At 56.2% G+C, this 110233-nt stretch carries 102 protein-coding genes, 5 pseudogenes, 2 riboswitches and 1 other annotated feature; of the genes and pseudogenes, 18 read left to right on the top strand and 89 right to left on the bottom strand.

The genetic code is table 11. From position 1 onward, the window contains the following. Window positions 1–284: 284 nt before the first annotated feature. The 13 genes and pseudogenes from C230_RS20600 to betB form a co-directional block, all read right to left on the bottom strand. Window positions 285–803: pseudogene (locus C230_RS20600) on the bottom strand (AAA family ATPase); the annotation flags it as partial. A 51-nt stretch (window positions 804–854) separates the two neighbouring features. After that, on the bottom strand, window positions 855–2390 hold the full coding sequence (locus C230_RS20595; protein WP_018132811.1) for a coiled-coil domain-containing protein: 1536 nt from the start codon (window positions 2388–2390) through the stop codon (window positions 855–857). Beyond that, the gene (locus C230_RS20590; RefSeq protein ID WP_018132810.1) at window positions 2387–3289 is read right to left on the bottom strand and encodes an ABC transporter permease; all 903 of its coding nucleotides are present in this window, start codon (window positions 3287–3289) and stop codon (window positions 2387–2389) included. The genes C230_RS20595 and C230_RS20590 overlap by 4 nt, the downstream gene beginning before the upstream one ends. Next, a complete protein-coding gene (locus tag C230_RS0114685) occupies window positions 3289–4215 on the bottom strand; it encodes an ABC transporter ATP-binding protein (RefSeq protein ID WP_018132809.1) in 927 nt (308 codons plus the stop codon). The genes C230_RS20590 and C230_RS0114685 overlap by 1 nt, the downstream gene beginning before the upstream one ends. Then, complete coding sequence (locus tag C230_RS0114680; RefSeq protein ID WP_018132808.1) at window positions 4212–6581, bottom strand: DUF7408 domain-containing protein; 2370 nt, start codon at window positions 6579–6581, stop codon at window positions 4212–4214. The genes C230_RS0114685 and C230_RS0114680 overlap by 4 nt, the downstream gene beginning before the upstream one ends. Before the next feature lie 297 nt (window positions 6582–6878). Beyond that, window positions 6879–7340, bottom strand: a complete 462-nt coding sequence (gene grdA / locus C230_RS0114675; RefSeq protein WP_083910604.1) for a glycine/sarcosine/betaine reductase complex selenoprotein A — start codon at window positions 7338–7340, stop codon at window positions 6879–6881. A gap of 33 nt (window positions 7341–7373) precedes the next feature. Beyond that, the gene (locus C230_RS0114665; protein ID WP_018132805.1) at window positions 7374–7700 is read right to left on the bottom strand and encodes a thioredoxin family protein; all 327 of its coding nucleotides are present in this window, start codon (window positions 7698–7700) and stop codon (window positions 7374–7376) included. Further along, window positions 7697–9145, bottom strand: a complete 1449-nt coding sequence (gene grdC, locus C230_RS0114660) for a glycine/sarcosine/betaine reductase complex component C subunit beta (RefSeq protein ID WP_018132804.1) — start codon at window positions 9143–9145, stop codon at window positions 7697–7699. Before grdC ends, C230_RS0114665 begins: the two co-directional genes overlap by 4 nt. 30 nt (window positions 9146–9175) lie before the next feature. Further along, on the bottom strand, window positions 9176–10147 hold the full coding sequence (gene trxB / locus C230_RS0114655) for a thioredoxin-disulfide reductase (protein ID WP_018132803.1): 972 nt from the start codon (window positions 10145–10147) through the stop codon (window positions 9176–9178). A gap of 38 nt (window positions 10148–10185) precedes the next feature. Then, complete coding sequence (locus tag C230_RS0114645; RefSeq protein ID WP_083910603.1) at window positions 10186–11499, bottom strand: glycine/betaine/sarcosine/D-proline family reductase selenoprotein B; 1314 nt, start codon at window positions 11497–11499, stop codon at window positions 10186–10188. 12 nt (window positions 11500–11511) lie between these two features. Next, window positions 11512–12819, bottom strand: a complete 1308-nt coding sequence (locus tag C230_RS0114640) for a glycine/sarcosine/betaine reductase component B subunit (RefSeq protein ID WP_018132800.1) — start codon at window positions 12817–12819, stop codon at window positions 11512–11514. Window positions 12820–13534: 715 nt separating this feature from the next. Then, window positions 13535–14737 (bottom strand): iron-containing alcohol dehydrogenase, encoded by a 1203-nt coding sequence (locus C230_RS0114635; protein WP_018132799.1) that lies wholly within the window; start codon window positions 14735–14737, stop codon window positions 13535–13537. Window positions 14738–14764: 27 nt separating this feature from the next. Then, complete coding sequence (gene betB, locus C230_RS0114630; RefSeq protein ID WP_040393717.1) at window positions 14765–16222, bottom strand: betaine-aldehyde dehydrogenase; 1458 nt, start codon at window positions 16220–16222, stop codon at window positions 14765–14767. 254 nt (window positions 16223–16476) lie between these two features. On the opposite strand from betB, the gene cudC reads away from it, so the two are divergent. Together cudC and C230_RS0114620 are read left to right on the top strand one after the other, a co-directional pair. Next, a complete protein-coding gene (cudC, locus tag C230_RS0114625) occupies window positions 16477–17004 on the top strand; it encodes a choline uptake/conversion transcriptional regulator CudC (protein ID WP_018132797.1) in 528 nt (175 codons plus the stop codon). A gap of 368 nt (window positions 17005–17372) precedes the next feature. Continuing rightward, window positions 17373–19073: a sodium:solute symporter family protein gene (locus C230_RS0114620; protein WP_018132796.1), complete on the top strand. Its 1701-nt coding sequence runs from the start codon at window positions 17373–17375 to the stop codon at window positions 19071–19073. 70 nt (window positions 19074–19143) lie between these two features. On the opposite strand, the gene C230_RS0114615 is transcribed toward C230_RS0114620, so the two are convergent. From C230_RS0114615 to C230_RS0114575, 13 genes and pseudogenes are all read right to left on the bottom strand, one after another. Continuing rightward, the gene (locus tag C230_RS0114615; protein ID WP_018132795.1) at window positions 19144–19824 is read right to left on the bottom strand and encodes a TetR/AcrR family transcriptional regulator; all 681 of its coding nucleotides are present in this window, start codon (window positions 19822–19824) and stop codon (window positions 19144–19146) included. Window positions 19825–19957: 133 nt separating this feature from the next. Then, window positions 19958–20137 (bottom strand): hypothetical protein, encoded by a 180-nt coding sequence (locus C230_RS22670; protein ID WP_156807470.1) that lies wholly within the window; start codon window positions 20135–20137, stop codon window positions 19958–19960. Between the two features lie 26 nt (window positions 20138–20163). Further along, on the bottom strand, window positions 20164–20349 hold the full coding sequence (locus C230_RS21490; RefSeq protein ID WP_051074262.1) for a hypothetical protein: 186 nt from the start codon (window positions 20347–20349) through the stop codon (window positions 20164–20166). Continuing rightward, a complete protein-coding gene (locus C230_RS21485; RefSeq protein ID WP_051074261.1) occupies window positions 20343–20768 on the bottom strand; it encodes an ABC transporter permease in 426 nt (141 codons plus the stop codon). The genes C230_RS21490 and C230_RS21485 overlap by 7 nt, the downstream gene beginning before the upstream one ends. A gap of 27 nt (window positions 20769–20795) precedes the next feature. Next, window positions 20796–21113: an ABC transporter permease gene (locus C230_RS21480; protein ID WP_051074260.1), complete on the bottom strand. Its 318-nt coding sequence runs from the start codon at window positions 21111–21113 to the stop codon at window positions 20796–20798. Continuing rightward, on the bottom strand, window positions 21110–22315 hold the full coding sequence (locus C230_RS20580) for an ABC transporter permease (protein WP_245533999.1): 1206 nt from the start codon (window positions 22313–22315) through the stop codon (window positions 21110–21112). Before C230_RS20580 ends, C230_RS21480 begins: the two co-directional genes overlap by 4 nt. Window positions 22316–22334: 19 nt before the next feature. Then, window positions 22335–23256 (bottom strand): annotated as a pseudogene (locus tag C230_RS20575) (ABC transporter ATP-binding protein). A gap of 246 nt (window positions 23257–23502) precedes the next feature. Next, a pseudogene (locus tag C230_RS22080) lies at window positions 23503–23655 on the bottom strand (response regulator transcription factor); the annotation flags it as partial. Window positions 23656–23797: 142 nt separating this feature from the next. Then, a pseudogene (locus C230_RS23425) lies at window positions 23798–24166 on the bottom strand (sensor histidine kinase); the annotation flags it as partial. Between the two features lie 381 nt (window positions 24167–24547). After that, on the bottom strand, window positions 24548–25900 hold the full coding sequence (locus tag C230_RS0114590; RefSeq protein WP_026174338.1) for a SpoVR family protein: 1353 nt from the start codon (window positions 25898–25900) through the stop codon (window positions 24548–24550). Between the two features lie 36 nt (window positions 25901–25936). Then, window positions 25937–27088: a sporulation protein YhbH gene (gene yhbH, locus C230_RS0114585; RefSeq protein WP_018132792.1), complete on the bottom strand. Its 1152-nt coding sequence runs from the start codon at window positions 27086–27088 to the stop codon at window positions 25937–25939. A gap of 38 nt (window positions 27089–27126) precedes the next feature. Beyond that, window positions 27127–29022, bottom strand: coding sequence for a PrkA family serine protein kinase (locus C230_RS0114580; RefSeq protein WP_018132791.1), 1896 nt, complete (start codon window positions 29020–29022; stop codon window positions 27127–27129). Between the two features lie 204 nt (window positions 29023–29226). Further along, entirely contained in the window at window positions 29227–30606 is a 1380-nt protein-coding gene (locus C230_RS0114575) for an MATE family efflux transporter (protein WP_018132790.1), read from the bottom strand. Between the two features lie 220 nt (window positions 30607–30826). On the opposite strand from C230_RS0114575, the gene C230_RS0114570 reads away from it, so the two are divergent. The 3 genes from C230_RS0114570 (at window position 30827) to C230_RS23635 (ending at window position 33876) form a co-directional block, all read left to right on the top strand. Further along, window positions 30827–32500, top strand: a complete 1674-nt coding sequence (locus C230_RS0114570; protein WP_040393714.1) for a phospho-sugar mutase — start codon at window positions 30827–30829, stop codon at window positions 32498–32500. A 261-nt stretch (window positions 32501–32761) separates the two neighbouring features. After that, entirely contained in the window at window positions 32762–33523 is a 762-nt protein-coding gene (locus C230_RS23640) for a GerAB/ArcD/ProY family transporter (protein ID WP_026174337.1), read from the top strand. Beyond that, the gene (locus tag C230_RS23635) at window positions 33517–33876 is read left to right on the top strand and encodes a GerAB/ArcD/ProY family transporter (protein WP_211208034.1); all 360 of its coding nucleotides are present in this window, start codon (window positions 33517–33519) and stop codon (window positions 33874–33876) included. The genes C230_RS23640 and C230_RS23635 overlap by 7 nt, the downstream gene beginning before the upstream one ends. A 139-nt stretch (window positions 33877–34015) precedes the next feature. Here the strand turns inward: C230_RS23635 and C230_RS20565 are convergent, their stop codons facing one another. Beyond that, window positions 34016–34801 carry a TraR/DksA C4-type zinc finger protein gene (locus C230_RS20565; protein ID WP_018132788.1) on the bottom strand — a complete coding sequence of 262 codons (786 nt, stop codon included), beginning with the start codon at window positions 34799–34801 and terminating at the stop codon, window positions 34016–34018. Between the two features lie 78 nt (window positions 34802–34879). Continuing rightward, window positions 34880–35185 carry a DUF5665 domain-containing protein gene (locus C230_RS0114550; protein WP_018132787.1) on the bottom strand — a complete coding sequence of 102 codons (306 nt, stop codon included), beginning with the start codon at window positions 35183–35185 and terminating at the stop codon, window positions 34880–34882. A 163-nt stretch (window positions 35186–35348) separates the two neighbouring features. Here C230_RS0114550 and C230_RS0114545 point away from each other — a divergent pair, with 163 nt between their 5' ends. Beyond that, the gene (locus tag C230_RS0114545; protein ID WP_018132786.1) at window positions 35349–35528 is read left to right on the top strand and encodes a hypothetical protein; all 180 of its coding nucleotides are present in this window, start codon (window positions 35349–35351) and stop codon (window positions 35526–35528) included. A gap of 153 nt (window positions 35529–35681) precedes the next feature. On the opposite strand, the gene ileS is transcribed toward C230_RS0114545, so the two are convergent. The 11 genes from ileS to spoIIGA all read right to left on the bottom strand — a co-directional run bounded on the left by ileS (window position 35682) and on the right by spoIIGA (window position 45854). Next, window positions 35682–38453: an isoleucine--tRNA ligase gene (gene ileS / locus C230_RS0114540; protein WP_018132785.1), complete on the bottom strand. Its 2772-nt coding sequence runs from the start codon at window positions 38451–38453 to the stop codon at window positions 35682–35684. Between the two features lie 34 nt (window positions 38454–38487). After that, window positions 38488–38739: a binding site (T-box leader), on the bottom strand. 46 nt (window positions 38740–38785) lie between these two features. After that, window positions 38786–39265: a DivIVA domain-containing protein gene (locus C230_RS0114535; RefSeq protein ID WP_018132784.1), complete on the bottom strand. Its 480-nt coding sequence runs from the start codon at window positions 39263–39265 to the stop codon at window positions 38786–38788. Between the two features lie 83 nt (window positions 39266–39348). Then, complete coding sequence (locus C230_RS0114530; protein WP_018132783.1) at window positions 39349–40128, bottom strand: YlmH family RNA-binding protein; 780 nt, start codon at window positions 40126–40128, stop codon at window positions 39349–39351. Between the two features lie 16 nt (window positions 40129–40144). Further along, entirely contained in the window at window positions 40145–40411 is a 267-nt protein-coding gene (locus tag C230_RS0114525; protein WP_018132782.1) for a YggT family protein, read from the bottom strand. 9 nt (window positions 40412–40420) lie between these two features. Further along, complete coding sequence (locus tag C230_RS0114520) at window positions 40421–40861, bottom strand: cell division protein SepF (protein ID WP_018132781.1); 441 nt, start codon at window positions 40859–40861, stop codon at window positions 40421–40423. Window positions 40862–40876: 15 nt separating this feature from the next. After that, window positions 40877–41548, bottom strand: a complete 672-nt coding sequence (locus tag C230_RS0114515) for a YggS family pyridoxal phosphate-dependent enzyme (protein ID WP_018132780.1) — start codon at window positions 41546–41548, stop codon at window positions 40877–40879. A 113-nt stretch (window positions 41549–41661) separates the two neighbouring features. After that, a complete protein-coding gene (pgeF, locus tag C230_RS0114510; RefSeq protein ID WP_018132779.1) occupies window positions 41662–42456 on the bottom strand; it encodes a peptidoglycan editing factor PgeF in 795 nt (264 codons plus the stop codon). Between the two features lie 421 nt (window positions 42457–42877). Further along, complete coding sequence (locus C230_RS20560; protein WP_018132777.1) at window positions 42878–43198, bottom strand: YlmC/YmxH family sporulation protein; 321 nt, start codon at window positions 43196–43198, stop codon at window positions 42878–42880. A gap of 94 nt (window positions 43199–43292) precedes the next feature. Beyond that, a complete protein-coding gene (gene sigG / locus C230_RS0114495; protein ID WP_018132776.1) occupies window positions 43293–44072 on the bottom strand; it encodes an RNA polymerase sporulation sigma factor SigG in 780 nt (259 codons plus the stop codon). An 85-nt stretch (window positions 44073–44157) separates the two neighbouring features. Further along, window positions 44158–44886 (bottom strand): RNA polymerase sporulation sigma factor SigE, encoded by a 729-nt coding sequence (gene sigE, locus C230_RS0114490; protein ID WP_018132775.1) that lies wholly within the window; start codon window positions 44884–44886, stop codon window positions 44158–44160. 29 nt (window positions 44887–44915) lie between these two features. After that, window positions 44916–45854 carry a sigma-E processing peptidase SpoIIGA gene (gene spoIIGA, locus C230_RS0114485; RefSeq protein ID WP_018132774.1) on the bottom strand — a complete coding sequence of 313 codons (939 nt, stop codon included), beginning with the start codon at window positions 45852–45854 and terminating at the stop codon, window positions 44916–44918. A 177-nt stretch (window positions 45855–46031) separates the two neighbouring features. Between spoIIGA and C230_RS0114480 the strand changes: the two genes are divergently transcribed. Next, complete coding sequence (locus C230_RS0114480; protein ID WP_018132773.1) at window positions 46032–46832, top strand: aspartate dehydrogenase; 801 nt, start codon at window positions 46032–46034, stop codon at window positions 46830–46832. Between the two features lie 63 nt (window positions 46833–46895). Here the strand turns inward: C230_RS0114480 and C230_RS0114475 are convergent, their stop codons facing one another. From C230_RS0114475 to C230_RS0114420, 12 genes are all read right to left on the bottom strand, one after another. Next, entirely contained in the window at window positions 46896–48377 is a 1482-nt protein-coding gene (locus tag C230_RS0114475; RefSeq protein ID WP_018132772.1) for a DEAD/DEAH box helicase, read from the bottom strand. Window positions 48378–48504: 127 nt separating this feature from the next. Beyond that, window positions 48505–48705, bottom strand: coding sequence for a cold-shock protein (locus C230_RS0114470; RefSeq protein ID WP_018132771.1), 201 nt, complete (start codon window positions 48703–48705; stop codon window positions 48505–48507). 279 nt (window positions 48706–48984) lie between these two features. Then, the gene (locus C230_RS0114465; RefSeq protein WP_018132770.1) at window positions 48985–49323 is read right to left on the bottom strand and encodes a 2Fe-2S iron-sulfur cluster-binding protein; all 339 of its coding nucleotides are present in this window, start codon (window positions 49321–49323) and stop codon (window positions 48985–48987) included. A 140-nt stretch (window positions 49324–49463) separates the two neighbouring features. Beyond that, the gene (locus tag C230_RS0114460; protein WP_018132769.1) at window positions 49464–49733 is read right to left on the bottom strand and encodes a DUF1450 domain-containing protein; all 270 of its coding nucleotides are present in this window, start codon (window positions 49731–49733) and stop codon (window positions 49464–49466) included. Between the two features lie 3 nt (window positions 49734–49736). Continuing rightward, window positions 49737–50417, bottom strand: coding sequence for a GntR family transcriptional regulator (locus tag C230_RS0114455; RefSeq protein ID WP_018132768.1), 681 nt, complete (start codon window positions 50415–50417; stop codon window positions 49737–49739). Window positions 50418–50452: 35 nt separating this feature from the next. Continuing rightward, a complete protein-coding gene (locus tag C230_RS0114450; RefSeq protein ID WP_018132767.1) occupies window positions 50453–50983 on the bottom strand; it encodes a chromate transporter in 531 nt (176 codons plus the stop codon). Continuing rightward, the gene (locus C230_RS20555; protein ID WP_018132766.1) at window positions 50980–51558 is read right to left on the bottom strand and encodes a chromate transporter; all 579 of its coding nucleotides are present in this window, start codon (window positions 51556–51558) and stop codon (window positions 50980–50982) included. Before C230_RS20555 ends, C230_RS0114450 begins: the two co-directional genes overlap by 4 nt. A gap of 24 nt (window positions 51559–51582) precedes the next feature. Then, window positions 51583–52062, bottom strand: coding sequence for a GlcG/HbpS family heme-binding protein (locus C230_RS0114440; RefSeq protein ID WP_018132765.1), 480 nt, complete (start codon window positions 52060–52062; stop codon window positions 51583–51585). Window positions 52063–52080: 18 nt separating this feature from the next. Continuing rightward, entirely contained in the window at window positions 52081–53544 is a 1464-nt protein-coding gene (locus C230_RS0114435; protein ID WP_018132764.1) for an aldehyde dehydrogenase family protein, read from the bottom strand. 85 nt (window positions 53545–53629) lie between these two features. Then, window positions 53630–54349 carry a TenA family transcriptional regulator gene (locus C230_RS0114430; RefSeq protein WP_018132763.1) on the bottom strand — a complete coding sequence of 240 codons (720 nt, stop codon included), beginning with the start codon at window positions 54347–54349 and terminating at the stop codon, window positions 53630–53632. Window positions 54350–54597: 248 nt separating this feature from the next. Beyond that, window positions 54598–56049 carry a hypothetical protein gene (locus C230_RS0114425; RefSeq protein ID WP_026174333.1) on the bottom strand — a complete coding sequence of 484 codons (1452 nt, stop codon included), beginning with the start codon at window positions 56047–56049 and terminating at the stop codon, window positions 54598–54600. A 216-nt stretch (window positions 56050–56265) separates the two neighbouring features. Next, a complete protein-coding gene (locus tag C230_RS0114420; RefSeq protein WP_018132761.1) occupies window positions 56266–57018 on the bottom strand; it encodes a creatininase family protein in 753 nt (250 codons plus the stop codon). 275 nt (window positions 57019–57293) lie between these two features. On the opposite strand from C230_RS0114420, the gene C230_RS0114415 reads away from it, so the two are divergent. Continuing rightward, window positions 57294–58697, top strand: coding sequence for a hypothetical protein (locus C230_RS0114415; RefSeq protein ID WP_018132760.1), 1404 nt, complete (start codon window positions 57294–57296; stop codon window positions 58695–58697). Between the two features lie 12 nt (window positions 58698–58709). On the opposite strand, the gene C230_RS0114410 is transcribed toward C230_RS0114415, so the two are convergent. Then, the gene (locus C230_RS0114410) at window positions 58710–59462 is read right to left on the bottom strand and encodes a GntR family transcriptional regulator (protein WP_322786197.1); all 753 of its coding nucleotides are present in this window, start codon (window positions 59460–59462) and stop codon (window positions 58710–58712) included. Window positions 59463–59925: 463 nt separating this feature from the next. Here C230_RS0114410 and C230_RS0114405 point away from each other — a divergent pair, with 463 nt between their 5' ends. The 5 genes from C230_RS0114405 to C230_RS0114385 all read left to right on the top strand — a co-directional run bounded on the left by C230_RS0114405 (window position 59926) and on the right by C230_RS0114385 (window position 64314). Then, complete coding sequence (locus C230_RS0114405) at window positions 59926–60282, top strand: Na-translocating system protein MpsC family protein (RefSeq protein ID WP_018132758.1); 357 nt, start codon at window positions 59926–59928, stop codon at window positions 60280–60282. Window positions 60283–60425: 143 nt separating this feature from the next. Beyond that, complete coding sequence (locus C230_RS0114400; RefSeq protein ID WP_018132757.1) at window positions 60426–61511, top strand: Nif3-like dinuclear metal center hexameric protein; 1086 nt, start codon at window positions 60426–60428, stop codon at window positions 61509–61511. A gap of 21 nt (window positions 61512–61532) precedes the next feature. Next, window positions 61533–62582: an ABC transporter substrate-binding protein gene (locus C230_RS0114395; RefSeq protein ID WP_245533998.1), complete on the top strand. Its 1050-nt coding sequence runs from the start codon at window positions 61533–61535 to the stop codon at window positions 62580–62582. A gap of 69 nt (window positions 62583–62651) precedes the next feature. Next, window positions 62652–63422: an ABC transporter ATP-binding protein gene (locus C230_RS0114390; protein WP_018132755.1), complete on the top strand. Its 771-nt coding sequence runs from the start codon at window positions 62652–62654 to the stop codon at window positions 63420–63422. Continuing rightward, on the top strand, window positions 63409–64314 hold the full coding sequence (locus C230_RS0114385; RefSeq protein ID WP_018132754.1) for an ABC transporter permease: 906 nt from the start codon (window positions 63409–63411) through the stop codon (window positions 64312–64314). Before C230_RS0114390 ends, C230_RS0114385 begins: the two co-directional genes overlap by 14 nt. Window positions 64315–64388: 74 nt before the next feature. Here C230_RS0114385 and ftsZ read toward each other — a convergent pair whose 3' ends face one another. From ftsZ to C230_RS0114275, 22 genes are all read right to left on the bottom strand, one after another. Next, entirely contained in the window at window positions 64389–65459 is a 1071-nt protein-coding gene (gene ftsZ / locus C230_RS0114380) for a cell division protein FtsZ (protein WP_018132753.1), read from the bottom strand. 120 nt (window positions 65460–65579) lie between these two features. After that, a complete protein-coding gene (gene ftsA, locus C230_RS0114375) occupies window positions 65580–66800 on the bottom strand; it encodes a cell division protein FtsA (protein ID WP_018132752.1) in 1221 nt (406 codons plus the stop codon). A gap of 129 nt (window positions 66801–66929) precedes the next feature. After that, the gene (locus C230_RS0114370) at window positions 66930–67289 is read right to left on the bottom strand and encodes a small basic family protein (protein ID WP_018132751.1); all 360 of its coding nucleotides are present in this window, start codon (window positions 67287–67289) and stop codon (window positions 66930–66932) included. Beyond that, window positions 67289–68089 carry a DUF881 domain-containing protein gene (locus C230_RS0114365; RefSeq protein WP_156807468.1) on the bottom strand — a complete coding sequence of 267 codons (801 nt, stop codon included), beginning with the start codon at window positions 68087–68089 and terminating at the stop codon, window positions 67289–67291. The genes C230_RS0114370 and C230_RS0114365 overlap by 1 nt, the downstream gene beginning before the upstream one ends. Before the next feature lie 12 nt (window positions 68090–68101). Beyond that, entirely contained in the window at window positions 68102–68824 is a 723-nt protein-coding gene (locus C230_RS20550; RefSeq protein ID WP_018132749.1) for a DUF881 domain-containing protein, read from the bottom strand. Between the two features lie 5 nt (window positions 68825–68829). Beyond that, a complete protein-coding gene (locus tag C230_RS0114355; protein WP_018132748.1) occupies window positions 68830–69603 on the bottom strand; it encodes a cell division protein FtsQ/DivIB in 774 nt (257 codons plus the stop codon). A gap of 59 nt (window positions 69604–69662) precedes the next feature. Further along, the gene (gene murA / locus C230_RS0114350) at window positions 69663–70919 is read right to left on the bottom strand and encodes a UDP-N-acetylglucosamine 1-carboxyvinyltransferase (protein WP_018132747.1); all 1257 of its coding nucleotides are present in this window, start codon (window positions 70917–70919) and stop codon (window positions 69663–69665) included. 29 nt (window positions 70920–70948) lie between these two features. Beyond that, window positions 70949–71860, bottom strand: coding sequence for a UDP-N-acetylmuramate dehydrogenase (gene murB / locus C230_RS0114345; protein WP_018132746.1), 912 nt, complete (start codon window positions 71858–71860; stop codon window positions 70949–70951). A 189-nt stretch (window positions 71861–72049) separates the two neighbouring features. Then, window positions 72050–73162 carry an undecaprenyldiphospho-muramoylpentapeptide beta-N-acetylglucosaminyltransferase gene (gene murG, locus C230_RS0114340; RefSeq protein WP_018132745.1) on the bottom strand — a complete coding sequence of 371 codons (1113 nt, stop codon included), beginning with the start codon at window positions 73160–73162 and terminating at the stop codon, window positions 72050–72052. Between the two features lie 65 nt (window positions 73163–73227). Further along, a complete protein-coding gene (spoVE, locus tag C230_RS0114335) occupies window positions 73228–74325 on the bottom strand; it encodes a stage V sporulation protein E (protein WP_018132744.1) in 1098 nt (365 codons plus the stop codon). A gap of 35 nt (window positions 74326–74360) precedes the next feature. After that, on the bottom strand, window positions 74361–75719 hold the full coding sequence (gene murD, locus C230_RS0114330) for a UDP-N-acetylmuramoyl-L-alanine--D-glutamate ligase (RefSeq protein ID WP_026174329.1): 1359 nt from the start codon (window positions 75717–75719) through the stop codon (window positions 74361–74363). An 83-nt stretch (window positions 75720–75802) separates the two neighbouring features. Next, a complete protein-coding gene (mraY, locus tag C230_RS0114325; RefSeq protein WP_018132742.1) occupies window positions 75803–76765 on the bottom strand; it encodes a phospho-N-acetylmuramoyl-pentapeptide-transferase in 963 nt (320 codons plus the stop codon). A gap of 15 nt (window positions 76766–76780) precedes the next feature. Next, a complete protein-coding gene (locus C230_RS0114320) occupies window positions 76781–78169 on the bottom strand; it encodes a UDP-N-acetylmuramoyl-tripeptide--D-alanyl-D-alanine ligase (protein WP_018132741.1) in 1389 nt (462 codons plus the stop codon). Further along, window positions 78166–79650, bottom strand: coding sequence for a UDP-N-acetylmuramoyl-L-alanyl-D-glutamate--2,6-diaminopimelate ligase (locus C230_RS0114315; protein ID WP_018132740.1), 1485 nt, complete (start codon window positions 79648–79650; stop codon window positions 78166–78168). The genes C230_RS0114320 and C230_RS0114315 overlap by 4 nt, the downstream gene beginning before the upstream one ends. Before the next feature lie 157 nt (window positions 79651–79807). Then, window positions 79808–81751, bottom strand: coding sequence for a stage V sporulation protein D (locus tag C230_RS0114310; protein WP_018132739.1), 1944 nt, complete (start codon window positions 81749–81751; stop codon window positions 79808–79810). Window positions 81752–81888: 137 nt separating this feature from the next. Further along, window positions 81889–84054, bottom strand: coding sequence for a PASTA domain-containing penicillin-binding protein (locus tag C230_RS0114305; RefSeq protein ID WP_018132738.1), 2166 nt, complete (start codon window positions 84052–84054; stop codon window positions 81889–81891). Window positions 84055–84060: 6 nt separating this feature from the next. Then, on the bottom strand, window positions 84061–84426 hold the full coding sequence (locus C230_RS20545) for a septum formation initiator family protein (RefSeq protein WP_083910600.1): 366 nt from the start codon (window positions 84424–84426) through the stop codon (window positions 84061–84063). 83 nt (window positions 84427–84509) lie between these two features. Next, a complete protein-coding gene (gene rsmH, locus C230_RS0114295) occupies window positions 84510–85448 on the bottom strand; it encodes a 16S rRNA (cytosine(1402)-N(4))-methyltransferase RsmH (RefSeq protein ID WP_018132736.1) in 939 nt (312 codons plus the stop codon). Between the two features lie 71 nt (window positions 85449–85519). Next, complete coding sequence (gene mraZ, locus C230_RS0114290) at window positions 85520–85951, bottom strand: division/cell wall cluster transcriptional repressor MraZ (protein ID WP_018132735.1); 432 nt, start codon at window positions 85949–85951, stop codon at window positions 85520–85522. Between the two features lie 425 nt (window positions 85952–86376). Further along, on the bottom strand, window positions 86377–87396 hold the full coding sequence (namA, locus tag C230_RS0114285) for an NADPH dehydrogenase NamA (protein ID WP_018132734.1): 1020 nt from the start codon (window positions 87394–87396) through the stop codon (window positions 86377–86379). 55 nt (window positions 87397–87451) lie between these two features. Then, window positions 87452–88405 (bottom strand): ketopantoate reductase family protein, encoded by a 954-nt coding sequence (locus C230_RS20540; protein WP_018132733.1) that lies wholly within the window; start codon window positions 88403–88405, stop codon window positions 87452–87454. A gap of 245 nt (window positions 88406–88650) precedes the next feature. Continuing rightward, entirely contained in the window at window positions 88651–89298 is a 648-nt protein-coding gene (locus C230_RS0114275) for a YjbE family putative metal transport protein (protein WP_018132732.1), read from the bottom strand. Window positions 89299–89563: 265 nt separating this feature from the next. Here C230_RS0114275 and C230_RS0114270 point away from each other — a divergent pair, with 265 nt between their 5' ends. Both C230_RS0114270 and C230_RS0114265 read left to right on the top strand, forming a co-directional pair. Continuing rightward, complete coding sequence (locus tag C230_RS0114270) at window positions 89564–90052, top strand: glutathione peroxidase (RefSeq protein ID WP_018132731.1); 489 nt, start codon at window positions 89564–89566, stop codon at window positions 90050–90052. 3 nt (window positions 90053–90055) lie between these two features. Further along, the gene (locus C230_RS0114265) at window positions 90056–90511 is read left to right on the top strand and encodes a MarR family winged helix-turn-helix transcriptional regulator (RefSeq protein WP_018132730.1); all 456 of its coding nucleotides are present in this window, start codon (window positions 90056–90058) and stop codon (window positions 90509–90511) included. 105 nt (window positions 90512–90616) lie between these two features. On the opposite strand, the gene C230_RS0114260 is transcribed toward C230_RS0114265, so the two are convergent. The 14 genes and pseudogenes from C230_RS0114260 to C230_RS23020 form a co-directional block, all read right to left on the bottom strand. Then, window positions 90617–90958: a DUF962 domain-containing protein gene (locus tag C230_RS0114260; RefSeq protein WP_018132729.1), complete on the bottom strand. Its 342-nt coding sequence runs from the start codon at window positions 90956–90958 to the stop codon at window positions 90617–90619. A 148-nt stretch (window positions 90959–91106) separates the two neighbouring features. Then, window positions 91107–91874 carry a uroporphyrinogen-III C-methyltransferase gene (gene cobA / locus C230_RS0114255; RefSeq protein WP_018132728.1) on the bottom strand — a complete coding sequence of 256 codons (768 nt, stop codon included), beginning with the start codon at window positions 91872–91874 and terminating at the stop codon, window positions 91107–91109. 183 nt (window positions 91875–92057) lie between these two features. Then, the gene (gene cobJ / locus C230_RS0114250) at window positions 92058–93728 is read right to left on the bottom strand and encodes a precorrin-3B C(17)-methyltransferase (protein ID WP_018132727.1); all 1671 of its coding nucleotides are present in this window, start codon (window positions 93726–93728) and stop codon (window positions 92058–92060) included. A gap of 27 nt (window positions 93729–93755) precedes the next feature. Beyond that, a complete protein-coding gene (locus C230_RS0114245; protein WP_018132726.1) occupies window positions 93756–94730 on the bottom strand; it encodes a sirohydrochlorin chelatase in 975 nt (324 codons plus the stop codon). 117 nt (window positions 94731–94847) lie between these two features. After that, window positions 94848–96245: a cobyrinate a,c-diamide synthase gene (locus C230_RS0114240; protein WP_018132725.1), complete on the bottom strand. Its 1398-nt coding sequence runs from the start codon at window positions 96243–96245 to the stop codon at window positions 94848–94850. Beyond that, entirely contained in the window at window positions 96242–97492 is a 1251-nt protein-coding gene (locus C230_RS0114235; protein WP_018132724.1) for a cobalt-precorrin 5A hydrolase, read from the bottom strand. Before C230_RS0114235 ends, C230_RS0114240 begins: the two co-directional genes overlap by 4 nt. A 170-nt stretch (window positions 97493–97662) precedes the next feature. Next, a pseudogene (gene cobM, locus C230_RS20535) lies at window positions 97663–98439 on the bottom strand (precorrin-4 C(11)-methyltransferase); the annotation flags it as partial. A gap of 4 nt (window positions 98440–98443) precedes the next feature. Beyond that, window positions 98444–99151 carry a precorrin-2 C(20)-methyltransferase gene (cobI, locus tag C230_RS0114225; RefSeq protein WP_018132722.1) on the bottom strand — a complete coding sequence of 236 codons (708 nt, stop codon included), beginning with the start codon at window positions 99149–99151 and terminating at the stop codon, window positions 98444–98446. Continuing rightward, window positions 99148–100440, bottom strand: a complete 1293-nt coding sequence (cbiE, locus tag C230_RS0114220; protein ID WP_018132721.1) for a precorrin-6y C5,15-methyltransferase (decarboxylating) subunit CbiE — start codon at window positions 100438–100440, stop codon at window positions 99148–99150. The genes cobI and cbiE overlap by 4 nt, the downstream gene beginning before the upstream one ends. After that, window positions 100406–101629, bottom strand: coding sequence for a cobalt-precorrin-5B (C(1))-methyltransferase (locus C230_RS0114215; protein ID WP_018132720.1), 1224 nt, complete (start codon window positions 101627–101629; stop codon window positions 100406–100408). Before C230_RS0114215 ends, cbiE begins: the two co-directional genes overlap by 35 nt. Window positions 101630–101659: 30 nt before the next feature. Next, window positions 101660–102310 (bottom strand): precorrin-8X methylmutase, encoded by a 651-nt coding sequence (locus tag C230_RS0114210; protein ID WP_018132719.1) that lies wholly within the window; start codon window positions 102308–102310, stop codon window positions 101660–101662. Between the two features lie 37 nt (window positions 102311–102347). Beyond that, window positions 102348–103487 (bottom strand): hypothetical protein, encoded by a 1140-nt coding sequence (locus C230_RS0114205; RefSeq protein WP_018132718.1) that lies wholly within the window; start codon window positions 103485–103487, stop codon window positions 102348–102350. 117 nt (window positions 103488–103604) lie between these two features. Beyond that, window positions 103605–103802 carry a CbtB domain-containing protein gene (locus tag C230_RS0114200; protein WP_018132717.1) on the bottom strand — a complete coding sequence of 66 codons (198 nt, stop codon included), beginning with the start codon at window positions 103800–103802 and terminating at the stop codon, window positions 103605–103607. A 205-nt stretch (window positions 103803–104007) separates the two neighbouring features. Then, a riboswitch (cobalamin riboswitch) is annotated at window positions 104008–104235 on the bottom strand. 51 nt (window positions 104236–104286) lie between these two features. Beyond that, window positions 104287–104448, bottom strand: a complete 162-nt coding sequence (locus C230_RS23020) for a hypothetical protein (RefSeq protein ID WP_018132716.1) — start codon at window positions 104446–104448, stop codon at window positions 104287–104289. A 375-nt stretch (window positions 104449–104823) separates the two neighbouring features. Then, window positions 104824–105003: riboswitch (cobalamin riboswitch) on the top strand. A gap of 164 nt (window positions 105004–105167) precedes the next feature. Here C230_RS23020 and cobK point away from each other — a divergent pair. The 3 genes from cobK to bluB are packed head-to-tail and all read left to right on the top strand — an operon-like array spanning window position 105168 to window position 107335. Continuing rightward, window positions 105168–105959, top strand: coding sequence for a precorrin-6A reductase (cobK, locus tag C230_RS0114190; protein ID WP_018132715.1), 792 nt, complete (start codon window positions 105168–105170; stop codon window positions 105957–105959). Further along, window positions 105934–106617: a cob(I)yrinic acid a,c-diamide adenosyltransferase gene (locus tag C230_RS0114185; RefSeq protein WP_018132714.1), complete on the top strand. Its 684-nt coding sequence runs from the start codon at window positions 105934–105936 to the stop codon at window positions 106615–106617. Before cobK ends, C230_RS0114185 begins: the two co-directional genes overlap by 26 nt. A gap of 37 nt (window positions 106618–106654) precedes the next feature. Further along, complete coding sequence (gene bluB, locus C230_RS0114180) at window positions 106655–107335, top strand: 5,6-dimethylbenzimidazole synthase (protein WP_018132713.1); 681 nt, start codon at window positions 106655–106657, stop codon at window positions 107333–107335. A gap of 114 nt (window positions 107336–107449) precedes the next feature. Here the strand turns inward: bluB and C230_RS20530 are convergent, their stop codons facing one another. Then, window positions 107450–109810, bottom strand: coding sequence for a S8 family serine peptidase (locus C230_RS20530; protein WP_169332855.1), 2361 nt, complete (start codon window positions 109808–109810; stop codon window positions 107450–107452). Between the last annotated feature and the right edge of the window lie 423 nt (window positions 109811–110233).

The following is a 110233-nucleotide window of genomic DNA, read 5'->3' as shown; positions in this document are numbered from 1 at the left end:
GAACGTCCAAGCCAGCACAACACTCTCGAATAGCGTCCAAGTATCTCATCCTTTCCAAGCAGGGCACAGCCGCCTGACCCAGGGAAATTTGATGGATGTGCTCGTGGCAACAATCATTTGTGCTCAAGGCGGCTGTGGCTAGTTTAAGCCTCGGGGTCGATCCCCCATAAAAAACACAACCTTCCTGTCCTGCTTGGTTTCATATTCGCTTATGGACGCCAAAAAGTAAATCGCTTTGGAGGACATTTTCATAATCATGTTGTGCCCCGCCAGGGGCATGGGGGTTTAAGCAAAAAACGGTCCAGTTGAGCCTCCGGCAGCGGGTACGTCCCTTCCAGTTCAAGCGGGTTCTGTGTGGCCAGCACAAAAAACGGGTTGGGCAGTTGCCTTGTTTGGCCGCCGACAGTCACCGCCGCTTCCTGCATCGCTTCCAACAAGGCGGACTGGGTCTTCGGAGTCGCGCGGTTGATTTCGTCAGCGAGTACCAGATTGCCGTAAATCGGGCCTTGCTGGAACACGAATTGCATGCCTTGCCCCGGCACTTCCCGCAGAATCTCCGTACCGACAATGTCGGCCGGCATCAGGTCGGGTGTGAATTGAATCCTGGAATAGCTCATTTCCATCACTTCCGACAGGGTTCTGACCAACAAGGTTTTGCCCAGACCGGGAATGCCTTCCAATAACGCATGGCCGCCTGCCAGGATGCAGTACAACACCTGTTCCACCACATCTTCCTGGCCGATTACCCGGTTTGCGATTTCCACCCGCATTTGCTGTATTTTTTCACGATATGCTTCCACCATCTCGGCCATTCAATAGCGCCACCTTTCGTAATGCCACCGGCACCTTCGATTCTAAGGAGCGATCTCGGAAAAATAAGTGCGCACCGCTTCCTGTTCGCTTGCCGGCAAATTGCTTCGTTCCACACTTTCTCTCGCGTAATCCGAATACTGCCGATAGACTTCCTCATACGGCCGGGCGACCCCGGGCGTCACTTGGCCGCTGCCGTTGGTCATCCAGCCCGAGCCTTGGTGCAGCGGACCCGATGCATCGTTGCCTTTTTCGCCGATGCCGAATTCACCAGCAGGCACCATTACAAGTTCTCTTCCGCCCTGACCGGTACCCCAGCCGGAACCGCCTGTACCCGCTCCTCTGCCGAAACCGCCCTGTCCGGCACCTTGGCCCTGTCCGGCACCTTGGCCTTGTCCCGCGCCTTGGCCCTGCCCGGCGCCGTCCGCCTGCCCACTGTCGTCCGCGGCGTTGCCGTCAACAGACGCATACGTTCCCGCGCCCAATTCCCCGCCCGCTTTCGCCAGAGCCTTGCCGACACTCCTCAACGCTGCGGCCTGCTGCGTATCGGCATTGGCCAGCATGTCGGCCAAGTCGCCGATTTGATTTTGCATGTCGCTCAAATCGCCGCTGTTTAGGGCATTGGCCGATCGATTCAACGCGTCTTTCATTGCACTATTCGAATTCGCACTGGCCTGAGCTAGCGCATTCGCCAACTGCCGTTTTTGTTCTTCGGTCAATTGTGCGAGTTTGTCTTTCATCTCCAGCAGCGCTTTGCTGATCTCCCGCGCATTCCTGTTCTGCAGCGCGTCGGCCAGCGATTTGCCCGCTTCCGTCTTGGCCAGCGCATCGGCCAATTTTTCCTGATCGGCCAGTTGTTTGCGCTGCTCCTCTTCCAGCGACTTGATTTTGTTTTGTGCTTTTGCCAGCGCCCGTTGCAGATCCTCACGCTGTTTTGCTTCTTTCAGTTCCTGCTGCAACTTTTCGATCACCTCATCGAGCTTCGCCTGATTCGGCTGATTCAGCGCCGCCTGCTGTTTCGCTTGTTCGACCAACTTTTTTGCCTCGGCGGCGATCTTCTCCGCTTCTTTCTTGACTTGGTGCCGCTCAACCGCCACTTGGTCAAGCGGATTCGGAAGATAAACGAGCACCGCGACCGCCAGCAGAGAAGCTGCAATGATCCCTGCCGACTTTCGGGAAACACGGATCGGTACGATCTTTGCCGCATCATCCCGGTGTTTCAGCAGCATTTCGATCGCTTCCTGCCGCTGCAATTTGGCGATCATCGACTGCTCGGAAGCAAAATGCAGCGCGGTCTGCACCCTCTCCGCCAGGCCGTAGCGATCGACCGCCGCCGCCGCTTGCTTGTAAGTCGGCGGGGTGACCAGTCCCCACGCCAAGCCGCAAACACATCCCAGTGCCAGCAACCCGAGGGCGATGCGGAAACTGTAGAGAATTAGGACGAACCGTGCGGCAAGCAGCAGCAGGCAGGCCGCACCCGCACCTGCCAGGATGCCAATGCCACCGGTGTGCAGCGTTCGCTTTGCCCATAACCGCCTTCTCACAGGCAAAAGACCGGTCAACAGCTCCTGCAGGATCATTTTGCCGCCTCTTTTCGTTTGCCAAACGGTAAAATCGGCCGTTTCACAGGCGACACCAGCCGCACGCTAAAGAACAGCAGCAGCGCGGAAAGCGGCATGTACACCAGCAAAAAATACAGCCACGGTTGCATCGGAAGGGGGTTGAGGATCCCGTTCGGGCCTCTCCCTTGTCCCATCATCACGACTTCCGGCTCAACCATGGAGACCAAATTGAGCACCGGGTTGAGCGCAGAAACGTAAAAAATCTCCGGGTGGAGGTTCCACTGCATCCCCGTCAGATTCTGCATTTGCAGATACTGCAGCGTAAAGATGGCGATCAACACAGTCGCTCCCAGCACAAAAAATGTCAACCCATACGCCACCACCGTACTTACGCCTGTCCGTTTAAACCAGCAGGAACAGAACAGCCCGATCGATCCGAACAGCAGGATCACCATCAGATAGAACCCGAACACGCCGAGCAGTTGCTGCGGCGAGATGCCTCCGTACAGATAGACCACCGCATACAGCGGCAGAGTGGAAAACACCAGCAGCGAGACGAAGGAGGTGGAGGACACCAATTTTGACAAAACGATCCTGAACGGCGACAGATGGGTGGTCAGCAGAATATTCAAGGTCTGCCGTTCCCGCTCTCCCGCGATCGCGCCGCCCGTCAGGCCGGGCACAACAAAGCTGATCAGGATCAATTGAAACACCGACAGCATCACAAACAGCTCTTTGCTCTGCCCCGGATTAAAATAGCTGATCCGTGCGAACCGGATGTAGATAAAACCGAATGTGACCGCCCCGATCGCCAGCAGATACAGCACCAGCAGGATCGGCGTTTTCAACGTGCGCATCCTGGACCGGAATTCTTTCACCAAAATCGGGTTCATCAGTCGCAACGACATCCTTCGCATCAGGAACCCACCCCTTTCGTCACAGTCAGGAACACTTCTTCCAGGTTCCCCGCTTCCTGCGTGAAACCAAGCACCGGCAATCCGTTTGCGACAAGCTGGGCCAGCAGTTCCACCTGTCCCTCATCATCTCCCGTAAACGTGACAAGCAGAGAGTTTCCGTCCGTCTCCACCTGCGCAACGTCTTGCGACCGTTCAAGGATCGCTTTTGCAGCCTCCAGCCGATCCAGCAGGCGGATGCGCAAAATCCGGTGGCCGGCCACCTGTGCCGCAATTTGATTAACAGGCGCCACGGCGAGCAGCCGTCCGTGCTCTATAATCCCAATCGTATCGCACATTTCCGCCAGTTCCGGCAAAATATGCGACGAAATGAGAATCGTCTTGCCCATCGTCCGCAATTCCTTGAGGATCTCTTTCATCTCGATCCGCGCCCGCGGATCCAGCCCGGACGCCGGTTCATCGAGAATCAGCACCTGTGGGTCGTGCACCAGACAGCGGGCCAACCCAAGCCGCTGTTTCATTCCGCGCGACAGCGAATCGACATACGAGTCCGCTTTCTGCGTCAGATTGACCAGTTCCAGCAAATCGGCAATCAGCGCGGGCCGTTTTTCAAACGGAATGTTGTACGCTCCCGCGTAGAAATCAAGATACTCGGTCACCGTCAGATTGTCGTAGACGCCGAAAAAATCGGGCATGTAGCCGATCAGCTCCCGCACTTTTGCCGGGTGTTCGACGACATCGAATCCACCGACATACGCGTGGCCGGAAGTCGGCTGGAGCAAAGTGGCCAGGATCGCCATCGTCGTCGATTTGCCGGCCCCGTTTGGGCCCACAAAGCCGAAAATCGAACCGGCCGGGATGTGCAGGTTCAGCTCGTCGACCGCCGTGAATTTGCCAAACCGTTTGCTGAGATTGACCGTTCGAATCATGGGGACACCTTCCCTTCCACACCCACTCCCGGCTGCGGTACCAGTTTGTGACTGGACGAACCGCTCTTCAGCTTGATCCACAAAGTGCCATTGGGCGATACGTATTTTTTCAGATTGTCACCGGTTATCGAGACAGCGTCTTCTTTCTTCACGACCTCCCACTGGTTGGTTTGCCAGTTGAAAAGTTGCTTCTCGTAGGAATCGAAAATCGTTTGGTCAAAATCGGTCGTCACTTTCTCTACGGAAAAATTGGGCGCAAGCTTCACATCATACTGGAACGTGATCGAGCCGCTGTTTTCAAGAACGAACCCATCTGGCTGTTGCAGAACCTGGCCTTCCGTATCAATCGCTTTTGGCCGGATCAACCCCGGGACGGCCTTCCCCTGATCGTAGTTCAGGGACAGATCCTGCCTGACAAGGCTCAGGTAATGATTTTCCTTGATCCTGACGTTTTCGATCGAGTACAGATCGAGCGGGGTGCGGGTGAACGCAAACAACTGCACGGGTGACTGTCCCAATTTCCAGTTAAAAGTGGCATACTCCAGCAAATCTCTGTATTGTTGGTGTTTATCAGGTCCAAACGGTGTAGGTTTCCACGGAAACAATTTTTCAATCAGATTTTGAGGAAAGGGAACGCCGGTGCTCGGGCCGGTTGGCAGCTGTTCGTCAATCTTCACCGTTTCGCCTTGCTTGATGTCATTCAGTTGAATCGGTGTTTTCCCAACAAGCAGAAATACATTTTCCAGGTCAAATTTCGTATTGTTGGCGAGCGTTCCGACCAATTTTCCGGCCTTGTCAACGTGCAAATCGCTTTTTACGGCGCCTTTGTCCTGCAAAGTGCCGTCGACGTAAGTGCTTCTGGTCGACCAATACTCTACGTTGTCATAGACAATCTTCGTTTTATCCCCGTTCAGCAGCACACGGCCGTCGACGGTGCGCATCGATCCCATTGGCCGGACAACCGTCGCTTGCACTCTCTGTGCCAATTGAACCGTATAATCGCCGCCGCGGGTGACAACAAAAGAACCGGCACCTTCGAGTTTTGCCGTTCGTTCCGTTTTCAAATCGATCATCGAAACAAATTGTCCGACCGCTCCGCCTGAGCGTTGGTCGGTATTGATCAGATAGATGCCCAGAGCAAACACGGCGGCGGTTCCGGGGATCAGGAACCAGCCCCATTCACGTTTCTTTACGCGCCGCAGCACAAAAAACATCAAAGGTCCCACAATCAATACGTAACTGCCGAACAATACAATGTTCATAGTCATGGAAGGAGTCAGTGCGTTAAATAACGTAGATGCAAAAACCAGCCTGCTTTTATCCTCGAATCCGGGCGGTCGTATGAGACCTTTGCCCTGGATTGAGCCGCCCTGTGCATTCAGGTTTATGGCGGCGAACGCTTTTCCCCATAGGTCCTTGTTTCCCTGCCAGGAAGCGAGCGGTTCCTCACTTAAATCGTAGGCAGCATACAGGACAGAGCCGGCTCCGATTTGCCGCTTGACAACCAGCGGTAGATTCCCCGTATGAATCAATACCTGGGAATCGGGTTTTAACTGGCCAACGGTTACCGTTAACTTTCCGGCGGGAGGTTGGGCGCCGGTAAAAGACCGCAGTCCGGATAGATCGGATATTTCGGTGGTCCCCGTAACTTGTACCGGAGACAGATCGCCAAACAGGGAACCGCCGCCTGTATAATTAGGCCCGCCGCTTACGAGCAGGCAGCCTCCTTTTTCCACCCACTTGGCAATTGCCTGGATTTGCTCATTCGTCAATTTTTCTTTTGGTGCATGGTTGACCACCAGTAGATCAAGCCCATTCAGCAGCTCGGAGCGATCCGGCAGTTCCTCCGGATTCAGTTGCTGAATGGTCACCTTCCCGCCGACCGAAGGAGCTGTCAGCAGCGAGAAAAATGCAAGGTCATCCTTGTTAGCTGTAATCCCCCCAATCAGCGCCCCCTGCTGGACGGCAGCGGTCGGAACCGAGGAAGTGGATTCCACCTCTTTACCTGCCACATCCAGCAGGCGAACTTCCATCTGGCTCGCGATCAGGGCACCCGGCACGTCCAATCGAAACTTCTTGGAGCTGCCCTGGGGCACCACCACTTCTTTTTCAAACTGGCCGGCAATCAGATTGCCGCCGTCATATTTCGGTTTGACAATCACCCGACCGCTGAAATCCTTTCCTGAATTGTCGATCGTAACCTGAACCGAAGTCCAGGCATCCGGCTTGTATGTACCATCCCACCCCACTTGCACCTGCATGTGCACCGCTTGTTCCGCCCAAACTTCACCCGGTGCGCCGGCCAGCAACGAAACGGTCAGCAGTGCACCAGCGAAGCGTCGAAAGTTACGTTTCCGAATCTTCATTCCCTGCCTCCTTCTGTGGTTCCCCCTATAAGTAAGAAGAAAAAATAAGAAACAGTTACAAAATGGGGGCGCAAAATGGCCTCTACCTTAAAAGACGATCCAACACCGCAAAAAGTTTCACAGAATTCGCAAAGAAGTTCCTGTTTTTACACAAAAAAATCGCAGGTGCCACTGTTACCTGCGATCCCACCGTCCCCTAGCAAGGGACGTTCCGCTGGAGATGACGCTATCACCGGGCATATATGAAGAGGGGGCAGTCCCGATTGCCTGGGACAGCCCCCTCGGGCCCCAATAAGTTCAGTCAGACATGCGGGCCCGTGCGTTTTGCATCGCTTCGCAAATCGCCTCTTTGTCGAGCGACAATTCGGCCAACCCTACCTGTTCCTGATAGACATCCTCCGGCACCAACTGTTTAACCTCGTCTTCCAGAATGTGATAGACGGCGAGTCTCAACGAGACTCCAGCCAACGGACCTGCATAGGTCGGGTCGCCAAGGGTGACCGTTTCCGCGTAAATATCCGCGCTGTCAGCATCCGGCGATCCCAGCAGCACGACGACATTTTCGCGGCCATATTGCTCAACCGCCTGTTTCAGCGCCTCCTGCACCTGCAGATCCATTGCTCCCGCCGCCGTTCAGACAAAGCACTGGGTGTCCATGAACACCACTTCGCCGCCGGCCGCTGTTACGCATTCGGCGACAGCAGGTGCCGGGACCCCGTCTCTTTCCCCTACGACAAACACTTTCTTGCCTTTTAACATGTGCTCTCCTCCCCAACCGGTTTTGGTTAATTTTCACACTCTTTCAAGATGGGCTTGCAGAAATTTCTCAATCTCCTCGATGTCGATGTCTTTGCCACTCAATCTCTCCACTTCTTTTCCCTCCTTGAACAACAGAAATGCCGGCAAGCCAATGACGCGAAGATCGATGCACAACCTGCGATTTTCCGCGCTGTTGAGTTTCACCACCTTTACCTGATCCTGATATTTATTGGCAAGCACTTCGACCTGGGGCAGCAACGCGATGCACGGCTGGCAGGTGGGACCCCAAATGTCGACCAGCACCGGCTTGGCGGATACAAGCACTTCCCCAGCAAAATTGTCCTTGTTCACCTCGATCATTTTACACACCTCCTGTTGGCTTCGATCAGAAACGACATCCCGTCCGACAACTTGGTCATTTTCCCGAGAAACAAGCTCCCTTTCGCAACAAACATCGCATTCCTGATTTCCTTTTGCATGATCATTTCCCGCGCGTGCAGCAGAAACGGGACGGCGGCGGCGATATGTCCCTGCGTCGGTGAAAAACCGGGCATTCCATAAGAGATTTCAAAATCGGAAATTTGCGCCCGATCGATCTCCCCTCGCAACACAGCCATACTGGCAATCGTGCGGTAGTTTGTCCGCGGCACGTTGCCGTTTCCGTTAGGTTCGGTGATTTCCGGGTTGTGCATCTCCACCGCGTATTTGTCCACGTCCACAATCCGCTTGCCAATCCGCTCCAGCGGATCGACGACTAGCGTTTGATATATCGCCTGGGCGGAAGAGCCGGAGGCGATATTGTGTTTGCCTGTGGCATCGAGCCGGATCACCGGGCTTTTTCCGTCGTCTCTGCCCACCAGTATCGCGATCGCTCCTAATTGGTCTTCCAGAATCGGCATGCCGTGTTTCAGATGGCCGGCAAATTTCATGCCCAGTTTGGCCAGGCAACCGCCGCCGATCACCAACACTTCCTTGTACAACCCCGCCTGCACCAAAGCGGCCGCCACGACCACCGCGTGTGTGGGAGCGCAACAGAATGATTTGATGTCGGCGCCGCTGGCGTTGACGCAGCCGGCAAGTTCCGCGATCGATTTCGCCATATTGCCGCCGCCGCGCTGGTAGCGATCCCCGACCGCTTCCTCGTCACACCCGAGCACGTAATCGATCTGTTCGGGGGTGACATCAAACTCCCGCAGCACATGCCGCATCGCGACCAGTCCCGACGCTTTGTTGCACAGATTTTCCAACAGAATCTCCGCCGTCAGGTTGTCGTCTTCCTCATGCCCTTCCAGCACGCAACCGATCAGCTTGGTTTTGGCAACGTAAAGCGCCACCGCTTTGCCGGAGACAACCTTTTCTTCAATCACTCGCCGGCTGACGCCGCTACCGAGCCGCTCCAGGTCGCCGATCCCGATCAACGGATGACGTTCCAGCGTCTGTCTGACTTCCGCCAGGAATTCCTCCTCCAGCAAAACCAGCTCATACTCGTCGGAAATTTTTAACCAGCCGTAAAACTCATCTTCCGGCACGATTTCACCGCTGGAACTGAACCGTTGGGCGGCGGGAATGGCCGCTTGGTACCAGGGGATCTCTATGCCGCGCAGCCTGTTCGGCCGCAGATTGCCGATAAACACCTGGTTGGGCGGATAGGCGACCGCCTGTTCGAAATCCCGCAAGCTGACCAAAATTCTGTCAAGCAGCGCCGCATCTTTTTCAATCTCTCGTACCGGTTTGGAGCCGTGCCGTACCAGACTGGGCGTATGCACAAGCACGGACGACACGCCTTTAATGACAGGTGTAATCATCAGCATCACCTCCTTCTCAATCCACAGTTTTCACGAAATGTTGCGGCTTTCCAGCAGCGACTGTTCCTTGAGCCGTTCGTCCAGTTGCTCCACGTAATGTTGGGCGGACTGGGCGGCCAGGCAGCCGTCCCCGGTCGCCGTGACCACCTGCCGCAACGTTTTTTCTCTCACGTCGCCAGCCGCAAAAATTCCCGGAAGCTTCGTTCGCATCTGCTCGTCGGTCCGGATATATCCGGCGTCGTTGGTGATCCCGAGATGTTTGACGCAGTAGGAGATCGGGTCCATTCCGATATAGATAAACACGCCCTGGCAAGGGTATTCTAACACTTCTCCGGTGACGGTGTTTTGCATCAACACGCCGCTTACCGTGCTGTCCCCGCGGATTTCCAGCACTTGCTGGTTCCAGATAAAATGGATTTTTTCATTCTCGAACGCCCGCTTTTGAATGATTTTCTGCGCCCGCAGGGAATCGCGCCGGTGAATGATCGTCACTTTGCTGGCATACCGGGTCAAAAATACGGCTTCTTCCACCGCCGAATCGCCCCCGCCGACCACCACCAGTTCCATATCGGCAAAAAACGCCCCGTCGCACACGGCACAGTAGGACACACCCCGGCCTGCGAACTCCTTCTCACCCGGCACACCGAGCTTCCGATGCTCCGCTCCGGTCGCTACGATCACCGATTTGGCTTTGTATTCCCAATCGTCCAGCACGACCGACTTGAACGGATAGCCATCCCGGATCTCGCGAATCTGCCCGCGCACATAATCCGCCCCGAATTTTCGGGCGTGGTCAAACATCTTTTGCGACAGTTCCGGACCAAGCACCGATTCATATCCCGGATAGTTTTCGATATCTTCCGTGTTCACCATCTGGCCGCCCGGAGACCCTTTTTCAATCAGCAGCGTCCGCATGTTGGCCCGTGACGTGTAGACGGCCGCTGTCATGCCGGCCGGCCCCGCTCCCGCTATAATCACGTCGTACACCTGTTGCGGGTTCATCCGTGATTCACTCCTTTTCCCGACAAAGTCTGGATCAATCAAATGCGGACTGCAAAAACAGTCGGCTCCTCAATATCGGTCGCCAGGGCTTCCAGCGCCACTCCGACCCGGTGCTTTCGCAATTTCCACTGCTCTTCCGGAGACGCGTGCGGATTTCCGAGCGGGTATGGAATCGCAACGGTCGGCACAATCCGGTTGGCGCCAACCGTTTTCGCGATCGATACCAAATTCGCCATCTGGACGATCGCAATGCCGCTTCGTTCAATTTCCTTCGTAATCGTTGCACCGCAACGAGTACAAGTGCCTCAGGTGGATGTGAGGATCACTGCCGACACGTTGGCATCGCGCAACTGTTGGGCAATTTCCCTGCCCATACGGCTTGCCTCCGCCTGCGTTGTTCCGGTTCCCACCGTGCAGTAGATGTAATCGTGAATCCTGCCGATCTTCCCTTCCCGCTCGTAGTCCCGCAGCGCGTCGAGCGGTACGATAATATTGGGATTGTCGTTTGCAAAGGAAGGATCGAACCCGGCGTGAATCGTCTGCCAGTCGCCATGCTTTAGCGAATCGAGGCCGGCGATGCTGTACTTGCCCCATTTTGTGGCGGATGCTGACTGAATCCGGTCGGGGTTGCCCGCCGGCACAATGCCGCCGGAACTGACCAAGGCGACCGTTGCCTGGCGCAGATCAACCCTCGGCGCGATCGGTGCCCGGTCCACTTTCGGCATCGGCATCTCCGTTACAAACGGTTCGCCGTTCAGTTTTTTCAGGAGCATGTCGACCGCCCGGTCCGCCGCCGGGATCGGCGGGTCGGCAAACGCCTCAAGACGGATGCTGCGTGGAAAATATCCCTCCTGCTTGGCTGGGCCAAGCGTGGCTCCCGTCGCCAGCTTTTTCGCAAACCCAGCCAGCACGGTCAGGTCTTTGCGCATGGCGGCCGCACTGTTGCCGCCGGGGAAAATAAAGAGGTCCTTGCGGAACATTTCGACCGCCGGGTTTTCGACGTGCATGCTTGTGACAGTCGGGACGCCATACCGCTGCTGTACCGCCATGCAGATTTCACCGCAGGCAAATCCATATCTGCCCGCCAAAAAAGCGGGCCCCGCGATGAACAGATCAAACGGTTTGTCAGCCAAGAATCCGAGGATCGTTTCGATTGCGGCCTCTTTTTTCGAGCCGAAAAAGTTGTCGCCACAGATGATCGTATGAGTGACATCAACCTCAGGCGTCAGCAGGTTTTTCAACAACATGCCGGGCCCCACTACCCCCTCCCGAATTTCGGGTGGATGGTCCGCCTTCTCTTCCCCGCCAATTTGTCCAAAAAATTGATTGATATAATGGATCGCCCTTTTCATCCGCTTCACCTCTCAATACTCGACAACCGTTTTGTAGTACTCCCCCGTATTGGCGTCCGCGCAAAAAATTCCATTATTTTCCATCTCAATCGATCCGTCTTCCTTGACGCACCCTTCCCAACCACCGGAGTTGCCGTCCCTTGCCAGCGACTGCAAATCCCCGATCACCGTTTCCATCGGCGGCAACCGCAGAAGCTGCGAAACATTGCCGGTTGAGATGATCGCGTCCGCCTTTTCCGACAGATCGACCAGCGGCTGCGAGCGGCCGTCGCGGCCCGTGCATTCATTGGTGATGCCAACCACTTTGATTCCCGCATCCTCCAGCTCGTTGATCACGGCGATAAAATCGGCGTCCGGATTCCCATATCCCTCCTCGCAAACGATCGCCCCCTGCGCTCCCAGCATCGTTGCCAACTGGCGGACAACCAGGGCCGAGCGGAGCTTTTCCTGCAACTGCACATTCAGGTTTGACACGATTACGCCCAGGAATTGGATCGTTTTTCCATGCTCTTTCATCAACCGCTTGATCGTTGCGTTATTGACATGCTGGTAGGTCGATATTTTGGACGAAGACGGCATGAAACTGCCAGATACGACAGCGCCGTCCAACAGCTCGTTCGGGTGCATCAAGGTCGGCAGCATGTGATTGGCATCCCACCCGTACACCAGCGCATTGTACCCTTCTTCAAGCATTTGCGATTGCAGTTGTAGTACATACACCACACCGGGTAGCCGCTGCAATTCCTCCCCCCGTTGGGCAAGCGGCGGCAATTCATACGTCTCCACCTCCTCCGGTTCCAAATCCTGCACGCACTGTCCGATGTATTCGGCAAGCCGCATGCCGGCCCAGCGAAGCGCCCTATTTTTCTTTTGCTGTTCATGCCGTTCAAACGCTTCGTCCGTGTCGGCGACCAAACAGATGTTGATCAATTGCGAAAATATTGTCTGTTTGGCTCCCGGCCCGCTCATGTCGATCAAACCATCCTGGAACCCTCCCCATCGCTTGCCGACCGCCAATACGCAACTGCCTTTTAACGCGTGCGTTCGCCCGTTGCCGGCAGGAACCAGTTTGTTGAGCACCCCCGGAAACAAAACCCCGCCTGACACCTTGCAGCGCGGTTCGATCGCCTCTTTGACCGGCGTAATCCGTATCCGGTCACCGGGCTTGGCGATGACGATGTCCACATCGGTGATATGTTCGTCCTCGCGCACAACCCGGATCGACTCTTCCTTGTCGATCGTCAGAACGCCGTTTTGGTAAGCGGTTTTGGCTCCAAACACCACGTCCCGCACATAAAAATTGCCGATTTCCAACCGCATTTGCAACTTCCCCCCTCCGGTCGCTTTCTCAACTTTCGTAATCATGATTATATTATAATCTCGATCATAAAATTTGTGAAGCATGTTTTTTTGTTTTTTTTAAAATACTTGTTCTACAATCGCGATCATATTATAATAATAATTTAAATATTCATAAAAAATTAGGGTGTGACCTTGCTTTGCTGACATGTAACGTTGCACAGGCAACAAGCTGCGGAAACAGACCTGTTATCGAAAGCCGGGTCGATTCGCAAAGTTCTGCGAACACCGAATGGAGGAGATTTCATTGTTGAAAAAGTGAACAGTTTTCGCTGTTTCCCTGCTGCTCACCCGGCCCGATAAGCGCGGCCCTCATTTCATCGGCCGCCGCGGCGGCACCGGTTTCGGAGCACTGTCATGATTGGGCAGTGCTCTTTTTTTACCTGAATTGAGTAGGAGGGGGCGGCTAACCCCCGTCCTCTCCCACCACCTAGCATGCGGGTCCGCACTAGGCGGTTCTCGCCAACCTTGACGAAACTCGAAATACCTCTGAGTTAAGCTCTTGAGCCCTACGACGGACACCCTTGCTTTTGGCTAACGGTAGGCGCTCGCCAGCCCCCGTTCGGGACTTTCACCCTATAGATGAACGCCCATGCTGGGCGCACAAAAACGTGTTCGACCGGGCCCCGCAAGGAGCCGGTCGAACACTGGCAGACATCTCAATCGGCGGGCAATTTCAAACCGTGCACGGTTCGAGATTGAAGCAGCGGCGGTAGATCCACTCGTATCCCTTCACATTGATGTCCCGGGGATTTCCAACTGTTTGTGGGTCGTGGAAAGCGGCTTCAGCCAGCTCCGGAATCATGTCCGCCGGCACTCCCTGCTCCTCCAGGCTTGGGATCTGCACGTCCTGCACCAGTTGATACACCGCGCGCACCGCCGCTTTCGCCGCTTCCTCGACGCTCATTCCATGGATGTTGACACCCAAAGCCTGGGCGATGCGGGCGAATTTTTCCGGTTCTCCCATCCAGTTGTATTCCATCACCGGCCCCAGCATGGCCGCCACACACTCGCCGTGTGCAACCGGAATGATCCCGCCCAGCGTCTGCGCCATCGCATGGGCCGCTCCGGCCGATTCGCTGCCGTACGACAACCCGGCCAGCATCGCCGCTTTGGCCATGCCGTAACGCGCTTCAATGTCCTGCCCGTTCGCATATGCACGGCGCAAATATTTGGCGATATACTCCATCGCCAATAAAGCCACCGCATCGGTCATCGGTTGCGCATAGTGGCATGTATAGCACTCGATCGCGTGCGACAACGCATCGATTCCGGTGGCTGCCGTAATACGCGGAGGCATCGAGAGATGCAGTTCGGGATCGATAATCGTTAGATGAGCGGCAATCAGCGGACCGCCCACGTTGAATTTGAATTTGCGGTAGGGATCGGTGATCACCGCCCACTGTGTGACTTCACTGCCGGTTCCCGCGGTGGTCGGAATGGTGGTCAGCGGCGGAATCCGTTTTGCAAGCGGTTTCTTGCCTTCCGCCGCTTCATAATTCAGCACCGGTTCCCCATGCACCACCTCGACGCCGATCGCTTTCGCCGTATCCATCGAACTGCCGCCGCCTACCGCCACCAGTCCGTCGCATTTGTTGGCCAGATACATCTCCGTTCCTTTCGCAACGACATGAATCGAAGGGTTCGGTTCTACTTCGTCGAAGATCACCACATCGATTTTCGCTTCCTGCAGGCTGTTCAGAACAGGCTGGATGAGCCCCGCCTTGCGGACGCCCGGATCGGTGACAAGCAGCACTTTCGAACCCCCCAGTTGTTTCACCTCTTCCCCGGTGTGCCTGACCGCCCCAATCCCGTGTTTGACAACTGTCGGCATCTCAAAACTTCTGAATCTTCCCATCCGTTCAAACCTCATAAACATCGAACCGTTCCTCCCTTTGCAATTTTTTTATTTGAACCATCCCATCGGTTTGGGATCCAGATTCATGTACACATGTTTGATTTCCGTATACTCTTCCAATCCGACATGGCACAATTCCCGCCCGATGCCGGACTGTTTGTACCCTCCCCACGGTGCTTGCGGGAAATAGGGGTGGTAATCGTTGATCCAAACCGTCCCCATCCGCATCTGTCGGGCGACGCGTTCCGCCCGGTTCATATCCTGAGTCCAGACTGCTCCCGCCAAACCGTAAATCGTGTCGTTCGCAAGCTTTACCGCCGCTTCCTCCGTGTCGAATGTTTCAACTGTGAGAACCGGCCCAAACGATTCTTCCTGCACGATCCGCATCTTCGAATGGCAATTGGTGAAAATGGTAGGTTCAATAAAAAATCCTTTTTGCAGTTCGGGATCACGGGGCCGCTTGCCTCCCAAAACCAACTTGGCCCCTTCCTGGATGCCCGTCTGGATGTATTGTTCGATACTCGCCAGATGTTCGGCCGAAATCACGGGCCCCATTTGCGTTTTTTCCTCAAACCCGTTCCCAAGCCGGATCTGTTTCGCCTGCTCCACCACCGCTTCGACAAACCGGTCGTGGACGGACGATTGGACAAGCAACCGCGCGCCCGCCGAACAAACCTGTCCGGCATGGAAAAATACGGCGTTCAGCGCATAGTCCACTGCCGTCTCAAAATCGGCGTCCGCAAACACGATGTTGGGGTTTTTGCCGCCCAACTCAAGCGATATTTTCTTGAAATTGCCGGCCGCCGCCCGCATAATCTGGCGTCCTGCCACCCCGCCGCCGGTGAAGGAGATCAGATCGACATCGTGATTTTCGGCGATCTCCTGTCCGACCGTTGAACCGGGCCCCAGCACCACGTTCACAACGCCGGGAGGGAACCCAACCTCCTCAAAAATTTCGGCCATTTTCAGTGTGGTCAGCGGGGTGATCTCACTCGGTTTGACGACTACCGTGTTGCCCGCCGCCAATGCCGGTGCGAGTTTCCAGGACGCTTGCAACAAAGGATAGTTCCAAGGCGTAATCTGCCCACACACGCCAACCGGTTCCCGCACCATCCGGCTGCTGGAATTCGGGATCGGCGATTCGATGATCATTCCCCCGTCCTTGTCTGCTAATCCCGCATAATACCGGAACACCGCTGCGATTCCGTCCATGTCCGCCAGGCTTTCGGTCAGCGTTTTTCCCGTGTTCAACGTTTCCAGTTCGGCCAGCTCTTGCTTGTACTTCCTGATTTTTCCCGCAACTTGAAACAGCATGTCGGCCCTTTCTGGAGCGGTGACCTTCCGCCATTCCCCTTCGTCAAACGCCTTTCGGGCGGCGCGAATCGCATCGCGGGCGTCTTCCCGGTCACCCCGCGGAACAACGGCAATCACCTCCTGGTTGTAAGGATTGATGATCTCCTTCGTTTCGCCGGAACGGGCAGCCACCCATTTTCCGTCGATATACATCTTTCGCAATTCCAATCCCTCCTGACTGTTTTGTTTATATCAAATATTTGAAACTATCTGAATTATATCATCGCGATTACATAGTAGTCAATATCGTATTTATCTGAATTTTTGTAATTGACATACCTCGCCGTTTTGGTATAGTAATCTTAAACTTCGTTCAAAACAAACCGAAGAGGTGAAACATTCTGAACGCACATTCCAAACTCATATCCGCAACTGTCAAAACCGAGACTGAACCGGAGTATCGCGATTTGCTGGAACTGGCAGAAGCAATCGTGATCGACGCGATCGCCGCCACGATGGATTTATACGGTGTGACCCCTTCGGTGGGAAGGCTGTACGGGGTGATGTATTTCAGCGACAAACCGATGTCGCTCGATGAGATGAGCAAAAAAATGGGAATGAGCAAACCTTCCATGAGCACAGGCATCCATTCGCTGCTGGAGATCGACATGGTGCAAAAAGTGTGGCAAAAAGGCGTTCGCAAGGATTTGTACGAGGCAGAAAAAGATTTCTTCAAATCTTTCGTCTCATTTTTCTGTAAAAAATGGAACCGGGAGATCACCGTCAATCTGGAAGCGATCGAGCAGTCTGAGAAAATCCTCGCCCGCTTGCTCGTCGATCCGAACACTCCCGAACCGGTTCGTTCGAAAGCGCAGCAGGACCTGTTGCTGATCGAAGAATCGAAGCAATATTATGAATGGCTGCGCAAATTGGTCGCTGTGATCAAAAACAGAAAAATATTTGAACTGCTCGAAACGTTCTCCCCGGGCGATTGACGAACCGAACGGGAAAGAGGGTCGCTCGTTCGATTCGTTCATCCTATTCTGCAAACCTGTTGTCTAAAAGAGGGTGATTTGATCGTAAAAGTTCCCTATTGCACCTGACTGCGGAAAGGAGGTGAGGAACCGTTTGCGTCAAAAAAAAGGCCGAATGTGACAGTGCCGGTCGTCCACTCCAGGCGTGTCACACTCAGCCGGTCGCCGCTTGAAAAGAGCAGGCTCTTTTCAAGTGCATACAAACAGTTTACCATACATCCCCGATTGTTTGATGGACTGCTTTTCGATTAACCCTGATTTGCCAAAACCGAAGCAAGTGGATTGGCTTCAACCGGTCGACCATAGTCTCAAAAAGGGAGGAAAACGGTATGCATGATTGGAATACGGTGGCTGAGACGGGTTCCATTCCGGATCAGGCCACAACCGGCAAGAACCGAACAGGGTTCTGGACACCTGCCCGAACTTCCATCGCAGGCTTTGTCCTGTTTACAGCCATTGCCTATATCTACTCGCAGATCTCCAACAGTCCGATTTATTGGCCCGGATTGTTGATGACTCTGATTTTGTATTGCGTGATCTATTACATCGGCGCCATTTCGGTGCGAAACAAGCGGGGCAAGACGGATGACATGCTGGTCGCAGGCCGGGCGATGCCCCTCTGGATCTCCATGTTTACCATGACCGCCACCTGGGTGGGAGGCGGATACATCACCGGCACAGCGGAAAACGTTTACAAATCCGGTTTTGTCTGGACACAAGCGCCTTGGTGCTATTCTGTCAGCCTGATTGTAGGGGGGATTTTCTACGCGAAAAAAATGCGCCGGTACGAATTTATGACCATGCTGGACCCGCTGGAAGCGCGGTTTGGCAAACGGATGGCCAGCCTGCTGTACGTGCCGGCGGTGCTTGGGGAAATTTTCTGGAGCGCCGCCATTTTGACCGCACTGGGAACCACATTCGGCATGATTCTTGGCCTGAGCTTCACCGTCTCGATCATTTTCTCCGCGCTCGTTGCCCTGGCTTACACGGTGGTAGGCGGGTTATGGGCAGTTGCACACACCGACGTTTTGCAATTGTCCGTCATGTTTATCGGGTTGTTTCTCACCTTGCCGTTCGCTTTCTCCCACGTCGGCGGAATCGGCCAGGCGTTCGCCCACTATCGGGAAGGGATGCAGGGAGCGATGAGTTTGTTCCCTCCGCTGCTCGGCTGGAAAGATCCCGCATGGGGTGATCTGTACTGGAACTGGTGGGATTTCGCATTGCTTTTAATCCTTGGCGGCATTCCGTGGCAAAGCTATTTTCAGCGGGTGCTGTCGGCACGGGATGAAAATGTGGCCATGTGGCTGTCCATCACCGCCGGAATTCTGTGCGCAATGGCCGCAATTCCTCCCACCCTGATCGGCATCGCCGGCTACAACGCCGACTGGCAGGAGCTTGGCACCACAGCACCGGAAAATTCCTCAATGATCCTCACATACGTCTTTAAATATATGACGCCCGATTTGGTAGGAGCGATCGCTCTCGGGGGCCTAGCGGCCGCCGTGATGGCCGCAGTAGCCGCTTCCATGCTGTCGGCGTCCGGTATGGCCGCCTGGAATCTGTATCGCCCATTGGTGAAGCCGCAGGCCAACCAGGCCCAATTGGACAGAGTTATCAAACGCTCCATCATGATTATCGGGTCGGCGGCCACCTTGATCGCTTTGTCGGCGAAAAGCGTGTATGCATTGTGGTACCTGTCGAGCGACCTGGTCTACTGCATCCTCTTCCCACAGCTCACCGCGGCACTGTTTTATAAAGGAGCGAACAAATACGGTTCGCTTGCCGGTTATATCGTATCCTTCATTTTGCGGGTCGGCGGCGGTGAACCGTTGCTGGGGCTGCCTCCGTTTCTGCCCTATCCAATGATCCAGGATGGCGTGGTACTCTTCCCATTCCGGACGTTTGCAATGCTGGCTGGCCTGGTTACGATTTTTGTCGTGTCCTATCTGACCCGCAACGTTTGCCCGCCGTTGCCACTGCGCAATCTGCACAGGCAGAAAACGGGGCAACCTACGAATCTGACCGTCTGAATGAGCATGTTTCACCTCGGGTCCGGGCCGGCCACCCGGACCCTTTCCTCTGGGCAGCCGCCATGCCACTTCAGCGTTCCCACCTGGCCGGAAATTCAAAGTGATTCGCGTTCAGAACGATCTGCCGGATGTATTTCATCACAACATCGGCAGCTTCCTGCGGACTCAGGTTGCGTCTGTTGTTCAGCAGCAAGGTGAGCATGCCCTGCCATACCAATGTCGCCATCTCGTTGATCTCTTCCGCGTTTTCCTCTTTGATGTAGCCAGCCTCGACACATTTTTCCAGAGCGATTCTCCCCCGCTTTGTCAAGTTGGACTCGAGCACCATCGGGATCAGTTCTTCCGGAAGATCTGTGATATCGGCGGGAAAAATCGTGTAATACTTTTGGATCAAATCTTCCGGTTGTCCACCCAGATCGGATGAAAAGATTGCGTGGTAAATTTTCGGTTCCGCAAACGAATACTTGCAAAAGCATTCCCAGATCAAAATATACTTTTCCAAAGGGGTGTTCCCTCGTGCAATATATCCGGGCAGCGCATCCGTATACTTTTTCAGGAAGGTCATCGCCGCAAAGAAGATCAAGTGGGAGACTTCCTGAAAATAATTGTAGATCGTGGCGCTGTTGTACCCCGCCAGATCGGCGATCTTGCGGATCGTAATATGTTCGATCCCTTCTTCCTTGATGATCCTCACGGTCGCCTCAATAAAATACTGCATCATGCGAATTCTTTGAATATCTTTTTTGTACAATCGTATCGCCTCCAGGTACTGACCGAATCAACGCCTGCCGATTCAGAAATTTGCCGGGCGTTGTGAGACACATCTACAATCTTGATTATACCAATTGGTCAGGAAATTTCGATACCTGGTTGCTTTCATCCGCTCACTCATACCGCACGCGCGACACGCCGACCGCCAAAAAGACTGCGGCGAACCCAAACAGAACGACCACCGACCCGAGGATGTCGCTCACCGTTCCGCCGCGCGCCATCAGCTCGGTGAATCCTTTCATCGCCCAGGTCTGCGGCACGAATTCGGCGATTCGCCGCATCCCGTCCGGCACGATCTCAAGCGGCCAATAAATGCCGCTCAGCAGCAGGTCGAGACGATTAACAGATTTCCAAACGCCATCTGCTGCTCGGTTGTTTTGACGAAGCCAGCGATCAACAGGCCGAGCCCGGTGACGCACAGCAGCAGGGCCGATACAAGCACGACCTGCCCCAGTAGACTTCCCCACTGGATGCCAAACAGCAGCGAGGACACGCCCATCAGCACGCCAAACGAATCCACCCGAGCAGGAAGAACGACAGCAAATACCCAGCTATCACTTGCCAACGGGCAACCGGTGTGGATAACATTCTGTACCACACGCCTGTTCTCCGCACTTCTAGAATCGTACCCGTGGCCGACACCAGCGTCATCATCAAAAACATCACCGAAAAGCCGACCGCCCGCTCCGACATGTTATCCATCCGCTGCGTCTCCGCATTCTTCGTCACTATCTTGGCTTCGACGGCTGCCGTTTGCTCGGTTGCATTCGCCAGCTTGTCATACATTTCTCGCCAGTCGGAACCGCCGCCATAACGACTCCACGCCTGCGCCGCCAGCACCCGTACCGACGCTTGCGCCAATGCGTTGTCGATCATCTGCCGGATCGCTGGAGCAGCCGCCAGATCGCGACCGTGCCGAAACATCGCCTTTGCCACCTGTCCGCCGACGACTTACTGTTCATACCCCTGTGGAATCACCACAATGCCCGCGATCCGCTTGTCATGAAGCAGGCCTTCCGCTTCCGCCAACCCGGCCGTTTCCACCTGCAGCATCTCATATTGCGCCAGCCGTTTTGCCACTGTGTCCGACACGGCCGACCGGTCCTCATCGACCAGCGCCAGCCTCGGCTTTTCGGGTCCCGCACCTCCCAGCAACAAGCCGAAGAGAAGCGTAAAAATCAGCGGCATCCCGAACATCAGCGCGTACGATGCGGGTCTGTACAACACCCGTCTGATTTCCAGCCAACAGATTGCCCAGATTCGATTCATCCCTGTTTCACTCCTAACGGGCGCACAAGCTCAAGGTTCCGACCGCCAGCAGCACGCTGGCCGGCAGCAACAGTTCCTGCCATGCGGCGCCGGTCATAATGTCCAATAAACTGTTCAACGCCCAGGTGTTCGGTGTAACGAGCGCCATTTTCTTTAAAAAATCGGGAAACGCCGCCAACGGCACCATCGATCCCCCCCAAGGCCGCAAGGATTTGAACGCCGATCCCGCCAATCAGATCGGCCATCTGTTCCGTCTTGACCGCCGCCGCGACCGTCATGGAAAGCCCGGAAACCGCCACCGCGTACGCCAGGCCGATGCAGAGGCTCTTCCATGGATTGTCACCCCAGTCGACCGCAAACAGCAGGCAGGTAGCTGCCAGAAACACCAGAAACTGAACAGTGGAAAACGCCAGGGTGCCAAGAAATTTCCCGAGCAAAATCGACGTTTTGCCGGTCGGCGTGCTCATCATTCTGGAGAGCGTTTCGCTCGACCGTTCCTGCAGAATCGATTTGGCCCCGACTGTTGCGTTAAACAACAGAAACATGACCGCCATCGCCGCCGCGTAATACTGGTGGCCGGAGACCGATTTTCTTCCGATCGGCTGTTTCAACAACGAACCGTTCGGGGAAGCGGCCGCCTGCTGCAACTCGCCCGCCACCTGCTGCGCCAGCTTGCCAAAATCGGTCGGGGCGGTGCGGGCAGCCGGGACGGTTTTCGCGAGGTCCGCCAGCACCTCTTTGGCGGCCGCGACCGTCACCACCACCCGTTCCGTGTAGGAAGTGACAAGCGACGCCACGATCTGCCCGATCGTCTGTTTGCCGGGATCCTGCAGCAGGTCAATTTTGGTTGATCGCCCTGCCTTCAGATCCTCACTGAACCGGTCGGGTATCACAATACCTGCGTCCGTTTTTCCGTCCTGCACGCGTTGCCGCACAGCATCGCCGGAGTCCATCATTTGCAACGCGACAGAATGTTTCAACTCGCCGTTCTGCAGCACATCATCCACCAGCCGCTTGCCCAATTCCCCCGCGTCGCCGTTGTATACGGCGATCGTCATGTTTGGCAACGATCTTGCATCCCCGTTGATCATCCCGTCCAACGCCATACCCAAAATGGTGGTCAGAATGATCGGAATCATCAGCATCAGCCCCTTGCGGTCGCGCATGCGAATCCGCAGGTCTTTCCATGCGATGATAAACATCTTCAACCCCGTCTCCCCCTTAATCCCGCAGCGACCGACCGGTCAACTGCAGAAACACCGTTTCCGCTCCCGCACATCCAGCGACACGATCCGTACCCCTTCGCCAATCGCGGTCGTCACCACATCGCCGAGCACCTCGCACACATTTGCTGCAAAAATCGCTATTTGCCCGTCGGCAGCCGACACGTTCCCGACACCTTGCACCGCCTGCAGTCGCTTCACCAGCCTTTCACTCATCCGGTCGACCGTCAGCCGGATCGACGTTCCGCCCGCCAACCGGCTGCAGAACTCCTGCTTCGTGCCCAACGCGATCACTTCCCCATGATCGATGATCGCGATCCGGTCGCACAGATAGTCGACTTCTTCAATGTAATGGATGGTGTAGATCACCGTCATGCCGTCCCGGTTCAGTTGCCTCACCGTCTCCAGAATGTGGTTGCGGGACTGCGGATCGATGTCGACCGTCGGTTCGTCCATGATCAACAGTTGCGGATGGTGCATCAACGCCGCCCCGATGTTGATCCGCCGTTTCATGCCGCCGGAATAGCTTTCGATTTTTTCCCTCGCCCGGTCGGCCAACCCGACGATCTCCAGCACTTCCTACGCCCGACGTTTCGCCTGCGATCCGGTCAGGCCGTACATCCTTCCCAGAAAATCAGATTTTCCCTGGCGGACATCGTCGGATACAACGCGATATCCTGTGGCACGACGCCGATTTTTCGCTTGACCAAAAGCAGGTTTTGCCGCACCGACACACCGTCCACCAGCACGTCGCCGCCATCGCTTTGCAGCAGCCCGCACACCATCGAGATCGTCGTCGATTTTCCGGCGCCGTTTGGACCGAGCAGCCCGAACGACTCCCCCTTCCTCACTTCGAACGACACACTGCGGACGACCTCCTGCTCGCCAAACCGTTTTTTCAACTCGATTACCAGCAACATGCTTACACCCTCTCCCGCGAATCGCTGAGTCGATTGTAAACCGGCGGCGAGCCGGCGCCATCTGCCGCAAGACAGATTTTCCAACATAACGTATGTCATGGCCGGAGTTATTGACCGGAGGGCTGCCCCGACATCCAATTTGCCGCAAGTCACGGGGTGGGCAGACCCGCGTGCGGAGCGGCACCGGCGACATAACGCAAAAAAGCGACCGTCAGGTCGCTTCCTCCCGTCGATATATGTAAATCGTCATGTGTCAAACGTCGTGATGCCGTGCCGGACGGCAAAGATCGCCGCCTGCGTTCGGTCGCGCAGGCCGAGTTTGGTGATGATGTTCGAGACGTGGTTCTTGACCGTTCCTTCCGTGATCACCAGCCGTTCCGTAATCTCCCGGTTTCTCAGTCAGCACTTCAAGTTCCCGTTCCGTCAACGCTTCCGGCAGCTCCAGCCGTTTCCGCTGCCAGCCAGCCGCTTCCGGCCTGCCGCCCGTTTCCCGCACGCGCTTCCATTCGGCGACCACCTGCGCCGTCATCGCATGTCCGACCGAATCGTGAATCTCCCGCGCAATCCGATTGCGCTCCCGCGTGACCTTAGGCGCCTCGACCTGCTGGGCGTATCCTTGCAGTTGTTCAAGCGCATCCCGCAGAGCGCGATGCGACCGGTCGAGCTCCTCGTATTGCTCGGCAATTTTCCCACGCGCCTGCTGTAGATAGCGAATCAGGGCCCCGACTAGGTAGCCGTGCACGACAAACGCGAAGCTGATCAGATTGCCGAGCCAGTCGATGCTTCCCGCCAACCGGTACGTATGGCAGAGAATCGCACTCCACCCAAGCAAAAACAAAATTGCAAAGAAGCTCAGAATCCGTCTGTTGTCAGTTCCCAGGAACAACGAAACGGCGATCACGTCAAACATGACCAAATTCAGGGTTTCTTGCCCGAAACAATAGCCGAACAGAAAAGCAGTCAAACAATCGATCGCCGTAATCCAGACAAACACCCGGTCGCACCAGCGGGAGAAATAGAGAAGATGATTGATCGTAAACACAAACATCGCCGCCAGCACAAATCCCGTTTGCCAACCGCTCATGTTCGGCACAATAAAAAAATAAGCACCACTCAGCAGCAGAAACATCCCGAGCCGAGTGACGCGCAGAAAATAAAATGCAACCGGTGTATGGCGATCCCTTGCCTGGATCATCTGCCAACTCATCCTCTCATCCCGTACCTGTTCCCACTCCCTATTGTATTCAACGTTTTCAGCGAGCTTCCTGCTTTCGACTTGCACACTTTCCGCCTACACCCACTCCTCCGTCACCTGCTGGCCGTCTGTGGAAAACCGGCAGTTCCGGTTGTTCATCACCGTTTCCAGGTGCACCGGCCGCCCCCACAAGGCGTAAACGTAAGGCAACGTTTTCCGGACATAATGCGGATCCAGTTCCATTCCTTCATACTTGTGCAATAGATACAGCTCTCCGTTGCGCCTGTAATCGTCATCGACCACCACAATATATGGAAATCCGCCATTCATCCGGCTCTGAATCAAACGTTCCCGCACCTGTTCGCAATCCTTGCTGGTAATGCGGTAGCCGTCCGCCTGTCTGCCAAACAGGTATAAATCCATCTGCTGTACCAACTCGGGAGTCAGATAGTTGCGGATAAACGACACGTCATTCTGGCTTTCCCGCACTTCAAACAACGTCTCCAATCCATACGCCTGTTCCAGGTATTCAAACATCCGCAGCCCGAGATGGTACGGATTGATCCCTGTGGGGGACAGTTGGATGACCGCCGCGTTCATTTTCGCGAACTCGATCGCTTCCGACTCCGTCAGGTCGAGTTCCCGCATGATCCGGATATGCCAGAACGTCGCCCATCCTTCATTGATAATTTTGGTTTCCAGTTGCGGCCAGAAGTAAAGCATCTCTTCCCGGATCCGCCAGATGATGTCCCGCTGCCACTCTTCCAGATGGTCCGAATGGCGCGCGATAAACAGCAGCACGTCCTTCTCCTCGCGGGTACCGGCTTGTCGCGAAACGTCACTGATGCCAGTTTGCCCCGACTTTTCACCAGCGCCAGCCGCTTTCCGAGAACCTGCTTCCAGACCACCCGCCTGTTGCGGTACCCCGTGCTGCGTGCCGTCCCGCAGCACCGCCCAGGGGTCGATGTGTTCCTTGATCGAGAGGACCGCATCGAGACACGTTTCGACCGCCTCCCTGCCGTGCACGAACTCCATTTCCCTGATCATTTCGGCTGTGACCGCCATGCTTTCCACCATCTTCCGGTTGGTCAGGGAAAAGTAGACGTTGTTTTTGAAAAAATCACTGTGCGCCAACACGTGGGCGGCGATCACCTTGTTTTGCAGCAGGCTGTTTTTTTCCAGCAGGAACGCCTGGCACGGATCGGAGTTGATGACCAGTTCGTAGATCCGGTTCAGGTTGAAATCATACTGTGTTTTCATGCGGTGAAACGCTTTGCCGAAGCTCCAGTGGGAAAAGCGGGTCGGCATCCCGTAAGCACCGATCGCGTAGATCACTTCCGCCGGACACAACTCGTACTGCATCGGGAAAAAATCGAGCCCCATCCGCCTTGCCACATCTGTGATACGCCCGATTTCCAGCTCCAATTGCCGTTCATCGCTCTCCATCATTCGCTGCATCGAATCTCCCCCCCTCGCATCGGTTGCCTATTCAGTCTCCTCCATCTGCTCTTTGAAAAAGTTTCGCAACGCCCGGTACACGTCCGATTTTTGCGCGATCGTGCAGCGCACAAAGTGCGGGTTGCGGATCTTCCGAAGTTCTGTCATCAGCGTGCTGTCGCGCATGAACCGGGTGATCTCCCCGTACCCCACCATGTTGCACCTGGCGAGCAACTGTTCGACCAGTTCCACCGTTTTCGGATTGTCGCTGCTCAGGTTGTCGCCGTCCGAAAAATGGAACGCGTACAGATTGTAACGCTCCGGCCGGTATCTCTGCTCAACCAGCTGCAACGCCAGCTCATATACGGACGAGCAGCGGGTGCCGCCGCTCTCGCCTTTCGTGAAAAACTGCTGTTCCGTCACTTCCTTCGCTTCCGTGTCATGCGCCAGGAACGCGATCTGGACATGCTGGTATTTGGTGCGCAAAAACCGGACCATCCAGAAGAAGAAGCTGCGGGCAATATATTTTTCAAACGTGCCCATCGACCCAGACGTGTCCATCATCGCCAGCACTACCGCCTGCGACGACGGGCGCTCTCTCATCTCCCACGACTTGAACCGCAAATCGTCCCGTTGGATCTGCAAATCACCCGCGCCGCCCGCCAGCGAATGTCGCTTGATGCTTTCCAGCAGCGTGCGCCGCTTGTCCACATTGCCCATGATACCCTGTTTTCGCACATCGTGGAACTGAATGTCGGGCTCTCTCAACTCCTGTGCAGACTTCCGCTTCAGGCGGGGCAATTCGAGATCCTCAAAGATCAGCTCGGCCAGCTCGTCGACCGTGATCTCCGCTTCGTAATAGTCTTCGCCCGGGCTGTCCCCGGCGCCCGGCCCCTTGCCGCTGCCCGGCGCGGGTTGACCGCGGGCCACCAGGTCTCCGACTTTGGCGTCGCCCTGGCCCTGTCCGACCTGTTCCTGATTGCTGTAATTGTATCGAAAATGGTACTCCTGGATCGAGCGGACCGGGACCCGGATTGTTTCCCGCCCGTCGGTCATGATAATTGATTCCTCGCTGACCAGATCGGCCAGATTTTGGCGGATCGCCTCCCTCACCTTGGCCTGATGCCGTTCCTGATCGAGATATCCCTTGCGGTGAAGAGACCAATCCTCCTTCGACACAATAAACAGCGGCTTCTCCATGGGTCTCTCCTCCTCCTTCGTGCCCACCTGCCGCAAGGTCAGCGATTCAACAGGCTTCCCACATAGCGAACCAGTTCGTTGGCGCACACCGGGCAGTGTCCCTGTTGATCGATCAGTCGGCGGGTCACTTCATTGATTTTTTTCAGATGATTTTCGTCCGGCACTTTCGAGGACGTGGTGATTTTCACCACATCTTTCAGGTCGGCAAACAGTTTTTTCTCAATCGCCTCTTTCAGTCTTTCATGCGAGTTGTAATCGAAACGCTTGCCTTTGCGCGCATACAGCGAGATGCGGATCAGGATCTCTTCCCGGAACGAGCGCTTCGCGTTTTCCGAAACGCCGATCTGCTCCTCGATCGAGCGCATCAGCTTCTCATCCGGCGGCAGCGCTTCCCCGGTCAGGGGATCTTTCACCTTTTGCCCGTGACAGTAGGCCTCCACGTTGTCAAGGTAATTGTCGAGCAGCACCCGCGCCGACTCCTCGTACGAGTAGACAAACGCACGCTGTACCTCTTTCTTCGCCATCTGATCGTATTCCCGACGGGCGAGCGCGATAAAGTTGAGCAGCCGCTCCTTCTCATCCCGGGTGATCGACGGATGCTGGTCCAGTCCGTCTTTCAGCGCCCGCAGGATGTCCAATGCGTTGATGCAATTCTTTTCCTCTTTCATCAAAGCGCTGGAGATGCGGTTGATCACATAGCGTGGATCGATGCCGAACATTCCCTCGTCGACCGCTTCCTGTTTCAATTCCTCCACGTCTTTTTCCAGGAATCCCTCGACTTCCTTGCCGTCGTACAGATACATTTTTTTGATCAGATCCATCCCCTGCTTCTTCGATTCCTGCAGGCGGGTAAGGATGGAAAAGATGGCGGCCGTCCGCAGGGCGTAGGGAGCGATATGCACGTGCTTGATACTGCTTTGGCCGATCAGCTTGGCGTAGATCCGTTCCTCCTCGCTGACCTGCAGGTTGTAGGGGATTTTCATGACGATGATGCGGGAATGCAGCGCTTCGTTTTTCTTGTTGCTGATAAAATTCCGGTATTCCGTCTCGTTCGTGTGCGCCACCACCAGTTCGTCCGCCGAGATCAGCGCGAATCGGCCCGCCTTGAAATTGCCTTCCTGTGTGAGGGACAGCAGGTTCCAGAGGAATTTTTCGTCACATTTCAGCATCTCCTGGAATTCCATCAGACCCCGGTTGGCGATGTTCAGTTCCCCGTCAAACCGGTACGCGCGCGGATCGGATTCCGACCCGTACTGGGTGATGGTGGCAAAGTCGATGCTGCCGGTCAAATCGGCGATGTCCTGCGATTTCGGATCGGACGGCGCGAACGTTCCGATGCCGACCCGTTTTTCTTCCGACAACACGATCCGATGCACCGGCATTTCATCAATCCGGCCGTCAAACTCGGCTTCCAGCCGGTGGCGGCAGAGAGGGCACAAACTGCCCTCGATCGTGACGCCCAGTTCCTGTTCAAATTCCGGCCGCAGCGGGTCCGGAATCAGGTGCAGCGGCTCCTCGTTCATCGGGCAGCCCTGGATCGCGTACACCGCTCCTTCTTCTGTCTGCGAGTAAGCTTCCAGCCCTTTTTTCAGCAGGTTGACGATCGTCGACTTGCCGCCGCTGACAGGCCCCATCAGCAGAAGCAACCGCTTGCGGATGTCGAGCCGCACCGCCGCCGGCTGGAAATATTCCTCCACCAGTTTCTGGATCACATCGTCCAATCCGTAGAGTTCTCTTGCGAAAAACAGGTACTTCCGCTTCTCCCCCTCTTTTTCCACTCCCGCATGCTTGATCATGTTGTAGATGCGGGCATGGGAGTGTTGGGCGATGGTCGGATTTTCCTTGACCAGGGACAGATACTCGGCAAACGTTCCCTGCCAATGCAACTTCTTCTGTTCACTCCGGTACGCCGACAGCTTGTCCAACATGTTCACGACACCCGACCTCCTTGTCATTTTGGGGATGGAAAAAGGGTACCCGCGCAGTTGTCCCGCTTTCCTGTGAAATTGTTTTGTTTCCACCTTGGGAAAGGAAAGAGACGTCCGCTGTCGGTACCCTTGCCAGCAACAACCTATTCAATTTTCTTAATTTACAATTTTATTATACAACACTTTTCGTCGTATGAAAACTTCCATTTTTCAGATGTTGGCCGATGTTGCGCCCTCCGCTTGCACCAGCGCTTTCTTTTCCCAAGCCCGGCTTCTCCAGCGCCAGTACATCAGGATACCGCGCAGCCACTCGTCCGCCGCGAACGCCATCCACACGCCAAGCAATCCGTAGTGCAGGTGGATTCCCAGGTAATACGAGAGCGGCACACTGACTCCCCACATTGAGAGAATGCCCATGAAAACGGGAAATTGCACGTCACCGGCTGCCCGCAGTGAACTGATCACGACCAGATTGAATGTCCTCCCCGGCTCCAGGATCAGGCAAAACAGCAGCAGACCAGCCCCTGTTTGTACGATCAACGGGTCATTGGTAAAAATTCCAAGCAAATGTTCCCGGCTGACGGCGACCGCGGACGCGACCGCAAGCGTAATCAGCAGGCTCCATTTCAGGCTGGCCAGCAACTGGCGGTAGGCGGCTTCTTTTTGACCGGCCCCGACCAGGTGTCCGACGAGGATCTGTGTCCCCTGCCCGAGCGATAAACCGAACAGCATGATGAAAAACATGATGTTCAGGGTGTACACCCGCGTTGCCAGGGCAGCGGTGCCGAGCGCCGTGATGAAAAAGGTGATCATGATCTGGCTGGTTTGGTAGGAAAGCTGTTCGCCGGCAGACGGAACCCCGATTTTTAAAATCTGCCGGATCATCTGCCGATCCAAGCGGATGTAGTCGGACCACTGGATCGGGAATTGAATCCGCCGGTACATCAGAACGAACATGACGATGCACGCGATCGTCCTGCTCACCGCGGTTGAGATTGCAACACCCGTCACGCCGAGTTGCGGAACACCGAGCGCTCCGAAGACAAACAGATAGTTGCCAAACACATGCAACAAGTTCATGCCTAAGGAAACGAACATCGCATCGCCCGTAAACCCGTGCGAACGCACGATCGAAGACACGGTCACCAGCAGCGCTTGCACAAAGATCGTCCCGCCGACGATCGTCAGATAGGCATCGGCGAATTTCAACAGATTCGGCGGCAATTGCAGCAGATGCAGGAACTGTTCACGAAACAGCACAAGCAGGACGCTGACCGCCACTCCAAACAGCAGGTTGATCGTCACCGAGATGGCCGCGATACGGCTCGCTTTCGCAGGTTGCCGCGCTCCCAGGTACTGCGCCACGGTGACGGCGGTGCCGGTCGCCACAAACCCGAACAGAATGATCGTCAGAAAGACCAGTTGGTTGGCCACCCCGACAGCAGCCACCGCCTCGTCCGACACGTGGGACAACATAAATGTGTCGGCACTGCCCATCAACATGTGCAGCAAAAATTCGATCAAAATCGGCCAGGTCAACGCAAACAGGCGCAGCTTGCCGGTCGGCCTACGGTCGCTGGTTTCAGACATGTTTTGAGTTCCTCTCCTTTTTTCGTCCTTGTTTCCGGGCGGATCGCTGTGCCTTGCATGCGGATCCATCCTCCAGTATAGCAGGAATCGACAGAAAAAACGTGCATTTGCAAAACCCCTTTGCTGTATAATGAAAAGGGCCCATCGCATATCTACATAGGTATTTTCAAGAACGGGAGTGTATGAGTTGAACGGGTACAAACAGGCTTACCAACGTTGGATGGAGTTTGCTGAACTGGATCCTCGCCTGAAACAGGAGTTGCAGCGTCTGTCTGACGAGACGGAAATCGAGGACCGCTTTTACCGCCATCTCGAGTTTGGAACGGGTGGCCTGCGCGGGGTGATCGGCGCCGGCACCAACCGGATGAACGTGTATACGGTACGGCGGGCGACGGAAGGGCTTGCCCGCTACCTGCTCAAATATGTCGACCACGCACGCGAAAAAGGGGTGGTCATCGCGTATGACTCCCGCCGCATGTCACCCGAATTTGCGGCAGAAGCAGCCGGTGTCCTGACGCAAAACGGAATCCGGGCCTATCTCTTCGAAGAACTCCGTCCGACGCCGATGCTGTCGTTTGCTGTCCGGCATCTGCAGGCGGCTGCCGGCATCGTGATTACGGCCAGCCACAATCCGCCCGAGTACAACGGGTACAAAGTGTACGGGGAGGATGGCGGGCAGATTCCGCCGCAAACGGCCGACCGGATTTTGTCGGAGATCAACGCGGTGGAAAACGAATTACTCATCCCCGCTCTCACCATAGAAGAAGCAATGGCAAAAGGGCTGTTGCAATGGCTCGGCGAAGAAATCGACCGCGAATACACAAACCGCCTGCTGTCCCTCTCCCTGCATCCGGAAACGGTCAAGCAAGTGGCGGATGATTTTCGGATCGTGTTCACGCCGCTGCACGGAACGGGCAACAAGCCTGTCCGCCGGGCGCTCAAGGAATTGGGATTCCAGCATGTGCATGTGGTGAAGGAACAGGAGCTGCCGGATCCCGATTTTTCCACTGTTTCGTCGCCCAATCCGGAGGAGCGGCAAGCGTTTGAACTCGCTTTGCAATTGGCAAAACAGATCGACGCCGACATCGTCATCGGGACTGACCCGGACGCGGACCGGGTGGGCGTCGTTACAAGGACGGCGGACGGAGAATATGTGGCGCTCAACGGCAACCAGACCGGTGCGCTGCTGCTGCAGTATCTGCTGGAACAGCGGAAAGCGACCGGCAAACTCCCGGCCAACGGAGTCGTCCTGAAAACGATCGTCACCTCCGAACTGGGCCGCGCGATCGCTTCCGCTTACAACGTGACGACCGTCGATGTGCTGACCGGCTTCAAATTTATCGGAGAGAAGATCAACGAATACGAGACAACGGGCGAGTACAGCTTCCTGCTCGGTTACGAGGAAAGCTACGGCTATTTGATCGGGGATTTCGTGCGCGACAAGGATGCCGTGCAAACCGCCATGATGTGCTGCGAGATGGCCGCATTTTACAAAACGAAAGGTTCGGCGTTGCACGACGTATTGCAACAGATTTACAACACGCACGGGTACTATGTGGAAGATTTGTCCTCGTTCACGTTCAAGGGCAAACAGGGGCTGGAGAAGATCAACCGGATGATGGACGAAATGCGCCGACAACCGCTGACGGCGATCGGCAATCTGGCCGTCAAGCAGTCAAAGGACTACCTACCGGGCATCGACGGACTGCCGAAAGCGAATGTCCTGAAATACATCCTGGAAGACGACAGTTGGGTAGCGATCCGCCCATCGGGCACCGAACCGAAGATCAAATTCTATTTCAGCGCCATCGACAAAACGCGCGAGGCAGCCGAAGCCAAGCTGCAAATGCTGAAGTCGTTCGTGTTGGATCTGGTGAATCAGCGAGCGGTGTAACCGCGGGCCGGTTGCGGAGTCCCCGCAGGGCTGCATGTGACACGCAGGGCGTGGGGCTTCACGTCAAATTTTTGCGTCACACCGACCTCCGTCGGGTATATAAGGATTGCAGTACGGAGAGGAGGGAATCCCTTCTCTCCTGCTGATTTTTTCCTTTCGCTCTTCGTATGTTTGTCTGATTGTAGTGCAAGAGGAATATTTTCCCTCGCCGAGATCCACAATAGAACAGGCACTCTGGATTGCCAAAGCGGGGGTATTTGGATGAAAGACATGAAAATATCCGGAATTCAGATGTTCTGGATGATGGCTGTCATGGAATTCGTGATGGCGATTGTGCTCACCGTTACTCCCGCGGTCGCTGCAGCGAAACAGGACGCCTGGATTTCGTTTCTGGTTGCAACGGCGGTGGGAGTTCTCATCGCTTCTATGGCGACAAAATTGGGATTGATGTTTCCGGATCAAACGCTTGTCGAATACGCAAACAGAATCGCGGGAAAGTGGATGGGAAAAATAATCGTCGTTCCTTTCATGGTGTATTTGTACTATGTCACTTCCATCGTTATCCGTGAATCCTCCGATTTGCTGGCGACGATGGTTCTTCCCAGGACGCCGACATGGGCGCTTTCGCTGTTGATGATTTTATTGGTCGTTTATGGTACTTATCAAGGAATCGAGGTGATTGCCAGATGCAGTGAAGTGGTGGGACCGATTATTTTTTTGACGGCCATCATCGTGATTATCCTGGTGTTTAAGGATACCAACTGGGAATGGTTGTTGCCCGTCTATTCGGAAACGGGATGGTTCGGGATCCTCAAGGGAGCGTTGCCCCCCTCCACCTTACTCGGGGATTGCATCATCATTACGATGCTGCTTCCGTTCATGCAGACCCCGGATGAGGGGCCTTCCCGAACCATCTGGGCGGTCGTTTTCTCCGGATGCTTTTTGACTCTGTTTACTCTCGTCATTCTGGCGACGCTGTCTCCAAAACTGGCGGGAGAAAGCTTGTTTTCGGTAACGTGTTAGTGAGATACATTTCGGTCGCCGATTTTCTCGAACGACTGGATCCGGCCATCATTTTCATAGGTGTGTCGGCGATTTTCATTAAGTCGTCCATGTTTTTCTTCGCCTGTTGTTATGGAATAGCGCGATGGATCGGAATCAAAAACTGGAGGAACACGATTTGGTTTGCGGCCCCCATCGTGCTGCTGCTCGGGATGATACCGCGCAACTCGGTCGAAACATTTCTCGATATTCCACGGAAATTCTCCTTCACCCTGCTTTTTCCGATTGCGGTCATCGGAATTCCGCTATTGTTATGGATCGTGGCGACGATCCGGAAATCGCGGAATGTTCAGCATCGGAGACTCGGCTCATAGGGCGATCCGACAGCAATGCTCCCCCCACCAAAGTGACAAGCACTTTGTTGGGAACCCAAAAGTCGTGGCGAGACTTGTGCCCTTTGGGTGCAAAAGAGGCAGCCCCCTGGCCGCCTTTTTCCGTTTCCTGTGAAAAAAATTACTCTTTCCGGTCCTCGTCAAAATGATCCCAATTGTTCTCCGCACTTTCGTTCAGCAGATCGCTCGACTCGAGCCCCATCCAGTTCAGGTTGTCCGTGTAGTCGCGAGCATTGCGTCGGTACGCTTCGTTGCGGGTGAACCCGGTGGGGTTGCCGTGCAGATCGGCGGTTAAGTACCCCTCCAGATCTTCCACATAGCCGCGCCGCTCCTCACTGTCAATGTACATCAAATCGGGATCGGTTCCGTCCTCAAAATCGACGGCCGAATTGGAGGTTCCGTAACGCGCCACGTCCTGCCAGGCATCTTCCCCATCGAAGGCGGTTTGCGCGAACCGGTTGTCGTCGCTGAACACGCGACCGAAACCGGGGAATTCAAAATTTTCCTCCACCGGCCGGTTGCTTTCAATCGCATGTTCGTCGGCCACTTCCTGGCATTGCACGCAAAATTCGGCTGCCGGTTCCGCCTGCAGCCGCTCAAACGGAATCGCCTGTCCGCAATGCGCACAGATGCCATATGTCCCGTCCTCCATCCGCTCCAACGCCTCGTCGATCAGCGCCAGCCGCAGCGACGCCGCGTCCCGCAGGGCGAGATCCTTGCCCCGCTCAAACAACTCATCCCCAATATCCGCCGGGTGATTGTCGTACATCGACAGTTCGCCCAATTGATCGGCCATCGAGTTCGGTATGCCATAGCGGTCATTATGGTCAAGCGAATCGCGCAGATCGGCCATTTCCTCTTCCAGCCGCATACGCAGTTCACGGAGCTGCTCATTCGTCAGGGTCATCCCATTCCCTCCTCTGAATGTACACCGTGCATGTCCAGCAAATTTTCAGCCTGATCTGCACCAGGTCGGTTGACTTGTTCACGGTACGGTCGGTGTATGCATTTGCGCTTGCACCATTTTCACGATTTCCGCTATATATTTGCCGATGATGGGCAGATTCAGCACAGCCAGTTCCTGCAAAATCAGCAACAGGATGGCGACGATCACGGTGAAACCCAAACCTGCCCCGACGCCCCGCGCGATGCCGCTGACGAAATTGAGAACCAGCAGCCGGGCCGGCCGGTTCAGCAGTTGGACATATTCGGCGAACCGGGCCCGTTCCAGCTGCAGAGCGACACGCTCCATCCATTCCGCCAGCCGCGTCATCTCCTCGTTCTCTTTCATCCGCCGGGCCCCCCTTGACGCTAGTGTTTCCTCGATTCTAGCAAATGATTCGAACTGCAGAAAAATGTTCATGGAACTGTTCGATTTTCGTCAATTTATTGCGTCAAAAATGCGGTATCATGTATTGTAAAAACGTAGCAATAAAAGGGGGCATGCGCCTGTCATGAGACGAGATACGGTTCGCTCGTTCGGTTCAATCCTCATCTGGATCGGTGCGATCGCCATCATCGCCGGTTTTTTGACCAAGATCCTGTTCCGCTTCGATACGCTGGTTCCCTACAGCCCCATTTTCTTCGCCTGTATTTTGGCAGGGATCAGCCTGCTGGTGCTGACACGTATTTAGCTTCATGAAGCACAGCGGCCACACCTCCCAGACGTCCTCCACCGTTGTCAATCGAAACTCGCCTCCTATTCCAAGCCTTTATCTCCTACTATGCCCTCCGGATGCAAAAAACCTCCCACCTCTTACATCCAGGGTGAGAGGTTTTGGCAAGCATCACAGGAAATATTTTACGTTTTCCGCGCAGGTTGGACAGAGGGTCGGATGTTCCGTCACTTGGCCGACTTCCGGCGTCACTACCCGGCAACGCTCACAGGTCTCGCCTTCCGCCACGCGCACACGAATCGAGAGCCCCACATACGGTGCGGCATCGGCCGCAACCGTTTCGCCCGGCTTGAACAGATTCACTCTAGAGACCCCCAATACTTCCTGCAGCCGCGGGGTTCCTTCCAGCACCTGCAGGACGTCCGCATTTTCCGGATAAAGGTCGACGGCCGCCATCAGCGATTTGCCGATCACCTTGTCCTTGCGGGCCACTTCCAGCGCCTTCAGCACTTCATCGCGCAGCGCGAGGATCTTTTCCCATTTTGCCTCCAACTCTTTGTCCAGAAACTCGGCTTTCACTTCGCTCCATTCGGTCAACTGGACGCTTTCCTCGCTGACGCCCGGTACATACTGCCACACTTCGTCCGCCGTATGCGTCAAAATCGGAGCGGTCAGCTTCACCAGTTCGACCAGGATATGATGCATCGCGGTCTGGGCGGAGCGGCGTTCCAGCGAATCGGGCGCGCTCGTGTAGACGCGATCTTTCAATACGTCAAAATAGAACGCCGACATATCCACCGTGCAAAAATTGTTGATGTCGTGGAACACGACGTGAAACTCATAATTCTTGTACGCCTTCATCGTGCGCTGTTTCAGCGCTTCCAGCTTGTGCAGCGCCCAGCGGTCGATTTCCAGCATTTGATCAAGCGGCACCGAATGCGCAGCCGGATCAAAGTCATACACGTTGCCCAACAGATAGCGGAACGTGTTGCGGATTTTGCGGTACACTTCCGCCACTTGCTTGAGGATCGAATCAGATACGCGGACATCCGACCGGTAATCGACCGACGCCACCCAGAGGCGCAGGATGTCGGCGCCCAGATTTTCCAACACTTTCAGCGGGTCGACCACATTGCCAAGGCTCTTCGACATCTTCCGGCCTTCCCCGTCGAGCACAAACCCGTGGGACAGCACCTCCTTGTATGGGGCGCGCCCTTTCACCGCAACCGCCGTGGTCAGGGACGAGTTGAACCAGCCGCGGTACTGGTCCGATCCTTCCAGATAAAGATCGGCAGGCCAGTGCAATTCCTCCCGCCCGCCGCACACGGCGATATGGGACGAACCGGAATCGAACCACACGTCCATAATGTCCGTTTCTTTGCGGAACTCTGTATGGCCGCACTGGCAAGCGGCACCCTCCGGCAGCAAGTCCGCCGCCTCGCGTTCAAACCACACTTGCGACCCGTGCTCCGCGAACAGGTTCGCCACATGTTCGATCGTCTGTTTCGTGATCAACTCTTTACCGCAATCGGTGCAGTAGAAAATCGGGATCGGCACGCCCCACACCCGCTGCCGGGAAATGCACCAATCCTGCCGTTCCGCCACCATGTTGTGCAGGCGCACTTCGCCCCAGGCCGGGTTCCATTTCACCTGCTTGATTTGCTCCAAGAGCTCGTCGCGGATTTTGTCGATCGAGCCGAACCACTGTTCCGTCGCCCGGAAGATCACCGGATTTTTGCAGCGCCAGCAGTGCGGATAGGAGTGCTCCATCACGCTTTCACGCAGCAGATAGCCCGCTTCCCGGATCGCTTCCGTAATCGCCGGATTGGCTTTGGCATAAAATTGTCCCGCAAACGGACCGGCTTCCTGCGTAAATTTGCCGCGGTCGTCAATCGGCACGAGCACCGGCAAGCCGTACTTCTGGCCGACGAGGAAATCTTCCATCCCGTGTCCTGGAGCGGTGTGGACACATCCGGTACCTGCATCCAGCGTCACATGATCGCCCAGCACGACAAGCGACTCGCGGCCGAACAGCGGATGTCTGGTTTTCACCCGTTCCAGTTCGGCACCCTTAAACGAAGCTTCCGGCTGCAACTCCTGCTCGTATCCGGCCGCTTTCAGCACCGCACCCGCCAGTTCTTTTGCGATCAGCAATTTTTCGCCGCGAACATCGATCAACACATACTCAAAATCCGGATTCACCGCAATCGCCACATTGGCCGGAATCGTCCACGGCGTGGTCGTCCAAATCACGATGGACGCACCTTCCGGCAGTTTCCCTTTGCCGTCTGTCACCTGAAATTTGACATAAATCGAAGGCGACTGTTTGTCCGCATATTCGATTTCCGCTTCCGCCAAAGCGGTTTCGCAGTGGGTGCACCAATAGACCGGCTTCATTCCTTTGTAGATCAAGCCTTTTACCGCCATTTCGCCAAACACGCGGATCTGGGCCGCTTCATACGCCGGGAGCAGCGTGATATACGGGTTTTCCCAATCGCCGCGTACGCCCAACCGCTTGAACTGCGCCCGCTGCCGGTCGATAAAATCGAGCGCATAGTCACGGCACATGTGCCGGAACTCAGGCACCGGGATCTCGTGCCGGTTGATTTTTTTGTTTTTGATGATCGCCTGTTCGATCGGCAGCCCGTGCGTATCCCAGCCAGGTACATACGGGGCGTCAAATCCTTCCATCGTTTTCGATTTCACGATGATGTCTTTCAAAATTTTGTTGACCGCATGCCCCAAATGAATATCTCCGTTGGCGTACGGCGGCCCGTCATGCAGCACAAACTTCGGCTTGCCTTTTTGCTTTGCCTGCACTTTCTGATAGAGGCCGATTTCCTCCCACCGTTTTTGAATCTCCGGCTCCCGCTGCGGCAAATTCCCGCGCATCGGAAACTCCGTTTGCGGCAGGTTGAGCGTTTTGCTGTAATCGATTGACATGTACATCCCCCTCAACAGAAAACCTCTCATCCCCTGAAGGGACGAGAGGTTGATTTTCCCGCGGTACCACCCTGTTTACCGGGCATGGCAAAAAATCGCCCGATCACTCCACGAGCTGATAACGGCGCTCGCAGCCGGCTCCCCCTACTCTCCACCGGGAAAATGGGCGGCGGATTTCAGCGTGCAACTCCCGGGTGATCTTCCCAACCTTCCGCTTGCCGGGCTCCCACCCTCCCCGGTTCGCTGCAAAGCATCCGACTGGTACTCTCCCGATCATCGCCTGTGCGGACTTTGATTGTAGATCGAATTATATGCAACGAAACAGCCTGTTGTCAACCGACCGGTGTCTTTTCTTCCAACAGCTTGTCCCATTCATCCGTGTTCAGCATTTCCAGCTGCGCTTCGATCAGGGAACGGAAGCGGGCCCGGTAGACGGCAGCCTGTTTCTGCAGATTTTCCAGTTCCAGAGAGATCTCGCGCGAACGCAGCAACGCCTCGTTGATGATCCGGTCCGCGTTCTTCTCTGCCTCCTTGATGATCAACTGCGCCTCCTTGCGGGCGTTCGCCTTCACTTCTTCCGCTGTTTCCTGCGCCACAAGGATCGATTTGCTAAGGCTTTCCTCGATGTTTTCAAACCGCGCCAAACTTTCCTCCAGTTGCTTCACGCGGTCTTCCAGATTCTTCTTCTCGCGCAGCAGCGCTTCATAATCTTTTATGACATGATCAAGGAACTCGTTAACCTCATCTTCGTTATACCCGCGAAACGAACGGGTAAATTCCTTGTTATGGATATCCATGGGAGTCAATGGCATCGACCGGCACCTCCAGACAGAATAAAAGCGAAAACATTCTGCCCCTTTATTTCGACAAGATGCCGCCGATTCCTGCCGCTTCCTCACAGATATTTGCCGATTCGGATGACGGTCCGGCCCTTTTTCGTTTGGCCGCCGATTTCCAGCACGCGGATGCGCCCCATCCCGCGCAGCGAGATCACATCGCCTGCTTCCACCGGCATGGAAGGATCTGTCACCGTTTGCCAGTTCAACTGCAGCTTGCCCGCTTTGATCGGGTCGACGATTTTGCTGCGGGCCAATTGAAACGATTCCGCCGCCACCGCGTCGATCCGCAGCGACATGACGGTGAATTCCCGTTCCGCCAATTCGATCTGCGGCGGGCGAAATTCCGCTTTTTCAATCGGCAGCACCCGCACCGACGCCCGCCCCACCTGATGCAAATGCAAACGCAAAAATTCTTCCACATCCCGCGCCGCCACCAAATCGCAGCCTGCGGGTTGCACCGACAGATCTCCGATTTTTTCCCGTTTCAGGCCGAGTCCGAGCAGTGCCCCAAGATAATCCCCATGCTTGAGTGTCACAGATTCGCCCGGAACCTCAATCCGCAGCCAGCACAGTGCGAGCTCGTCCGGTTCCGGCATCCAGTGATCGGGCGCCAGCAGTACCCGCTTGCGTTCCGCCCCGTCCCAGCCGCCATCCGCAAAAACGGCAACATCGCCCACTGTCCGAGCGATGTTCGTGGCGATCCGCACCTGGCGCGGATCCAAGAAACCGGTCAGACACGGAGCGTGGCGGGACGCAGCCCGGTCGGCCAGTTCCAGCATGCGCCGAACGAACGTCTTTTCCTCCGGCCGGTAGTGCATCAAGAGATGATCGTCCATCGTGCCTGCGGCTCGCCTACAAAATCGTTCTCAGCACGGTCATCAACCCTTGCTGGATCAAGTATAACGCGAACAGGGCGGCGATCGGCGAGATATCGATCGGCCCAAGCGGCGGGATGAAGCGTCTGAACATGCCCAGATACGGCTCTGTGATTTTCACCAGGAACTGCCCCAAACTGGTGCGTTCCATATCGGGCACCCAGGACATCAGCACCCTGGCGATCAGTATGTATTCATAGACGCGAAACGCGAGATTGATCATGTGCCAAAGGTTATACTGCATTCCGTCACCTCATTTGCTTTTCGAAGCTGCTTGATTATACTCCGTCTGCTGTTTCAGCAAATCGCTGATCGCCCCTTGGATTTCCACGTTGTCAGGCGCGCACAGGAAAATCTGGTGGCCGATCTTTTCCATTCGTCCGCCGAGCGCGTAAATCGTGCCCGAGATAAAATCCATGATGCGGATCGCATGGTCAAACTGCGCTTTGTGCAAATTCAACACGACCGGCCGATGCGTCCGCAGATGATCGGCGATCGTTTGCGCTTCCTCAAACGACTTCGGTTCGCACAGGATCATTTTCAGTTGTTTTTGCGTGTGTAAACTGACGACAGCCGCCTTCCGCTGCATCTGCACCACATCGGACGAGTGATCCTCGCGTGCCAGCTCCCGCATTTTTTCCGTGCGCGGCTCTTCGTCGGACAGACCGAGAATCTGCATCATTTTATTCCACATGATGTTCCTCCATGCTCATGGTTTCACCAGAATACTCCCCAGGCGGACCATCGTGGCTCCTTCCTCGACCGCAACTTCAAAGTCGCCTGACATGCCCATCGACAAATGCTGCAGCTCCGGATAAGCGGGCAACAGACGGTCGCGTAGCTCACGCAATCCGCGAAACACCGGCCGCACCTGTTCCGGATCGTCCGCAATCGGCGCCATCGTCATCAGCCCGCGTACCCGGATGCGGTTTAGCAGCTTGATCTCATCCAGAAAAGCGGCCAATTCCAACGGCGGCAACCCGCTTTTCGTCGGTTCGCCGGAAATGTTCACCTGAACCAGGCAGGTCACGTGGAGATCCCTTTTTTCGGCCTGTTTTTGCAATTCCTTCGCCAATGACAGCCGGTCGAGCGAATGAATCCATGCAAAATGGGGCAGTACATCCTTCACCTTGTTGGTTTGCAAATAGCCAATAAAATGCCATGTAGCCGGCTGCCTGATGGCGTCCAGTTTGGGCAAGGCCTGCTGCACCCGATTCTCGCCGAGATCGCGAATGCCTGCGGCAAGGATCGCCCGCGTTTCTTCGACGCCGACATATTTCGTGACGGCGATGACAGTCACTTCCTCCGGCCGGCGGCCGGTCCGCTCGCAGGCGCGCTCGATCCGTTCCCGGACGGCTGCGATTTTTTCCCGATAGTCCATACGATCACCACAGTTTGTCCCTGATTAGTACTATTCTTCCTCGATGGCAAAATTTCCTGCTGCAAACAGGTACGGAAAAGCGTGCAAACCTTCATCCGAAGCACCCTGCCATTTTAAACAAGGACGATCAACCCCGCGAGCCTGCCTGTTTTCCCCCGTTCCGCCCGATGCGAAAAATAGGTCTCCGTGTCGCAAGCAGTGCAGCCGCCGACGCGCGCCACGTGCTCCGGCAGCAGGCCCGCTTCCAGCAGAATGTGCCGATTGACGGCAGGCAGCGGCAGTTGCCACCGCTGATTGTCGTTCGCTTGAAAGAACTGCTCCGCCTGCGGATATTCTTCGACAAACGGGACGAATACCCTCTCGTCCACCTCATAACAGCACGCGTCAATCGCCGGACCGATCGCTGCCAGCAGTTGCGCGGGGTCGCTTCCGAACCGCTCCTGCATTGCGTGCACGGCCTCTTTTGCAACCTGGCTCATCGTGCCTTTCCAACCGGCGTGCACCGCCCCGATTGCCTTGTTGACCGGATCGAGCAGCAAAATCGGCACGCAGTCGGCTGCAAACGTGGAAAGGACGATGCCTGGCCGGTTGGTAACCAGCGCGTCCACACCCGGCAGTGCGTCTTCATAGGATACAGACCCTCGCCCTATGTCGCCTTCCTGAACGACCGCCACCCGGTTTCCGTGCACCTGCTCGCCGCACACCCACTGGTTCAGGTTTACGTTTAATTCCTCGCAAACAAGCTGCCGGTTTGCAATCACGTGCTCGGCCTGGTCCCCGACATGCAGCCCCACGTTTAAACCGTGCCATGGACCGGTCGACCCACCCCCCAGCCGGGTGGTGAACAGCGCCTTGGCCAAGCCTGTCCGGTTGATGTTCTCGGCATGCAAAAAACGCGTCGCCGCCATCCGCCTTCTCCTCTTTTCCCAGTTCTTCTCTTGGCATCGTATCATAAACCGGGTGCCGTTGACAAAGATTTTGGCCCGCCATGACTCCCCAGCTCACGATTATGCCTGGAAATCTTCCGCGAAAATCTTGTCCTTATCCAATTCGATCGCCTTCAGTACCGAAGATACAACAGCACCACTCTCTGAATAAGCCTGCCGTTTGCCAGCCATACTAGGGGCTGACGATGAATCAAAAATATCACCGGCAGCCCGGTTTCTGTATCCGCAAAAGATGCAAATCCGTAATGTGGCGTCTTGTCCCAACCCCCAACAAAAAAATGCGCTTCATCCAGCGCATTGGGATCGCCTCTTCCGTTCCCCCCGCCAATCGCAGCCGGTCAGTTCCACCCCGCCCGGGCAAGTGGCCCGCTTCCCGCCAGTCTCAATACCCGCCCGACTGCTCGTCATAGTCGTTGGGATTGCCGGGCCGCCTGCCGCCTTGTGAAGGGGATGCGTACGGTCCGGCGAAAGAATTCAGCTCCACCAGCACGACATCCGCCCCGATCTTGACAATCTGACTCCAGGGGATCACATAATCCTGGGACGAACCGAAGATGCCAAAAAAACGCCCCGAGCCCGGAACCACAATCGCCCGCACCATCCCGTTTTCCACATCGATATCCAGGTCGCCGATCATTCCCAGGCGCTTGCCGTCACCGATGTTCACCACATCTTTCGATTGGAGTTCCGATACTTTAACCATGACAACCCCTCGTTGTGAAATTTTGCCCTCACTACAACTGTATGCACGGACACAAAAAAAAGTCGCCCGATGCGACCGGACGAGACAATTCGAATCAAGGACGTATGTATTTTTGCATGTGGCTGATGGCCGCTTTTTCCAGGCGCGAGACCTGCGCCTGCGAGATGCCGATTTCCTCGGCCACCTCCATCTGGGTCTTGCCTTCAAAAAATCGCATCGATAAAATCCGTTTCTCGCGTTCGTTCAACTTCTGCATCGCTTCCAGAATGGCGATCTCTTCCACCCATTGCGAGTCCTGATTTTTCTCGTCGCTGATCTGGTCCATCACATAGATCGGGTCGCCGCCATCATGGTAAATCGGCTCAAACAACGAGACGGGGTCCTGGATCGCATCCAGGGCAAACACCACATCCTCTTTCGGAACCTCCATCGCTTCCGAAATTTCGTTGATCGACGGCTCCCGCAAATTTTTATTCGTCAGTTGATCGCGCACCTGCAATGCCTTGTACGCGATGTCGCGGAGACTGCGGCTGACGCGGATCGGGTTGTTGTCCCGCAAATACCGCCGGATTTCGCCAATGATCATCGGCACCGCATAGGTCGAGAATTTGACGTTCTGCCCCAGGTCAAAATTATCGATCGCCTTCATCAGTCCGATACAGCCGACCTGAAACAGATCATCCACATACTCGCCGCGGTTGTTAAACCGCTGAATCACCGACAGCACCAATCGCAGGTTGCCGTTGACAAGTTTCTCACGGGCGGATACATCACCTTGCTGCAATTCGACAAACAGCTTGCGCATTTCGGTATTGCTGAGAACGGGAAGTTCGGCGGTGTTGACGCCACAGATCTCCACTTTGTTACGCTTCATGTCGTCATTCCCTCCATGTTGAAAATCCGCCGTGGGATTCGTCAACAGTATTTCCTTGGAGGGAAGAATTATGCACCGATGGAAGTCAGAGCATTTTGTTAAACTCTTTACGCAGCCGCTTAATAATCCGCTTCTCCAGCCGTGAGATGTAGGATTGCGAGATGCCAAGCAGGTCGGCGACATCCTTTTGCGTCATCTCTTTTCCGTCTGCCAGTCCGAAGCGCAGTTCCATGATTCGCCGCTCGCGTTCGGACAGCTTATCGAGCGCCTTGTACAGCAATTTTCGATCGACCTGCTCTTCGATGTTTTTGTAAATGGTATCATTCTCGGTTCCCAGCACGTCCGACAACAGCAGCTCATTGCCGTCCCAGTCCACGTTCAGCGGTTCGTCGAAGGAGACTTCCGAGCGGATTTTGTTGTTTCGCCGCAGGAACATCAGAATCTCGTTTTCGATGCAGCGGGAGGCGTAGGTCGCCAGCTTGATTTTTTTCTCAGGGTCGAACGTATTGACCGCTTTGATCAGCCCGATCGTGCCGATCGATACCAGATCCTCGATGTTGATGCCCGTATTTTCAAATTTGCGGGCGATATAGACCACCAGCCGCAGATTCCGTTCGATCAGAACGGCCCGTACCGCTTCGTCGCCGGACGGCAATTTTTCCAGCAAAAATTCTTCCTCTTCCCGGCTCAAGGGCGGCGGCAGGGCTTCACTGCCACCCACGTAGTAAATTTCCTCAGGTTGAGCGCCCAGTCTGAACAGGAGCCGCAGGTACAACAAGCGAAGCTGCAGCCGGATTTTGTACGGCGTGATCATGAAGTGGTACTCTCCTTCCTCTTTATAGCTCATGCTGAGATCGAAACATCTGAATCGGTGAGGCAGGCCGGCGGCAAAATCGCCCGGTACCCCCGGTCGCCCGCCAGCGGCTTCGGATTGATCGCTACCAATATGTTCGGGACGGCCGTTACCGCTTCTCCCTGGTGGATGACAAATTCGGCCGGCCGGAACGCCAGCAGCATGCCGACCGTCCCGCCTACCCCGCGGTAGGGGACGATTCGCAAGCGGGATTGCCAGGCCCCCTCCAGCCCAAGAGTGCCGAGGTCGAGCGTCACATCCCGCTTCGCCAGGAACGCCTCAACAATCGGTTGCGGCAACAGCGGTTCCAGCGCTTGCCATTCGACAACGGCGACCGGTAAACCGGATAATGGATCGACCAGTGCGTTTCCCGTATCCAGCAGGCCTGTGAACTCCGCTTGCTTGCCATCAAGCGTGATGCGAACCTGCCACAGATTCGATTCCCTGTTTTTTTGCCGCTGGACACGGTTCCAGGCGGCCTTCCCCATACCATATACGACCGGTATCGCCGATAGTACCAGATACAAGACGATGTTCGGCTGCCACCAGCTTTGATGAGCGACAAACACCATTCCGCCAAAGGCGACCGGTTTTGCAAACAAAGCGTTCAGCCCGTACGCCGCTCCTCCAACAACAAATGACGCCAGGTAAAACAAACCGAACAGCCGCAAGAATTCGATCGCCGTTTTCGGACGGAACGTGATCCACACCATCAGGCAGGAAAACAGCAGTTTCGTCAAAACATTCATCGTTGATGTGAGAGCAGCCGGCACAAACAACAGCAAGGCATAACTGGCGCCCAGAACGGAACCGAGCGCAATGCGCCGCCAGCCGACTCGCTTCCGGGCCATCCAGGCAGCCAGCGCGAGAATCACCGCATCCATCACCAGATTGACCAGCCAGACCACATCCACAAACACAACGGGCATGCGGAATCACTCCCGCACTTTTCGATGCCCCTAGTATAGTACATATCTATTACAAATTTTGTCGCAACTTGACGATAGAATAGGGAAATGTTTCGACGGAAAATGATTGACCCGTTTTTTCCACCTCTGCTAGAATGAAATTGGATTTGGTATACAGTATTCCAGAGGTGAAGCCTGATGCTGACCGTCGGCATGATCGGATATGGTTCAATCGGTCGGGATGTGGCAGATTATATTGCATCCGGACTGGCCGGGAACGTCGAGTTAAAAGCGATTTTGGTGAGAAACAAGGGGAACATCGTATCGGATCTGCCCTCCGATTGGTTTGAGGATGACCCGGATCGGTTTTTCAACTTGGGTACCGATATTGTGATCGAAGCGGCAGGCCATGAAGCGGTCCGACTGTATGCGGAACGTTCCCTGCGGAGCGGCAGCCACTTTCTGACGGTGAGCGTAGGCGCCTTCGCCGATCAGGAACTGTATGAACGAGTGATGCAAACGGCAGCCGAAACGGGCAGACAGCTGATCGTTCCGTCAGCTGCAGTCGGCGGATTGGACCGCATCGCGGCGGGAGCGGTCGGCCCGATCGAACAGGTTACATTAACCAGCCGAAAACCGCCTCGTGCCTGGTACGGCACAATCGTGGAACAACAGGTCAATCTTGAGCAGGTAACCGAACCGGTCTGTGTATTCGAGGGGCCCGCAAAGGAATCAGCCCGTCTGTTCCCGGAAAGCGTCAACGTGTCCGCCGCTCTGAGCCTGGCCGGAATCGGATTTGAGCGGACGACCGTCAAAGTGTTCGTCGACCCGACGATCACCAGGAACACGCATGAAATTTCCGCATCTGGCAAATTTGGCGAAATCCACTTGCAAATTCGAAATACGCCGTCCGCCAACCCAAAAACCGGTTACATCGTGGCGATGAGCATCGTAAAGGTGTTGAAAAATCTGTCCACCCCTTTGATGATCGGCCTCTAGCCTACTGCTCCAGACTTCCCGTGAATGTGAGGCGCAACGAGAAAAGAGGCCGGGTCGGCCTCTTTACCTCCACAGTACCAGCTCTTGTTTACGTCCACGCGCTTCCTTTTTGTTCCCTTTTCGGCCTGCGGTTCGGCCGAAACCCGCTTTGTGCGGAGCATACGCCTGCTTGCCTCCCTGCATCAACCTCCGTTGGTCTTTCGTCCGATTTTGCGGCTTCTTGCTGCGAACCGGCTGTTCGGCTGTCAGTTCAATCGGTGCTTCATTGGTGTTTTTCGTCAACAGTTTGAGCGCAGCCGATACCAGCAACAAGGAGTCCTGCTGGTCAAGCAGCTCTTCCGCCAGCGCTTTGTAGCCGCCCAACTCCTCTTTTTCAATGGCGTTCAGCAACTGTTCCATCGCGATCCGCTGCTTGCCAAGTTTTGCTTCCGCAAGCGAAGGCAGCGGTTGCTTATCGATTTTCCGCTTGGTGGCCTTTTCAATTTGGCGCAGGTGATCCAGTTCACGCGGAGTGACAAACGTAGCCGCCACCCCGCTTTTTCCGGCCCGTCCGGTGCGGCCGATTCGGTGCACATAACTGTCAATATCTTGCGGGATGTCGAAATTGTAGACGTGGGTGACACCCGAGACATCCAGGCCCCGGGCGGCTACATCAGTGGCGACCAGAATCTCGATTTGTCCTTCGCGGAATTTGCGCATCACGAGATCACGCTGCCGTTGGCTCAGATCTCCATGCAGTCCGTCCGCTTGGTATCCCCGTGTAATCAGCGCATTCATCAGTTCATCCACGCGCCGTTTGGTCCGCCCGAATACGATCGCCAATTCCGGGTTCTGAATGTCCAGCAGCCTGGTCAGCACATCCAATTTCTGCCGCTCAGGAACTTCGTAGTATACCTGTTCAATCGTCGGAACGGTTACCTCTTGCGCTTTCACGGTCACAATTTGAGTCTCTTTCATAAACTTTTCGGCCAGTTTTTTGACTTCCGGTTTGATTGTCGCGGAGAACAGCAACGTCTGTCTCGCTTCCGGACACCGACTGAGAATCGCTTCAATGTCCTCCACAAACCCCATATCCAGCATCTCGTCCGCCTCATCCAGCACGACCATCCTGATCGTGGAAAGCCGGATCGTCCGCCGGTTGATGTGGTCAAGCAGCCGGCCAGGCGTGGCGATGATCACATGCGGCCGATTTTTTAACGCTTTGATTTGGCGGTTGATGTCTTGTCCGCCATAGACCGGCAGCACGCGAACCTGTTTGCGGAATCCGACTTTGCGAATCTCTTCCGCCACCTGAATGCAAAGCTCCCGGGTGGGCGTCAGGATCAGCCCTTGCACCGTCTCATCGTCCGGATCCACCATCTCCACCATCGGGATCGAAAAAGCAACCGTCTTGCCGGTGCCGGTGTGTGCCTGGCCAATCAGATCCCTTCCAGCCAGCGCAACAGGTATGGCTTCCGCTTGAATCGGAGTGGCCGATTCAAATCCCATCTCCTCCAGCGCCGCCAATACGGGAGAACTTAATGTAATGTCTGTAAACTGTTTCACTCAAATACCTCTTTCGTCAACAAGTACTGGGTTCAACACCACTGTGAGCGGAATCGTCCTGCTTGTGTATTTTGTCAAGTTTGAAAAAAATAACCCGTTGGGAGTGCCCCAAACGGGTCCGTTCAACCTACAGTTTGGTTACGTTCGCTGCTTGCAAACCGCGATTTCCTTGCACAACCTCAAAGCGCACGCGCTGTCCTTCATCGAGGGATTTGAACCCTTCACTGAGAATCGCGCTGAAATGAACAAACACGTCATCGCCGCCGTCGACCGAGATAAAACCATAGCCTTTCTCCGGGTTGAACCATTTTACTGTCCCTTGTTGCATGCGGGAATCCTCCTAAAATGCCATGACTCGCATGGCTGCAAATACTCATTTGCCCAAATCCGTTATGACCAGAAAAAAACCGACCAGTCTTACAGCCTATGAGAATGGCTCGACCGATCGGCTACTCATCACATCATAAGCAAACATTTGTGCAAACGGCTTATCAATGACTCGATTATACCACATTTACGGCAACTGTCAAATGCGACTGTGCAAGCCGTTCTTTTGTGCCCGGATGCAGGAGGTGGTTCCGCCAGTTCAATAATTGCTGCCATTCGGCTATTTCGCTTTCTCCCACAACTCCTTGATCTTTGGCGGCACCTTCACATTGACACTTGTGTCCCAGGTAATGGTCACATCGCCTTTCGTAAATGTCTGACACGCCAACCGGTATCCTTCCTGCAGTTTGTCGCCCAGTCGGGCAATCTCCTGTTTCTTGATCGGAGTCAAATTTTCCGCACCTTGCTCGATGTGGATTTTGCATGTTCCACATAAGCCGCCGCCGCAACGGTAGGGGATTCCTCCCTCATACCGGATGGAAGCGCGCAGAATGTTCGTTTCCCTATCTGCTTCAATTTCAACCGACTTGTTCGTGCTCGCAAAGTGAATCCGCGGCATTGGCATTCCCTCCTGACTGTGCGTATTGCTCCAGCAACTGTCCAATCTTATCAAAATCCGGCCCGATCACGACCGCAAACTGTTGCCCATTGCCGACCTCTGTCACCGGTGCTTTCCGCACCCCATACCGCGCAGATGATTTACGCGACCGGATCTTCCGCCAGCAGGCCGGTCAGGTATCGTTTCAGGTTGTCGTAAAAACTGTCGGCCGACATGCCGGTAATAAATTTTTTGCTGACCAAGGCGTACGGCGTATTTTTGCAGATTCCGCAGATGCCGCCGCACTTCATTTCCAAGTATTCGATCGCAAACTCAACTTCGGGAAACTCCCGCTGGATCCTCGAAAATACGGCAGCTGTGGAAGCGTGTTTCAACAGGTTGGTTTCGCACACTTCAATCCGGATGGCCAAGGCTTACACCTCCTTGCCCTGCGTGGCCCGCAAATAGGCTTTCCTCGAATTTTCAATGTGAATCTTCGTCAGGTTTTCCGCCAGCTCGACTTCCTTGTTGCGCACCGCTTCCAGAATGTCCCGGTGTTCCCGCATCGCCTGCTCCATCCGGCCCGGCATCTCATGTCCAAGATGGGCGAACGCCCGGATGTAATCGAGCAGCCCGCTCAGCATTTCGTACAACCTGGGACTTTTTGCCGCTTTGTAAATCTGTTCATTGATCTCGATGTGGAGCTGGCCGATCTCCTGTTTGGAATCACCGTTCAAATAAAGGTCGATTTGCCTGATCATCCGGCCGAATTCGACCGCCGTTTGGTCATCGATTTTTTGCGCGGCCAGGCGGACCGCCAATGCCTCGAGCGATGACAGGATCGTGAAAATCTCTTCGATCTCCTCACGGGAAATTTGCGTCACCACCACGCCACGCCGCGGCACCGTCACCACCAGCCCGGCCGATTCCAGCCTGAACAGCGCTTCCCGGATCGGCGTCCGGCTGATGCCCAGCTGTCCGGCCAGTTCCCGCTCGACCAGGCGGTCGCCCGCCTTGTACACCCCGTTCAAAATCTGCTGCTTCAAATACTGGTAGACTTTATCCCGAATCGGCACCAGTTCTTCCGCAGCCCACAGTTCCTGCTGCCCATGCATCCTGGCGGCTCACCTCCTTGCCTGCAAGCTGCCGGTTAACTGAGAAACAAAGCCCCATACGCCAACGCTCCCGAGATCACGAAGGCCGGGTGAATCTTGATGACCTCCAGCGCCACATAACTGGCGATCGCCAGCACGCCGGTGTTGAGCCACCCGCTGGCGTGCCACGCATCAAGCAAAAATTGGTACGCCAGCACAGCGAGCAGCACCGCCACCACCGGTTGCACCGCCCGCGTCATCGCTTTCACTTGCGGGGCTTCCCGGAACAGATCGACAAATTTGAACAGTACCACCACAGCCACCGCCGAAGGCAGCACGGTGGCGATCAGAGCGACCGCAGCCCCCGTCACACCGCCCACCTGGTATCCGACAAACCCGGCCATTTTCGTCGCGATCGGTCCCGGCAGCGCATTCCCCAAAGCGAGCAGATCGCCGAACTGTTTCAACGTCAGCCATCCGTAGTGGTCGACCACTTCCTTCTGGATCAGCGGAATCGAAGGCGGACCGCCGCCATAGCCCAGGATATTCGATAGAAAAAACGCCCAAAACAATTGCAGATACGTCATAATTTTTCCGCCGTCCCTTTCGCTGATGAAGCAACCGTATTTTTAAAGGTAGTCTTGAAAAATGCGACCGCCAGGAACACGACAATCAACACGGCCGGATGGATGCCCAGTCCCTGCAAAGCCAGCAGGCTGACGAGCGTCACCAGAATCGCCCGCACCGGCCCCATCCCTTTCCACGTTTTGGCGAAAAACTCATACGCCATCACCGCCAGCATCACCCCGATCACAGGTCCTACCGCCCGGATCATGCCGCTTACCACGGATGATTCCCGGAGGGCGTACAGCGAGCCAAGCAGCCCGATCATGGCGATGACGGTAGGCAGAATGTGGGCCAGAATCGCGACAACGGCACCCGAGGTGCCTTTCACCCTGTATCCGATGTAAGCGGCCATTTTCGTGGCAATCGGGCCGGGCAGCGCGTTCGCCAACGCAAGCACATCGCCGAAATCTTCGTCGCTCATCCATCTGTACTTTTCGACCGCTTCATACCGGATCAAGGGGATCACCGAGGGGCCCCCGCCGTACCCGAGAACCCCGGATCGTGCAAATCCGATGATCAGTTGCCGATAGGACATCGAAATCCCTTCTTTTCGCTTGAACTAGAGCTTGATGTTCGGCTCGGCGACCACCGTGTGGCCTGCCGGGGCCAGTGCTTCCTTCAGTGCCTGCAGCGCAGCCGTGCCAACCGCCGTATCCTGTTCGCCGTTGCCGCCGCTGATGCCGACGCCGCCGATCACCTGGCCGTCGACGACAACCGGGAAGCCTCCTACGAAAATGGCGAACTTGCCCGGAAACATCAATTGGATGCCGTACGCCTCGTTGCCGGGCAGCGCCGGTCCGTTCGGCTCTGTGTTGAACAGATGGGTGGAACGTTTGTGGCCAGCGGCCGTAAACGCTTTTGCCGCCGCGATCTCCGGACCGGTGATGCGGGCGCCGTCCATCCGTTCCAGCGCGATCAGGTGGCCGCCGTCATCGACGATCGCGATCGTTTCCGGGACGCCAATCTCCGCTGCTTTTTGCTTCGCCGCCTCGATCATCCGTTTTGCGTCCGCCAGTTCCAACTTGAACACTTGTTTCATATCCACTCTCCTTCCGTCTCAATACCCGAAGTACACTGTCTTCATCTGCGTGAAAAATTCCAGTCCGACCCGGCCCGATTCCCGGAATGTGGACGAGCTCGATTTTTTCAATCCGCCAAATGGCACGTTCATCAGGTTACCGGTGGTCGTGCGGTTGACCTTGACTGTGCCGGATTGAATCTCTTTGACAAAAATTTGCGCCTTTTCGAGATCCTTCGTGACGATCGATGCGGAGAGTCCGTACTCGACCGAATTGGCCACCCGCAGGGCTTCTTCCAGGCTGTCGACCGCGATCACAGCCACGACCGGCCCAAAAATTTCTTCCCGGGCGATGCGCATATCCGGTGTGACACCGGTAAAAATGGCCGGCCGCACGTAGTAGCCTTTACCGTACTCGCCGTCTGTCAGATGTTCGCCACCGTACACCAATGTCGCCCCTTCCGCCCGGCCGACTGCCACATAGTCAATCACCGTTGCCAGTTGACTGCGATTCGCCAGCGGACCGATCTGCACGCCGTCGGTAAAGCCGTTGCCGATTTTTAACCGGCTGGTGTGCTGCACGAGCTTTTCCACGTATTGATCGTGCACGGAACGCATCACAATCACGCGGCTGGTGCCGGTGCACGCCTGGCCCGTCAACTCAAAACCGCCTTTGATCGTCAGCTCCACCGCTTTCTCCAGGTCGGCGTCTTCCATGATCAAAAGCGGATTTTTGCCGCCCAACTCCATCTGGGTGCGGGTCGTCAGCGGCACGGAACGGTGGATCGCTTCTCCCGCCTGCGTCGATCCGGTGAACGTGACCGCCTTGACCGCCGGATCCGCGGTCAATGGCTGCCCCACCTTCGACGCGGATCCGGTCACAAAGTTCAGGACTCCGGCCGGAACCCCGGCATCGACCAACGCTTCCACCAGCCGCAACCCCATCAACGGCGTATCGGATGCCGGCTTGAACACCACCGTGTTGCCGGTGATCAGGGCGGGGGCGATTTTTCTCGCCGGAATGGATACGGGAAAATTCCACGGGGTGATCACCGATACCACCCCCAAAGGTTCGCGGATCGTAAACACGAGGGAAGCGGGATCGTCGTTCGGGAACGTTTCGCCGCTGAAACTGAGGCCTTCTGCCGCATAATAGCGTAAGGTGGCGGCGGAGCGTTTGACTTCCATTCGGCTGGCGGAGATCACTTTTCCTTCTTCCCGGGTCAGTTCCTGCGCGATTCTCTCCAGCCGACGTTCCAGAAGATCGGCCGCTTTGTTCAGAATCTCCGCCCGCTTGGCGGGAGCTGTCCTGGCCCATCCGGGAAACGCTGCTTCCGCCGCGCGGATCGCCCGGATCGCATCTTCCGCCGTGCAGGCCGGAAAACGTCCGACGATGTCTTCCGTATCCGCCGGATTGATGCTGTCAAACGTTTCGCCGTTCGACGCTTCCACCCATTCGCCGCCGATGTAATTTTTGTACGTATGGACTGTGGTTCCGATCATCCTGCCACCTTCTTCATTCGTTGATACAGGCCGGAACGGCAGTTTTCCGCGCGGGAAAACTGCCGTTTGCCGCCGATTGAGGCTGCTACACTCCTACTTTTTCGAGATCCGGCTGCACATAGGCGCGATAGAGTCCATCCATGTACATCCATCTCATTTTCGCGCCGGTGCGCACGATTTCCAGGCAGCGTTGCTGCAGTTCGGGGGTATCCGCATAGTCGAGCACGATTTGGTAGCCGCGCTCCCCGTGAATTTCGTCCGATACGATGTGCAGGTCGAAGAATTCGACTTCTTCATCGGTAAAACCGTATTTTTCCTTCAACGGCGGCAGCTGCTTGCGGTAGATGTCCGGCACCTGCGATTCGAGACCGACGATCAGAGCGGCGGTCGCCACCACGAAATGCTCCCGGAAAGCGACAGCGTAACACCAGCTTTGCAGCCCGAGCGTAGTGGGCAGCATGTTGGCCGGGTCGGTCACCCGTTCGCGGGTGGTCCCGCACGCTTCCGCAAATCGGATCAGCAGGTCGGTGTGCCGGTCACCCCCCAATTCTTCTTCCCACATGTTTTGCAGGATAAAATCCTTTGCGTCCGTCAGTTTGTCGGGAATGTTCGCGTAGATGTAGGCCAGATAGTCGGCAAACGGGCCTACGTAGTGGTAGTGGTTTTCCGCCCAGCGGGCAAAATGTTCACGCTGCAGCTGCCCGTTCGACCAGGCGACACTGAACGGAGACGCCTGGCTGTGCTTGCCCTTGATCGCTTCCTCCAACTGTTTGCGAAACTCTTCGCGTGGCAACATTTCGGCCATGACAAGATTCCTCCTTTGTTTTGCGGGCCGGGGATTCGGTCAGTTCACTGCTGTTTATTGTATATGGTATACCAAACTATCAAGTATTGAGCCGCCGAACCCTCATACGCCCGTGATTCGTTTGCTTTAGCAAGTGCGATTGGTTTACACTTATGCGTTCTTGGTATTTGGTATACCAAAATTCTTATCTTCATTTTACCGATCCATCTCTATTGCGTCAACTGTTTTTTGCAAAACTTTCAAACTCTTTACCAGATTACAAGCGCCACGATCGTCGACAACACCAGCCCCGCCACAACCGGCAAGAAGTTTTTGCGCGCCAGTTCGATCACAGGTACGCCTGCAAAACCGGCGACCGCCACCAGCGATGACCAGGCAATCAGCGTGCCGCCGCCCGTCCAGACCGATCCCATCTGTCCGATCGCCGCCAACGTGGCAGGATCCACATGCGCCCCAGCCGCCAGTGCCCCCGATAGACTGCCGGTCAACGGCAATCCGGAAAAACCGGAACCTTCCAGCCCGCACAACATTCCCACCAGCAAAATGCCAAACGCCGTAAGGAATCCGTTCGCCGGGATGAACGACTGAGCCGCCTGCACCAAATCCGGCAGAAAATGGGGTGCCTTCATTCCCTCTTTCAACGACAGAATGGTTCCGGCAAAATCACCGCTGCCGAGGAAAAAGAAGCCTGCGATCGGCACGACCGGCCCCATCGCTTTGAACGCAAACACGAATCCTTCCACCATATGCTCGCTGATTTTATCGAGCGCGTGCACACGGCCGTATGCAAACGACGCCAGCACCAGCAACAGGGCTGCCACACCGCCGATAAACGCGGCGCCGTCACCGCCTTCAAATCCGCCCATCCGCCCGTTGATTTTGGTAGACGCCATATAGACCACAACCGCCAGCAAGGACAGCGGGACCAGTACGGCGAACAGCTTGCCCCATTTTTCCATGGCGGTCATCTGAGGAGAGCCGGTTTCCGATGCGGCAGACACTTCCGCCTGCGTCTGCAGGGAGCCGAGGATGCCAAGTTCGCGGTCAATTTCAAGATCCCCCGCTTTTCGCATACGTTTGGCCATCAGCGCATAGGAAACGATCATCGCCGTTCCGCCGGTGATCAGCGACAGCAGCAATCCGCGGTCGGCGACCAACGATTTGTCGACGCCTGCCGCTTTCGCGCTGAGCATCGGAGCCACTTGCATCACATAGTCGGACGACAAGGCCATGCCCTGACCCGCAATCGCAACCACCATCGCCGCGCCCATCGCCGGCAGGCCCGCCCGAATCGCCGCTGGGATCAGCAAAGCGCCAAGCAGGGGTACAGCAGGAGTCGGCCAGAAAAAGAGGGAAATGAAATAGGTGATCCCGGCCAACACCCAGAAGGCCACGTGTCCGTTGGTGAACACTTTTTGGATCGGTGTGATCATCCTCTTGTCCGCTCCGAGATCTTTCAGAGAATGCAGCAGCGCCACCATGAACGTGATGATCAGAAAAATGCTGAACAGTTCCTTCGCCGCTACCAGATTCGCATTGAAAATCGCCTGCAGTCCACCGACAAAACTTCCTTTGTGCACCCAAGCGACCAGCAATGTGCCAACGAGAGTCGGCAAAACGACGCCCCTTCGAAACAGAACCGTGAGGATCACGACCAGGGTCACCAAAGCATAGATCCAATGAGCTGCGGTTAATGTCATTTTTTCGCACACCTTCTTCCTGAACTTTTTGACTTTTTGATCGACAACCAGCGATTCCCTTTTGTGCGCCCGCCCGTTTCCGAACATTCACCTCCTTTAGCGCGACCTGGCACCTCTGGTGCCTTGGCGCGACTAATGCCCTTTGGGTATTTCCGCGAATTGGGTTGCAAATTCAGGATACGCGTTGTAAATCCCTTCTGTTTGTCCTAATCTGTCCTAATCGATTTGCAAAATTTGCCGCAGCGACTCGGTGAGGTTGTGCAGCGCTTCTTCCACAATGTCCTTGCCTGCTTCGTAGCTTGCCCGGGTAGCGTCGCCGATGCAGCCGTTGGCCGTCATTTCTTGATACCGGTATGTTCCTTGCACAGCATGGCCCGGACGCAGCAGGCGCCAGCGTCCTTCCCGGATATCCCCTTTTTCCAGCCGGTCGGGATGCACCAGATGGGGAGCCAGGTAAAGCGCTTCCGACACCTCGCGTTCACAACTGTGGCCGTACAGCGTCGACGTGATATGCTTCTTCATCGCTTCCCTGGCGGATGCGGTGGTTTTCGCGTAATAAAGCTCCGCCCCCAGCTCATGCGTCAAAATCGTGCAGGCGACGCTCAGTGTCGATTGATTCCCGCCGTGCGAATTGAGCAACAGAAACTTGCCGATGCCGTGCTGCTGCAAGGACCACACGATATCCCGCAACAGGCGGATCAGCGTATCCGGCTGCAAAGTGATCGTTCCCGGAAACTCGATGTGGTGAATCGAAACGCCAAAGTTGACGGGAGGCGTCACCAGAACGTGCGGGTGCAACCGTTCCGCCAGTTTTTTCGCCATTTCGGCTGCCAGTACAGCGTCGCAGCTTTCTTTCATGTGAGGACCGTGCTGTTCGTGAGCGCCCACCGGTATGATCGCCAGTTTGACCGTCTCGAGGGCTTGCTTCACCTCCGGCCAGGTCATTTCAGTGAGAAGATAGGATTTCATGCGCGCAACCTCCTGCTTCTCGACCTAACAGTCAAAATTGTGTTTTGTATACCAACCTACCAACATCATAGCAAATCGTCCGCAAAATATGAATATTCTTTGAAAATTTTTTTCAACCTGACCACTAGAAAATATTTCTAAATCAAGGATTCCCCAAGAAATCCGGAGATTCGACCGCATCCGACACAATCGCTTCACTTGTTCTCAAGCCCAGCTGTTTGGTATACAATATACAAAAATGTTAAACACAGAATCCAACCAAAGCCGGTGATCCTATGAAACCGTTCCTGTTTCTATCCCTGATCGGCCTATATCTGATCGCAACCCTTTTTCGCCTGCAGGGGTTGGTCCCGGTGATCTCCCTGCTTTCGCTGCTCGCGGTGATCCTGTCGATTCCCGGTTCGTCCCGTCTGGTACAGGCTCTGACCGGACTGTTTCTGCTGACCGGCAGTCTGATGCTGTGGAGCGGACACATCGACTGGTACTCGTATGTAACCGCTTATGGCGGGATGCTCAATCTGTTAAGTTTGTTTGCGCTGATTCCGCTGCTGGCCCTGCCGATTCCATTGGGCGGCTACAACACGGCGATTGAGCAAGTGCTGCAGCGGCGGGTCAACACTCCGCAGCAGCTGTACCGGACGGTGTCGGGGCTGGCTTTTTTCCTGAGCAGTTTTTTGAACCTGGCCACCCTCCCGCTGATGTACTACAGTGTGCAAGGAGCGGTGACCCGGTTTGGCATCCGCAACAGCAAACGGTTTACCTCACTCGGTATGATTCACGGCTATGCCCTGCCGATTTTGTGGACGCCGGTGGCCCCGATCGTCGGCGTCGTCATGGACCTGACGAAAGCGAACTGGTTGCGGATGTTTCCCTTATTGTTCGGGTTGAGCGTCGTCAGCTTGCTGCTCGATTGGCTCCTGCAACAAGTTGCCGGCCACCAGGTCGCAAAAAAGCGGCTTCCGCTTGAAACGAAAGCCGAAATTTCATTGCGGGAATTGGCGGCCACGGCGGACTCGGCCACGTGCAGCGGCAGCCATTCTCCGTCAAAACAAAAATTGACAGAACTTGCGGGAGCAGTCATTCTCTTTCTCATGCTGGTGGTGGTGCTTGAGCACTGGCTTCCGTTCGGACTCGTGACCACCGTGACGATCCTCAGCCTGCCGTTTGCATTCGCCTGGGCGATGCTGTTGGGGCAAGCAAAATCGTTTTGGCGGGAGGTGCACAACCATGTTACCGTGCAGATTCCGAAGATGGGGGAGCAATTCGCCATTTTTTTGAGCGCCGGATTTTTTGTCAAGGCGTTGCAACTGTCCGGCTATAGCGAAACGATCAACGGGGCGGTGCTGCAAATCGAACGGGCGATCGGAGTGGGAGCGTTTCTCGCTTGCTTGCCGCTGCTGCCGCTTGTACTGGCCTACTTGGGGATGCACCCGGTGGTGGCGATCACGCTGCTGGCGCAATCGCTCGATCCGGCCAGCCTGTCCGTCTCGGCCAACGCTCTGACGCTCGCCCTGCTGGGCGGAGCGGTGACGACTTTCATCATGGGACCGTTTAACGCCACACTTGGCATTATGTCGTCCCTCATCAAGGAAAATCCGTTCCGCATCTCGCTTTGGAGCTGGCCGTTTACCGTCTGCTTTTTGCTGTTGCTGCTGCTGACGGTCGTACTGTTGTTCTGACGCACCTTCCGACTATTGTAACGATGCCAGATATGCTTTTTTCGAGTTTTCGATATGGATCTTCATCAGATTCTCGGCCAGTTCCGCTTCCCCGTTGCGCACCGCCAGCGCGATATCGCGGTGTTCCCGCAGCGCTTGCTGTCTGCGGCCCGGCTGTTCATGGCTGAGATGGGCGAACGCCCGGATATACTCGTACAGGCTGCTGACCATTTCGTACAGTTTCGGGCTTTTTGCCGATTTGTAGATGGTGTCGGCGATCTCCAAGTGAAACTGGTTCAGGTCTTTGCCCGTCTCCTGCCCTGCCAACACATTGTCGATCTCAGCGATCATCAGATCCAGCTGGAAGCGGTGTTCCGGGTCGATTTTCTGGGCTGCCAGTTTGACAGCCAATCCCCCCAGGGCGGACATGATGGTGAATAGTTCCACCACCTCGTCAGGCGAAAGTTGGGACACGACGACTCCTTTGCGGGGAAGCGTTTTTACGAATCCTTGCGACTCCAATCGAAACAACGCTTCCCGGATTGGCGTGCGGCTGATATTCAGCTTGTCGGCCAACTCCCGTTCGACGATTCGCTCGCCCGCTTTCAATTCGCCGTTCAGAATCGCCTGTTTGATATACTGGTATACTTTATCCCTGATCGGACTCAATTCTTCCGGATCCCATTGATTGTGACGGTCTTTTTCCAACATTCCGGCTCCTCTCGTCGGCGAGATTCCCGCTTGCACGTTGATATTTCCAGTCTTTTCTACTGGTTCGACAGACAAATGCGGTCTCCTGCTTTATTCTATCCCAAAAATAATACTTCCGGCCTCCCATAAAAAAAGACACTATTAAGTCACTCCAAGTCCGATACTTGGTAATTAGGGATTGGTAATATGATCTCTTGATCCCTTTTGTACTATGCGGTCGCTTCCTTGGTGACCTTTAACCCTACGTACATTCTTGATGCCCTTGGTATTCACCACCAGGCTCTCAATGTCTTTCATCTCCAGCCTATTGTAACATGTTAGGTTTCCTAACGTAAAATATGGACCATTTTGAATAAAGAAGATACGATACAGGTATGGACCATCAAACATCCGATACCAATCGGGATATTTTTAGACTTACTTGACAATTCAGTTTACTCGGCCTAGTATAATAGACAATAGATCTTTCTAACTTTCAACATTCGAATCAGAGAATACCAAATTTCCCTCGGGCCAGATTGTGAGGAAGATTAAACCAGTGAAGGTGAGAGTACCTTTTAACGTTCTAAAGCAGGAAATTATAAAGGCATACAATTCAATCAATCAGGAAATGTACGCCATTGGGGTCAGTTCGCAACGGATCGAGTTTCTAGGAGACAAGATTCTCATCTGTGCGGTACATAAACGGATTCCGGCCTTGAAAGTGTTGGATGATTCCCAACGAACGCTAACCCGTATGGTGGACAGTTCCTTAATTGAACTGAACAAATGGCAGCTAGCAAACAGAATTGAAGAGATCGTGGGTGTTCCGATTAAAACGGTCCTGAAGGATTATGATCCCCGCAGCGAGATGGCAGCGACGGTCGTAATTTTTGAGGATTCGCTTGAAGAGTAACATGAGCAGGTGATAAAGACCTCACCAAGAGGCTTTAGAACCGCTTATCATGACTACTTCCTAAGCCGGGTACGGCTTGAGGTATGCATGGTAGGCGGTTTTTTTATAAACAGCAATCTTGAAAGCTTGAAAGGGGAGTCTGCATGCATACTGCGTCATCCAAGTACAAAGTTTCTTCCGTGTTAGAAGCGCTTAATATCATCACGCGCGGACGGGTCGTCATGAACTGGCGGGAGATTTCGGAGAACAGCAATCCTTATGTGGTCACCAAAACTTCCCATATCCCTGGGAAAAGCGTGATCGAAATACCGGGACTGGTTTTTGGCAACATGGAGAAAACAATCACCAAGCTTGGCGTTGTCATGACCATGACCGAATCGGTGATTGAACTTGCTTCCGCGATGGGCATAGAGCTTTTGGTTGTACATCATCCGGTTGCGGAAGCAGCCAACTCGGGCGGAGTGCCGTTTACCAATTATCTGCCCCTCTATGACATAGCGATTATTGAACTGCATGAGGCATTTCACGGGCTGCACCCGGGAATCACTTTTATTCACGGCCACAGAGTGCAGAAAACGGATACTTGTTTCGGAGGCATTCACGGGAATGTTTTGCATGTAGGAAAGGCGCTCGATGAGATCAAGACGGCCGGAGACATCATTCGCCGTCTGGATCATTTTATCGGGCGCAACATCGAAAGAGCGCTGCTCTTGTCGGAGCGGGAAGTGCGTTCCGCCGATTGCATCGAAGAGACAACCGTCGCCAATTCCGCATTGTTGCTCAACGGAGACTTGGACAGTCCGGTTAAAAATATCTTGCACTTCTTTCCGCACACCGGGTTTAATACGGAACACCTGTACCATGCTCTTTCCTTGTATCCCGAGACAGACACGTTGATCGCAAGCATCAGCCGCGTCCGCTCGACTCATCCGCTCGTTCAAGAAGCGAAACGTCTTGGCTTGACATTCATCGTAGGCAATCCGCATTCTGTCGAGATCCTTGAAAACGGAATGCCCTTGGCATACGCACTCGATTATTTATTGCCCGGATTGGATGTCTATGTACTGCGTGAACGGGTTACTGCCACCCCGCTGCAACAAATGGGGCATCAGGAAATTCAGGTTTACGGGCAGGAAATCGCATTAGGTTACTTAATTCCCGCCGGGATGAAAGATCCGGTTCGCCTCGGCGGGGATGAGATCAAATCCAATTTGCTCTGGTTAAAATGAGAAATGGAGGGACAGTTAACTATGAAAAAGAATCAATTTTTCGTTTCCATGTTCACAATTGCTTCCTTATTAGCCTTTTCGTTAACCGGTTGCGGGGGTTCAACATCATCTACTTCCAACATGCAGGACAGTTCCAAGACGGATCCGTCCAAGAACATTCAAACCGTCCGGTTCTCCGAGGTCATCCGTTCCCTCTTCTACGCTCCGCATTATGTCGCAATCGAGAAAGGATTTTTTAAAGAAGAAGGTATTCAGGTCGATATGGTGACATCGCAAGGGTCGGATAAAGGAACGGCCGCCTTGTTGGCAGGAACCGCCGACATTTCACTGGTCGGACCCGAAACGTCGATTTATGTTTTCAACCAAAACGGAGAAAAAAAGGTCAAAGTCTTTTATCAACTGACGGGCACTGACGGATCGTTTCTCTTGTCGCGCAAAAAAATCGACAATTTCAAATGGAGTGACGTGAGCGGCAAATCGGTCGTCGGCTGGAGACCCGGAAGCGCTCCCCAGATGGTGCTGGCGAATGTTTTAAAGAAGAATAACGTGAACGCGGAGGTGATTACGAATATCGCGGCACCAGCCATGGTCGGGGCGTTTGAAAGCGGGAAAGGCGATTTTATTCAAGTTTTTGAACCGGTCGCGTCCATGCTGGAGCAATCGGGAAAGGCATATCTCGTTGCATCAATGGGGGAAGCGATGGGCACGTTCCCGGAAACTTCCTATGTGGCCACGACCGATTACATCGCAAAGCATCCAGACGTGATTCAGGCGTGGACCAACGCGGTTTACAAAGCAACGCAATGGATCAACAGCCACAGTTCCGATGAGGCGGCTGCGGTTATTGCACCCTATTTTGAAGGATCGTCGAAAGAGCTGATCGCCAAGTCGATCGAACGCTATAAAAAGTTGAATACGTGGCCCGCCACTCCCGTGATGACAAAGGATCAACTCAACATTCTGCAAAACGTTTTGATTGAATCAGGCACCTTAAAGCCGGAGCAAAAAGTCAAGTATGAAGACGTGGTGGACACAACGTTCGCAGAAAAAGCAGGGAAGAGCGGCAAGTAATGACACGGGAAAGAGTAGAAAGCAAGAGAGTTATGAAGAGCGGCAAAGTAGCTTAGAGGGAGGAGTTTCATGGCTCAAATTGAACTGCGCGAAGTCTCATTGCGGTATTTTACGATGAAAGAGGAAACGGAAGCGCTGCGGAATATTAACCTTTCGATTGAAGAGGGAGAATTTATCAGCATTGTGGGCCCCAGTGGTTGTGGGAAGAGCACGCTGCTTTCCCTGATCTCTGGATTAATCCAGCCAACAGAAGGGGAAGTGCGCTTATTCGGGGAGCGTGTTAAGGAACCGTCGAAACGCATCGGGTATATGTTGCAGCACGACCACCTTTTTGAATGGCGGGATGTTTTGCATAACTTATTGGTCGGGGCGGAAATCCGCGGCATGGACCGAAAGGAAGCGACAGAGCGGGCATTGGAGTTGTTGAATCGGTACGGGCTTGGCGGATTTGCCCACCATAGCCCGAAACAACTTTCCGGGGGGATGCGCCAGCGGGTGGCACTGATTCGAACATTAGTCGTTCAACCGGATATCCTTCTGCTCGACGAACCGTTCTCCGCGCTTGATTACCAGACCCGCCTGGCATTGGCGGATGAAATATCAAGCATTTTGAGGGAGCAGGGAAAAACAGTTATTTTAGTGACCCATGACATTTCGGAGGCAATCTCGATGGCGGACCGGGTGATCGTCATGTCCCGCCGGCCAAGCACGATCAAGGCGGACCACCGGATTGAATTTGCCGGGGGACGTCCGTCGCCGTTTTTCACTCGGCAGGCTCCGGAATATAACGATTATTTCAATACGATATGGGGGGAATTGGAAGACAATGTCCGCGTTTAATACCGAGAAGTTCGAAACTGCAAACCTCGAGCCGGTTCAAAGCGCCGATCTGTATGTGGCAAAAACGGCAGCATCCGCTGCACAACAACTTCCTGAATGTAGTGCGCCCTACCTGCAATACTTGCAACAGCAAAAGCGCAGGCTGCTGTGGATTCGCATGGCACGGTTACTTGTTTTGGCCGTTTTTCTTGCGGGATGGGAATTGTCCGCAAGGTTGCATTGGGTTGATTCAATGCTCACCGGCATGCCTTCGCAAATTGTATCGTCTTTCAGCGATCTCCTGTTGAAGGGGAAGATTCTCAACCACACTTTGATCACAGGTCAGGAAACGTTGCTCGGTTTTTGCGTGTCGATGATCATCGGAACTTTGTTGGCGATTCTTTTATGGTGGTCCGCGTTTTTGTCGAAAGTGCTGGACCCGTATCTGGTTGTGTTAAATGCGCTTCCCAAAGTGGCACTCGGGCCGATTTTCTACATTTGGCTGGGTGACAGGCTGTCAATCTACGGGATGGCGATCGCGATTTCCATTATTGTCACTGTCATCATGCTGGAGTCCGGTTTCAAAGAAATCAGCAAGACGAAGTTAAAGTTGATGGAATCTTTCGGCGCCACGCGCTGGCAGATGTTGCGAATGGTGGTGCTCCCCGCCAGCATCCCAAATTTTGTCGCAACGATGAAGGTGAATGTCGGTTTAACCCTGGTTGGGGTGATCATGGGAGAATTTCTGTCGTCAAAGGCCGGACTCGGATTCCTGATTATTTACGGAGGCCAGGTTTTCCAAATGAATCTGGTGATGACCAGTATCGCGTTGCTCGCGATTTTATCGATTGTCCTGTACGGAGTGATCACTTATATCGGCAACCTGATGCTGAAAAAATATCACTTTGAGTAAAATCGGTCCGGAATCATATCCCGTCCCACAATCAAAAGTGAGACGGGATGCTTTTGTTTTTACTGGTTGGACTGTTATTTGCCGTTGTTGCGGCGCAAGAAGGCAGGTACATCGATGTCATCCGAACTGCCGGCGCTTTGAAACGGGCGAATATCCAGCTTGCTTAAGGGTCTCTGCGGGATCGGACGCTCTTTGTGTTCAAAGCCCGTTGCAATCACGGTGACAACGATCTCGTCCTTCAGATTCTCGTTGATAACCGCGCCGAAAATCATGTTGACTTCCGGGTCGGCGGCGGAGGACACGATTTCGGCAGCCTCGTTCACTTCAAACAGGGACAGGTTGGAACCGCCCGCTATGTGCATCAGCACACCGCGCGCCCCGTCGATCGACGTTTCCAGAAGCGGGGAACAGATCGCCTTTTTCGCCGCTTCCGCCGCCCTGTTTTCGCCGCTTGCAATGCCGATCCCCATCAGGGCGGAACCGCGCTCGGTCATAATCGTCTTGACATCGGCAAAATCGACGTTGATCAGGCCCGGCACGGCGATCAGGTCGGAAATGCCGGATACGCCCTGCCGCAACACATTGTCCGCTTCCCGGAACGCTTCCAGCATCGGCGTATTTTTATCGACGATTTCCAGCAGCCGGTCATTCGGTATTACGATCAACGTGTCAACCTTTTCTTTCAGGTTGGCGATGCCCTGTTCCGCTTGCGTCATCCGGCGGCGGCCTTCAAACGTGAACGGCTTGGTGATCACGCCGACCGTCAGCGCGCCCAGTTCCTTGGCGATTTCCGCGACCACCGGAGCCGCCCCTGTTCCCGTGCCGCCCCCCATACCGGCGGTGACGAACACCATGTCAGCTCCGCGCAGCGCGTTGGTGATCTGTTCGCGACTCTCTTCCGCCGCTTTTTTGCCGATCTCCGGATTCGCCCCGGCGCCGAGACCGCGCGTCAGCTTTTCCCCGATCTGCAGACGCTGGTGGGCTTTTGACAGTTGAAGCGCCTGTGCGTCCGTGTTGACAGTGATAAATTCAACACCCTTGATGCCCGATTCGATCATTCGATTGACCGCGTTGCAACCGCCGCCGCCGCATCCGATGACCTTAATCTGGGCGAGAGAATCTATTTCAAGATCAAATTCCAGCATACAGTTTCCTCCTCGATCATCTTACCATTTCGGCCCATTCCGGCGACTTTCCCATGTCCAAACGGCGAGCCAAATCGCGCCTGCCTGACTGCCACGCGACTTCAGCCGCGTTAGCATGCGCTATACGAATTCGCTGAACCAGCCTTTCACGCGATCCATAAATCGGGATTTGCGTTCGACAGGTGTGGCGTTTGGCGCATGTGTGCGCCGTATGTAGTGCCGGATCGCGTATTGAATGATCCCGACCCCGTTTACAAAAGAAGCGTCGCGCACACCCAGGTGCTCCGGAACGGCAATCCGGATCGGTGCATGTAACTCGAATTCGGCCAACTTGTCGACAGCCGGCATGCAAGCCACTCCGCCGGACAGCACATAGCCGCTGGGGATTTCCTTCACGTAGCCCATCCGTTCGATTTCCCGCCGCACCATCAGAAAAATTTCCTGCATCCGCGGCTCGATAATACTCGCCAGATCGGATTGGGAAAATTCCTTGTCCACATTGCTGCCGATGCGCGGCACCTTAAACGTGACTTCATCTGAGGAACCGGCCACCATCGCACGTCCGAAGCGGATTTTGACCGATTCCGCCACTTCCGTCTGCGTTCGCAACCCGATCGCAATGTCGTTCGTGACATGATCGCCGCCGACAGGCAGCACCGACAAAGCGGTCAACACTCCGTTCTCAAAAACGGAGACGGTCGTTTGGCCGGCGCCCATATCGACCAGTACGACGCCGAGTTTTTTCTCGTCGCTGGACAGTGCGATCGAACTTGCCGCCAATGGCATCAGAACCAGTCCGGCGTTCTGCACGCCCGCCCTTTCCACACAGCGCAGGAGGTTCGAAATGACCGTGCGGGAACCAGTGACGATCGAGCCCTCCACCTCCAGCCGGACGCCGATCATGCCGCGCGGATCGTTGATTTCATCCAGGCCGTCGACGATGTATTGTTTTGGCACCATCCCGATAATTTCGCGTTCCGGCGGAACAGCGATCACCTTGGCCGCCTGCAGCACCCGTTCCACATCCTCCTCGCCGATTTCCCTGTCGGCGGAGGAGACCGCCACCACACCATGGCTCGGTTGCAACGCGATATGGTTGCCCGTAATGCCGATGTATGCAGACACAATCCGGATTCCGACCATCCGCTCCGCGTGTTCAACCGCTTCGCGGATCGATTGTACCGTCTTATCTATATCAACGATCGAGCCTTTGCGTATCCCTTCACCGTCAGCAGACCCGACACCGATGATGCTCAGCGTCGATCCGTTGTATTCGCCGATGATCGCCCGTATTTTCGATGTTCCGATATCCAGGCTGACGATGATATCGCCTTTAGTCAAGCAGTGGCACCTCCCTAACCTGAAAAAACAACCTGTACCTAATTAGATTCAACGCGACGTGTCGAATCCCTTTTTTTCTTGGAAACTTTCTTCAAAAACAATGTCCGGAAAAACTCCCAACCCAGTTGTTTACTTGACGGCCGATTTTCCTGCCCTGCTCTTTTGCATCAACAGCCGGCGGATCGTCGCAATGTTGTTGAACAGGCGGACGCCAAACGCAAACACCGCAGCCAGATAGAGGTCCACCCCAAGCTCCGACCCGATGTACGCCAGCAAAGCGGCCATCAGTGTGTTGGAGAAAAAGCCGGTGATAAACACACCGCTGTCGAAATGCCGCTCCAGACTGGCGCGGATTCCCCCAAACACCGTATCCAGCGCGGCCAAAATGGCGATCGACATGAAGCTGGCGTATTGGCTTGGCACCGTAATATTGAAAATCAGCCCGAGGGAAATCCCCAAAGCGAGTCCGACAATCGGGATCCAGATCATCACTTACCTGCTCCTTCCGCTTTATCTTCCTTCGCATGCTGGTAATGGACGCTGCCTGTGTACGCTGGCAATCGCAGCTTGTTGCCATCGCGAAATTCGGTAATCACCAGGTCTTTCCCTTTCTCAATCCGGAAGAAATCTTTTCCCATGTAGGTGGTGACCGCCCCCTTCATCTTGTCGACATCACCGATCGCCTCGACCACGTAAGGCATCGTCACCGGGGTGAAGTTGACCTGCATGATCCCGGGAATCACCGTGTCTCCCTGCATCTGTACGCCGACTTCGCGGATGCCGGTGGTGGTGACGATTCGCTGACCGTTAAAGGATACGGCCTGCGCCCCGTTCGCCTTCAGAAGATTGATCAGAAACTGCAATTCGTAATCCCAGATATGAGAACTTGGAGCGATCCCGAAAAGAGCAGGGGCATCCTTGATCTCGATCCGAATCCCGTTGCCTTCGAGCGGAATCAGGCCAGCTTCCACCTTCGCCTTGTTCAGATCCTCATTCATTTTTTTCAGCACGTCATCCCGGCTGCCTGCCGCCCCTTGATACTCCTGGATTTTCCGTTCCATCTCGTGAATCTGTTCCAGCAATTGCTCGTGGTGTTTGCTTTCATAGGCAAGCGCGTTTTTGACCGTGATAATGTCCGCTCCACCAAAATTCGGCTCTTTTTTATTGGAGGTCATTTGGGTGGTCAGCATCACGCCGAGCAAAACGCTGACTGCAAAAAGACTCAATCTGAACTTGTTGATCGACTGGTTGCCCATCATCCAGCCCTCTTTCTGTCTGGTTTCTCTCACTGATTTTCCTCGCTATCGTTTGTCCTGATTGGACGACAGTTTCGTCTGATCGCCCGAGTACCCTTTCATCTGGATCATCGCCACTTCTTTCGGACCTTGCACCTGCAATCCCCGTTCCTTCAGTTGCAAAACGTCCATAATGCCGCCGCGTAACGTCAAACCCTTGATGAGTGTGGCCGGATCGCCGATCGCTTCGATTTTGTAAGGGGGGGTGAGCAAACGGTCATTCACCCGCACGGTTGGCCCCACGCACAGGATGCCGGAAGCGGAGGCGACCCGTTCCCCGTTGATGCTGACCGCTTCCGCCCCGGTCAGAAACAGTTCGTTGACAATTCGCATCACATCGGTGTCGTGCGTGATCGGATTTGGCGATTTTTCTTTTTTGCTATCATCGATTGTCAGTACAATGCCGGGTCCCTTCACCGGCGAGGTTCCGGCCAAGATCCGGACTTCCGCTAACTGTTTTTGAATATCTGACGTGTCGTGCCTGGCTGCTTCCTGCTCCAGCGCCACCAGTTGTTTATTCAGTTCGTTGAGATGGTTTTCCAGGTCCTTGTTTTCCTTTTGCACCGCTGCCAGCTTTTCCTTTGCCTGGAGCACCTCCTTGTTGGAAGAACCCCAGCCTACCTGTTCGTTGATTTTTTGCGTGCTTTTGTATTGAACCGCCATCATGAATCCCAACGTGACGGAGATCACCGTCAGGGAAACGATCAACCGATTTTTCGCAGAGGCCAACAGATTCACTCCTTTTCCGGTTTTGCGGAAGACGGATCATACCAGGCTTCGTCCGGACCGTAGATGTAGATCGTGCCGGATACTTTGTTCTGCAATTCTTTCTTCCAGAATTTCATATATACAGTCAGTGTCGTCGATATGTCACCGGGAGGAAAGCGAATCTCAAACTGATGCGGGGAATTGGTCCACGCGGACCACAAGCTGCCCTGTCGGATCACAAAATTCGAGATCTGTTCCAATAACGAACGATCCACTTTGACGATCTGCTCGCAAAATTTCTGGACGTCCGGGTCGGGAATTTGCTTCCCGGGTTCGATCTGCAGCGGCTTGTCCGAAATCAGCAAAGGCAATGTCCCATTGGGAATCTCCTTCACTGCGTCGAACACCGTTCCGTCGCTCAGCAGCCGGTAGTAGGAGCCCTGGCTGTAGAGAGCGGCGGCAACCGGCTTTTCCGCCACGGCGATCACCACATTCCCGGGAAATTTGACTTCCACGTCCGCTTTTGCAATCAGCGGAAATTGGCTCTTTAACCGTTTGTCCACATTCACCGGCTTGACTTCCCAGAAATTCATGCCTTCCCTTACACCGCTGGCGTTGCGGATCTGTTCGGCCGGGATTTGGCTGTTGCCGACCACCTCCACCGTCCGCACCTTCGACAGCGGAGACGTAAAAAAAACGGCGACCGCCACGCCCGCGAAAAAAACCACGAGCAGAACCCGCGCTTTCCTGCTGCGCTTCCGTTTTTGTTCGGGAACTGTACGTCTCTGTTCTAGAATCATCAGATGCCCCCAAAAAACGAGCGGCATATCCGAAGTATATGCCGCTTCTTGTCTTGGCTTCAGTCGCGAATCCGGGTGATCCGGGCGCCGAGTGAACCGAGAACCTGCTCAATCCGCTCGTATCCGCGATCAATATGGTGAGCGTTCTCCACAATCGTCGTTCCGTTTGCCGCCAAGCCTGCAAGTACCAGCGCCGCACCGGCCCGCAAATCGGTCGCTTCGACATTGGCTGCCGTCAGTTCCGGAACGCCTTCGATAAAAGCGGTGCGAAGGTCTACTTTAATCCGGGCTCCCATTCGCCGCAGCTCGCTCACATGCTTTAACCGCTCCTCAAACACCGTTTCCGAGATCACAGACGTGCCGTTGGCGATCGTCAGCAGTGACATGAACGGAGCTTGCAAGTCGGTTGGGAAACCGGGATAATACGAAGTCTGAATTCGATCAATCGCAGTCAGTCGATTGCTTGATTTTACAGTCATTATATCACGTTCCACTTCGATTTCAACACCGGTTTCCCGCAGTTTCGTCATCACTACACCCAGGTGATCCGCGTTTACGTTTTCCAACCGGATGCGGCCTTTGGTGATGGCGGCCGCCACCAGCAGAGTCCCTGTCACAATCCGGTCCGGAATAACGGTATGCTCGGCCGGCATCAGTTCCGGGACGCCTTCAACATAGATTGTCGCCTCGCCGGCCCCCTTGATTTTGGCACCCATTTTGTTCAAAAAATTGGCCAGGTCGACAATTTCCGGTTCCCGGGCGGCGTTTCCGATCATCGTCGTACCGTCAGCGAGCGACGCAGCCATCAACAGGTTCTCGGTGGCCCCGACGCTCGGAATGTCCAGGTAGATGGAAGCGCCCTTTAACCGGTTGGCACGGCAAAAAATAAAGCCGTGGCTCTCATCAATCTGGCTGCCCATCGCCTTGAGCCCTTTCAGATGCAAATCGATCGGCCGCGTTCCGATCGTACAGCCGCCCGGTTTTGACACCCGCACCGAACCGAATCTGGCCAGGAGCGGCCCCATCAAAAAAATCGAGGAGCGCATCTGGCGCATCAATTCGTCCGGGACTTCTGTGGAATGAATCGGCGTCGGGTCGACCGAGATGCTCGGGCCCTGTCTGGTAACGCGGGCCCCGAGACTGCGCAGGATCGATTCCATGACCTGTATATCCTGCAAGTCGGGAACGTCATGAATCACGCTTTCTCCCTTTGCCAGTACGCTGGCAGCCAGGATCGGCAACGCAGCGTTTTTTGCCCCATGCACCCGAACGGAACCAGTGAGCGGTTGGCCACCCTCAATGGCAAATCGTTCCACCACGTCACCCCCTGAGTCAATTCCTGTTGTCAATCCTCACCTACGATTCGCACTTCAGGGATGAGAGTAATGCCAGTTCGTTCCCGGATTGTCGTTTGCACCAGTTCGATCAAGGCCAGCACGTCGGCAGCTTTCGCTTTGTCGAGGTTGACGATAAAGTTTCCGTGCAGCTCCGAAATTTGCGCCCCGCCGATGCGGGTGCCTTTCAGTCCCGCTTGCTCAATCAGCAAACCGGCATGGGTGCCCTCCGGGTTCCGAAACACCGATCCGCAGTTTGGCAACTGCAAAGGCTGGGTGGTTTGCCGCCGCCTGGTCCAGGCCCGCACTTTCTGCAACATCTCTTCCGTATTTCCCGGCTGCAATTGAAAAGTGGCGCGAACAACGATCCGGGGCCGGTCTTTCAGAATGCTGTACCGGTAAGCAAACTTCAAATCGCGGTTGTGCAGGGTGCGGATCGAACCATCCTCCTCAATAATGTCGGCGCAGAGCAGCACGTCTTTCGTTTCGCCTCCGTGCGCCCCGGCATTCATCATCACGGCGCCGCCGACAGTTCCCGGAATGCCCGTCGCAAACTCGAGACCTTGCAAACCGCTACGAATCGCAGTATTGGCCGCTGAGACATAGGAACGTCCGGCCTGCGCGGTCAGCCGGTTGCCGGTAACGGAAACGTCCGCAAAATTGTCCGCCAGCTTGATGACCACCCCACGGATGCCGCCATCGCGCACCAGCAGGTTGGAACCTCTGCCGATCACGTACCAGGGCAGATGATGTTCCCCGATCGTTTTCGCCAACAATTGAAGCTGTTCCACTTTGGTCGGAACCACAAACATATCGGCAGGGCCGCCAATTTTCCATGTCGTGTGCCTGGATAGCGGTTCGTTGAAAGTGACGGTTCCTACGTCGAGTCCGTGAAAAATCGTTTGCAGATCTTTTGCGTTCATACCGTACCTCCGTCAATCCGGTCGCTCTCCCAGCGGTTACGTACCCTATACTATGCGAGAAGCATAGATGTGTGACAGGCGCCCAAACAAGCCCCAAGCTCCCCTATAAACGGTGGCGGGACCCGCAGTGCAGGGTCCCGGGCGTGTCACACAAAAGGGAAGCCGATCCTTGCCGGACCACCGGTTTGTCTATTTGATCAGCTCCAGAATCGTGCGGTGGATGTTTGGCAAAGCTTCCGGAATTCCCAGCGCACGGCTCCGTTCTTTCATCGCTTGCAATTTCGATGGGGATTCAATCAAAGAAGAGATCGTATGATACAGCAGTTCAGGAGTCAAATCGGACTCCCGGATCATCATGCCGGCCCCCGCGTCCGCCAGCCATCTCGCATTGTGTTCCTGGTGGTTGTTCGTCACGTAGGGAGACGGAATGTAGATACCCGGAATGCCAAGTGCAGTCGCTTCCGCGATCGTCGTCGCTCCGGCGCGGGAAACCAGCAAATCGGCACCGGCCAACAAAGGGGGCATGTCATACACAAACGGTTTGAGAAAAATGCCCGTCCGCGGTCCGTACCCTTTTGCCTGAAGTTGGGCAGCCACCTTGTCGTAATGGATTTTCCCTGTAATATACACAAGTTGAAACTGCCTCTGTTGGACGACTGAATCCAGCATGCGGACCGTTGCATCGTTGATCGGTTCGGCTCCGCGCGACCCGGATACGATCACGACCGTTTTTTTCGCCGGGTCGAGACCCAATTCCTGCTTCCGCTTACGAACTTGCTCAGGCGTCACCCTGACCACCTCGCTCGCCCGCGGATTGCCAGCCACGACCACCTTCTGCCGCACGTGCGAGAAGTGCCGGACCGCCCCTTCAAACGAAACGCCGATCCGGTCGGCAAACCGGCTTAACGAGCGGTTCGTCAAGCCGGGCAGCACATCCATCTCATGAATGTAGGTGGGGATGCCGAGCAGTTTGGCCGTAAAAATCACAGGCGCGACCACATATCCGCCGCAGCCGATCGCCACATCCGGTTGAAACTCCTGCAGCAGCCGGCGTGCCTGCAGCAGCCCTTTCCCCAGCCGGACAAACGTTTTGATCGTATCGAGCGACAAACTGCGCTTCAGGCCGCTCACTTCAATCGTGCGAAAAGCAAAACCCGAGCGGGGGACGATATCGCTTTCCAACCCCCGCTCGGTCCCAATGTACAGGATCTCCGCCTGTTCCTTTTCAGCAAGATAGCGCGCGATGGCAAGGGCCGGATAAATGTGTCCGCCCGTGCCGCCGCCGGAAACTACAATTTTCAACGAAACACACCCTCTCGCTTGCCGCCGTGGACCGTCTCGACGAAAACTTATCCCTGATACCCATTCTACCTGCAATATCGGGAAATGTTCAACAGGATGCCGACCCCTGTCAGCATCAGTACCAGCGAGGAGCCCCCGTAACTGATAAACGGCAGCGTGATCCCGGTAACTGGCATTGAGCCCGTGACGACACCGATATTGATGATCACCTGTACCGCAATCATGCCGGTGATCCCGATCGCCAGCAAACTGCCGAACGTGTCTTTCGCCGTGATCGCCGCCCGCACCCCCCGCCAGAGCAGCAACAGAAACAAAATCAACACGGTCGCCCCGCCGATAAACCCGAGCTCTTCTGCCAGGATGCAAAACACAAAGTCCGTCTGCGGTTCCGGCAGATATAAGAATTTTTGCCGCGAACGTCCGAGTCCCAGTCCCATCAGCCCGCCGGGGCCCAGCGCATAGAGCGACTGGATGATCTGATAGCCGGCGTCCAGTTCATACTTCCATGGATCAAGAAACGCAAAAATCCGCTTCAGCCGGTACGGCGCGACCAGAACCAGCGCGGCAAACGCCGGAATGGCAAGCGAGGCCAATCCCATCAGATGTTTGACCTGCGCACCGGCGGCAAAAATGACGATCAGCGTCGTTCCCGCCAACACCGTGCTTTGCCCGAGGTCGGGCTCCAGCATGATCAGCCCCAGCGCCAGCACCAACAGTCCGAGCGGCGGCAACAGGCCTTTTTTGAACTCGTGAATGCGATCCTGATGCCGCTCCAGGTACCACGCGTAGAAAATGATCAATCCCAGCTTCGACGCTTCCGACGGCTGGATGCCGAACGACCCGATGCCGAGCCACGCCTGCGAACCGTTGCGCTCGACGCCAAGCGGCGTCAGCACGATCACCAGCAGGAAGAAGCAAACCAGCACGATCGCCTTCGCCCATTTTTTCAGGCGGGTGTAGTCATAGTTCATCATGAAAAACATCATGCCAAGCCCAGCCACCGCCCACATCAACTGGCGTTTGGCAAAATAAAAACTGTCGTGAAAATCTTGCGCCGCCTTGATGGCGCTGGCGCTGTACACAATCACAACGCCGATGCCAAGCAGCAAGAGTACCGTGACGATGATCAGCAAGTCCGGATGTTTCCGATCGTACGCCGCCAACTGAGATCCCCCTCAAACTCGGTCTCGTCCAATCGCTACATTGTATGCACGGCGGCCTTAAAAATACGTCCCCTTTCTTCAAACGAGCTGTACATGTCCCAGCTTGCGCAGGCGGGCGACAGCAGGACGGAATCCCCCGGTTCCGCAAGCGCTTTGGCGATGGCGACCGCCTCTTCAATCGAATTGGCACGGCGGCGTTCGCGAACACCCGCTTTTTCCGCGGCGGCAGCCAGTTTGTCGGCCGCTTGCCCAAGCGTGACGATCGCCTTCACATGGTTTTGAAAAACGGGGATCAGCTCGGCAAAGTCGGTGCCGCGGTCCAGCCCCCCGGCGATCAGCACGACCGGGTTGGTAAACGAGGTGATCGCCCGCGTCGCCGCTTCCGCATTGGTCGCTTTCGAGTCGTTGAAGTAGCTGACTCCATTTTTCTCGGCAACAAATTCCAGCCGGTGTTCCACTCCTTGAAACCGGCGGATGCCTTCGCGAATCGCCTGCACAGCTGCGCCCGCGGCAAACGAGATGGCGGCGGCCGCCAGCACATTTTCCAGATTGTGGGCGCCTTTCAGGGGAATTTCGCACAGCCGGCATACATGGTGGATCTGACCGTTCGAACGAATCACGATACTCCCATCTTTGACAAAAACACCCTCATCCAGACGCTGTGTCAAACTGAACGGAAAAATTCGCCCCGGCACTGACGCCGCCACCTGCATCACAGTCGGCTGATCCGCATTGAGCACCGCCACGTCGGACGCCGTTTGGTTCATGAACAAGCGGCTTTTCGCCGCGATATACTTATCCATCGTACCGTGATAGTCGAGGTGTGCCTTGTACACATTCAAAAGCGCGCCGATGCGCGGGCGGAACGTCACCGTCCCCATCAGCTGGAACGACGAAAGTTCCGCCACCAACCACTGGTCCGGTGTGACCGATTCGACAATGTCAGACAAAGCGGTGCCGATGTTGCCGGCCACCACCGGCCGCAAACCGGCCGTTTGCAGAATCTCCCCGGTCAGGCTGGTGGTCGTCGTCTTGCCGTTGGAACCGGTGATGCCGATAATCGGCGCCCGGCAGAACTGGTAGGCGACTTCAATTTCGGTGACAACCGGGATGCCGATTTCCAGCGCTCGCCGGATGGGAAGGGCGGAATACGGGATGCCCGGATTTTTTACGAGCAAGTCCAAATGATCGCCGACGATCCCCGCCGGGTGACCGCCGCAAATCACCTGGATCCCCAGCCGTTCCAACTCCTCCGGCACACTGCCGAACGCCTCCCGCTCCTTCTGGTCATTGACGGTGACCCGGGCACCCTGTTTCGCCAATAAACGGGCAACGGCCGCGCCGCTGCGGGCAAGGCCTAGCACCAACACGTTTTTCGCTTGATAATTCACGATGCCACCTCCTAAAATCCCACCAAAGTGACGCAAAGCTTCGCAGCGAATTCCGAGTACTTTGGTGGGACCCCAAGACCTCGCTTTTATTTCATATAGGTCGACAGCGCAACCATCGAGCAGATCAAACCGGCCGCCCAGAACGTGAGCACGACGCGCCACTCGGACCAGCCGGACAATTCAAAATGGTGATGCAACGGGCTCATTTTGAAAACCCGTTTGCCGAACGTCTGGAACGAAAACACCTGAATCAGCACGGACAGGGTTTCCACGACAAACACGAAGCCGATTACCACCAGCATTAGCTCCGTTTTTGTCAACACGGCGGCAGCCGCCAGCCCTCCACCCAGTGCGAGGGAGCCGGTGTCGCCCATGAACACTTTGGCGGGGTGCGCGTTAAACACCAAGAACCCGAGCAGCGCCCCCGCCATCGCGGCGCAAAAGATCGCCACGTCAAACTGGCTGGTCCAGATCGCCGCAATCCCCGCATACGTACCAAACGCGATCGCCGATGTCCCGGCCGCCAGACCGTCCAGTCCGTCTGTCAGGTTTACCGCATTGGTGGCAGCTATCAGCACCAGGAGCAGAAAAGCGGAATAAAAAATGCCAAGATGCCATTTGATATCAGTAAACGGAATCGACACCGAAAAGTCAAATCCCTGCCAGTACAAAGCGAGAAAAAACGCGGCCGACACGATCAGCTGCCCGAGCAGCTTCTGCCGGGCGCGCAACCCCAGATTCCGTTTCATAATCACCTTGATGTAATCGTCGACAAACCCGACCAGTCCAAAGCCGAGTGTCACCAACAGCACCATCCACAACTGCGGCGACCGGTCAGAGAATTGGATGGCGGTGATCGTCAACGCGACAAGAAAAATCGTTCCGCCCATCGTCGGGGTGCCGGCCTTTTTTTGATGCCCCTGCGGTCCCTCGGAACGAATCGCTTGCCCGAATTTCAACCTTCGCAAAACCGGAATGAACAGAGGGCCGATGATGACGGCGATGAAAAAAGCCACCCCCGCTGTCCAAAACAATGCCCGTAATTCCATGTGCAGTGGTCCTCCTTACGCCAACAGCCCTGTGACGACTTCTTCCAGTTTCATCCCGCGCGACGCCTTGACCAGAATCACCGGCTGCCGCTTTTCCGCCACGCGTGCGCAGACATGATCAACCGCTTGTTGTTTCGAATCCGCAACAAAAATTTGCGTTTCCCGCATTCCGCCGGCTTTCGCTCCTGCCGCTACAGCCGCCGCGTGCTGGCCGACTGCGACCAGCAGGTCGATGCCCAGCTGTCCGGCCAGTTGCCCGACTTCGTAATGCATCTGGGCGGCGAGATCCCCCAATTCCAGCATATCCCCAACCACCGCCGCTTTAAAATCGGCGTCCGGCGTTTCCGCAAGCAGGCGCAGCGCCGCCTTCATCGAAGTCGGACTCGCATTGTAGGCGTCGTTGACCACATATCCGCCGGCCGGCCGGGCTTTCACTTCCATCCGCATGGCGGACAAAGTCGCTTTTGCCAATCCGGCGGCAATTTCCTCCCGGTTCATGCCAAGCTCGCGCCCGATCGCAACCGCCGCCAGCGCATTGCCCACCTGATGAGCGCCGGGAATCGGAATCCGGTATTCGAACGGATCGCCGGCCAACCGGAACGATGTTCCCTCCAGGCCAAGCGAGCGCACATCCACTGCCCGAATGTCGTTTGCTTCGGCAAAACCAAACCACTGGACGCGGCATGGAATCTTCCCGCTCAAGCGGCGCAGCAGCGGTTCGTCTCCGAATAAGAGCGCCAACCCGTCCGCAGCAAGCGCTTCGATCAGTTCGAACTTCGCCTGCGCGATCCGCTCCCGCGAACCAAGGTATTCGATGTGAGCCTCGCCAATATTGGTAATCACGCCGATGTGCGGTGCCGCAATGTCAGCCAGCAGCGCGATCTCGCCCATCCCGCTCATGCCCATTTCCAGCACCGCCACATCCGTATCCTGCTGCAATGAGAGAACCATTAACGGCAAGCCGATATGGTTGTTCAGATTACCTTGCGTTTTTTGCACCTTGAACCGTTCCGACAAAACGGATGCTATTAAATCTTTCGTCGAAGTCTTCCCGTTACTGCCCGTCACGCCGATTATTTTTGCCGGCAGCGTCCGCCGGTACGACTTCGCCAGCTTCTGCAATGCCAGCAGCGTATCTGCCACACCGATCACCGCAACGCGCGAGTCGAGTCCTTGCGGCAGCGGCCGATTTTCCTGCCAAAGCGCGGCGACCGCCCCTCGTGCAACCGCCTGCGGCAAAAAATCGTGGCCGTCAAACCGCTCGCCGATTAACGGCACAAACAGACGCCCGGACAATTCCGCCCGGGAGTCGGTGGAAACCCCATGTATTTCGATCGAAAGGGGACCTTGCAACAGCTTCCCCTCTGTCATGTCCAGCAATTGATCAATGGATACCCGGATCATAGTTCACCTCGGATGACCTTGGCGGCGATTTCCCGATCATCAAAATGATATTTCGTCGTGCCGATGATTTGATAGGTTTCGTGGCCTTTGCCGGCGATCAGCACCACATCACCGGCTGTTGCCTGCCGGATCGCGTGGCGAATCGCTTCCGTACGGTCTGTCAAGCGCACATAGCGGTCGCGGAAAACGTCTGCGAGCCCTGCCTCCATATCGTCCAAAATCCGTTCCGGATCTTCCGTGCGAGGGTTGTCGGAGGTAAGGATCGCAAGATCGCTGTATTCGACGGCAATCCGCGCCATCTGCGGCCGCTTGCCGCGGTCCCGGTCGCCGCCGCAGCCGACCACCGTGTACACCTTGCCAGTAGCAAATTCGCGGATCGTTTTCAGCACGTTTTCCAGCGAATCCGGCGTATGGGCATAGTCGACGATCACCGTAAAGTCCTGTCCGGCCACCACCCGTTCGAACCGGCCGTCAACGCCGCGGACCGACTCGAGCGACGCTTTGATGGCCGCCAGCGGCACCCCTTCACAAAGGCAAGCGGCAGCCGCCGCCAGCGCGTTGTAAACGGAAAACTTGCCGGTCACCTGCAGCCGAACGTCCGCTGTGCCGGCAAAACTGTGCAGGGTGAAGGAGGCCCCCTCCGCTTCGATCCGCACATTCACCGCCCGCACGTCCGCCGCCCGGTCAATCCCGTAGGTGATCACCTGGGCAACCGTTTGCCGGATGAAAAAATCGGCGGACGGATCATCCGCATTGATCACGACATACCGGTTGTCTTCCGGCCGGTCGCCATATGTATTGCCGAGCCGCGCAAAAAATTTGCCTTTCGCTGCCCGGTATTCGTCCATCGATCCGTGAAAATCGAGGTGGTCCTGTGTCAGGTTGGTAAACACGGCCGTCCGGAACTCGGTCCCCGCCACCCGTTTCAGCTCGAGCGCGTGCGACGAAACTTCCATGATCGCGTATTCGGTGCCAACCTCTTTCATTTGGTGGAACGTTTCTTGCAGCTCCAACGCTTCCGGTGTGGTGTTCGCCACATCGAACGTTTGCCCGCCGATCCGCTTTTTGATCGTGCCGATCAAGCCGGTGCGGCGGCCTTGGTCGGACAAAATTTGATCAATCAAATGGGTGACCGTCGTTTTCCCATTGGTGCCGGTGACGCCGATCACCTTCATCGATTTTGACGGATGGTTGTAAAATTTGGCAGCCAGGATCGGGATGATGTCTCTCGTATTTTTCACGATCACCTGCGGCACGGGCAGATTGGCCAACTGTTTCTCCACCACGACCGCGGCCGCTCCCCGTTCAATCGCCTGCGGCACAAAATGATGTCCGTCCACCGTGTTCCCCTGCAGTGCGACAAACAGCGAACCGGGCGTCACTTTCCGGGAGTCGGCGGTAATCTGCGAGATTTCGATTCCATCGATCGAACCTGTGATGTTTTTTAATAAAACAGGAGCAAGCAACGATTCTAACTGCAAGGGAAAGCCTCCTCTTACGTATCAGTTCGATTCCGTCGCCGGAACCTGCTCTCGCGTACTCTGTGAAAGCAGCCGGATCGCGGGAGTGGAGCCCGGGATCCGGCAAAACTCGCAAATCCCTCTATTAGAGAGAATGTACGGTAGAAGCGCGAACCTGTCAAGGAACAGGCTGCTCACTCAGATAGACGCGGATGGTCGAACCGGGCGGCACTTTCGTCCCGGCAGACGGCGCTTGCGCCACAATTTGCGCGCCCTGGCCGACCGCTTCCACTTTCAGGTTGGCGACATTCTGAATCATCACTTTCTGCGCTTCCTCCGTAGTCAGACCGGCGAGCTGCGGAACTTCAACGGGACGGATATCTCCATATTGATATTCGCGGGAAATTCCGTTTTTCCTTGCCGGAACGTTCAGATAATGCAGCGAGTCGGCCAGAATGTTGCCGACGATCGGCGCGGCGATCACACCCCCGAAAACCAGGCCCGCTTTCGGATTGTCAACCGCCACATAAGCGACCAGCCGCGGATCATCGGCCGGCGCCATGCCGATAAACGACACGATGTAATGCCCCTGTTTGTACCCGCCGCCGGGCGCCGCCACCTGTGCGGTCCCCGTTTTTCCGGCAATCCTGTACCCTTCGCGGAATGCGTTTCTGCCGGTTCCCTGCGCCACCACGCTTTCCAGCGTCTCCCGCACCGCCTTCGCCGTTTGTTCAGAGACCACCCGCTGCTTGGCTAGCGGTTCGATCTTCTCGACCACTTGGCCGGTTTCCGGATCGATCCATTCCTTCGCCACGTGCGGCTGCATCAACACACCGCCGTTGGCAATCGCCGACACCGCCATTACCTGCTGGATCGGGGTAACCGAAACGCCCTGCCCGAACGAGGTGGTGGCCAGCTCAAGCGGTCCCACCTTGTCAAGCTTGAACATAATCCCCTTGCCTTCGCCCGGCATGTCGATGCCTGTTTTTTGCCCGAATCCGAACTTGTAGATATATTCAAACAGCTTTTCCTTGCCGAGCCGCTGCCCCATCAGCATGAACCCGGGGTTGCACGAGTTCTCGACCACCTCGAGGAACGTCTCCGATCCGTGGCCGCCCGCTTTCCAGCAGCGAATGCGGCGGCCCGCCACTTCGTAATAGCCCGGGTCGAAAAACCTGTCGGTCAGGTTCACCTTCTTTTCCTCCAACGCGGCGGCCAGCGTCACGATCTTAAAGGTAGAACCGGGCTCGAACGTTTTCCAGATCGCCAGGTTGCGGTTGTAGACTTCCTGCGGATAATCCTTGTAATTGCCCGGATTGAACGTTGGGTAATTTTCCATCGCCAGGATCTCGCCGGTCTTCGGATCGGCAACGATCGCCATCACCCCGTCCGGGTTGTACTTGGCGACCGCGTTGTCAATCTCCCGCCGGACAAACGTCGAGATGTCCTTGTCCAGCGTCAGCTTTAGATTGAGGCCGTTTTGCGGCGGCGTATAGGATTCGCTCTGGTTCGGCATCGGCAGCTGGTTCGCCTGCGCGAAAAACGAAATGCCGCCTTTTTTGCCCCGCAACTGTTCGTCATACCATTGTTCCAATCCGGTCAGTCCCTGGTTGTCGATCCCGGAAAAACCGAGGATGTGCGCCGCCAGAGCACCGAACGGATAATACCGCTTCCCTTCCTCTGTGATGTAGATGCCGGGCAGTTTCAATGCGCGCACTTCCTTCGCTTTCTGGTCGTCGATCTTGCGCCCGCCCGGCATCACGTACACCAATAGTGTCCGCTTGCTGATTTTCGCGAGCAAATCTTGCTTGTCAACCCCGAGCACTTGTGCCAGCTTCTCGGCCGTTCCCTGTTTGTCTTTGATTTGCGACGGAAACGCAACCACCGTCGGCGCGCTTCCGTTATATGCGAGCACTTCCCCGTTTCGGTCCATGATCGTGCCCCGCTTCGGTTCCACCGGTATCACGCGCGTCCACAGATCCTCCGCTTTCTCTGTGAGCCAGGGAGCCTGAATCAACTGAATATACGCCAGGCGGCCGATCAGCGCAAAAAACATCGCAGCAAGCGCAAAAAGGACGATCACCAGTCGTTTTCGCAGCGTTCGGTTCACAACGCGCACCATTTTGCCCCCCCGTCGTCACATTCATTACCAACCTTATGCTTGTCATGCTTGGACTAGAATCAAATGAGGGACAGAAATGAAACGCAAAAAAGACACCCCCCCCCGGCGTGTGGGGAGTGTCCTCCTGTTGGTGCCGCCTAATTCGATCCCAACGTCAGTTTGATTTTGGATCCGGCCGGAACAAACGAGCCGGCTTTTTGCTCCTGCCCGATCACATAACCGGAACCGCTGATGTCGGGAACGAGGCCGAGCATCGACAGGATTTCAAACGCTTCCCGCATGCTTTTCCCGGTCAGATCAGGCACCTGTACATTGCCGTGATCATCTTTCACTTGGCCGGCGATCACGATCGCCGAGCTGCCGGCCGGTACATTGCTGCCCGGTTTCGGCCACTGCAGGCTGATTTGGTCACCGGAGCCGAGGATTTGCAAACGGATCTCGTTCGCTTTCGCCAGCTGTTCGGCTTGCTTCCGGTCCATACCCGCCCAGTTTGGCACCGTGCTGTATTTGACAGGCCGATCGGGCGCGGTGACGGCCGCTTTTGCCTGTTGGGCCTGCATGCCGAGATACGGCAGGACGTTCGCAAACACTTCCTTGGCAAACGGAGTCGCCACGATATTTCCGAACTGCAGGTCGTTGCTCGGTGAATCGACCGTTACATAGACGAGCACCTTTGGCTTGTCAGCCGGCGCAAATCCGATAAACGAACAGATGTATCGATCCGAGTAATATCCTCCTGTCGGTTTGGCAATCTGCGCCGTACCGGTTTTGCCGGCGATGTGGTAGCCCTCGATGTAACCGGCCTTCGTCTCGTCGTTCTTGACGATCCCTTCCAGCACGCTGCGCATCGTCGCCATCACTTCCGGCGTGGCCACCTGGCTGATCACATGCGGTTTCTGCTCTTGCACCGTGGCACCCGTTTTCGGATCGCGTATTTCCTTCATCACAAACGGCCGCATCACGCTTCCGCCATTCGCCACCGCCGACACGGCCGCCACCTGTTGCATCGGCGTGACCGCGTTCCCCTGTCCGAACGAACTGACCGCCAGGTCGAGATCGCTCATTTTGCCAGGATTGAACAGTACCGAATCGCCTTCGCCGGGAAGATCGACGCCCGTCCTTTGGTTGAACCCAAATTTGTAAATGTAATCGAACAGCATCTGTTTGCCGAGCCGCTGTCCGAGGATCACCATCCCAACGTTGCTGGAGTGTTCCATTCCCTGCCGGAAAGTGATGGTGCCCCATCCAATGTTGTTCCAGTCATGGATCGTCTTTCCTTGTACTGTGATGCTGCCGGAATTAAACGTCGCGTCCAGAGTCACTTTCTTTTCCGCGAGGGCGGCTGTCATCGTCACGATCTTAAAAGTCGATCCCGGCTCAAACGCGGCGTTAACCGCCCGGTTGTTGTCAAGCACCTCTTGCTTCGATTCCCAGAATTTGTTCGGGTTAAACGTCGGCCGGTTCGCAAGCGCCAGAATCTCTCCGGTGTTCGGATCGGCCACGACGATCGATGCGCTGTTCGGCTTGTATTGGCTCACCAGATGGTCGAGCGCGTCTTCCGCGTAATGCTGGATCGTCTCATCGATCGTCAGCCAGACGTCCTTGCCGTCGACCGCCGGTTGCACGTTTTCCTTTTCGTACGGCAGCGGGTTGCCTTCGTTGTCCTTGAGAAACTTCCGTACGCCGTCTTGGCCGCGCAACACGCTGTCGTATTGCAGTTCGACACCGGAGCCGCCTTTCCCGTCATTCGTCACATAGCCCAATAGGTGGGCGGCCAGTGAGCCGTTCGGATAATGGCGGGTGGTGGTCTTGTGCAGATAGATGCCTTTCAACCCCAACCGGTCAATCTTCTCCGCCGTGTCGGCGTCGACCGCCTGTTTCAAATCGACACCGACGACGTCTTTTTGCGTCAGAGTCTGATAAATTTTTTCCTCTGGCATTTTCAACAGAGGAGCCAGTTTCTGCGCGTAATAGCGCGGATCTCCCTGCCACGGTTCGAGTTCCTTGCCGGGCTTCTTTTTCGGGTTCTCTACTTCCTGCTTGGCGGCTTGCATCATCTTCAGATCCGCCCGGACATCGTAAGCGACCGTCGTATAGGCGAGCATTTTCCCGTTGCGGTCGTAGATAGTGCCGCGAACCGCCTGGATTTTGTCCGTTTCCTGCCAAATTCCTTGGGCCGCTTGTGCCCAGGTCTCACTTTTGAAAATCTGGATGTACACAAGCCGCACGATCAGGAGCGACAGGCCGCACAAAAGCAGCACCCGCAGCCATTTGGCGCGGACTGTCACTTGCCGGTCGACCATCTCCGGTCACTCCTTGCCCGCCTTTGCCAAGGCGCCCTGATTCGCCGACACCATCCCCATTTGCCGGGCCTTCTCGATAATCCGGGAAGGCGAGGACAATTCATTGACGCGATCGTTCAGTTTGGCGTTTTGCTCCTGCTGTTCCTGCACCTGCGCCTTTAACCGTTCGACTTCCAGGTTGGCACGGGCGATCTCCGAAAATTGCCCAATGATCCCGCATAAAACGGCGGTGCAAAACACGATGGTCCCGATCCATTTGAGGCGTTCCCCCGCTTTCGAACCGGTTGCCTGCTCTGGAACCGGACGGGAAACCCGGTTTTCCTTGCGCAGTGTGTTGGGTGCGGTGTTATGCAATGGTCTTGCTGCTAACATGAACGTATCCCCTCTCCTACATAAAAATTACCATCCAAACAACGATCAGCGTCTCAACAAAATTCGCGCTGTGCACCCGCAATTCAAATTCGCTCGCCGATCCGGAGTTTCGCGGAACGGGCGCGCGGATTCCGTTCCACCTCTGCTTCCGAAGGCAAAATCGGCTTGCGCGCGACGAGCTTCAGCTTCGGTTGGCGGCCGCACTGACAGACTGGCAGCTCCGGCGGGCAGATGCAGCCTTTTGCCGCCGCTTGCAGCACATGTTTGGCAATCCGGTCTTCCAGCGAATGGAACGTGATGATCGATACCCGGCCGCTTGGTTTCAGGCAATCGACCGCGTCTTGCAATGCTTGCTCCAATGCATTGAGCTCGTCGTTCACCGCAATCCGCAGCGCCTGAAACGTCCGTTTTGCCGGATGCGGACCTTCCCGCCGGGCTGCCGCCGGGATCGCCGCTTTAATGATGTCCACCAGTTGGCCGGTGGTTTGAATCGGCCCTTTTTTTCTCGCTTGCACGATAAATTCCGCAATCCGCTTGCCCCAACGCTCCTCGCCATAGCGGAAAATCACTTCGGCAATCTGACTCTCGCTCCACGTATTCACCAGATCATACGCGCTGAACGGCTGCGTCCGATCCATCCGCATGTCAAGCGGGGCATCGCGCATGTAGCTGAAGCCGCGTTCCCCTTCGTCAAGCTGCGGTGAACTGACGCCCAGATCGAACAGGATACCGTCCACACCTTCCGCCGCGTATTCCTCGACGATCCGTTTCAATTCGCGAAAATTGGCGTGTACAATCCGGAACCGACCGGTAAAATCGGCCAGCACCCGTTTCGCATTCGCAATCGCTTGCAAGTCCTGGTCGATCGCAATCAACCTGCCGTCCGGCGCGGTCCGCTCCAGAATCAATTTGCTGTGGCCGGCGCCGCCGAGTGTGCAGTCCACATAGACGCCGCCGGAACGGGGCGCCAATCCGTCGACCGCTTCTTCCAAAAGCACAGACACATGATAAAAATCGGACACCCACTCCACCCCACAAAGCACGGCTGCCGAATCCGGGTTGACAGGGCGGATTCGCGGCCGCCAACCGGCCGTCAGAAGTTGAGATCGGTCAGTTTTTCCGCAATCGCGGCAAACGAATCGGCCGCATCGTTGCTGTACGATTCCCAAGCTTCTTTCGCCCAGATCTCCACCCGGTTGGATACGCCGATAACAACGCAGTCGCGCTCCAACTTGGCGTACTCCCGCAGCGTGCTTGGAATCAACACTCTTCCCTGTTTATCCAGGTCGCACTCGCTCGCACCCGAAAAGAAAAAACGGACAAACGCGCGAGCATCGGAACTTGTTAATGGAAGACTTTTCAATTTCGCTTCTAGCGTCTCCCACTCCTTGCGGGGGTATACAAACAGGCAGTGATCGAGGCCACGGGTCACGACAAAACCGGCACCCAACTCCTCCCGGAATTTGGCGGGAATGATCAGACGGCCCTTGTCGTCGATGCTGTGCTGATATTCACCCATGAACACCCTGCATCACCACCTTGAGGGAATTTCCACCACTTCCCTCCACTTTTCACCACTTGCTTGTTTTACTGATTCGTTCCTGAGCGGTGAATTCCTGCTATCCACAGGAAAAATTTTTCGAAGAACGTTGCTGTTAACAGAAAATTAGGGAATCCAGACCTATTGATCCACATGTTATCCACAAGTTCTTCGAGACTATAGTCCTATGGTGTCCGAGTGGGGGAGAGTGGGGGGCCGTTCACGCAAAAGCGATCCCCAAACGGTCCCATGTTGAGTCGGACAGCTGGCTGGTGGGGGAATCTGACGGAAAAAAGAAACCGGCGTGCCAAAAGAGTGCACGCCGGCCGGAGCCGTGACTGGGTAGATATCTCTCTCCAAAGCGGTCTCGTCAACAAAGTACCTTCGTTCGAAACAAATTCGGCATTTTCTTAATAGCCCATCCGGTAGACGCCGGGCATCTCCATTTCCACTCCGAGTGCGACGGCTGCCGTTTTCGCCCAGTGGGGGTCGCGCAGCAGACCGCGCGCTACCGCCACGATGTCGGCACGCCCGTTGCGGATCGTTTCCTCCGCCAGTTGCGGACTCTCCATCCGGCCGACGGTGATCACGCCAATCTCCGCCTGCTTGCGAATTTGCTCGGCGAACGCCAATTGGTAGCCGGGGTATTGGACAGGCGCGACCGGCAGGTTCCCGCCGGACGACACATCGATCATATCCACGCCCGCTTCCTTAAACTGTTTGACCATCTCCACCATATCCGACACGTCGTAGCCGTCAGCCGCATACTCGGTGGCCGAAACCCTCATTAGCAGCGGCATGCCGGGGGGAAGCTCTTTTTTTACCCGCGCGATCACTTCCAGCGGGAACCGCAAACGGTTGGTTTGGCTGCCGCCATATGAGTCGGTGCGCCGGTTGGAAATGGGGGACAAAAATTCGTGAATCAGGTACCCGTGAGCCCCGTGGATCTCGACCGTATCGAAACCGGCCTGCACGGCCCGCCGCGCAGCCTGCCCGAACGCCTCAACGATTTGCTGAATCTCTTCCACAGTCAGTTCCTGCGGCACGCGGTACTTCTCGGAAAACGCGATCGCGCTCGGGCCCACGTTCGGTTCTTCCGCCACTTCCGACTTGCGGCCGGCATGCGCCAATTGAATACCGATTTTTGCACCGTATGTATGGCAGAAATCCACGATGCGCCGGAGCCCCGGAATGTGCGTATCAGAAAAAATTCCAACGTCCCGCGTCGTAATTCGTCCTCGGTTTTCCACCCCGGACGCTTCCACCATCACCAGGCCGACGCCGCCGACTGCACGCGAACCGTAGTGAACGTAATGCCACTCGGCGACCGTTCCGTCTTCGTTGGCCTGGTACTGGCACATCGGGGACATCATGATCCGGTTTTTCAGCTGCAGTCCCTTCAGTTCAAATGGATCAAACAATGATGGCACTCTGACCGCCTCCCTGGAAGTTGTTTGCAACTACAATCGTATTCATTTTACTCACTTAAGTACAGTAAGCGCCATCACAATTGCCAGCCTCAATCTGCCGGATTCGGTTGACCAATTCCCGGTTGACCGGCGTGGCGACGGACAGTTCGTCCGCCATTCGGACAACCGCCCCGTTCAGCGACCCGATCTCCGTTCGCCGCCCTTTTTCCACATCTTGCAGCATGGACGACCTGTTCGCCGCCGTGGCCCGGCACACCAGAAGCATCCGCTCCACGCCGGCTGCTGCCTCATCTGCCGACAGGACACCGAGCCCCTGCGCCACTTGCCCCGCTTCCCACACTGCGGCCACGGCGATCTGCCGTAAGTCCGGCCGTTCGAGGATCGCCCCGTTGGGAACCCGGTGAATCGCGGTGACCGGGTTGATCCCGATGTTGACCAGCGCTTTTTTCCACACCTCCCGCTGCATGTCGGAGCTGACCCGCACGTTCCAGCCCGCTTTGGAAAAGATCGCAGCCAGCTTGTCCGCCAGCGGGTGGCAACCGAGATACCCGCCCACCACAAGCTCCCCTGAGCCTCGCGCTGCCACTTCGTAGTCGGACTGAGCAGTCGCGCCATAGGTGGAAACCCCCAGCAAGACGCGTTCCGGTCCAAGCAGAGCAGCCAGCGTCTCGCCGTTGCCAAGCCCATTTTGCAACGAGAGCACGCAGGGTGTTCCCGGCATGGCGGCGACCTGCCGGGCGGCTTGTTCCGTATCGATACTTTTGACGGTGACCATCACGAGGTCAACAGCTTCGGCAACCGGATCGGCCGAAACAGCAACCGGGAAACGCAGCCGCTTGCCATCCGAATTCACCAGCACCAGTCCGTTTTGGCGAAGGGAGGCCGCCTGTTCTTGGCGACGGACCAGCAGCCGGACCGACATTCCGGATGAAACAAGCGCCGCCGCCGTCAACTTGCCGACCGCCCCCGCCCCCAACACGCCGATGCGAATCGGTTCTGCTCCGTCCACCGCTACACCTCCTGTTTTTCACTAGCCAAACTTTTTGACCCTACCCATTTCCACGTCCTCTGACGCGGCTCCCTCTGCTGTCTGTTTCCGCTACCCGTGTCTCTCTCCCCGCCGCCCAGCGCTCAACCGGTTGATCACAAACGCCTTTTGTTCGTTCATCACCAACACCTTCTCCCTGTGATATCCTATGATATCACATCAAAACCACCACCTACACGCAAAAGTGGCGGCCGTCATCCGCCGGTCTACCGGCTGCTGTCCGGCGTTTTCCTTGCCATCATCGCCACCGGCACCAGCGAGAGGATCAGCAGGATGCCCCAAACATATTTTCCTGCAAAATGGGATACACCGGTATCCTCCGCCAAAATACGCCCGGCTGTCCACGCGAGAATGCCGGCACCGATCGCCATCAGTTGCGGAACCCGTTCCAGCACCCAACCGATCCATACGCTGGCAACCAGCATACACCCCATGCTGATGATCAGCCCGGCTGTCAGCAGCGGCAGGTTGCCTGCTGCCATACCGGCGATCGCCGCCACGTTGTCGATGCTCATCGTCAAATCAGCCAGCAGAATCGTCCCTGCCGCCGCCAGCAGAGTACGGCCGCCCCCTATCGACGGCGGAGCCTCATCCTGAATCATCAATTTTAACGCGATGACCGTCAGCAGCAGGGCCCCGGCCGACCGTACAAACGGGACAGCCATCACTTCCGCCGCCAGGCCGGTCAGCACCAGCCGTATCAGCAAAGCTCCGCCAATGCCAAGCGCCATCGCCAGCCGCCGTTGCCGCCGTGGCAAACCAGACGTAGCCATCGCAATCAACAACGCGTTGTCCCCCGACAACACCAGATTGACCAGCACGATCTCGCCCAACTGGAACCAGAATCCATTCATGCCGCTCGACTCCTTTATCCACCAACCAACGACAACGAACTCTCCCGCTGCAGTGACCACCCGGCCGCAACCCGCCGCAGATGATTCTGACATCCGGCAGGGGAAACGTGCCATGTGCTTGATTCGATCCACCTGTATCAGGCTATGCAGCGGTAAGGGACAAGTATGCATGGGGTTGATTCATTTTTCCAAGTGTGGTATTCTCAGATCAAACGATTTAATTTTTAACAATTTAATTTTTAGCGACCAATAGGAGGAACAGCGGATGAGTTTGTACCAGTTTTCCGCCAGGACGATTTCCGGTGAACCCAAATCGCTTGCCGATTACAAGGGAAAAGTATTGCTCATTGTGAACACGGCCAGCAAATGCGGTTTTGCGCCTCAATTCAAGGAACTGCAAGGTTTGTATGAGAAGTATCGGGATGAAGGCTTTGAGGTATTGGGCTTTCCCTGCAATCAATTTGCCAATCAGGAGCCCGGAGACAGCGGGGAGATCCAACAATTTTGCCAACTGAACTACGGCGTGACATTTCCCCTGTTCGAAAAAATCCACGTGAACGGTCCCGATGCCCATCCTTTGTTTGTCTACTTGTCGGAACACGCGCCGGGTATCCTGAACACAAAAGCTATAAAATGGAATTTCACCAAATTCCTGGTCGATCGCAAAGGCCAAGTAGTAAAACGATACGCCCCCTCCGTATCGCCCGACAAACTGGAGCCCGATGTTCGTCGGCTGTTGGCGCAAAAGGAGTAACCGATGAACGAACGTTCGCTGCTTTTGGAGAACCAGCTCTGTTTCACCATCTATGCCTGTTCGCGGGAAATCACGAAGTTGTACCGTCCCCTCCTGGAAAAATTGGGCCTTACCTATCCGCAATACCTGGTCCTGCTGGTATTGTGGGAAAGGGACGGCATCACCGTGAAAGAGCTGGGGGAGCGGCTGTATCTCGATTCGGGGACTTTGACCCCTCTGTTGAAACGGATGGAATCCTCCGGACTGGTGGCAAGAGAGCGTTCCCACGAGGATGAACGGAAGGTTCGCATCCGCTTGACCGGACGAGGCAAAGCCCTGCAGGAAGCCGCCCGCGAAGTGCCGTACGAGCTGTTATGCAGAAGCGGGTTGACAGCAGATGAGTTGCAACGCCTGTTGGCAGAATTTCAACGTCTGCTGCAGCGTGTCCACAGGCAAAATCTGGCGCTGGAAAATCGGTAGACTCACGGACGAATGGGACGGAAAGCGAAAATCCCGTGCCTGCTGTCAACAAAAGTGTCACGCGTTGGCACGGGATTTTCACTTCAAAGCGGACCGGATGTTTCCCTATATCGAACGGCTGGCCAGCCAACGCTTCGCTTTCTCCACCTCCTGCGACATGCGTCCCGTCAGCATCAGTCCATACATCCGAAAATCGGCGCGCAACGACCAGAGTGGATAGGAAAAGGTCGCCGGCCTGTTCTTCTCAATTTTGAAGTGGCTGAACCATGCGGGCCCGTACCCTGCAACCGGAACCAGCAGCAGCCACCACCCGTTCCCGGTGAACAGGCTCACCAGCAACAAAAAAATCACGCAAGTGGTACCGATGGCATGCCAAATCCGGGTATAAGGATGCAAATGTTCGCTCACGTAATACAGCCAAAATTCGCGGTACGACTGGATTCTCACATTCCCCTCTCCTTCCCTTGCAGATCTCCTTGTATACAATAACTTAATTATGCAAAATCTATTGCGATTTATCCAGATACCGGAGGGTCATTCATCGAGCCAACCGTATCCCGGCTCAAGTTTCATAAAAATAGCCCCTGAAAAGGGGCTATACCGGCAACGCACCGATGTTCTCGTACCAACTGAGCGACTCCCGCAGCTTCACCACTTCACCGACGACGATCACGGCCGGATTTTGAAAATCGGCCTGTGCCGCCTTGTCCGCAATGTCCTGCAGGGTGCCGGTCAGGGTCGCCTGTTGCGGGTAGGTTCCCCAGCGGATCAGCGCGACCGGGGTATCAGCCGGACGGCCGTGGCGGATCAGGTTGTCGGTGATCGCCGGCAAATTGCGGATGCCCATTAGGATCACCAGCGTTTCATCCGACGCGGCGTAGCGTTGCCAGTTGATCGCGGAACTCCGTTTGTCCGGGGTTTCGCATCCGGTGATCACGGAAAAAGCGGCCGCAACGTTCCGATAGGTGACCGGTATGCCGGCGTAGGCGGGAACCGCAACAGCGGACGTGACGCCCGGCACGATCTCGTATTCGATCCCGTTGGCCGCCAACACCGCCGCCTCTTCCCCGCCGCGGCCAAACACAAAGGGATCCCCGCCCTTCAACCGGGTCACCGTCTTCCCCTGCAAGGCATGGTGGACCAGCAGCTGATTGATCTCCCCCTGCCGCAGCGTATGATTGTCCGGCAGCTTCCCTGCATAAATCAACTCCGCATGCGCCGGCGCATATTCGAGCAACGTTTTGGACACCAACCGGTCATAGACGATCACATCGGCACATTGGATCGTTTCCAATCCGCGGACCGTGATCAGCTTCGGGTCCCCAGGACCCGCCCCGGTCAGATAGACTTTCCCTTTTCCCATCTCCCCTCCCCCTTCCGGCTCTCCCTTACTCAACTTATCCGCATTTTGCCGCATAAAACCGTAAAAGTCAATTACTTTTGTCAGGATAGCGTCCAAACTCTTTTGGTGGGCACACCCGATTCATTTCACCCACAAGTTCCACAGGGACTGACAAAGAACGGGAAGCGAATGACGGACATGCGCCTACTCTCCACACACCGGTTCCACCGTTTTCACAGGAACCGATCCGTCCCAGCGAAAGCCTGCGACCTCCCCCTGCCGCTTCATAAACTTGTGAAACCGCTCTTTCGGATGGGCGTTCGCCTGATATTCCTCGACGATTCGCTGCACGATGCCGACCAGTTCCTCCGGCGAGACGCCTTCCGCCACTTTCTGTCCAGGGTGCGGCGAGCATCCGCCCCGTTTGCCGCCCAGATAGACCTCAAAAAATCCGCGCCGGTAGACGACGCCGATATCCTCCATGACGGCGCCGTAACAGGCCATGGCACATCCGTTGAAGCCGATTTTCAGTTCATTCGGCATCTCCTGCCCGTGCAGAAGCTGATGCAATTCTTCCGCGTACGGAATCGCTTCCGTCTTCTCTCCATCGCAAAAATCGCATGCCACAATCTGCGCTTTCAATCCGGTCGGAGAGATCAACAGTCCCATGTCGAGCAGCCGCTGGCTGACGAGATGCGGATCGCCGCCGGGGATTTTCAGGATCATCTCGTGACTCGGTGTGTAGGTGATCGTGCCGTGTTCGCCCAGCAGTTCCGCAATGCCTGTGAGTTGGGTGGGCGTGAACTGTTTGTTGGCAACACCAGGCGATACCGCAATCTCCAACACAGGCAGAAAATTAGGATGTATGGGAGCGGTGGCCATTGCATCGGATGACGCGGCCCTGTCCTCTTCGGTGGTCGCTGCCGACAAGCGGGAAGGCGCCGACGCGGTTGCGAAGGCCGCTCCGTTCGCTTGCATCGGGACAGCAACACGCGAGTCGGTACCAACGGGACCATTTGAATCAGCGCCCGCTTCCAAGTCAACCGGAACCGTGGCATCAAGCGACCAGGGACTCGGCTGCACCCCCCGCGGCTGTCCTTCCAACCGGCCACCTTCGCGGGATAGAGTGTATTTTCGCTGATAGCCGCGCGGCGTCACGATCAGGTCATGGTAGTTAAACGTTGTGGAATTGCCGATAATCACGGTGGTCAGCATCCCGATCTCATGGTTGAGCATCTCTTCCAGCGTCGTGACCACCACGTTTTGCGCCTGCCGGAACGCGCTTTTCACCAGGCCGACCGGTGTCTTGGGAGAACGGTATTTGAGCAGAATCTTCTGCGTTTCGACGATTTGCCGCGTCCGCCGACCGCTGCGGGGATTGTACAAAACGACGACAAAATCGCCCATTCCCGCCGCTTCCACCCGCTTGGCGATGACTTCCCAGGGCGTGAGCAAATCGGACAACGAGATCGAGACAAAATCGTGCATCAACGGTGCCCCCAGCAGGGACGCGCAGGAAGCGAGCGCCGGCACGCCCGGTACGACTTCGATTTCCGGATCGTCTCCCGGCTTCCACCCCTGTTCGATCAGCACTTCGTAAACCAGTCCCGCCATCCCGTAGATGCCCGATTCCCCCGACGAAATGACGGCGACCGTGCGGCCCGCTTTTGCCTGTTTGACCGCTTCCTGTGCCCGCGAGACTTCTTCCGTCATGCCCGTGCGCACAATCTGCTTGTCGGTCAGCAGGCCGCTTACAATATCGACATACGTCTTGTACCCGATCACCATCTCGCTCTGTTCGATCGACACACGCGCCCGTTCGGTCATATGTTCATAGGCGCCCGGTCCGAATCCGACGACAAAAATTTTCCCCATTCCAGTTCCCTCCTTCCCGGTTGCATGTCAGACGTTTCGCTTCACGCCGCTCGCATGGTGGGGAACGGGTTCCTCCTGGCGCGGCGAATGGCCGTGGTTATGCCCGTGTGCCGCATGATGATGGGATGGCTCGCCCGCCGTATGAGGCTGCCCATGCCCATGCCCATGTTCATGTTCATTGTGATCGTGGTCATGATCGTGATGATGAGCCGCATGCAGCCGGTATTTGCACATGTCGCAGTTCATCTTGGCCTCGCCGGTTGCCACTTCCTCGATCCGGTCGCTGACGATGTCAACCAGTTTCGGGTGATAGCCGAAAGTATCAGCCAGCGAAAACGCTACAGCCGGAAATTGCAGCGACAACTCCTGCAGCATCGCTTCCATCCGTTTCATCAGAACGCCGGTAAACAAAAAATAGGGCAGCACAATCACACTGGAAGTTCCTGTATTGGCCGCCCGTCTTACGCCGCCTGGAAAATCCGGATAAGTGACCCCGATAAAACAGGTTTCCACATGGGCCACCCCAGTGCGTTCCCACAGGATTCGCGCCAATTTGTACAAGTCTCCGTTCGCGTCCGGATCGCTCGACCCACGGCCAACCAGCAGAACGGTTGTGTCCTGTCGGTTGTGTCCGGCTGTTTCCGCCGCTTGCAACCTTTCCTCCATAATCTCCAGAATCGCGTGATGCAGCCCCAAGTGCCTGCCGTAGCGAATTTGCAGTTGGGGATGCCGTTGTCTAGCTTCATCGAGCATGTGCGGAATCTCGATTTTGACATGACCTGCCGCCAGCAAAATTACAGGTACCGCAGTAATCGCGGTGACTCCCTCCGCCGCAAGGCGCTCGATCGTTTCGCCGATCGTCGGGCGGGCCAGTTCCAAATAGGCCAATTCAATCCGGGTATCCGGTTTTCTCGCCCGCACCCGCTCGACGAATGATTCAAATTGCCGGTTGCCTTCCGCATCCCGGCTACCATGGCCGATCAGCAACACCGCTTCTTGCACTTCGAATCCCCCTTCGTGCCGTATCCATCAGGCGGGACATGCTTTATTTGTAGCTCCTTCATTTGCGCCCCCGTTTTTACGCGTTTCCTTGTGGGCACTCCTTCGTAAGCGCGGCTGCTATTCCCTTTTCTGCCGTCGCGCTCGAAACTGCTCGCACCTGGCGAGCAGTGAATGAACGATTCGCAAATTCGACCCAAAATGCAAATGAGTGTAGCTGGCGAGCAGATTTCCGTCGGCGTATCCTTCCGGGGTCTCCCCTGAGCGGCCGGACAAACGCCACGCCCATGGGTACGGATCGATCTCCGGCGTGAGAACGGAATAATGGAACTCATGTCCTTTCGCCGCCTCTCCTTCCGGCAACAAAAGGTGATCGATGGCTGCAACCGCCTCCCGGTATCCGAGCGCCGCCAGCCGCCCTTGCATCCTGACGTTCGCGGGAACCAGTCCGACCATCGGATATTCACGCCCCTGCCGGTCAGTCAGGCTCCGGCAGAGAAACATCAGTCCCCCGCATTCCGCGTAGATCGGCATGCCGGCCGCATGCGCCCGGCGTATGGCTTCGATCAATGCTTGTTGTGCCGACAACTGTGCCGCAAACTCTTCCGGAAATCCGCCACCGATATACAACCCGTCAAGATCGTCCGGTAACCGCTCATCGGCAAGCGGCGAAAAATAGACCAGCTGCGCCCCGTGAGCGGCCAGCAGTTCCAGGTTCTCGGGGTAGTAGAAGTTAAACGCCGAATCGCGGGCGACACCGATCCGCACGCGCGGGGCCGCCTGCTCCCGCGGGAACAGCGCGTGGCCTGGCGGCTGCAGGCTGGGGGCGGCGCTTGCCAGTTCCCATAAGCGGTCCAGATCGACCGTTTCGCTCACCTTCCCGGCGAGCCGCTGAAACAACCCGCTCAATTCGCCCCGCTCGACAGCCGGGATCAGACCGAGGTGGCGCTCCGGCATCGTCAAGGCATCGTCCCGCTCCAGATAGCCGAGGCAGGGAATTCCACATTCCTGCTCAATCGCCGCCTTGACGATCTCAAAATGCCCTTTCGAGCCGACCTTGTTGGCGATGACGCCGGCGATGCGGACGGCTGGATCCAATTTTTGAAAGCCAAGCACGACAGCGGCCGCCGAACGTGCCATCGCATGCGCGTTCAGCACCAGCAGCACAGGCGCGTCGAGCAATTTCGCCACTTCCGCCGTGCTCCCGCGGTCGCCGATCGGGCTCTTTCCGTCATACAAGCCCATGACGCCTTCGATGATCGCCAGGTCCGCCCCCGCTGCGCCGCGCCAAAAACATTCCCGCATCGCATCGTGTGTCAGCATCCAGCTGTCCAGGTTGCGGGACGGTCGGCCGGTCACCGCCGTGTGATAGGACGGATCGATGTAATCGGGGCCGACCTTGTACCCCTGCACCTGCAGCCCTCTGTTTTGAAAAGCGGCCATCAGGCCGACCGTCAAGGTGGTTTTGCCGGCTCCCGAGCCTGTGCCGGCCACCACCAGGCGGGGAATCCGGTTCATGTTGTCACCTCCGTCTCAACAGAAGCGGATACCCCGGGCTTCCGTGAAGTCGCTGTTCCGTTCCCCTGGCCCTCTCCGTGCCAAAACCCGTTCGCGTTATCCTCTCCCCGGGCCCCATCCGATGTGGCGGCCCCCAGCTTCTGGGCAAAATCGACCCGGGCCAGCGCGATCGTCACATTGCCGCTCGCCACTTTTTCCAGTAGCAGCTGGTCTGTCCCGGCAGCCAACAAGGCGGCCGGTTCGCTGACCCCGTAGGCGCCGGTAAACTTAAAAACGGTTTCGGACGGGTTGGGAATCGGTACGGTGTTCAATTGATCCGGCTCGTATGCCACGAGCGGCCAGCCGAATTTTTCGGACAGAGCCAACAGCCCGGCCTCGTCCTTTTTCAGACTGATGGTTGCGATGCACGCGACGCTTTTCCAGGACAGCCGTTGCTGGTCCAATGTTGCAAACACCACGTTTTCGATCTCTTCCAGCGAGGTTCCGCGATTGCAGCCAAGCCCCACTACAATTGACTTCGGCCGGTAGATCACCCGGTACGGAGCGATTGCCAGTTCCGGCTCGGCCAACAGCCGATCGGTGATCCAGAGCACCGCGTTGAACCCCTGCGGCCGCACCGCTCTCGCCTCCTCCAGACTTCGTACCACCTGGATTTGCGGCGGGATCGGCGATTTTCGCCGCCACCAGCCGGGTTCCCCCGTTTCCTGGATGACCGCCACCGGTTCCTCGTTCACCACCGCCGCCGATGCGGGCGTGACGTGCCGGTCGTCGTCGAGTTGCCAGCCAAACTCGCGCCCCAGCAGATCGACCGCGATCGTGCCGGACACATCGGAGGCGGTCGTCACCACCGGCGTCGCGCCGAGAATCTCTGCCACCCTTTCGGTCAGGGCGTTAGCCCCGCCGAGATGGCCCGACAGCACAGAGATGGCGAATTGCGCTTTATCGTCGACCACCACGACGGCCGGATCGGTTTTTTTATCTCTCAGTACGGGTGCGATCATGCGCACCACCGCCCCCAGCGAGATCAGCAAAATCCACCCTTCATAGCGGTGAAACGCCTGCTCCAGCAGAAGCCTTACGTTCGTCGGGAACGAGTAGACCTTTTGCGCCTCGCCCGGCTGCAGGAATTTTTCCGACAGGTACAGGTCGGTATCCGGCATCCGCGCCGCTAGGCGGCGAGCCAGTTCCGCCCCATGTTTGGTGATGCCGACGATCGCGTACGCCTTCGGGTTCTCTGCAATCCGCATTACGCTTCACCTCGCACTGCCATGTGTCGTTCAGGCCGACCGGTCGACTGCTCACCATGTGATACGATCGGTTCGGTGACTAGCTGTTCCGGTACGCCCACCTGTTGCAATGCGTCCGGCTGGTGTTTGCTGCAACTGCAGGTGGCACCCGCCCGCGTATCGTCTTCCTCTTTCACCGCCCGCCGATAGCGGTGGGCGAAGGTCTTGTCGTACAGCTTCGACTTGTGCTGATGCGACCACTGCAGTGCCGGATCGAGCGCTTTTCCGGCGAGCACCATCGCATGCGAACGGATGCCGAGTCGCTTCATTTCGCCCGCCACTTCCCCCAGCGTCGAGCGGAGCACCTGTTGGTCGGGCCAGGTCGCTTTTTGCACGACCGCCACCGGCGTCTCCCCGCTCCAGCCCGCTTCCCGCAACTCCGCCACCACTTTGTCGATCAGCGTGGCGGACAGGAACAGAGCGATCGTCGCCCCGTGCTTCGCCAGATCCTTCAGCTTCTCGCCTTCCGGCACCGGCGTCCGCCCCTCCGCCCGCGTCAAAATCAGCGTCTGCGTCAGCTCCGGCACCGTCAATTCTGCGCCGAGCACCGCCGCGGCCGCGAACACCGACGACACGCCCGGCACAATCTCCCATTCGACGCCCGCTTCGTTGAGATGCACGATCTGCTCCAAAATCGCCCCGTAGACAGCCGGGTCGCCTGTATGCACCCGCGCGACCGTGCCGCCGGCCGCCGCCACCTCCACCATCCGGGCGACGATTTCCTCCAGCGTGAGACCGGCGCTTTTTTCGACAACCGCACCCGGTTTGTGGTCCGCCACAACCGCTTCGTTCACCAGCGAATCGGTGTACAAAATCAGGTCGGCCTGCTCGATCAGCCGCTTGCCTTTCACGGTAATCAGCTCCGGATCGCCCGGCCCCGCCCCGATAAAATAGACTTTACCCGCCACGCGATCACGCCCCTTTTTTCACGATCATCAGGGTCAAATATTCGAGCTCCTCTCCTTCCAACGCGGCCACGTCCCGGTAGATCACTTCCTCCGGCGACCCGACCTTCGTCACGACGGTCGCTTTGTCAACCAGGTTCATCTCTTTCAGCAGGCCGATCATTTCGGTCAGCACTTTCGCCACTTTTAAAAACACGACCGTATCGTGTTCCTCAAGCGCTTTGCGCATCGCGTCCAGATCGTAAGTGGCGGGAATGATCCCCAGCTGCTGATCCCCGTCCGCCAGCGGGATGTCCAGCCGGCAGGCAGCCCCGTTGACAGAGGAGACTCCCGGCACGACTTCGATCTCGACCTCCGGGTGCCGCTGTTTCATCAACCGCGTCAGATGGATCGCCGTGCTGTAAAAATAAGGATCCCCTTCCGTCACAAACGCCACATTCCGGCCGGCCGCCAGCTTCTCCCACACTTCCTGCACGATCGCTTCCCATTTCGCCTGCAGCAGTTCTTTGTCACGCGTCATCGGGAAGTGCAGCCCCAGCCGCTCCACCCCGTCCGGCAGATAGTCCTCCACGATCGCCAACGCATAGCTGTCCCCGTTCAGTTTGCGCGGATAGGCGATCACGTCCGTTTCCGCCAGAATGCGGTACGCCTTTACCGTGATCAGTTCCTTATCGCCTGGGCCCACGCCCATCGCGTACAGTTTGCCGATGTTCATTCCTCGTCCGTCTCCTCCCGGTCTTCCATTCGCACCGCTTTCACAATGTACACAGGGTCAAACGATTCAAACCGCGTCAGATTTAAGATCGGTTTGCTCCGCGCCACCTGCAGCATGGTGATCTCCACGTGCATGCCGAGCCGCTTGAACCCGTCCACCGCCCCGTACAAATTCTCGATCGTCGCCGCATTCAGCACGATCCGCCCGCCCGGTTTCAGTTTGCGGACGCACATTTCCAGGAGCGGCTGCATCTGCCCGGACGTACCGCCGATAAAAATCGCGTCCGCATCCGGCCATTCCTCCAGCCCGTCGGGCGCCTTGCCGCATTGAAACGTGACGTTCGTCCGCCCGAACTTCTCCACGTTGGCCCGGAGGATGTCCATGTCCTCCTCGTTTTTTTCGATCAGGTAGGCGTGGCCGTAGGGAGCCAGCATGGACGCCTCAATCCCGACCGATCCGGTGGCCGCCCCGATGTCCCAGATGATGTCATGCGGCCGGATCTGCAATTTGGCGAGCGTCACAGCCCGCACTTCCGACTTGGTGATCAGGCCGCGCTTCGGTTTGCGCTGGTAAAACTGGCGGTCGGGAATCCCCATCGGAAAAAAGGGACGATGGCCGCCGTCCCCGGAGCCATCCGCCGGCGTTGCGGCTCCCCCGGCCTCCTCTTCCCGCAGCAACACCAGCACGTTCAGCGGCGAAAACTCCCGCTCCGCCAGCTCCTCCAGCGTGTACAAGCCGGTTCGCTCGTCCGCTCCGCCCAGATTTTCCCCCACAAACGCCCTCACGCCACGGATCCCGGATGCCAGCAGATCGTTCGCGATCGCCGCCGGCGTGTTCTCCGGGTCGGTCAGCAGCGCCACTTTCGGATGCGTCCTCACCCAATCGGCCACCTTGTCCCGCGTCTTGCCGTGCACCGATGCAAGAAACGCGTCATGCCAGCTTTCCTTCAACCGGGCAAACGCCAGTTGGATCGACGACAAGCCGGGGTGAATTTCAATCCGTTCCTTGCCCAGTTTATTCCCTAGATACCCGGCGATTCCGTAAAAATTCGGATCCCCCGAGGCGAGCACCACCACCTGTTGGCCGGCCGTTTGCGCGGCATCGATCACCTGCACCGCTTTCGCCAGTCCTTCCTGCACCGCCCATTTTTCCGCCCGCAGATTCGGAAAAAAAGCAAGATGCCGTTCCCCGCCGACCAGCAGATCGGCCGCTTCCACCCACTGTAAGGCGGCCGCGCTCAAACTCGCCGGTCCGTCATCGCCAATCCCGATAATTCGGACTGGATGCATCGGTCGACCCCCTCCCGATAATACGTCCATCAAACTCCGCCAAAATCGTATCCACTTCCAACATGCCGCCGGCGTACCGCTTGCATTCCTCGCTGATCATTGAGCACAACAATGCGAAAAAACGCCGATGCCCGGCCGCCTCCAACAGGTCGCCCACCTGCTTGGCTGTATTGGCCTGCCGTATCTCGGCCAACAGTTCGTCAGGCACACCGACCCGGGCCGCCACACCGGCCAAAAATTCAAAATCGACCTGTGACCCCTTCGAGTGCAGGTTCATGTGCCCGGCCGCCAGTTTCGAAAATTTGCCCATCATGCCGGACAGCGTAACTTTTTTTACACCCTTTTGGGCGCAATGCTTGAGCGCGATACCGGCAAAATCCCCCATCTGGATGAACGCTTCTTCCGGCAATTCCGGCAAAGCTTCCTGCGCCACCCGCTCGCTGCGGCCGCCGGTCGTCAGCGCCAAATGGTCACAGCCGTTCGCCACCGCCACATCGATCGCCTGCTTGACGCTCGCGATATACGCGGCGGAAGAAAACGGCTTGACGAGGCCGGTGGTGCCAAGGATTGAGATGCCGCCGATGATGCCGAGTCTGGCGTTGAGCGTTTTTTTCGCGATCTCTTCGCCGTTCGGCACCGAAATCACAACCCGCAGGCCGCGTCCAGCCAGCAGATCCCCCGCTTCTTCCGTCACCGCTTGCGCAATCATCTTCCGCGGCACCGGATTGATCGCCGGATCGCCGACCGGCAGCCCGAGGCCGGGCTTGGTGATCCGGCCCACGCCAACGCCGCCGTCCAGCTGAATCCCCGGTTGATCCGCATACGTGACGGTGGCGAAAATGTGGGCGCCATGTGTCGCGTCCGGGTCGTCTCCGCCATCCTTGATAACGGAGCAGGCGGCCATATCGCGGGTCACCTCCAGGTTGTGCACTTCAAACGTGACGTCCATCCCGGCCGGGATGCGGATGGTCACATGCGACCACGCCTCCCCCGTCAGTAGCGCATGCGTCGCCGCTTTCGCAGCCGCCGTCGCGCATGCGCCGGTCGTATAGCCGTGGCGCAACGGTTTGGCTTCCTCAGCCCGCCGGTCCGCTTCCGGTGCTGCTGTATCGGATCGCCCCCCGTCCTGCGCATCCTGTCCGCCAGCCCGCCCGTCCGGTTCCTTCATCCGATCGGCTTGCTTCGCCATGTTCGACCCAATCCCGATGTGCTGTCCGCCCTATTTTTCCGCCGGTTCCCGTACTGCCAGCAGCGACAGGGCGTTGACGATCGACACGGCGACCGGGGAGCCGCCCTTGCGACCGATATTGGTGATAAACGGCACCCCTTGCAGCTTGCTGAGCAGTTCCTTCGACTCGGCTGCCGACACGAATCCGACCGGTACCCCGACGATCAGGCCCGGCTTCGCTTCTCCCGCCTCCACCAGACGAATCAGCTCCAGCAGAGCGGTGGGCGCGTTGCCGATCGCCACGATCGCGCCTTCGCAGAGCCGGGCCGCTTTCCGCATCGAGACGATCGCCCGGGTGGTGTTCAATTGTTTCGCTTCTTCGATCACATCCGGATCGGAGATAAAGCAATGCACCGTGCTGCCAAACTTCTCCAGCCGCGGCTTGGAAATCCCGACCTCCACCATCTGCACGTCCGCCACCACCGGGCGGCCGGCGCGGATCGCCCGAATGCCGGACTGTACCGCATCCGGGGTAAACAGGAGGGAGCGGCCGAGCTCAAAATCGGCCGAAGCGTGAATCACCCGCTGCACGATCGGAAATTGCTCCTCCGTAAACGGATGTTCGCCCAGTTCCTCCGCGATGATCTGGAAGCTCTTCTCCTCGATCTCCTGCGGTTGGGTGGTCAACGGCACAAACGACATCAAAATCACTCCTTCGCTCGTATGCCTTTGTTGTTTTCTACACAGCGGCCATTCTGCTGCGCCTGCCGGCCAGGGCCCCCAGCGCCAGGCCCGCGATAACGGTTGCCAGCATCAGCATCCCGGCGCGAAGTTGGGCCACCGGGCTTGGATCCACGGGCGGCACTTCAAATGTGAACTCGCCGTCAAACGGCGCCCGCAAGGACGATTGCGGCGAATCCGGCGCAGCGTGCAGCACGACCTTGTATTCGGCCGTATCGGGAAACGCGTAGTCGAATTCCAGCAGACCGTCGGGAATTTGTGTGCGTGTCGCGAACATCGTCAGGTTGTCATCCACGTGGTACAACGAGACGGACGCGTCAAGCCCGTGCATCGGCTGTCCGGTTTTGGCATCCCGCAGCTCGATGGCAAAATGGGCCGGTGCTCCTTTTTGCACCGGTTCCGCCGGATTGACTTTCAACTCGGCCCGGATCTGCTGGTTGGCCAACGAAACGGTTTGCGGCGGACTGGATGGCGTACCGTGTCCGTGCGCCCAGGCGAATTTTGGATGGGCCAGCAAACTACCGGCAACCGCCAATGCGAGCAGGCTGACGGTGGAAGACCTGCGCAACACCGCTGCAGTCGCCTGTTTTTTACGGAACGGATTTTCCAGCGATCCGCCGACATACCCGCTGGCCACCGCCGCTACAAAAATCGCCACAAACAGAGCGAAGGTGCGGATCAACTGGCCCAGCGGCACTCTCACCTCGACCGGAATTTTGGCGTCGATCGGCTGCTGCAGGCCGGGAGCGGCGGCGTGCAAGGCGATCACATAGGAACCCGCGTCCCAGAAGTTCGTGTCGAGCTCCAGCTTGCCATTGTACAGATGCAGATCCATCACCTGCACGAGGCCGATTCCCTGATGGTCCTCCCGCAGGTAACCCACATACAGCCAGGGATTGAGCGCTTTTGTTTTCTCGATTTCCACATGCACCGATACGTCATGCAGCGGCTGCTTGGTGGCAGGATCGACAAACTGGTAGGAGACACGGGCCAGTTCATGCGCCGGCGGCCGTTCGGGCACCAGAAACTCCCCTTTTTCCTCGTAACTTTCCAAAATCGCCACGCCAAACATCACGGCGCCGATGATCAAAAACGGTAGAACCAGTAAAACCGAGAAGCGAAACCAATATTTTTTCATGAACAAAAACTCCTTTACCGAACCGAATCTGACATCTGACAAACGTTCTGTATGCATCCTGCACGCGCGAACCGGTCTTTCAAACCCTCAGGCATGCGGGGGACTGTCGGGCAACGTTTAGTGGCAGGGCACGATCGTTACCCCGTGGCGGGCCGGGTGCACCGCGTCATGCAACGCGGCAATCGGAGAAAAGAACAGACCGTACAGCGTAACCGGAATCCAGGCGATCAGCAGAATCCATTGCAACACATATAAGCTTTTGGCGACTGCAGGACTTGTCTGCAAAGCGACATATTTTTGCACCAGGGTGCTCATCTGTCTCACCTCCCTCTCCGTCAGGCCTCTTTGCCGAGTGCTAAGCCGTCCCCCGCATGCCTGAACGTTTGACACTGCGCACACCACCAACAAAAAACCCCAGCCGGAAAGGCTGAGGTGCAAAAGCAGGGCAAACCTGCACAGCCACTGCTCGGGCAGCAGGCATCCACTTCCAACACCGTACCTTTTCCTCGAAGGTACCTTGCGGTGTGCTCGCAACTAGGTAGGTCTCCTGGCTTCCGGGTCATCACGCTCTTTCGCCTTCCCCGACGGTGCGAACCGATCGCGGGCACAGCCGTTTGACAGCCGTGCCGACCGTTCGAGTGGCATCGATGAAAGAGAGCTCGCCGGTTACAGTGGCGGGACCGCTCGGGACTTGCACCCGATTCCCTGTTACCCCCAGCGATCTGGGGCACCTAGACGAGTTCGCTATGCAATTGTATGCCTTGCAAAAATTCAATATTCGTGTCCAGTATACGGGGTGTCAGGAAAGTTTGTCCATACCCAATTTGAATCGCCCACGATACATCCAGACAAGTGCGCCCTGCCGCACCTGATTTTCCGCTGTTCGCAGCATGCCGCGGGTAAACACGCGGTAGGTGAGGATTCCGAGGATGACGTCCACCGTTTGGAAGCCAGGATCCAAACATCAAGCAGGCCCCACGAGGTTGCCAGCACTCCTGCGACCAACATCATCATTGCCGCAAACCCCTTTACATCGTTTCCCTGTGGTATAATATGCTGGACAGTCAAGATATTTTTCAGAATATTTATAATGGAGTGAACATATGGGTAATAAAAGCAAGCATCAGATAAAGCGAGAGTTGTCGTACCAAGCAACAGTCAGAGTGGCCGCCACATCACCCCGCAAAGTGTCGCATCGCTTCGAAGCCTAGTCCGAGTACTTTGCCGGGGCCCCAATCCAAAGGCAACGCCGAGTTGATCGTCCATGATCAAAAAAAATGTTCGGGCGGAAGGATTTTCTGCCTGCCACTCCGAATACATCAAAGCAACACAAAAATTGAACAGTTCGGGAACAGGTCCCCGGATCCGGGGTGAAAAGGGAAGTGTGGTGCAAATCCACCGCGGTCCCGCCACTGTAACGAAGAGTCCTGCGCGCAATCCACTGGGCATATGCTTGGGAAGGGAGTGCAGGATGATGATTCGAAGCCAGGAGACCTGCCTGTTCCAACGGCACCGCGAAATCGTGTCGGTGACAGCCACGCGCTTCACCGGCATGATCGCACCTACGGGAGATGGGGAGGTGTCACGCGAGACGGCAAGCTGTCCATGCTTGGCTGCTGGATCCGTCCTGCCGTGCCCTTCCCCTCCCTGGCGAGGGGAATTTTTGTTGGGGGGAGTATCATGATTTTCTTTTTGGCGGGCACCAGCGATGCCCGCGAATTGGCAGTCAAACTGCAGGCGCAGGGATATCCGCTGCTCGCGTCGGTTGTCACCGAATCGGCGGCCGAATCGCTTAGGGAAGCGGGGCTGGCCGTGACGGTCGGTCGCAAAACGTCCGATGAGATGATTGAACTGATTCACCACGAACAGGCGGCCGCGATCGTCGACGCCAGCCATCCGTTTGCCGAAATCGCATCGCAAAACGCGATACAGGCGGCCGCGGCGGCGGAGATTCCCTATTTTCGTTACGAACGGCCCGGCTCGATTCTGTCCGACCATCCGTTGATCACCTATGTCCGCGATTACCGGGAGGCGGCGGAGGCGGCGTTGCAGCGAAAAGGCACGATTTTCCTGACGACCGGCTCGAAAACCCTGCCCATTTTTGTCGAGGTGTTAAACGGAGTCGAAGGCATCCGGCTGATCGCCCGCATGCTGCCGACGGAAGACAACATGCGAAAATGCGCCGAACTGGGCATTCCGCAAAAAAACATCGTGGCGATGCAGGGGCCGTTTTCGGAAGAACTGAATGCTGCATTCTACCGCCATTACGGGGTGACCACGGTGATCACCAAGGAGTCCGGTGCGGAAGGTTCCGTCCAGGAAAAGGTGAAAGCGGCGTTAGACAACGGGGTGCACGTGATTGTCATCTGCCGGCCGGGCATCGACTACGGGCGGGTGTATGAAGCGGCCGATGATCTGATTCGGGCGATCAAGGAGGCGGTTCCGCATGAGCATTTACACGCGCAGCGGTGACCAGGGGACGACGGCGCTCGTCGGCGATCGCCGCAGCAAACACGACCTGCGGGTCGAGGCGTACGGCACGGTCGACGAGGCCAATTCGTTTGTCGGCGACGCCCTGGCTTTGCTGGAAGAATGGCCGGTCGACCTGCAGGATATGGCGGATGTGCTGCAGGACATCCAACAAGAGTTGTTTGACGTGGGCAGCGACCTGGCCACCGTCGGCGAAGTGCGCCCGTACAAGGTGTCAGCCGGCATGGTGGAGCGGCTGGAACCGCTGATCGATCACTATCTGAAACAGGCGGTACCCGTGAAAAAATTTATCGTGCCGGGCGGCTCCCGACCCGCCGCCAAGCTGCACATCTGCCGGACGGTCACCCGCAGGGCGGAACGGCGGGTAGTGGCCCTTTCCCAAACGGAACCGGTCAACCCGGAATGCCTGCGCTATTTGAACCGGCTGTCGGACCTGTTTTTTGCGATGGCCCGCGCAGCGAACGCACGCTGCGGACGCTCCGACCGGGAGTACCAACGGTCGCGCAACGTGTTCCGGCACGCGATGGGCCAAAACAGTGGTAGGGAATCGGCGGAAACAGCTTGTACAGGTTCCAGCCCAGCGTATTCCCCCGATACCGCAACCCCAGCCGAGTCCCCGACAGGAGGAGAGACATCATGAAACGCCACACATTGCACCCAGCAGGAGGAGAGACACAATGAGCCGCCACGCTTTCAGCCCGGAAGAACGAGCCGCCGTTTACAGAGCGATTTACGAAAGACGGGACATCCGCAGTTTTCTGCCGGACCCGCTGGATGAAGCGGCGGTCGCCCGCATCCTCGACGCCGGCCATCATGCGCCATCGGTGGGCTTTATGCAACCCTGGAACTTTATTCTCATCCGTTCGCAGGAGGTGAAGCAGCAACTGCGGGATGCAGTGGACCGGGAGCGCCTCGCCGCATCGCTCCATTTCGAGGACGAACGGCAGGATCTGTATCTCAAGCTGAAAGTGGAAGGCATCCTCCAGGCGCCCTTGACGATCTGCGTCACCTGCGATCCGACCCGCGGCGGCCGGCACGTGCTGGGCCGCAACTCGATTCCGGAAACGGACGTTTTTTCCGTTTCCTGCGCCATCCAGAACATGTGGCTGGCCGCGCGGGCAGAAGGAATCGCGATGGGCTGGGTGTCGATTTTCAAAAAACAGGACATCCGCCACATCCTCGACATTCCGCCGCACATCGACCCGGTGGGCCTCATCTCGCTGGGATATGTGGAGGCATTTCCAAACCGGCCGTTGCTGGAATCGGCGGGATGGCGCGATCGGATTCCGCTGGCGGAACTCGTGTTTGAAGAAAAATGGGGAGCCCCCAACCGCGCAATTCCGTTGAATCAGACATGAAACCACAGGACCTTCAAAAAGGGATGCAGATCCCGTGCTGCAGACAATACTGCTGAAAAAATCAAGGAGGAAGCATTGACCGCTTCCTCCTCTGCAGATTGTGCCTCCTCACCGTTACTTGCCACTCATGAAGAAATTGTAGGTGTTCATCAGGTTGTAAGCCAAGCTCCCACGAGTAACAGTTTCATTCGGCCTGAACGAGAAAGTCGGTGCGGCTCCTTCGACTGTCGACTGGTTGACATACCCTTTCATGATCCCTTTTTGCGTTGCGACCACCACGTAGCCGCGATCTTCCGGCGGGATCTGGTCATCATCGGTAAATGAGGTTTTGGTGTTCATATTCTGCCGGGCCAGTTCGTCCAATCCCATCGCTTTCACCAGTGCAACCGCCAACTGAGAACGGGTGATCTTGTCGTTTGTACCGAACCGGGTGGCGGAACATGCGCTCATCACACTGCCGCCCGTCCAGAAAATATCCCGCATCGGCGCCGCATTCGCAGTGACTGCCGCCACAAACGGCGCCAGGAACGAGGAGACGTCACTGTAGGGAACAGGCTGCGTCAGATTCTGACGGATTTCCAAATCGGACGCGATCCAGCGGGCCAATTCCCCCTTGGTAATCGATTGATCCGGTTTAAACTCGTTTGCATTCGCGGAGTCGATCAACCTTTTCGAAACTGCCGCACGAATCGCCGATTCATACGGCGTTCCGGCCACGTCATTCAGTCCCGTAAAGGTTCCGTAATACGTGCGGTAGGAAAAATGAACCGTGTCCGGCACCCCGATCGTTCCCCGGTAGCCCGAAACTTCGACTTTCCAGGTTCCTTTCTGCGGCGTTTGCAACGTGATGGACGTCTGGGTGCCATAGACGGCCGAAAGCAAATAGGCACTGTAGACTTTTGAACTGCCATCGGGTGCGGTTACTATCACCTGCAGCAGATTGGCCGGATTGTCCCAAGCGATCGTCAAATCGGAAACGACCGCATTGTCGTTTACATTCATTGTGAACGTGACTGGTGTCGTCGGATCCCACACGGTATCCGTAGGATCGAGCGCATCCACGTATCCCTTGAATTTTGCATTGAAGGTCTGGTTCAGCACCGCTCCATAATTGCGCTCCATATGCTGCGCCTTGTCGATGGCCGCATACGCGTTGACAAAGCCGCTTCCCACTTCAAACGCTTGATAGCCGGGCATGCGCGTAGCCGTGTCCATTAGTATCTGTTTGACCTGATCCGGTGTCAATGCCGGATTCGCTTCCGTTAGCAGCGCCACAACTCCGGAGATGTGCGGAGTTGCCATGGAAGTACCGCTCATGGTCGTATAATACGGCTGGTACGCGGTCTGTATCATCGCCGCATCCTTGCTTGCCGACAAGGGAGTCAGGACACTCTGTTTGGCGCGAGCAGAAATGATATCGACGCCGGGCGCTGTGATCGTCGGATGATAGAGAGCGTCGTCGCGAATCCCACGCGATGAAAAATCGGCCAGTAACCCTGTGTCTTTCGTACCCGCCGCCACCCCGATCACCCAGGGAGCGACCGCATAGGGATTTTGCGTATTGGCGGAAGGGCCCTCGTTCCCCATGGCAAACACAACTGTAATCCCGCGGTCGTGCAGAATTTTGGTCGCCTGGTTGATCGGGTCGTTCGGATCGAACGATCCGGTTGTACCCCAAGAATTGGACACGACTTTGATGTTGTATTGATACTGGTGGGTTAATACGTAGTCAAGCCCTTCCACAGCAGCGGTGATCAGCAGGGTGGCCCCGGCCGACACGCCGATCAGGTTGGCCGCGGGTGCCACTCCCTCATACCTGCCGCCGCTGGCAGTACCGTCTCCGCCGATGATGCCTGCAACATGGGTGCCATGCCCACCCGCATTATCCGTATCCGGAACCCCTTCCAAATAGGAAGGCGCCACAAAATCGGAAACGGTTTCATTCCCCACGACCTTCACATTCTGGATCACCCGGGAACCGAATTTCAGATCGGGATGCGTACCGTCAATACCGCTGTCGACGACCGCAACGCCAACCCCTTTTCCGGAATATCCCATGCTGGGGGTCGTCCGGTTTTTGGCAGCGCCGATCTGTGCAACCGACTTGTCCAGGAAATAGTGCAACTGTTTGTCCGCATAAACCGATTGCAAATTGGCAATCGAAGACTGTACAAGCTTCTGGATCTGCAGTTTCGTCAGCGTTGCGATCACCATCGGCAGCTCATGCAACACCGTACCTGCGGGAATGCCCAGCGCTTTTAGCGTATTCAAATCGTCCTGCGTGGGCTGCTGGCTGTAGGTGAGGATCACCTTCAGCGTGTCCGCATCCCCCATGCTGTCCAGCTTCGACAGCAGACTCGGGTCGATTGCAACAGCGTTTGCCGCGTACGCCTGGTGCTGGGGAAGCCCTGCACTCCCGAACGGGACGGTGATCAGCACCGACGTCAGGAAAGCACTGATTAAATGGTTTTTCACCGACATTCATCCCCCTCATCGCATGATGATATATCGAATAATTCTATTATAGGTGGACAAACGGGTGCCAGGGATTACACGAAAGTATACTTTTCTCCCATACTTTCGGCTAATTGACAAAGTGGTTGTGAGTTGTTCAATCCTGTTACCGCTCACGCTATTTGGCGGCGAGTGAGCGGTTTTTTGTCATGTTCAATGTCGGAGGATTCTTCGGATGATTGTCGTATCATGATCCGTATCGTAACGACAATCATTACGGAGGTGAAAAAAGGAAGAGAGACCCTGCAGGTTGGCCGCCTCTGAGTCTCTCTTCCGGTGCCCGGTTGTTACCGGGTACAACAATAACTATGCCTTCATGTTACAGCGCCCTCTTTGCTGATGTCCAGTCCTATATGCAATTTTGTGAGGCTCCTGACCTGGATG

Source organism: Effusibacillus pohliae DSM 22757, from assembly GCF_000376225.1.
GTDB classification, from domain to species: Bacteria; Bacillota; Bacilli; order Tumebacillales; family Effusibacillaceae; genus Effusibacillus; species Effusibacillus pohliae.
This window is presented reverse-complemented; position numbering and strand designations above follow the sequence as displayed.

What these genes read in the sequence shown, in the direction of transcription:
- C230_RS0114455 (WP_018132768.1), bottom strand. Translation starts at nt 50,417, where the DNA reads ATGCATGGGCAGCAGGAACTGTGGGCTGCGGAAGAACTGGTGCCGATT.
- C230_RS20595 (WP_018132811.1), bottom strand. Translation starts at nt 2,390, where the DNA reads ATGATCCTGCAGGAGCTGTTGACCGGTCTTTTGCCTGTGAGAAGGCGG.
- C230_RS0114305 (WP_018132738.1), bottom strand. Translation starts at nt 84,054, where the DNA reads ATGGTCGACCGGCAAGTGACAGTCCGCGCCAAATGGCTGCGGGTGCTG.
- C230_RS21480 (WP_051074260.1), bottom strand. Translation starts at nt 21,113, where the DNA reads ATGAATCGAATCTGGGCAATCTGTTGGCTGGAAATCAGACGGGTGTTG.
- C230_RS20580 (WP_245533999.1), bottom strand. Translation starts at nt 22,315, where the DNA reads ATGTTTATCATCGCATGGAAAGACCTGCGGATTCGCATGCGCGACCGC.
- pgeF (WP_018132779.1), bottom strand. Translation starts at nt 42,456, where the DNA reads ATGGCGGCGACGCGTTTTTTGCATGCCGAGAACATCAACCGGACAGGC.
- betB (WP_040393717.1), bottom strand. Translation starts at nt 16,222, where the DNA reads ATGTATATCGACGGAAAATGGGTGGCTGCCCGTTCCGGCGAAACGAAG.
- C230_RS0114210 (WP_018132719.1), bottom strand. Translation starts at nt 102,310, where the DNA reads ATGTCGTTTGTGCCGTTGACCACCCAACCGCAGGAGATCGAGGAGAAG.
- C230_RS0114450 (WP_018132767.1), bottom strand. Translation starts at nt 50,983, where the DNA reads ATGACGTATCTGCAATTGTTTTGGGCGTTTTTTCTATCGAATATCCTG.
- C230_RS0114240 (WP_018132725.1), bottom strand. Translation starts at nt 96,245, where the DNA reads ATGAACCGGATTCCCCGCCTGGTGGTGGCCGGCACAGGCTCGGGAGCC.
- C230_RS0114185 (WP_018132714.1), top strand. Translation starts at nt 105,934, where the DNA reads ATGAGCATTTACACGCGCAGCGGTGACCAGGGGACGACGGCGCTCGTC.
- C230_RS20545 (WP_083910600.1), bottom strand. Translation starts at nt 84,426, where the DNA reads ATGTTAGCAGCAAGACCATTGCATAACACCGCACCCAACACACTGCGC.
- C230_RS0114570 (WP_040393714.1), top strand. Translation starts at nt 30,827, where the DNA reads ATGGAGTTTGCTGAACTGGATCCTCGCCTGAAACAGGAGTTGCAGCGT.
- C230_RS0114400 (WP_018132757.1), top strand. Translation starts at nt 60,426, where the DNA reads ATGCATACTGCGTCATCCAAGTACAAAGTTTCTTCCGTGTTAGAAGCG.
- C230_RS0114530 (WP_018132783.1), bottom strand. Translation starts at nt 40,128, where the DNA reads ATGGACGATCATCTCTTGATGCACTACCGGCCGGAGGAAAAGACGTTC.
- C230_RS0114395 (WP_245533998.1), top strand. Translation starts at nt 61,533, where the DNA reads ATGAAAAAGAATCAATTTTTCGTTTCCATGTTCACAATTGCTTCCTTA.
- C230_RS0114320 (WP_018132741.1), bottom strand. Translation starts at nt 78,169, where the DNA reads ATGATCCGGGTATCCATTGATCAATTGCTGGACATGACAGAGGGGAAG.
- C230_RS0114550 (WP_018132787.1), bottom strand. Translation starts at nt 35,185, where the DNA reads ATGAAAGAGAACGAGGAGATGACGCGGCTGGCGGAATGGATGGAGCGT.
- sigE (WP_018132775.1), bottom strand. Translation starts at nt 44,886, where the DNA reads ATGATCACGCCGTACAAAATCCGGCTGCAGCTTCGCTTGTTGTACCTG.
- murB (WP_018132746.1), bottom strand. Translation starts at nt 71,860, where the DNA reads ATGAACGCAAAAGATCTGCAAACGATTTTTCACGGACTCGACGTAGGA.
- spoIIGA (WP_018132774.1), bottom strand. Translation starts at nt 45,854, where the DNA reads ATGCCCGTTGTGTTTGTGGATGTGGTCTGGCTGGTCAATCTGGTGATG.
- C230_RS0114270 (WP_018132731.1), top strand. Translation starts at nt 89,564, where the DNA reads ATGAGTTTGTACCAGTTTTCCGCCAGGACGATTTCCGGTGAACCCAAA.
- C230_RS0114435 (WP_018132764.1), bottom strand. Translation starts at nt 53,544, where the DNA reads ATGATCGGAACCACAGTCCATACGTACAAAAATTACATCGGCGGCGAA.
- C230_RS0114575 (WP_018132790.1), bottom strand. Translation starts at nt 30,606, where the DNA reads ATGTCTGAAACCAGCGACCGTAGGCCGACCGGCAAGCTGCGCCTGTTT.
- C230_RS0114470 (WP_018132771.1), bottom strand. Translation starts at nt 48,705, where the DNA reads ATGCAACAAGGGACAGTAAAATGGTTCAACCCGGAGAAAGGCTATGGT.
- C230_RS0114235 (WP_018132724.1), bottom strand. Translation starts at nt 97,492, where the DNA reads ATGCGGATTGCAGAGAACCCGAAGGCGTACGCGATCGTCGGCATCACC.
- C230_RS20560 (WP_018132777.1), bottom strand. Translation starts at nt 43,198, where the DNA reads ATGGTTAAAGTATCGGAACTCCAATCGAAAGATGTGGTGAACATCGGT.
- C230_RS0114515 (WP_018132780.1), bottom strand. Translation starts at nt 41,548, where the DNA reads ATGGACTATCGGGAAAAAATCGCAGCCGTCCGGGAACGGATCGAGCGC.
- ftsZ (WP_018132753.1), bottom strand. Translation starts at nt 65,459, where the DNA reads ATGCTGGAATTTGATCTTGAAATAGATTCTCTCGCCCAGATTAAGGTC.
- C230_RS21485 (WP_051074261.1), bottom strand. Translation starts at nt 20,768, where the DNA reads ATGTTTCGGCACGGTCGCGATCTGGCGGCTGCTCCAGCGATCCGGCAG.
- C230_RS0114545 (WP_018132786.1), top strand. Translation starts at nt 35,349, where the DNA reads ATGAGACGAGATACGGTTCGCTCGTTCGGTTCAATCCTCATCTGGATC.
- C230_RS0114275 (WP_018132732.1), bottom strand. Translation starts at nt 89,298, where the DNA reads ATGAATGGATTCTGGTTCCAGTTGGGCGAGATCGTGCTGGTCAATCTG.
- C230_RS0114385 (WP_018132754.1), top strand. Translation starts at nt 63,409, where the DNA reads ATGTCCGCGTTTAATACCGAGAAGTTCGAAACTGCAAACCTCGAGCCG.
- yhbH (WP_018132792.1), bottom strand. Translation starts at nt 27,088, where the DNA reads ATGGAGAAGCCGCTGTTTATTGTGTCGAAGGAGGATTGGTCTCTTCAC.
- C230_RS0114355 (WP_018132748.1), bottom strand. Translation starts at nt 69,603, where the DNA reads ATGATTCTAGAACAGAGACGTACAGTTCCCGAACAAAAACGGAAGCGC.
- cobA (WP_018132728.1), bottom strand. Translation starts at nt 91,874, where the DNA reads ATGGGAAAAGGGAAAGTCTATCTGACCGGGGCGGGTCCTGGGGACCCG.
- C230_RS0114665 (WP_018132805.1), bottom strand. Translation starts at nt 7,700, where the DNA reads ATGATCGAGGTGAACAAGGACAATTTTGCTGGGGAAGTGCTTGTATCC.
- C230_RS0114525 (WP_018132782.1), bottom strand. Translation starts at nt 40,411, where the DNA reads ATGCAGTATAACCTTTGGCACATGATCAATCTCGCGTTTCGCGTCTAT.
- C230_RS0114465 (WP_018132770.1), bottom strand. Translation starts at nt 49,323, where the DNA reads ATGCCGCGGATTCACTTTGCGAGCACGAACAAGTCGGTTGAAATTGAA.
- C230_RS0114390 (WP_018132755.1), top strand. Translation starts at nt 62,652, where the DNA reads ATGGCTCAAATTGAACTGCGCGAAGTCTCATTGCGGTATTTTACGATG.
- C230_RS0114680 (WP_018132808.1), bottom strand. Translation starts at nt 6,581, where the DNA reads ATGAAGATTCGGAAACGTAACTTTCGACGCTTCGCTGGTGCACTGCTG.
- cobI (WP_018132722.1), bottom strand. Translation starts at nt 99,151, where the DNA reads ATGAACATCGGCAAACTGTACGCGATGGGCGTGGGCCCAGGCGATAAG.
- C230_RS0114635 (WP_018132799.1), bottom strand. Translation starts at nt 14,737, where the DNA reads ATGTTTATGAGGTTTGAACGGATGGGAAGATTCAGAAGTTTTGAGATG.
- C230_RS0114415 (WP_018132760.1), top strand. Translation starts at nt 57,294, where the DNA reads ATGAAACCGTTCCTGTTTCTATCCCTGATCGGCCTATATCTGATCGCA.
- cobK (WP_018132715.1), top strand. Translation starts at nt 105,168, where the DNA reads ATGATTTTCTTTTTGGCGGGCACCAGCGATGCCCGCGAATTGGCAGTC.
- C230_RS0114440 (WP_018132765.1), bottom strand. Translation starts at nt 52,062, where the DNA reads ATGAAACAAGTGTTCAAGTTGGAACTGGCGGACGCAAAACGGATGATC.
- cbiE (WP_018132721.1), bottom strand. Translation starts at nt 100,440, where the DNA reads ATGCATCCAGTCCGAATTATCGGGATTGGCGATGACGGACCGGCGAGT.
- C230_RS0114200 (WP_018132717.1), bottom strand. Translation starts at nt 103,802, where the DNA reads ATGAGCACCCTGGTGCAAAAATATGTCGCTTTGCAGACAAGTCCTGCA.
- bluB (WP_018132713.1), top strand. Translation starts at nt 106,655, where the DNA reads ATGAGCCGCCACGCTTTCAGCCCGGAAGAACGAGCCGCCGTTTACAGA.
- C230_RS0114370 (WP_018132751.1), bottom strand. Translation starts at nt 67,289, where the DNA reads ATGATCTGGATCCCGATTGTCGGACTCGCTTTGGGGATTTCCCTCGGG.
- C230_RS20590 (WP_018132810.1), bottom strand. Translation starts at nt 3,289, where the DNA reads ATGCGAAGGATGTCGTTGCGACTGATGAACCCGATTTTGGTGAAAGAA.
- C230_RS0114205 (WP_018132718.1), bottom strand. Translation starts at nt 103,487, where the DNA reads ATGAAAAAATATTGGTTTCGCTTCTCGGTTTTACTGGTTCTACCGTTT.
- C230_RS23640 (WP_026174337.1), top strand. Translation starts at nt 32,762, where the DNA reads ATGAAAGACATGAAAATATCCGGAATTCAGATGTTCTGGATGATGGCT.
- C230_RS0114215 (WP_018132720.1), bottom strand. Translation starts at nt 101,629, where the DNA reads ATGGCGAAGCAAGCCGATCGGATGAAGGAACCGGACGGGCGGGCTGGC.
- C230_RS0114310 (WP_018132739.1), bottom strand. Translation starts at nt 81,751, where the DNA reads ATGGTGCGCGTTGTGAACCGAACGCTGCGAAAACGACTGGTGATCGTC.
- C230_RS0114520 (WP_018132781.1), bottom strand. Translation starts at nt 40,861, where the DNA reads ATGTGGAATAAAATGATGCAGATTCTCGGTCTGTCCGACGAAGAGCCG.
- trxB (WP_018132803.1), bottom strand. Translation starts at nt 10,147, where the DNA reads ATGAACCCGCAACAGGTGTACGACGTGATTATAGCGGGAGCGGGGCCG.
- C230_RS0114430 (WP_018132763.1), bottom strand. Translation starts at nt 54,349, where the DNA reads ATGGCCGAAATGTTGCCACGCGAAGAGTTTCGCAAACAGTTGGAGGAA.
- sigG (WP_018132776.1), bottom strand. Translation starts at nt 44,072, where the DNA reads ATGAAGCGTAACAAAGTGGAGATCTGTGGCGTCAACACCGCCGAACTT.
- C230_RS0114265 (WP_018132730.1), top strand. Translation starts at nt 90,056, where the DNA reads ATGAACGAACGTTCGCTGCTTTTGGAGAACCAGCTCTGTTTCACCATC.
- grdC (WP_018132804.1), bottom strand. Translation starts at nt 9,145, where the DNA reads ATGATTACACCTGTCATTAAAGGCGTGTCGTCCGTGCTTGTGCATACG.
- C230_RS20555 (WP_018132766.1), bottom strand. Translation starts at nt 51,558, where the DNA reads ATGTCCTATCGGCAACTGATCATCGGATTTGCACGATCCGGGGTTCTC.
- C230_RS0114640 (WP_018132800.1), bottom strand. Translation starts at nt 12,819, where the DNA reads ATGCGGTTGGAAATCGGCAATTTTTATGTGCGGGACGTGGTGTTTGGA.
- C230_RS0114535 (WP_018132784.1), bottom strand. Translation starts at nt 39,265, where the DNA reads ATGCCATTGACTCCCATGGATATCCATAACAAGGAATTTACCCGTTCG.
- C230_RS0114420 (WP_018132761.1), bottom strand. Translation starts at nt 57,018, where the DNA reads ATGAAATCCTATCTTCTCACTGAAATGACCTGGCCGGAGGTGAAGCAA.
- C230_RS0114620 (WP_018132796.1), top strand. Translation starts at nt 17,373, where the DNA reads ATGCATGATTGGAATACGGTGGCTGAGACGGGTTCCATTCCGGATCAG.
- ileS (WP_018132785.1), bottom strand. Translation starts at nt 38,453, where the DNA reads ATGTCAATCGATTACAGCAAAACGCTCAACCTGCCGCAAACGGAGTTT.
- C230_RS0114590 (WP_026174338.1), bottom strand. Translation starts at nt 25,900, where the DNA reads ATGATGGAGAGCGATGAACGGCAATTGGAGCTGGAAATCGGGCGTATC.
- mraY (WP_018132742.1), bottom strand. Translation starts at nt 76,765, where the DNA reads ATGGAATTACGGGCATTGTTTTGGACAGCGGGGGTGGCTTTTTTCATC.
- C230_RS0114685 (WP_018132809.1), bottom strand. Translation starts at nt 4,215, where the DNA reads ATGATTCGAACGGTCAATCTCAGCAAACGGTTTGGCAAATTCACGGCG.
- cobJ (WP_018132727.1), bottom strand. Translation starts at nt 93,728, where the DNA reads ATGGGGAAAATTTTTGTCGTCGGATTCGGACCGGGCGCCTATGAACAT.
- C230_RS20565 (WP_018132788.1), bottom strand. Translation starts at nt 34,801, where the DNA reads ATGACCCTGACGAATGAGCAGCTCCGTGAACTGCGTATGCGGCTGGAA.
- C230_RS0114425 (WP_026174333.1), bottom strand. Translation starts at nt 56,049, where the DNA reads ATGACATTAACCGCAGCTCATTGGATCTATGCTTTGGTGACCCTGGTC.
- C230_RS0114480 (WP_018132773.1), top strand. Translation starts at nt 46,032, where the DNA reads ATGCTGACCGTCGGCATGATCGGATATGGTTCAATCGGTCGGGATGTG.